The 115,343-nt window shown below is 47.7% G+C and carries 79 protein-coding genes, 4 tRNA genes and 3 rRNA genes (1 of these 86 only partly in view); 32 read left to right on the top strand and 54 right to left on the bottom strand.

Going from position 1 to position 115,343, the window contains the following annotated elements:
- The 8 genes from L6468_RS11995 to L6468_RS12030 all read right to left on the bottom strand — a co-directional run.
- Positions 1–421, bottom strand: partial view of a type I restriction endonuclease subunit R gene (locus L6468_RS11995; RefSeq protein WP_237793416.1) — the beginning only. Its footprint begins 2,921 nt before the window's first position; 421 of the gene's 3,342 nt are visible here — the first part of the coding sequence; it begins with the start codon at positions 419–421; the stop codon falls past the left edge of the window.
- A gap of 36 nt (positions 422–457) precedes the next feature.
- Positions 458–1,630, bottom strand: coding sequence for a restriction endonuclease subunit S (locus L6468_RS12000; protein WP_237793417.1), 1,173 nt, complete (start codon positions 1,628–1,630; stop codon positions 458–460).
- Positions 1,627–3,147 carry a class I SAM-dependent DNA methyltransferase gene (locus L6468_RS12005; protein ID WP_237793418.1) on the bottom strand — a complete coding sequence of 507 codons (1,521 nt, stop codon included), beginning with the start codon at positions 3,145–3,147 and terminating at the stop codon, positions 1,627–1,629. The genes L6468_RS12000 and L6468_RS12005 overlap by 4 nt, the downstream gene beginning before the upstream one ends.
- 159 nt (positions 3,148–3,306) lie before the next feature.
- A complete protein-coding gene (locus tag L6468_RS12010; RefSeq protein ID WP_237793419.1) occupies positions 3,307–4,236 on the bottom strand; it encodes a hypothetical protein in 930 nt (309 codons plus the stop codon).
- The gene (locus L6468_RS12015) at positions 4,229–6,862 is read right to left on the bottom strand and encodes an N-6 DNA methylase (RefSeq protein ID WP_237793420.1); all 2,634 of its coding nucleotides are present in this window, start codon (positions 6,860–6,862) and stop codon (positions 4,229–4,231) included. Before L6468_RS12015 ends, L6468_RS12010 begins: the two co-directional genes overlap by 8 nt.
- Before the next feature lie 69 nt (positions 6,863–6,931).
- The gene (locus tag L6468_RS12020) at positions 6,932–7,960 is read right to left on the bottom strand and encodes a PDDEXK nuclease domain-containing protein (RefSeq protein WP_237793421.1); all 1,029 of its coding nucleotides are present in this window, start codon (positions 7,958–7,960) and stop codon (positions 6,932–6,934) included.
- The gene (locus L6468_RS12025) at positions 7,953–8,933 is read right to left on the bottom strand and encodes a helix-turn-helix transcriptional regulator (protein ID WP_237793422.1); all 981 of its coding nucleotides are present in this window, start codon (positions 8,931–8,933) and stop codon (positions 7,953–7,955) included. The genes L6468_RS12020 and L6468_RS12025 overlap by 8 nt, the downstream gene beginning before the upstream one ends.
- Before the next feature lie 1,213 nt (positions 8,934–10,146).
- Entirely contained in the window at positions 10,147–10,767 is a 621-nt protein-coding gene (locus L6468_RS12030) for a porin family protein (protein ID WP_237796681.1), read from the bottom strand.
- 130 nt (positions 10,768–10,897) lie between these two features.
- On the opposite strand from L6468_RS12030, the gene L6468_RS12035 reads away from it, so the two are divergent.
- Positions 10,898–13,780, top strand: coding sequence for an InlB B-repeat-containing protein (locus L6468_RS12035; RefSeq protein ID WP_237793423.1), 2,883 nt, complete (start codon positions 10,898–10,900; stop codon positions 13,778–13,780).
- Between the two features lie 15 nt (positions 13,781–13,795).
- On the opposite strand, the gene era is transcribed toward L6468_RS12035, so the two are convergent.
- The 5 genes from era to L6468_RS12060 form a co-directional block, all read right to left on the bottom strand.
- Positions 13,796–14,680 carry a GTPase Era gene (era, locus tag L6468_RS12040; RefSeq protein WP_091855004.1) on the bottom strand — a complete coding sequence of 295 codons (885 nt, stop codon included), beginning with the start codon at positions 14,678–14,680 and terminating at the stop codon, positions 13,796–13,798.
- A gap of 146 nt (positions 14,681–14,826) precedes the next feature.
- Positions 14,827–16,080, bottom strand: coding sequence for an alpha/beta hydrolase-fold protein (locus L6468_RS12045; RefSeq protein WP_237793424.1), 1,254 nt, complete (start codon positions 16,078–16,080; stop codon positions 14,827–14,829).
- A gap of 173 nt (positions 16,081–16,253) precedes the next feature.
- Positions 16,254–17,255, bottom strand: a complete 1,002-nt coding sequence (locus tag L6468_RS12050; RefSeq protein ID WP_091818413.1) for a beta-ketoacyl-ACP synthase III — start codon at positions 17,253–17,255, stop codon at positions 16,254–16,256.
- Positions 17,255–17,446: a 50S ribosomal protein L32 gene (gene rpmF, locus L6468_RS12055; protein ID WP_091818411.1), complete on the bottom strand. Its 192-nt coding sequence runs from the start codon at positions 17,444–17,446 to the stop codon at positions 17,255–17,257. Before rpmF ends, L6468_RS12050 begins: the two co-directional genes overlap by 1 nt.
- 57 nt (positions 17,447–17,503) lie before the next feature.
- The gene (locus L6468_RS12060) at positions 17,504–18,034 is read right to left on the bottom strand and encodes a YceD family protein (protein WP_237793425.1); all 531 of its coding nucleotides are present in this window, start codon (positions 18,032–18,034) and stop codon (positions 17,504–17,506) included.
- A gap of 141 nt (positions 18,035–18,175) precedes the next feature.
- Here L6468_RS12060 and L6468_RS12065 point away from each other — a divergent pair, with 141 nt between their 5' ends.
- Positions 18,176–19,309 carry a sensor histidine kinase gene (locus L6468_RS12065; RefSeq protein WP_237793426.1) on the top strand — a complete coding sequence of 378 codons (1,134 nt, stop codon included), beginning with the start codon at positions 18,176–18,178 and terminating at the stop codon, positions 19,307–19,309.
- 7 nt (positions 19,310–19,316) lie between these two features.
- Here the strand turns inward: L6468_RS12065 and L6468_RS12070 are convergent, their stop codons facing one another.
- From L6468_RS12070 to L6468_RS12085, 4 genes are read right to left on the bottom strand one after another with little or no spacing between them, the layout of a single operon-like run.
- Complete coding sequence (locus L6468_RS12070) at positions 19,317–21,692, bottom strand: clostripain-related cysteine peptidase (protein WP_237793427.1); 2,376 nt, start codon at positions 21,690–21,692, stop codon at positions 19,317–19,319.
- A gap of 27 nt (positions 21,693–21,719) precedes the next feature.
- Positions 21,720–22,706, bottom strand: coding sequence for a CDP-alcohol phosphatidyltransferase family protein (locus L6468_RS12075; protein ID WP_091818404.1), 987 nt, complete (start codon positions 22,704–22,706; stop codon positions 21,720–21,722).
- Between the two features lie 6 nt (positions 22,707–22,712).
- Positions 22,713–23,771 (bottom strand): pyridoxal phosphate-dependent aminotransferase, encoded by a 1,059-nt coding sequence (locus tag L6468_RS12080; RefSeq protein WP_091818402.1) that lies wholly within the window; start codon positions 23,769–23,771, stop codon positions 22,713–22,715.
- 28 nt (positions 23,772–23,799) lie between these two features.
- Positions 23,800–24,558 (bottom strand): phosphocholine cytidylyltransferase family protein, encoded by a 759-nt coding sequence (locus L6468_RS12085; protein WP_237793428.1) that lies wholly within the window; start codon positions 24,556–24,558, stop codon positions 23,800–23,802.
- A 177-nt stretch (positions 24,559–24,735) separates the two neighbouring features.
- On the opposite strand from L6468_RS12085, the gene L6468_RS12090 reads away from it, so the two are divergent.
- Positions 24,736–26,820, top strand: a complete 2,085-nt coding sequence (locus L6468_RS12090; RefSeq protein ID WP_091818399.1) for a sensor histidine kinase — start codon at positions 24,736–24,738, stop codon at positions 26,818–26,820.
- Between the two features lies 1 nt (position 26,821).
- Here L6468_RS12090 and L6468_RS12095 read toward each other — a convergent pair whose 3' ends face one another.
- From L6468_RS12095 to L6468_RS12120, 6 genes are all read right to left on the bottom strand, one after another.
- Positions 26,822–28,009 carry a right-handed parallel beta-helix repeat-containing protein gene (locus L6468_RS12095; RefSeq protein WP_237793429.1) on the bottom strand — a complete coding sequence of 396 codons (1,188 nt, stop codon included), beginning with the start codon at positions 28,007–28,009 and terminating at the stop codon, positions 26,822–26,824.
- A 195-nt stretch (positions 28,010–28,204) separates the two neighbouring features.
- A 5S ribosomal RNA gene (rrf, locus tag L6468_RS12100) occupies positions 28,205–28,317 on the bottom strand.
- 135 nt (positions 28,318–28,452) lie between these two features.
- Positions 28,453–31,348: ribosomal RNA gene (locus L6468_RS12105) — 23S ribosomal RNA — on the bottom strand.
- Between the two features lie 204 nt (positions 31,349–31,552).
- Positions 31,553–31,626 (bottom strand) — tRNA-Ala (locus L6468_RS12110).
- 15 nt (positions 31,627–31,641) lie between these two features.
- Positions 31,642–31,715, bottom strand: a tRNA-Ile gene (locus L6468_RS12115).
- Between the two features lie 171 nt (positions 31,716–31,886).
- A 16S ribosomal RNA gene (locus L6468_RS12120) occupies positions 31,887–33,416 on the bottom strand.
- The 16S, 23S and 5S rRNA genes sit together here with 2 tRNA genes alongside, the layout of an rRNA operon.
- A 723-nt stretch (positions 33,417–34,139) precedes the next feature.
- On the opposite strand from L6468_RS12120, the gene L6468_RS12125 reads away from it, so the two are divergent.
- Complete coding sequence (locus tag L6468_RS12125; RefSeq protein WP_237793430.1) at positions 34,140–34,646, top strand: hypothetical protein; 507 nt, start codon at positions 34,140–34,142, stop codon at positions 34,644–34,646.
- A gap of 83 nt (positions 34,647–34,729) precedes the next feature.
- Here the strand turns inward: L6468_RS12125 and L6468_RS12130 are convergent, their stop codons facing one another.
- Together L6468_RS12130 and L6468_RS12135 are read right to left on the bottom strand one after the other, a co-directional pair.
- Entirely contained in the window at positions 34,730–35,533 is an 804-nt protein-coding gene (locus L6468_RS12130; RefSeq protein ID WP_237793431.1) for a GSCFA domain-containing protein, read from the bottom strand.
- Position 35,534: 1 nt separating this feature from the next.
- The gene (locus L6468_RS12135) at positions 35,535–38,264 is read right to left on the bottom strand and encodes a bifunctional fucokinase/fucose-1-phosphate guanylyltransferase (RefSeq protein WP_237793432.1); all 2,730 of its coding nucleotides are present in this window, start codon (positions 38,262–38,264) and stop codon (positions 35,535–35,537) included.
- A 110-nt stretch (positions 38,265–38,374) separates the two neighbouring features.
- On the opposite strand from L6468_RS12135, the gene fucP reads away from it, so the two are divergent.
- A complete protein-coding gene (fucP, locus tag L6468_RS12140) occupies positions 38,375–39,709 on the top strand; it encodes an L-fucose:H+ symporter permease (protein ID WP_237793433.1) in 1,335 nt (444 codons plus the stop codon).
- Positions 39,710–39,752: 43 nt separating this feature from the next.
- On the opposite strand, the gene L6468_RS12145 is transcribed toward fucP, so the two are convergent.
- The 3 genes from L6468_RS12145 to dnaE form a co-directional block, all read right to left on the bottom strand.
- Positions 39,753–40,073, bottom strand: a complete 321-nt coding sequence (locus L6468_RS12145; protein WP_091819272.1) for a hypothetical protein — start codon at positions 40,071–40,073, stop codon at positions 39,753–39,755.
- A 2-nt stretch (positions 40,074–40,075) separates the two neighbouring features.
- Positions 40,076–40,390: a thioredoxin gene (gene trxA, locus L6468_RS12150; protein ID WP_091819271.1), complete on the bottom strand. Its 315-nt coding sequence runs from the start codon at positions 40,388–40,390 to the stop codon at positions 40,076–40,078.
- Between the two features lie 61 nt (positions 40,391–40,451).
- A complete protein-coding gene (gene dnaE, locus L6468_RS12155; RefSeq protein ID WP_237793434.1) occupies positions 40,452–44,243 on the bottom strand; it encodes a DNA polymerase III subunit alpha in 3,792 nt (1,263 codons plus the stop codon).
- 128 nt (positions 44,244–44,371) lie between these two features.
- On the opposite strand from dnaE, the gene L6468_RS12160 reads away from it, so the two are divergent.
- Genes L6468_RS12160 through L6468_RS12170 form a run of 3 tightly spaced genes read left to right on the top strand, consistent with a single transcriptional unit; the run spans position 44,372 to position 46,169 of the window.
- Positions 44,372–45,067: a phosphatidylserine decarboxylase family protein gene (locus L6468_RS12160; protein WP_091819269.1), complete on the top strand. Its 696-nt coding sequence runs from the start codon at positions 44,372–44,374 to the stop codon at positions 45,065–45,067.
- A 4-nt stretch (positions 45,068–45,071) separates the two neighbouring features.
- Positions 45,072–45,767: a CDP-alcohol phosphatidyltransferase family protein gene (locus L6468_RS12165; RefSeq protein WP_237793435.1), complete on the top strand. Its 696-nt coding sequence runs from the start codon at positions 45,072–45,074 to the stop codon at positions 45,765–45,767.
- Between the two features lie 21 nt (positions 45,768–45,788).
- On the top strand, positions 45,789–46,169 hold the full coding sequence (locus L6468_RS12170; protein ID WP_091854266.1) for a DUF4834 family protein: 381 nt from the start codon (positions 45,789–45,791) through the stop codon (positions 46,167–46,169).
- Between the two features lie 7 nt (positions 46,170–46,176).
- Here L6468_RS12170 and pyrH read toward each other — a convergent pair whose 3' ends face one another.
- Together pyrH and L6468_RS12180 are read right to left on the bottom strand one after the other, a co-directional pair.
- Positions 46,177–46,887 carry a UMP kinase gene (pyrH, locus tag L6468_RS12175; protein ID WP_091854265.1) on the bottom strand — a complete coding sequence of 237 codons (711 nt, stop codon included), beginning with the start codon at positions 46,885–46,887 and terminating at the stop codon, positions 46,177–46,179.
- A 5-nt stretch (positions 46,888–46,892) separates the two neighbouring features.
- Complete coding sequence (locus L6468_RS12180; RefSeq protein WP_237793436.1) at positions 46,893–47,591, bottom strand: biotin--[acetyl-CoA-carboxylase] ligase; 699 nt, start codon at positions 47,589–47,591, stop codon at positions 46,893–46,895.
- A gap of 166 nt (positions 47,592–47,757) precedes the next feature.
- Here L6468_RS12180 and L6468_RS12185 point away from each other — a divergent pair, with 166 nt between their 5' ends.
- On the top strand, positions 47,758–49,962 hold the full coding sequence (locus tag L6468_RS12185; protein ID WP_237793437.1) for a hypothetical protein: 2,205 nt from the start codon (positions 47,758–47,760) through the stop codon (positions 49,960–49,962).
- A 114-nt stretch (positions 49,963–50,076) separates the two neighbouring features.
- A complete protein-coding gene (locus L6468_RS12190; protein ID WP_237793438.1) occupies positions 50,077–50,520 on the top strand; it encodes a nucleoside deaminase in 444 nt (147 codons plus the stop codon).
- A gap of 12 nt (positions 50,521–50,532) precedes the next feature.
- Here L6468_RS12190 and L6468_RS12195 read toward each other — a convergent pair whose 3' ends face one another.
- Together L6468_RS12195 and rsmI are read right to left on the bottom strand one after the other, a co-directional pair.
- Complete coding sequence (locus L6468_RS12195) at positions 50,533–51,384, bottom strand: Cbp1 family collagen-binding glycoprotein adhesin (protein ID WP_237793439.1); 852 nt, start codon at positions 51,382–51,384, stop codon at positions 50,533–50,535.
- Between the two features lie 13 nt (positions 51,385–51,397).
- Positions 51,398–52,075 (bottom strand): 16S rRNA (cytidine(1402)-2'-O)-methyltransferase, encoded by a 678-nt coding sequence (rsmI, locus tag L6468_RS12200; protein ID WP_091854259.1) that lies wholly within the window; start codon positions 52,073–52,075, stop codon positions 51,398–51,400.
- Between the two features lie 123 nt (positions 52,076–52,198).
- Between rsmI and L6468_RS12205 the strand changes: the two genes are divergently transcribed.
- The 10 genes from L6468_RS12205 to L6468_RS12250 all read left to right on the top strand — a co-directional run bounded on the left by L6468_RS12205 (position 52,199) and on the right by L6468_RS12250 (position 65,939).
- The gene (locus L6468_RS12205) at positions 52,199–52,792 is read left to right on the top strand and encodes a thymidine kinase (protein ID WP_091819260.1); all 594 of its coding nucleotides are present in this window, start codon (positions 52,199–52,201) and stop codon (positions 52,790–52,792) included.
- Between the two features lie 2 nt (positions 52,793–52,794).
- A complete protein-coding gene (locus tag L6468_RS12210; RefSeq protein ID WP_237793440.1) occupies positions 52,795–53,898 on the top strand; it encodes an AI-2E family transporter in 1,104 nt (367 codons plus the stop codon).
- Between the two features lie 64 nt (positions 53,899–53,962).
- Positions 53,963–54,038, top strand: a tRNA-Lys gene (locus L6468_RS12215).
- A gap of 181 nt (positions 54,039–54,219) precedes the next feature.
- Entirely contained in the window at positions 54,220–54,720 is a 501-nt protein-coding gene (locus tag L6468_RS12220; protein ID WP_237793441.1) for an RNA polymerase sigma factor, read from the top strand.
- A gap of 5 nt (positions 54,721–54,725) precedes the next feature.
- On the top strand, positions 54,726–55,349 hold the full coding sequence (locus tag L6468_RS12225) for a DUF4974 domain-containing protein (protein WP_237793442.1): 624 nt from the start codon (positions 54,726–54,728) through the stop codon (positions 55,347–55,349).
- A 3-nt stretch (positions 55,350–55,352) separates the two neighbouring features.
- Positions 55,353–57,884: an outer membrane beta-barrel family protein gene (locus tag L6468_RS12230; RefSeq protein WP_237793443.1), complete on the top strand. Its 2,532-nt coding sequence runs from the start codon at positions 55,353–55,355 to the stop codon at positions 57,882–57,884.
- Positions 57,885–57,894: 10 nt separating this feature from the next.
- A complete protein-coding gene (locus tag L6468_RS12235; protein ID WP_237793444.1) occupies positions 57,895–60,447 on the top strand; it encodes a TonB-dependent receptor domain-containing protein in 2,553 nt (850 codons plus the stop codon).
- 358 nt (positions 60,448–60,805) lie between these two features.
- Complete coding sequence (locus tag L6468_RS12240) at positions 60,806–61,843, top strand: hypothetical protein (protein ID WP_237793445.1); 1,038 nt, start codon at positions 60,806–60,808, stop codon at positions 61,841–61,843.
- Positions 61,844–61,857: 14 nt separating this feature from the next.
- On the top strand, positions 61,858–64,845 hold the full coding sequence (locus L6468_RS12245; protein ID WP_237793446.1) for a TolB-like translocation protein: 2,988 nt from the start codon (positions 61,858–61,860) through the stop codon (positions 64,843–64,845).
- The gene (locus L6468_RS12250) at positions 64,845–65,939 is read left to right on the top strand and encodes a PrsW family glutamic-type intramembrane protease (RefSeq protein ID WP_237816194.1); all 1,095 of its coding nucleotides are present in this window, start codon (positions 64,845–64,847) and stop codon (positions 65,937–65,939) included. The genes L6468_RS12245 and L6468_RS12250 overlap by 1 nt, the downstream gene beginning before the upstream one ends.
- Here L6468_RS12250 and L6468_RS12255 read toward each other — a convergent pair.
- From L6468_RS12255 to msrA, 12 genes are all read right to left on the bottom strand, one after another.
- Positions 65,910–66,173: a GlsB/YeaQ/YmgE family stress response membrane protein gene (locus L6468_RS12255; protein WP_091819254.1), complete on the bottom strand. Its 264-nt coding sequence runs from the start codon at positions 66,171–66,173 to the stop codon at positions 65,910–65,912. The genes L6468_RS12250 and L6468_RS12255 overlap by 30 nt on opposite strands.
- A gap of 304 nt (positions 66,174–66,477) precedes the next feature.
- Positions 66,478–67,056 (bottom strand): Abi family protein, encoded by a 579-nt coding sequence (locus L6468_RS12260; RefSeq protein WP_237793448.1) that lies wholly within the window; start codon positions 67,054–67,056, stop codon positions 66,478–66,480.
- Positions 67,057–67,950: 894 nt separating this feature from the next.
- Complete coding sequence (locus L6468_RS12265) at positions 67,951–68,337, bottom strand: DUF1016 N-terminal domain-containing protein (protein ID WP_237793449.1); 387 nt, start codon at positions 68,335–68,337, stop codon at positions 67,951–67,953.
- An 80-nt stretch (positions 68,338–68,417) separates the two neighbouring features.
- Positions 68,418–71,864, bottom strand: a complete 3,447-nt coding sequence (locus tag L6468_RS12270; RefSeq protein WP_237793450.1) for a type I restriction endonuclease subunit R — start codon at positions 71,862–71,864, stop codon at positions 68,418–68,420.
- Positions 71,865–71,884: 20 nt separating this feature from the next.
- Entirely contained in the window at positions 71,885–73,276 is a 1,392-nt protein-coding gene (gene rhuM, locus L6468_RS12275) for a RhuM family protein (RefSeq protein WP_237793451.1), read from the bottom strand.
- 14 nt (positions 73,277–73,290) lie between these two features.
- Positions 73,291–74,214 (bottom strand): DUF4268 domain-containing protein, encoded by a 924-nt coding sequence (locus tag L6468_RS12280; protein WP_237793452.1) that lies wholly within the window; start codon positions 74,212–74,214, stop codon positions 73,291–73,293.
- Positions 74,215–74,218: 4 nt separating this feature from the next.
- The gene (locus tag L6468_RS12285) at positions 74,219–75,088 is read right to left on the bottom strand and encodes a hypothetical protein (protein ID WP_237793453.1); all 870 of its coding nucleotides are present in this window, start codon (positions 75,086–75,088) and stop codon (positions 74,219–74,221) included.
- A 46-nt stretch (positions 75,089–75,134) separates the two neighbouring features.
- Entirely contained in the window at positions 75,135–75,950 is an 816-nt protein-coding gene (locus L6468_RS12290) for a TIGR02391 family protein (protein WP_237793454.1), read from the bottom strand.
- Between the two features lie 12 nt (positions 75,951–75,962).
- Positions 75,963–77,042, bottom strand: a complete 1,080-nt coding sequence (locus L6468_RS12295) for a restriction endonuclease subunit S (RefSeq protein WP_237793455.1) — start codon at positions 77,040–77,042, stop codon at positions 75,963–75,965.
- On the bottom strand, positions 77,032–78,594 hold the full coding sequence (locus tag L6468_RS12300) for a type I restriction-modification system subunit M (RefSeq protein WP_237793456.1): 1,563 nt from the start codon (positions 78,592–78,594) through the stop codon (positions 77,032–77,034). Before L6468_RS12300 ends, L6468_RS12295 begins: the two co-directional genes overlap by 11 nt.
- A gap of 4 nt (positions 78,595–78,598) precedes the next feature.
- Positions 78,599–79,351 carry a DUF2971 domain-containing protein gene (locus L6468_RS12305; protein ID WP_237793457.1) on the bottom strand — a complete coding sequence of 251 codons (753 nt, stop codon included), beginning with the start codon at positions 79,349–79,351 and terminating at the stop codon, positions 78,599–78,601.
- A 555-nt stretch (positions 79,352–79,906) separates the two neighbouring features.
- Positions 79,907–80,470: a peptide-methionine (S)-S-oxide reductase MsrA gene (gene msrA, locus L6468_RS12310; protein WP_237793458.1), complete on the bottom strand. Its 564-nt coding sequence runs from the start codon at positions 80,468–80,470 to the stop codon at positions 79,907–79,909.
- Between the two features lie 151 nt (positions 80,471–80,621).
- Between msrA and L6468_RS12315 the strand changes: the two genes are divergently transcribed.
- Positions 80,622–81,176 carry a M48 family metallopeptidase gene (locus L6468_RS12315; protein WP_237793459.1) on the top strand — a complete coding sequence of 185 codons (555 nt, stop codon included), beginning with the start codon at positions 80,622–80,624 and terminating at the stop codon, positions 81,174–81,176.
- Between the two features lie 107 nt (positions 81,177–81,283).
- Here the strand turns inward: L6468_RS12315 and lpxA are convergent, their stop codons facing one another.
- From lpxA to L6468_RS12345, 6 genes are all read right to left on the bottom strand, one after another.
- Entirely contained in the window at positions 81,284–82,063 is a 780-nt protein-coding gene (gene lpxA / locus L6468_RS12320) for an acyl-ACP--UDP-N-acetylglucosamine O-acyltransferase (protein WP_237793460.1), read from the bottom strand.
- A gap of 30 nt (positions 82,064–82,093) precedes the next feature.
- On the bottom strand, positions 82,094–83,446 hold the full coding sequence (locus tag L6468_RS12325; RefSeq protein WP_431356702.1) for a TolC family protein: 1,353 nt from the start codon (positions 83,444–83,446) through the stop codon (positions 82,094–82,096).
- 147 nt (positions 83,447–83,593) lie between these two features.
- Positions 83,594–86,851: an efflux RND transporter permease subunit gene (locus L6468_RS12330; RefSeq protein ID WP_237793462.1), complete on the bottom strand. Its 3,258-nt coding sequence runs from the start codon at positions 86,849–86,851 to the stop codon at positions 83,594–83,596.
- 8 nt (positions 86,852–86,859) lie between these two features.
- The gene (locus tag L6468_RS12335; protein WP_237793463.1) at positions 86,860–88,038 is read right to left on the bottom strand and encodes an efflux RND transporter periplasmic adaptor subunit; all 1,179 of its coding nucleotides are present in this window, start codon (positions 88,036–88,038) and stop codon (positions 86,860–86,862) included.
- A gap of 157 nt (positions 88,039–88,195) precedes the next feature.
- On the bottom strand, positions 88,196–89,167 hold the full coding sequence (locus L6468_RS12340) for a leucine-rich repeat domain-containing protein (RefSeq protein WP_237793464.1): 972 nt from the start codon (positions 89,165–89,167) through the stop codon (positions 88,196–88,198).
- Positions 89,168–89,188: 21 nt separating this feature from the next.
- Entirely contained in the window at positions 89,189–90,619 is a 1,431-nt protein-coding gene (locus L6468_RS12345; protein WP_237793465.1) for a CCA tRNA nucleotidyltransferase, read from the bottom strand.
- Positions 90,620–90,738: 119 nt separating this feature from the next.
- Between L6468_RS12345 and L6468_RS12350 the strand changes: the two genes are divergently transcribed.
- The 7 genes from L6468_RS12350 (at position 90,739) to L6468_RS12380 (ending at position 98,102) form a co-directional block, all read left to right on the top strand.
- The gene (locus tag L6468_RS12350; RefSeq protein ID WP_091818963.1) at positions 90,739–91,110 is read left to right on the top strand and encodes a hypothetical protein; all 372 of its coding nucleotides are present in this window, start codon (positions 90,739–90,741) and stop codon (positions 91,108–91,110) included.
- Between the two features lie 131 nt (positions 91,111–91,241).
- Entirely contained in the window at positions 91,242–91,787 is a 546-nt protein-coding gene (locus L6468_RS12355) for a DUF1599 domain-containing protein (RefSeq protein WP_091818962.1), read from the top strand.
- On the top strand, positions 91,784–93,706 hold the full coding sequence (gene tpiA / locus L6468_RS12360) for a triose-phosphate isomerase (RefSeq protein WP_237793466.1): 1,923 nt from the start codon (positions 91,784–91,786) through the stop codon (positions 93,704–93,706). Before L6468_RS12355 ends, tpiA begins: the two co-directional genes overlap by 4 nt.
- 51 nt (positions 93,707–93,757) lie before the next feature.
- Positions 93,758–94,381: an SPOR domain-containing protein gene (locus L6468_RS12365; RefSeq protein WP_237793467.1), complete on the top strand. Its 624-nt coding sequence runs from the start codon at positions 93,758–93,760 to the stop codon at positions 94,379–94,381.
- The gene (folE, locus tag L6468_RS12370; protein WP_091818960.1) at positions 94,378–94,968 is read left to right on the top strand and encodes a GTP cyclohydrolase I FolE; all 591 of its coding nucleotides are present in this window, start codon (positions 94,378–94,380) and stop codon (positions 94,966–94,968) included. Before L6468_RS12365 ends, folE begins: the two co-directional genes overlap by 4 nt.
- Before the next feature lie 10 nt (positions 94,969–94,978).
- Positions 94,979–95,545 carry a hypothetical protein gene (locus tag L6468_RS12375; protein ID WP_091818959.1) on the top strand — a complete coding sequence of 189 codons (567 nt, stop codon included), beginning with the start codon at positions 94,979–94,981 and terminating at the stop codon, positions 95,543–95,545.
- A complete protein-coding gene (locus L6468_RS12380) occupies positions 95,532–98,102 on the top strand; it encodes a DUF5686 and carboxypeptidase-like regulatory domain-containing protein (RefSeq protein WP_237793468.1) in 2,571 nt (856 codons plus the stop codon). The genes L6468_RS12375 and L6468_RS12380 overlap by 14 nt, the downstream gene beginning before the upstream one ends.
- A 21-nt stretch (positions 98,103–98,123) precedes the next feature.
- Here the strand turns inward: L6468_RS12380 and L6468_RS12385 are convergent, their stop codons facing one another.
- The 4 genes from L6468_RS12385 to L6468_RS12400 form a co-directional block, all read right to left on the bottom strand.
- Complete coding sequence (locus tag L6468_RS12385; RefSeq protein WP_237793469.1) at positions 98,124–98,327, bottom strand: hypothetical protein; 204 nt, start codon at positions 98,325–98,327, stop codon at positions 98,124–98,126.
- Complete coding sequence (locus L6468_RS12390) at positions 98,324–99,346, bottom strand: hypothetical protein (RefSeq protein ID WP_237793470.1); 1,023 nt, start codon at positions 99,344–99,346, stop codon at positions 98,324–98,326. The genes L6468_RS12385 and L6468_RS12390 overlap by 4 nt, the downstream gene beginning before the upstream one ends.
- On the bottom strand, positions 99,343–108,822 hold the full coding sequence (locus tag L6468_RS12395) for a LamG domain-containing protein (protein WP_237793471.1): 9,480 nt from the start codon (positions 108,820–108,822) through the stop codon (positions 99,343–99,345). The genes L6468_RS12390 and L6468_RS12395 overlap by 4 nt, the downstream gene beginning before the upstream one ends.
- Before the next feature lie 319 nt (positions 108,823–109,141).
- Positions 109,142–109,214, bottom strand: a tRNA-Pro gene (locus tag L6468_RS12400).
- Between the two features lie 169 nt (positions 109,215–109,383).
- Between L6468_RS12400 and L6468_RS12405 the strand changes: the two genes are divergently transcribed.
- From L6468_RS12405 to porX, 4 genes are read left to right on the top strand one after another with little or no spacing between them, the layout of a single operon-like run.
- Positions 109,384–110,643, top strand: coding sequence for a 3-phosphoshikimate 1-carboxyvinyltransferase (locus L6468_RS12405; protein WP_237793472.1), 1,260 nt, complete (start codon positions 109,384–109,386; stop codon positions 110,641–110,643).
- 6 nt (positions 110,644–110,649) lie between these two features.
- Positions 110,650–110,859 carry a hypothetical protein gene (locus tag L6468_RS12410; protein WP_237793473.1) on the top strand — a complete coding sequence of 70 codons (210 nt, stop codon included), beginning with the start codon at positions 110,650–110,652 and terminating at the stop codon, positions 110,857–110,859.
- A gap of 15 nt (positions 110,860–110,874) precedes the next feature.
- Positions 110,875–113,766, top strand: a complete 2,892-nt coding sequence (gene porW, locus L6468_RS12415; RefSeq protein WP_237793474.1) for a type IX secretion system periplasmic lipoprotein PorW/SprE — start codon at positions 110,875–110,877, stop codon at positions 113,764–113,766.
- 23 nt (positions 113,767–113,789) lie between these two features.
- Entirely contained in the window at positions 113,790–115,340 is a 1,551-nt protein-coding gene (porX, locus tag L6468_RS12420; RefSeq protein WP_091818954.1) for a T9SS response regulator signal transducer PorX, read from the top strand.
- Positions 115,341–115,343: the final 3 nt, after the last annotated feature.

Genomic DNA, 115,343 nt, shown 5'->3' on the forward strand with positions numbered 1-115,343 from the left:
CAAAGGCTACCATGTTCTTGATTGCCTTCCAACGATACAGGAAGCCCTCCACCACATAGAAAAGGGACCTCAAGCAGATAAAGGCATCATTCTTCTTGATTTCTTGTGTTCCTGTATGAGAAGCATAGTTACCAAACTTCTTGACGGTATAGATGTTCTTCTGAAACTCCCAGTCATAGTTGACGAAGGCATCCATCTCTGGATGCTTCAGCATATCGTTAAGTGTTTCCTGTTTCTCCACCTTTGCTGATGCCATAGCGAGATGGTGCTTCACCAGCCATTCCAATGCCTTGCGGGCATTAGTTGCAGACTCTTCAGGAAAAGAGTTCTGAAATATTTCAGCCTTATCGCAATACGCATGCAGTTTGCTGAAGCTCGGAATCTTATCAGCCAAAAGTTGGATAAAGTCGAAATTCTTCATATCACTTAACGTTTTTAGTCAAACACTCACTTATTCTTAGTCAAACCAATACTGCATTCTTGATGCGAGCAATGTTTCCAGGTCTTTTATCGTAGAACTGACTTGCGCTTTCTGCTGCTCAATCAACTCAATTCTCTTTGCAAATTCTTGCTGAAGAGAGAGAGGGGGAAGAGGAATACCTAATGATGCTATTGTTGTTGAATTAAGATTAAGCATCGTAGCTCCTTTTGCCTTTGAAATAAGTTCCTTTATAAAAGAACTTGATCGAATAATATACATAATATACTGTGGAATCACTTCCTGCTCAAATCTAACAAACAAGCTGCCTGTTCCACACAGATATCCATTCTCTTTGTCAGAGATAACAGCACATCTACCAATATCTCCCCTTCTTGCAAATATGACATCATTCTTTCGAAGAATATAAGCATTTAGCTCTCTGGCTTTTTCATCCGAAATTGTGAAATCCATATCAGCAATTACACGATAATCTTTTATATGAATAGGATTAACCAAAGGAATACCATTTGAAATATAGTCCTCTTTATGTAACATTGAGCCAAATGGACCAGTCTTTACGGAAGATATTTCCCCCAACTTCTTTACTTCCCATCCTTTTTCGTTTTCAATGGGGTCACCAAACATATCATAGAATATGCTTTGAGCAAGACTGTCGAGGTCACTCAACTGAGCCTTCTTCAGGCTTATCAGCTCGTTAATCTTGTCAAGTTCCGCAACAATGGATAGTTGGTTTTCTATTGGAGCAACAGGAATAGGGATAGACATTAGGGATGATTTTACCAAATGTTTGATTGTAACTCCCTTTCCATATCGCCCATCAAGAATACCACTTTTCTTTAGATGCATGAAAAAGTACAGACAAAAACGTGCTGCTACGCCGTCTGTGAATCTGACACGATGGAGAGCATTCTGATATTGTATTGAATAGTCTTTGTCCCATATGGCAGCACGTCCTATTTCACCGCCTTCACAGATGAGGAGATCTCCTTTCCTAACAGTATATCGTTCTAATTCAGACTCCTCAAATCTTGTTTGCTTTAAAGTCGTGAAATCTATCTTGTCCCAAAGTATATTTATCGCACAAAGATATGGACGCATTTCTCCTGTGTCTTTTGAAGAATTCAAAGTCTTTCCGAGGTCACTTTCGCAAACCTCTCCTAGTTTCTTATATGTCCACCCTTCTCTCATACGACCTTCTCCAACATCTTATACAGTTCGCTATATCCCTTCAGATATTCTCCTTCTGTCTTTTCAAGACGTGTAAGGATGTCTGCAACGGGTTCATACTCTACCTTCTCCCTCTCTATCTCCTTGTATTTGTTGATAGAAAGGTCGTAGTTGTTCTGGCGAATCTCTTCAACAGGAACAAAGAAGCTCTGCTCCTTGCGACTGCGAGATTCTTCCGCCTTCAGATTATGGTAGCGAGCTACAACATCAGGAATATCGTTCTCGCTGATAGGGCTTCGCTTGTCGTCAAGACTGAAGCCATCGGCCTTCATATCATAGAACCACACCTTGTCAGTACCACCACTGTTCGTCTTTGAGAAGACAAGAACAGCAGTACTTACTCCAGCGTAAGGCTTGAAGACGCCACTTGGCATAGAGATGACAGCCTTCAGTTGCTGATTATCTACAATCTCCTTACGAATGGCTATATGGGCCTTGCTGGTGCCAAACAATACGCCATCAGGAACAATGCTGGCACAACGGCCACCAACCTCCAAAGAGCGCACAAACTGAGCAAGGAACAAGAGCTCTGTCTTGCTGGTATTGGCGTATGCTAGAATCTTCTTGTTTACATTGCCCTTGTCCAGACTGCCTGCAAAAGGAGGATTTGCCATGATGAGCGTATAGCAACTCTGATCATCATTCTGTTCTGACAACGAGTCGCGCCATGCAAGTTCTGGAGCAGTAATGTCATGAAGCAGCAGGTTCATGGCACCTATGCGAAGCATCGTCTGATCTGTATCGTAACCATTGATCATGGATGTCTTCATGTGGTGAACTTCGTCTGCTGCATACATGGCCGTACCATAATTCTCCTTGATATACTTGACTGCCTCAACAAGGAATCCAGCACTACCCATTGCAGGGTCGCAGATATAGTCTTTGGGGGTTGGCTCCATCATTTCCACAATCATGCGGATGATGTGGCGAGGAGTACGGAACTGGCCATTAGTGCCAGATGCTGCCATCTTGCCAAGAATGTATTCATATACATCGCCCATAGCATCACGATTGTTCATGTCGAGGGCATCCACACCATCAACAACCTTTGTAAGGGTGCGAGCATTGGGGATAAGGAATATGGCAGACTTCATATAGCGACTGTAGGCACTTTCCTCACCTGTTCCGATATGCTTGATAAACTCAAACACACTTTGGCGAACAATCTTGAACATGTTGTCAGAACCAAAGTTCTTAAACACATGCCAGCGAAGATTCTCGTATGGAACACCCTTCTTCTCTTCATCAGAAACAGCCTCAGGATTCACCCATAGCTGCCCGTCAAGGAATGTGGGATTCTGGATTTCCACACCCCAGTCGCGAGCATTCTCCTCTTCCTGCAGCTGCTTGTCATCGAGCAGTTTCATGAAGAAGATATAGGTCATCTGCTCCAATACTGTGATGGGATTAGTAATACCTGCCACAAAGAAGGTATCCCAAATCTGGTCAATCTTATTCTTTATCTCGCCTGTAATCATAAATCTTGTATAGTCTGTAAATCAATCTTTCTGCAAAAATATAAATAATTCACTTATTATGCAAATATCACACGAGTTTTATCCTCTTTCAGCGTTATTTTGCGTTTCTGGGTGCAAAGATAATGACTTACTGTGCAGGTTTTCTGCGTAGGTCAAAATTTATTGTATATTCTTCTTGTATTTTCTTTCTTCGACCTTCTTTTCGTAGTTGTACTTAGCAACATCTATTGCTTTTCTTACCATTTCAGGATCATCAATGACATTCAATACTTTACCCCAACATAACACATTGAGCATTTCATATATAAGAGCTCGTATTAAATAGGGAGCCTTACCACTTGCAACGTCAGAATCAATTTTCGTTCGATGTGAACCAGGATTGGTAACATCTACTAATGAGTGAATACCTCTTTGAATATGAACAGGAATAATATCTTCCATATATCTTTGTCCAAGTGCATAGCTGCAAGCTGCGAGATTTGAACCATCATGCTTTACAGAACAAAAACCACGATCATACAGTTTGTTCATAACATCGCTCATAATCTTACGAATGTCATTCAAAACGGAGTTGTTCTGCCAATCTTCTTTTTCTAAAACTTTCAGTATGCGTAGAAGGTCATGTTTTGACTCTGGCCAAGCGTCAAAGACGGTTTGATGCTTATGGACAATTTGAGTATCTTCCTGTTGGTCGGCAGCGGAGATAATGTCTGCTATCAGTTGATCGTCATCATCACCCTTTGAATAATACTTGTCAACCATATTCTCAAACATCTCATTTGAAATCAAATCAGGTTGACCAGTAAAGACAAACATAGGAACATAGCGGCGAGGCTTTAATTCGTTAATACGATCACGACAATAACGCAAACCACTCAGGTTAGGCACCTCATTAAGAGATTCCATAAGAACTTTTGCATCAAGAACAACGGCAGACCATTCTTCAAGATGGCTTTCAAATGTTATCATGCCCTCTTTTGCAAAGCGACATTTGGTTATCTCAAAACCATTAACCACCTCACAACGTTCCATCAACTCACTAAGGAGTTCATACTGATCGTCAATCCAAAGTATTTTATATTTATTCATGAGAGTTATATTTAGGGAACATTACTCGTATTGTAGTAGTTTTCTGCGTTCTATTACAGAAAACATCATAATCACCTTTATAATGACGAGTTATTGATTTAACACGATAACCACCAAGACCTGTGCCATGAGACTTGGCACCTTTCTCGCCTTTAAGCCCATAACGGAACTTGTCCATGCCTTGCGGCATAGGATTGCCATCATTCTTGAAGTCTATGGTGAAAACATCCTTGTTTGCATTGTAAGACAAAGTAATCAGAACTTTATATTCTACACCTTCACCTGTGAATGCATGAGTGACAGCATTCTCTATAATGGTAGTTGCCAAAGTAGAGAAATCTACCTTACTAATAAAGATTTCTGGAGTATCAATCTTTGCCTCTTTGAGGGCGACCATATCAACCTCCAATGCAACAGAATAGTTGGAGAATGTACCTGTCAATTCATTAAGTATTTCTAACGGATTCATGACTTCTGGTGAACCATAGATATCCTCTTCAGTAAGGCGATTAAGATGAAGACGCAGTTCAGACACAGCATTTGAGATACCTGTCAGTTTCTGGCGTATTGAAGATACTAGTTCATTATTCCCCTCAATTTTATCCAAATAGAAGGTTATTAACTTTGCCTGACTATCAAGCTGAGAAAGGAATGGCTTCATGTCATGCTTACGCATACGAACCTCCATCATATACTCCTGCTTCATGGAGTCGATAGCTTTGTCCAATCCCTCTTTCCTTGCTTTTTCAACGGCAGCGTTTAACTTTGCATCCTCATAGATACGTCTCTGTTCCTCAAGAGAAAGAGGTATAAGAAGAACAGGGTCAATGCCTTTGCCACCTGACCAGCGCTTAATGCCATTCCGTCTCAGTTCTCCATTTGACTCTTTATCAATCTGAGCAAGAAGAAGCCTTAAGTAATTTACATCTATCAAATCAGGATTGATTCGATATGCAGCACAGCTTTTAGGGACAGATACGTTCCTAAACAAATCAAAATTAGTCACAAACTCATGGTAATAAGTCTTCAGCTCCTTCTCACCATATTGTACGACAAAGGGGGAACCTTTATACACGTCATAAATATCAGCATCTTCTTCTGCATCATCCTCCTTGTCTTCATGGTTAATTAGTGATAAGAAACGCTTACCTAATTTGGGATTCTGTTCATATTCCTCAAACGGATTAGAAGCAAGGTATTCTTCTCTGACAATATATCCAGAGTGTAACATCATACCGTCTTCTTCCATAGGCTCTAGAATTTCGCTAAGCATTTCTTTACGATAGCCAGCAGGAACCTGCGTTACAGAGTCCATATAGTTAGGAACGTACCACTCGTATTCTCTCTCCTTGACATCGTTTACAGGAACCTCATTGATATACATTTTGTCAATCTTATCAATAACCTCTTTAACCTTATCGATATCTATGGTATCTTTCTCTTCATCCTGTAACTCTTCATATTCATCTTTGTCTTTGACAAACGAAGACAAATCCACAAATGTAATAGGGTCACCCTGTTTACGTCCTGTCTTTAAGTAGATTATTGTGGCTGCAATACTGGTTTTATTAAACACATTTGCAGGTAAAAGGACAACAGTATCAAGCAAATTAGCTTCTGTTATATCATGACGAAGTTTTGCTGTCTTACCATTTGAAGTAAGGGCACTTGCAGGCAACAATAAGATAGCTCTACGATTTTCAACATTCATAGAACCAAGAACTTTCTCCAAAGAAAAAGAACTAATAGATTCTGTTTCACCATTAGAAGTAACTACCTCTTGATCAAATTCCGGAGTTACAATGATGAAATCACAATCTGTGGCATCCCAACTACTAACGCAATCTGCATATTCTATATGCTCGGTATCAAATCCCATTACTCCTGCCCACAACATAGTTGCATACATATAGTACTTGTTAGTAGCTTGAGCATGATATTTGCCTCTTGCATAGAACAAGTTTAACCCTGTACGCATAAAAGGATCGTAAACATCTTGCGCCTCATCTTCCATAACCATTGCAATAATATCATCTACTTCTGTAGGGATCTGCAATGATGAAGTCCAGTGATCATCAACGAAAGCGAAAAGCATAAGTCGACGAAGACATGAAATATAAAACTCCTCTTTCACACAGTATTTCAGGAATACTACAGAGTTTATCACATTCACATCCTCCTTACAACTATTGCGAAGATACGCTATCATTCTCTTGCAAAGCCTTCCGATATTTGAATTTGGGAAGTTAAATACAAGAGAGATTTTTGTATATTTCTCATTTCCCTTCTCATCGAAAAGAACAGGAACAGGTATTTTCTTGTTATTCGGGCGATCGCCATATGTTATCTCGTCCTCATCTGGTTCAATCCAAGATGTTTTTATGCATTCTTCACGACTTGCTGTAAACATGGCACAGCCAACTTTCTCATCATTATTAAGAATGATACTAATTGCACCAGCTTTCTGTAAATAGACAAGAGATCCACTAATAAGGTCGTTTAAATAATCTACATCCTTATCTTCCGGCAACTTTTCAATGCCATTTTTTTCAATCTCATTTATAATAAAATCCATGAGATTTGCATAACGCCAAAGCATCTCGTCTTTTGTCAAGTCCTGTATCATCTAAACTCTAAATTAGTCAAACAATCATTTTTCGACTGCAAAAATACTCACTTACTGTGCAGGTTTTCTTCATTGATCAGAATTGTTTTCTCCAGATACCGCAATTGATTCTTGTATTTCCTGAAGTTTCTTTTGTAATAGGGCTTTATCAGGTAAGCACAACTGATACTCTGCTACCATTGTAGGTGACAAACTACGACTCAAAGCGTATTCCACCACAGCGTCATCCTTGTCTTTGCAGAGCAGTACGCCTATGCTGGGATTCTCCTTGGGCTTTCTCACATCTCTATCAAGAGCCTCCAAATAGAAATTCAATTGACCTAAATGCTCTGGTTTGAATTTCTCCATCTTCAACTCAAAAGCAACGAGGCATTGCAATTCACGATGATAGAACAACAAATCTATTCTAAAATCACTATTTCCAACCTGTAATCGATATTCCTCATCAATGAAAAGGAAGTCTTTTCCAAATTCCAGGACAAAGTCCTTCATCTGTTTCACCAGTGCCGCTTTCAAATCGTTCTCGTATTTATACTCTTTTCCGCCAATAAACTCCAATACATATTGGTCTCGGAATATCTGTTCCGCATTGGGTGCAATTTCTCTCACCAGTGGTGAGAGTTTTAGAGTTCCAACTTTAGATCTTTCATAAAGTGCACTATCTATCTGTCGATTTAATTCTCGTTTTGTCCATCGTTCATGAACACATTGCTCCAAATAAAAACATCTCTCTTCGGTTGATTTGGTACGGCTTAAAATAGTAAGATTATTAGTCCAACTAATTTGTCTCACCAATGGTGAGAGTATTTCGTCTGCACCATTATAAGTCTCATAGAACTGCTTCATTCGCCAAAGGTTCTTATCAGAAAAGCCTTTAGATTCTGGGCTGGTTCTTTCGATATATTCAGCCAATTGCTTGACTATGCCATCACCCCATTCTGAAGCAGCAATCTTATTGGAGATGTATTTACCAATCTTCCAATACAAATCTATCAGAGAAGCATTAGCCAATCTCACCACTTCATTACGAGTATGCTGAATCATGGCGACGATTTCTGCGAATTGGTCGTTTCTATTTTGCACTGTTATATTATTCATCTTTATCTTTTGAATATAGTTGATTCATTACCTTTATTTTCTCCGCTATCCTATCCCTGAAACTGGCTGGAGCAATGACCTTCATGTCATCACCAAAGGAGAGTATCAGGGATTCCAGCTCTTTGTTTACCCTGACATTGATGGATATGATGGCATAGCCTTCTGCCTCCTCGATGATGCGCTGAGAGAGGTGAAGGGGCTTGGTGCGAATATAGTTAAAACGCTTGCCTGTCACTTTAATAACTATATCCTCTGCATCAACGTCGGGAACTGTCACTCCTATGACATCATCGAAGTACTCTGAGAAATCCACATTTGACTCCTTGTACGGTAAAGCTATCTCTTCAAAACCTTCAACCCTGTCAAGGGCATAATGAGCATAAGACTGATAGCCTATCGCTTGGGCAATAAGATACCAACGGTCATTGAATTGTTTCAGATGATAGGGATAGATATTAACTATCTGCGTTTCTTTTCCGTAAGGTGTGTATTTTAGTTTCAACACTCTTTTGGTGAGGATTGCCTGCAAAAGGTCTGAAAAATACGAGATACCTTTCAAGTCAGGATTTGACTGGAAGGTAACTACGGGCGATGTGTCTTCGTCAAACAATCCGCCTTCTATCTGCATCAGGAGCGTCCTTGCCCAATCGTATGTGGGTTCACCCTCAAAATGATCCAATACGCGAATTGCATCCTGAAGCTTGTGGCGCTCCTCATCGTTAATGCGGAAAAGGGGTATTGAATAGTTCGTATCAACATACCGATATAGGCGTTTCTTGCCAAGACGTAGCTTCTCGTTAAGTATTATGCCGTAATCAGCCTCCAGGATATTAATATCATTCTGGACAGTACGCTTAGATACATCTGGCTTATCAGCTCTGCGTAATGCCTCATTACACTCATCAACCAAATCGTCAATGGTGTATTCCCTATATTTGTTTCTGAAGCACTTGTTCAGAACCTGATATCTCAACAAAACTTGTTTATCTACTGGCATACAGTGGTTCTTAGCTTATTGCCTACAAAGTTAGTAAAAAAAATGCAATCTGTTTCCTTTTTGAAGAAAAATTCACGCCTTATAGCTGAAATCATGAATTGACTCGAGTGATTTCATGATTTGACCTAGCTCAATCGATGAATTCACTCGAGTGAAGATTTTGGGGGTATTACGTGACAGGAAGGGTTGATGTCAATCATGAATTGCCTAATAATGTCTCTTTCATAGTCTTCTATGTTGCTTTCCAAATAATTGAATTAGTAAGTCATTTTGTATAGCGTTGGATTAAAGAGACGTAACCTCGTCCAAAGCGAGCCGTAATCTCGCATGGCGTGAGATTATGGCTCGCTTCTTATAAGCCTTTACCCTGCAAAGAACATGGAGTATGACGATACTTCTTCAACACCCACCCCAAGAGCATAGAAATCTCCTGGGAGGCCTTTAAATACAGGGGAATGCGCTGGGTGGAGTGTTGCCTTAACACTAACCCCAACACCCAACCCAACACTCCACCCGACACCCAACCCTAAGGATATCAGGAAAGATTAACTCTGACGGCACGTGTCAAATAAATTCCAGGTTCATTAATCTTGGCTATTTACTCCTTAACCAAGAAAAAATTGCGCTCTGCTTAAGAAAATATTTTTTCCTAGTGAGGGAGCAATTGCTACATTTAATGGTAGCAAAATTGCTTCCGTATAGCGTAAAGAAAATTCTGCAATATCAATTAAAGCCAAGAGTCTCAAGGGGGAGTGTAGGGGTTACTGTTGGGGTTAGTGTCAGGGGGTGTGTTGACACAACACTAACCCCTGCTGAATATATTGTATTTAAAGGCTTTTCAGACAATATTTCTATTCTTGGGGTGGGTGTTGCACACAAAAATAATTGTTGTCAAAAATAGTATCGAGAAACGTCGTTTCTCGATGAGCAACACGTCGTTTCTCGGACAGAGATACGACGTTATGGTCATTCGTGTAGCGTCGCAGACAAAAATATCCATGAATAATTCAAGTAAGACAAAAAAGTGAACAAAAAAACGGGCCGAAAATGGCCCGTTAACTAGATTAATCGTTTGAGTTAACTAAAATCATGAATCGAGTTAATTCAAATGATGATTTTAGTTAACTCAAATTTTCAGGGGTATTATATGGGGATTTCCAAGACGGTAAAATATCTTGACCGTTCAGGATTAGAAGTCCAACTCAAACTTATAACCCAGCGTCACCTCAAAGACGCGGTTGTAATAAGCATTACCGATGTTCTCTACTTTCAGGAGGCCCCAGTTGTAACGGGCGTCAAGCACTACGTTATTATATTCGTAGGAGATGCCGACAGGGATAGCCAGGTCGAACTTATTGACCTTGGGTTCTTCGCCTGGTGTCAACATGCCCACGAGCTTATAGAATTCGTCAATATCGTAAGAGCCGTTATCGGTCTCCATCTTGGCCTTCAGGCGGAAGCCTGGTTGCACACCAGCCTTCAGAGCCAGTCCTGGCAGCACATAGACATTGGCCATAATGGGGATATTGGCATAGTCGAGGTCCGCTGTATATCTGGGAAAAGGGTAATCCTCATCGTATTTACCACCTTGGTTAGACACCATCACACCTGCCGACAGGCTGAAGATATTCGTGATCATATACTCTGCCTCCATACCAAAACAGGCATCGCCAATGGTCTTCTGGGCATCCGACAGCGTACTGACGTTCAAGCCAACCTTAGGTTGTACGGTACATGTTCCTTCTCTGCGCTGAGCCACTGTCACAACAGATGTGAGCAGGGCAAGAATAGTTAAAATCCAGGTTTTCATTTTCATTATTTATTAGGTTTGATGATGCAAAAATACGAATTAGTCGGTAAAGCACAAAACAAAAACGCGAATTATTTGCGGTATTAAGGAAAAAAGCGTACTTTTGCACAGCTAAAAACAACTAAAACAAATGAAAAAGAAACTATTACTCCTATCGCTGCTCATGACCATCATGTCAACAATGCTGGCGCAGAACGCCATCGTGACCACCCACTGGCCACTGAACAAGTCTATAAAAGACCTGGCGGTGGGCTCAACGGCCTACAATAGCGCCACGGCCTCAACCACGACCTGCGAGGGCACGGACGTGAAGCAGATGCTGGAGACAAGCGTCACCTTTGGTTCGAAACTGGCATTCCAGGCCACGATAACGCCTCAGAGCTACGCCACGAAAGAGGTGACGGGACTGCAACTGCTGCGCTTCAAGGTGCAGGGTGCCGCTGACGGCAGCAATGACTACGGCATGATACTTCAGATCAAGCCCAATACCACCGACCTGACCTACGTGCCTACGAAGGTGGGGGTGAGTGTGGCATCGTGGGTAAAGAACAGCAGCCCTGCCTTCGAGATACTACTGCTGAAACTGAATGCGGCAGGCGAGGTGACGCAGACATACGAGCTGGGTAAGGTAAACAGTCACAGCGACATAGACGCCAACTACGACGATGCATCGTTTGACGTGCCCGCAACAGCCACGGCCAGCAATGATGCCTGGCAGGTGGTGGTACGTATGGCGCAGGGCTATGCTAACGGCAAGAACCTGGCGATGGGCAACGTGACGCTGACGGGCACGGCCACGGTAGGTGGCAGCGTGCAACTGAGCACGTTTACGGCAACGGTAGTACCTGAGGGTGCCGGTACGGTGTCGCCTGCCCAGACATCCGTTGTCACAGGCGATAACGTCAGTTGTACGGCAACGCCCAACATCGGTTATGCCTTCGAGGGTTGGTATATTAATAATGTACAGGTAGGTACGGACAATCCCCACCTGTTTACCATCAGCAGCGATACTCAGGCAGAGGCCCGTTTCACGAAGTTGGAAGAGGCCACGCTGACCTATGGCACCGACATGCCTGCGATGGGCAGCGTGAGCATCAGCGACAAGGGCGATAACGGCAAGTATAACGCAGGAACGGTACTGACGCTCACGGCAAAGGCCAACAAAGGACACTACTTCGTACGTTGGGAGGACGGCAATGGTAATGTGCTGTCAACCAGCGCACAATACACCTTCACGCTGAATACGGATATGACCATCAAGGCCGTGTTTGCCATGGTGGACAACTACCGTGCAGACCTCATCGCCTTCCCCGGTGCCGAGGGCTATGGCAAATATACCACAGGCGGACGCATGACAGACAACAGAGGGGCAAAGGTGTATTACGTGACACGCACGGACGACTGTTCGGACGATGCACTGGTGGAAGGCACGCTGCGCTGGGCCCTGCGTACAGGCGACGACACGCCACGCACCATTCTGTTCCGCACCTGCGGCACCATCTATCTGACGTCGAAACTATCCGTGAATCACCCCAACGTGACCATAGCCGGTCAGACGGCACCTGGCGGTGGTATCTGCATTGCCGGCTACCAGATGAAACTGACACAGCCCAACATCATCATCCGTCATATCCGCTTCCGTGCCGGCGACCTGGCAGCTACGAGCATGTCGCCACTCGATGTGGAGAACGTGCATCATATCGTGCTGGACCACTGTTCGTTCTCATGGTCTATGGAGGAGAACCTGACGCTCTACGACACAGACTCCACCACGATGCAATGGTGTATCTCGGCCGAGGGCCTGTACTATTCCAAGAATGTGAAGGGCGAGCGCTCGTATGCCATGCAATGGGGTGGCGAGCACGGCACGATGCACCACTGTCTGGTGAGCAGCTGCATCAGTCGCTCCCCCCGTTTCAATGGTGTGAGAAACCAGGCAAAGCCCCTGGAGCACGACCTGCACGTGGATAATGAGTTTGCCAACAACGTGATATTCAACTGGGGTAACCACAACTCCATACACGGTGGCGAGAACGCCTCGGCCGACGAGTCGTCGTACGACCGCGTCTATATGATCAACAACTACTACCGTCCCGGTCCTGCCACCTATAGTGGGGCAGCCGCCAAGCGCTATTTCGTATCGGCATCGGGCGATAACATCAACCTGGTGGGCGAGTGGTATCTCTCGGGCAACAAGTTTGAACTGAGCAGCAGATGGGCGCCAAACGGCTCTATCTGGAGTAACACGGAACTGCAGAAGGTGAACAATGACAACTACTACGGATTCACGTCAGACTATGCCTCACGCGCCATGAATTTCTGGTCGGTATCACCCTCACAGACACTGGCCGACAAAGCCCTGCTGCATGAACTGCCTTACGCCCTCAGCGGCATGACCTACGAGACGGCCGACGAGGCCTACCGTCAGGTGACGCAGAAAGCAGGTGCCTCCCTACCCCGCTATGACGAGGTGGACGAACGCTTGTTGGCCGAGGCAGCCGGCACTCGTCAGCCACAGTATCACGGCAGCACCTTTGAGAGTGAGAAGAAGCCAGGCACGATGATTACACCTGCTGCAGGCATCATCAACTCGCCTGCCGACATCACGCTGTCGCGCTATGATGAGTTCTACGCCAAGGACGAGGCCACAGGACAGACCATCAAGACACAGATGTGGCCCTGGATGGGTATGGAGGAAGGCGAACAACTGATGCAGGATACAGACCTGGACGGCATGCCGGATGAGTACGAGAAGAGCGCAGGACTGAATCCCAATGACGCATCGGATGGCTACAAGCTCACAGAGAGCGGCTACTCAAACCTGGAGATATTCCTCAACGGCGTGGCCGATGGCACGATAGACCTGAAGCCCTATAAGATGACGGGCATCCGTACGCCTCAGAAAGACAGCAACGAAGGGGCTATATACAATTTGCGGGGGCAACGACTGTTGCACCCGCATAAAGGTATAAACATCCTGAATGGAAGGAAATATCTGGCAGAGGACCGCTAAACGGCTCCTCTTTTTTTATTCTGGGTTATAACCGAAGTTATCGAGCTCACGCTGCGATGAGCGCCAGTCCTTGTCCACTTTGACAAAGACCTCCAGGAAGATGTGCTTGTCGAAGAACTTCTCAAGGGCCTTACGGGCTTCGGTGCATACCTTCTTGAGTGCCACACCCTGATGACCGATGATGATACCCTTCTGGGAGTCGCGCTCTACGTAGATGACGGCATTGATATGAATCTGACGGTCGTCCTCCTTGAAGCGCTCCACGACAACCTCAACGGAATAAGGAATCTCCTTGTCATAGAACAGCAGGATTTTCTCACGGATAATCTCGCTCACAAAGAAGCGGGCAGGCTTGTCGGTGAGCTGGTCCTTATCAAAGAAGGCAGGACTCTCAGGCAGCAGTTCCTCGATACGTTTCAGGATAAGGTCCGTGCCAAACTTATTCTTGGCAGAGATAGGCAGGATCTCGGCGTTAGGCAGCAACGAATGCCATTTGTCGACGATAGCCCCAAGCGTCTTCTGATCGCTCTCATCAATCTTATTAATAAGCAGCAGCACAGGAATGGTCATCTTCTGCACCTTCTCAAGGAACTCCATATTCTTCTCGGGGTTCTCCACCACATCCGTGACATAAAGCAGCACGTCGGCATCGGCCAGCGCACTCTCACTGAATGCCAGCATCGACTCCTGTAACTTGTAGTTGGGTTTCAGCACACCCGGGGTATCACTGAACACAATCTGCATATCATCGGTATTCACAATACCCATGATACGGTGACGCGTGGTCTGCGCCTTGAACGTAGCGATAGAGATACGCTCGCCCACCAGTTGATTCATCAGTGTACTCTTACCCACGTTGGGGTTGCCTACGATATTTACAAATCCTGCCTTATGTTTCATGTGTTTTTTATTTGATGCTGCAAATTTCGGCATTTTTATCGAGACTGCCAAATATTTGAGACACAAAAAAGAAAAGGAGTAAAAGAGCTATTGTCTTAACTCCTTAACTCCTTTAACTCCTCTAACTCCTCTAACTCCTTCGTTCCTTATTTAAATATGAGCTGTGCAAACTGATAGAGGCTGCGACGCCAGGTGTGCCACTCGTGGGCTGTTCCGGGAGACTCGTAGCCAACGGCATTCATGCCAAGTTCATCATGAATCTTCTTTGCGGCCTCCTCGCAACCCATGTTCTCCTTGCCACCACCACTCATAAAGAGCAGTTTGACATTCTTGGCAAAGCCTTCAGAGTTCTTCACCTGCTCCACGTTCCATGCACCACTGCTGAATGACCCCACATAGGCGAACTTATCAGGATTGGCAAGGGTTATCTCGCGTGCCTGCATACCACCCATAGAAAGACCGGCATAGGCACGATGCTGAGGATCGGCAATCACACGATAGTTCTTCTCTACCATAGGAATGATATCATTGAAGAGCACATTCTTGAAGCCCTCTGAGAAACCACCGAAGCCACCGAAACCGCCACGACGGGGACCTGCCTGACCGGGAGCACCCTGACGACGCTGGCCCTGAGGAGCGGCACCACCCTGTGGACGCTGTGGACGAGGACCGCCAAAGCCACCCTGCTCACCAGGACGACGAGCATTCAGGCCGTTGTCCATCACGATGATGCAAGGCACAGCCTTCTTCTCTGCGATGAGGTTATCCAGGATTTGAGCGGTATGTCCCTGCTCGGCCCATCCGTACTCGTTCTCACCCATACCGTGCTGCAGATACAGCACAGGGAATTTCTTGGTGGGATTGGTGTAATACTCTGCGGGCAGATATACATGGCAACGGCGCATCTTCTCTGTATAGGTTGACCAATAGAACACCTCGCTCACAGAGCCCTGCGGCACGTTCTTCACCTGCCAGAAATCCTGGTCGGCAGAAGGAACCTCGATACCACTGCCCCAACGGCTGGCGCCATAGTAATAGAGGCTGGCAGGATCGGGCACTGAGGCGCCGTCGATATTCAACTGATAATAGTGGAAGCCTTCGTCCTGAGGTTCTGATGTACCGGTCCACAGACCGTTCTCGTCCTTGGTCATCTCGTAGATCTTGCCTGCGATGTCGAGGCCTACGAACTTGGCATTAGGTGCCATGATCTGCGCACGGACCTGACGCTTGGAATTCACTGCAGGGAACTGCTTGTTTTCCTGATTACTGATAGCAGGCTTGAAGTCTTCAACCTCTGCCTTTACTGAAGGTACTACGGGATTTCCACGTTGAGCACCGAACTGTGCTGATGCCGTCATAGATGTAAGGGCAACAGCTGCTAATAAAAAGAATTGTTTCATAGGTTATATTGAAATTTTGGTTGGGTTTACATATTCCGATTGTATTGACGTAGCAAAAAGGGAAAAGATAAAACGCGGCGGGCGTTGTTATGAAAGATTAACAATTAGCCTTAAACACAAAAAAAGCGAAGCACCACAAGATACTTCGCCTTTTTTATCTGATAAAAATCTTTTTACTTGCCATCGTATGCCCAACGCAGGTAGTTGGCTCCGTGAACGAAACCAGCACCAAACGCTGTCATAATGATGTTATCGCCCTTCTTCAGTCGAGGTTCATACTCCCAAAGTGCGAGGGGAATAGTAGCAGCTGAGGTGTTACCGTAATGCTCGATATTCACCATCACCTGCTCCATAGGCATCTCCAAGCGCCTTGCTACTGCCTCGATGATACGCATGTTAGCCTGGTGAGGAACAACCCAGTTGATGTTGTCCTTGTTCAGACCATTGCGCTCGGCAATAAGAGCACAGTCGTCGCTCATATTGGTCACTGCATAGCGGAACACGGTACGACCCTCCTGATAGGTGTAGTGCATACGGTGGTCAACGGTGAAGTGACTTGCGGGACTCACTGAACCACCTGCCTTCATATGGAGGAAGGGCAAGCCCTGTCCATCGGTACGCAGATAGGAATCCATCAGTCCGACGTTCTCCTCTTCTGTGGCCTCAAGCATCACGGCAGCTGCACCATCACCAAAAAGTGGACAGGTGTTGCGATCCTTGTAGTCGGTAGCCGACGACATCTTGTCGGCACCAATCAGGATAATCTTCTTGTAGCGACCACTCTGAATCATTGAAGACGCTACATCGAGGGAATACAGGAAGCCACAGCAAGCTGCCCAGAAATCGAATGCCATAGCATTCTTCAGGCCCAGCTTACCAATAACAATACTTGCGGTAGAAGGGAAGTGATAGTCGGCTGTTGATGTTGCAACGATAACCGCATCGATAGAATCGGGATCAGCTCCCGTCTTCTGCATCAACTGCTTGGCAGCCTTGCGCGCCATATAGGAAGTGCCGAGACCCTCTTCTGTGAGGATTCGGCGCTCCTTGATTCCGACACGCGTCATAATCCATTCATCGTTGGTGTCGACCATGCGTGACAATTCCTCATTGGTAAGGACATAGTCAGGTACGTAGCCTCCAACGCCGGTGATGATCGCGTTAATCTTTCCCATTACTCAGCAACCTCTTCGTTCATCTTGATAGCAACCTTGCCGCGATAGTAACCGCAGGTGGGGCATACAGTGTGATACACATAGTAAGCGCCACAGTTGGGGCATACAGCCAGCGTAGGTGCTACTGCCTTATCGTGAGTACGACGCTTGGCAGTACGAGTGTTTGATTGTCTTCTTTTAGGATGTGCCATAATGTATTACTATTTTAAAATTTACAATTTATAATTTCATGTGCGGGAGCAAACTATTCACTCTTCACTTTTCTCTTTTAACTTCAAAAGTGCACTCCATCGGGGGTCTATCTCCTTTGCGTCCGCATCACTGCTTCGGGCAGCCGAATGCTCTTCAAGCACTCGCATCATAGCATCGTTACAATCGCCAGGTTGATGAACGTGCTGGATGGGTACCGCCAGTGCTATAGACTCGTAGATGAACCAAGCCGCCTTGAAAACACCCTCGTTCTCATCAACGGTGATGATATCATCTTCCTCGTTGTATTCGCTTCCGAGCTTCACCACCAGACGGAGGTCGGCCCCGATGGGCTGGTCCATCATATCCAGGCAGCGATCGCAGGGGATGCGAACTGTGCCGTCAGTATGCAGTTGAAGCTCATAAAAGCCGGTTGCCTTGCGTATAGACCCCGACACATGCAACGAGCCACCTTGCAACTGAGCACCTTCGAGCGACTCAAAGAATTGGTCGTCCAACTCCCACGAGAGAGGGGTTACCTCGTCCGTAAGTGCCTTTAAATCAATATCAAATCGCTCTAAGTAACACATATACACTTTTTTAGCGGGTGCAAAGTTACCACTTTTTTTTCGAATACGCTCATTTTTTCTTCATTTTCTTGTATTTTTTCATTAAAATTACGTATTTTTGCCGAGAATTCTGAACGACATTCTCCAAAAAAGAACGTAAAAATGCAGTGGACGGAAAAAACTAGGCGGATAAAAAACTGGCTGGTGGTGGTCGCTATCTTAATAGCGGTGGCCGCCCTTTTAGCCTCTAGATACCTGGTGCGCGACCTGCAGCGCGAGGAACAAGGAAAGATGGAGGTATGGGCAAAGGCGATGGAAGCCCTGAACCAGGAAGACGAGATGACCTACCTGATGCTGGTGACACAGGTGATGGAGAGCAACAACACGATTCCCGTCATTGTGCTCGACTCGAAAGACCAGGTGATGGACTACCGTAATATTGAAGATACAGCCAACGTCAAGGAGTATGCGATGCGGATGAAGTTGTCGGGCAACGTCATCAGGATTGAACTGGACGGCGACTACCAGCAGGTGTGCTACGACGAGTCTATCATGCTGAAGCGCCTGACGTACTACCCCTATTGGGCACTAGCCATTGTGATGGTGTTTGCCCTCGTCGCCGTTTTTGCCATTCTGGCAGCTAAGCGTGCAGAGCAGAACAAGGTTTGGGTGGGCCTTTCCAAGGAGACTGCCCACCAGCTTGGCACCCCTATCTCCAGTCTGATGGCATGGGTAGAGGTACTCAAAGAGAGTTATCCCAATGATGCGCTGATACCTGAGATGGCCAAAGACGTGAAGCGACTGGAGCGGATAGCTGAGCGCTTCTCGAAAATCGGCTCTTTGCCAGAGCCCATAGAGACATCCCTAAACGAAGTGCTGGACCGCGTGATAGAATATATGGACAAGCGCACGTCGCAGAAAGTGAGCATCAAAGGCCATTATCCCGACCATGCCGTCATGGTGAAGATCAATGCATCACTCTTTGAGTGGGTTATCGAGAACCTGTGCAAGAATGCCGTGGATGCCATGGAGGGTGGCGCCGGCAAGATAGACCTGTGGCTGCTTGAGGAGGACGATATCGTGGCCGTGGAGGTTGTTGACACGGGCAAAGGTATCAAGAAAAAAGATATCAAGAATGTGTTCCGTCCTGGTTTCACGACAAAGAAGCGCGGATGGGGTTTAGGGCTCTCACTGGCCAAGCGTATTGTGGAGGAATATCACAAAGGACATATCTACGTCAAGTCATCAGAACAGGGCCGGGGCACCACCTTCCGTATCGAGTTGAAGAAGGCCTGACAATCATCTAATCTTCAACCCAGCCGAAACGGTCCCAGCAGAGTTTCTGATGCCAGGCATAGTTCTTATATGTATGATTCATACGGTAAGTACCATTTGAATAATACTGCGTGTTCAAAGGCACAAACATGCTGACACAGCCATAAGCATCATCATCCATGATAAACGAACCGAAGGCTTCCTTCTGACCACTCGGCATGGAATACCATTTTTTCGACATCCGACGGTAGGGTACGGCCTTATTAAAGGCATCATCCCACTTGGATAGCACATCTCCTGTGGTATAATAGCGCATCATGGCGCGCATGTCGTACATCAACGGCGTGTTCATATAAAGATAGAAGGCTATATGACTCTGCATCAACCCCAGAGACTGAGGATAGGAAGGCACGAACAGAGGCAGGATATCACGCGTGGCACTGAGGAGGGAGTCCAACTGTCGGGTATCTACCACTGAGAGCGGCAGACTATAGCCACTCAGATAAGCATCGCCGGCATAGTACTCTTTATAATAATCGTAGTAAGTATCGATGATACCTTTATAAAATGTTGTATCATTCTGGAAGAGACGCGGCACCATCTTATGATAGGGTGCTCCACTACCAGGTATCTCGGCAGGAGAACCAATAAGATAGTCCGTGGCATGGCGCAACTCGTAGGCCACCTCTATACACTGCATATTACAGCAGTCGGCAAAGATATAATCAAGGTGAGGCAGTGTCTCCAAGGCACGAGCCATCTGGGTGATATTCATGTATTTCTCACCACCCAGGTTACCATCCGAGCCCCAGTCCTGCCCATAGGAGCGACGTGCTAGCGAGGCCTCTTCCACAACAGAATCTTTATCGACGAGCCAGCCACTGGCATGGCCCCAAAGAACAAGACCATAACTGTCTGCTTCTGCTGCATGAGTCATGGTCTGTAGTATCTCACGAAAACGGGCTGGATCACTGGAATAGAAGTTCTCCCCATATTGTTTCACCGTATAACTCTTACCGCCATGCAGTTCCACGACTCTAGGGAATCCCATCTGCTTATTATTCCCCAAGCTGTCTATGAACACGAGCAAGCGTTGCTTATCTGTCAACTGGCGTGACCCTTCTATCAGCTCCAGCAAATCACTTTTCAGATAGCCCAGCGACGACAGGTTGTTTTCGGCTGCCATATAGACCATCACCGTTCGCTCAGCCTTTCCCAAGGTCCAAGGCAATGGTTCGTCGTCATCGCCACAGCAGGAAGAAAAACCTGTCATAGCAACGATAGCCAGCATAACCGTCACAGCCTTACGTCCCAGGTGCAGTTCATCAACCTTCATCAGCAACATACCGATAGCTATCCAGAGAATCTCACGTACACGACAGATAATGCTCACGAAGATACCCAGTGCGGCTGAGTCAACATCGCTACCCAGTTTGGTGGACATTCCAATGAGGGCGATGGAGAGCATGAAACCGCCTTCCTGAACGCCCAACTGCATAGGCAGGAAACCAATCAGGTTGGCCAGCAACGTGGTGAACGACAGTATCAATACTGAATAAAGGAACGTGAAGAACAGCCCTTCGAAGCCACCTCCGCAATCGATGCCGAAGAGGAGGAGCATAAACAGAATCTCCAAGCTCTGCACGATACGTGAGGCATACTCCATAAACAGACTATAGTAGAACGAACGCTTATCCTGCTTATGCAGGGCAGCAATCTGTTTGTCGATATTCTGCAACGCCTCGGCATGGCGTTTCTGGAAACGGGTGCTCCAGCCTTTCAGACCGGGAATCTTACCTATCCAGCGGATGAGTTTCACTACAAGTCCATGCTTATAGCCTTTTGAGAATACGTAGAAGGCCACCAGACAGAACACGATAGCTGCTCCCATCAGGCCACCAATGAAAGGCGTCATCGGCACATAGTCAATCATGGCCAGTGCCAGATAAAGGAATATCGACGTGAACCACAACCAGAAATGAGCGAAGAAATGCATCATCGCATAGAGGATAACCGACGAGGTGGCTCGCTGGTTACCGATATTCTTCGACAGTTCCATGATACGGTATGGCTCGCCACCCAGTCCGCCAACAGGCGTGGCATAGTTCAGGGCATAGCCTGTAATAGTGAGGCGATAGATACGCCAGGGACTCACCTTCCCCACCTGCTCACCATCCCCTACTCCAGGGACCGAACAGCTTTTGATGATGCTCTTCCAGGCCAAGGCATTGAGTCCATAAACCAATAGCCAGATACCCAGGATAGGTATCAGCCAGTAACCGGCATGAGCCAGATGATGCCACAGTTCGGCAAAGCTTACATCAAACGTCAGTATCATGACCACAACGGCCACAACACCAACGATAAAAAAGAGGTTATTCAGTTGCTGCTTAGTCCACTTCATAAGTACGGGGCTATTTCTCCAGTTTTTTTATTTAGAAAGACCGGCAGCGATACGCTTACAGAATGTCTCGTGACGATGGTTCACATACCAGTAGAGGATACCCATGCCGATAATCTCCCACAGGAAATTACCCACAGGGAAATCCAAAAGACAGAATAGGAACAGCCACGACTCACGGAAATTGAAGGTGAGCAGACCGTTCCACTTCATCAGGGGCAATGAGTGGCGACGCACCTCGTCACGCACCTCCTGGGGGATATTGTCCGTACTGCCATATTTCTCACGGAGTGCAGCCATCAGCTTCTGGAACTCAGGCGTCACGTCCTCCTGTTTCTTGGTATATTCTATATACGACTTCTGGAACCAGCGCTCATAGAATGGTGTCTCCTTGGGCATCTGCTCGTAGATTTCCTTCTGGCGTTCAGAGTTATCCAACTCGGCACCCTTCTCACCTTTCTGGAAGAACAGGTGCACCTGGATGTAATAGTCGGCCAGACGCTGCTGTCCCTGCAGTCCCCAGAGACCAGAGATGGCAGCCAGCACAAAGACCACACCCGTAGCAATGAGTGTGTTCTGCTCGTTGTTCTCGATACCCAGCCACTGGAACTCCAGATCATGATGCATATAGAAACGATACACCAATGCAAAATAGATGGGGAAGAACCAGGCAAAACCTGCCAGTCCGTCGAGGATACGTCCCAGACGGCTCTTCTTACCCGTCATACGGGCCAGCTGACCATCAGTACAATCAAAGATATCACCCCACATCAGCAGGAAGATACCGATGAGATTATAAACCAGTCCCAGTGTGCCACCATAATAGAAGCTGCCCTGTGCAAAGAACCAGGCACTGGCGGCACCGATAATCATCGACCAGATGGTGATGGTATTGGGGTTGACGTCAAACTTAGCGAAGAATACCGCACAATAATAGCAAAAGGGACGGATGACATGCAAGTCTAGCCAGTCCTCCGTCTCTGATGATTTCAGTGTTGCCCTGAATTTCTCGTTCATAACATCTTATTTATTATTATAAACGCGTTTGATGGTGTCGCAAACAACCTGTGTCTGTTCCTTACGTCCCAGTGTGATACGCAGGCAAGACTCCAGGCCCTTGTCGGTCATGAACTTAATCTTGTAGTCCTGAGCCTTCAACTCTTCCATCAACTTATCCTTGATCTCAACAGGATACTTGATGAGGATGAAGTTGGCCACGCTCTTGTACACCTTGAAGCCAGGCAGGTCACCCAGTTCCTTCTTGTACAACTGGCGTCCCCATTCCATGTCATCAGCTACATGGCGATAGTGGTCATCACTATCCAGGGCAGCCAATGCCACAGCCTCAGAGAAGCGGTTGTAACCCAGGTACTTGTTCACATAGCTCAGGAACTGATCGTGGCCCTTGCCAATGAAACCGAAGCCACAACGCAGACCGGGCAGTCCATAGAACTTAGACAGGGTGCGTGAGATAATCAGGTTGCTGTACTTGTTGACCAGCGGAGCAATATAAGCGGTGTCCTTTGAAATGAAGCTTGCATAAGCCTCGTCAATCAGGACGATAGTGTCTGAAGGGATATTCTCCAGGATACGGGCAGTCTCCTCAGGAGTCAGACCGTTACCTGTGGGGTTGTTGGGTGATGCCAGCAACAGCATGCGGGGATGTACACGGTTGGTGTACTCGATAACCTCGTCGATATCGTAGGCGAAGGTATCCTCCTTCTCGTGCAAGGGGTACATCTCGAAGGTACCGCCACACTCCTGAGCCACCTTATTATAATACCACCAGGAGAACTCAGGAATCAGGATCTTCGTATTGGGAGTGCCGTTCACCTCCTGACTATTGATTGACAGGAAATAGTGGATAGCATTCTTCAGCATGTCCTCACCACCATAGGTCAGCAGCACCTGCTCCTCGGGTACGCCATAAATCTCACCGACGCGCACGCTGATAACACTCTTCTTACCCTGGTCATAGATACGGGTATAGAAGCACAGATCCTTAGGATCGAAGTTCTTAATGGCCTCTACCACTTTCTGGCTGGGCTCAAAGTTAAATTCATTTCTATCAAGAAAATTCATTTTATTCGTAATTTTAAGTTATTCTTTCTTAATCATAAAGTGCTGCAGGAATCAACTGCTTAGCATTCTCAAAGTCCTCCACGGTATCCAGTTCGATAGAGAAGAGGTTGGTGGTATCCACCACGCGGAAGGTATGTCCCTGAGGAATCAGACGCTCGAAGGCACGCTCATAGAAGATATCGATAAGACCTTCACGCTCAATCATCTGCTCCAGCTCCTTAAACAGGGCAGCACTGTAATCTGCAGTCATCTTCTCAATACCAACGCTCTCGCCGATGGCCTTCTCAATAGAGCATGTCTTACTGATTTCTACGATATTGTTATGCTCGTCCACCACAATTTTCATCTCTTCCTCACCAAGATCATGACGGTTCAGGGCCAAGGCACTGCCCTCTTCCTTCAACACGGTAGGAATAATCTGCGGATCAAACAGGATATCACTGTCAAGCAACAGAAAATCGCGTCCCTCGGTGAAGGGGCGTGTCATCCAAAGCGAGAAGATATTGTTATTGTTAGCATAGTCCACATTATCCAGGAAATGGATCTGCAGCTGTGGATAGTGCTGTGTCAGGAAATCACGAATCATCTGGCCACGATAGCCTGTCACAACGACCAGCTCATCAATACCAGCAGCCAGCATGCCATCAACCGTACGCTGCAAAAGCGTGCGCTGACCTACAGTCAGAAGACACTTGGGGCGTTCATCAGTCAGGGGGCGCAAGCGTTTTGCCATACCTGCTGCCAAAATCACACCTATCGGTGTCTGTTTATTATTCATCTTATCCATTGAGATTTAAAGAATTCACAAATCAAGCTGCAAAATTACGGATATTTTCCCATTTCACCAAAATATTTTGCAATGTTTCACAAGTAATGCAGGTGCTTTGTAAGAAAACAAGAAATAAATTTGTTTTTTTACAGATTTCTTTTTAACTTTGCCACCGAACACTAAAACAACACGACTATGAGTAAGTCTATTTATGCATATATCTTTACCTGTATCACCCTGTTAGGAGGCATTACATTTTACTCTTGCGATAACAAGCAGACCATGGAGAGCAAAGCCAACAAGGCCGATAGTATTATTTTTAATGCTGGTATCGTGAAGGATTATACGCAGATGCGTGCCCTTGCCGACAGTTTTGAAATGTCGGGAGACATCACCCCTCTCAACGCTAACCGCTGGCGAGGTGCGTCCTACTATCGTGAGGGCAACAATACCATGGCAGAGATTTGCTTCAGAAAGGCATTGGAAAGTGAAATCACTTCCGAACAGGACTTGGTCAGCTATATCAAGTCGGCACGCCGTCTATCAGAGATCCTGCTTGTAAAGGGCGACTACGAGGGCTCACTCAGCATTGCAATACCTGCTGTAGAGAAGATGGATAATGCGGGAATAGGTTCTGACATCGACTATGCCATCCTGCTCAACACCATCGGCTGTTGTCAGTTGAATCTGGGGCAAGACGAGGAGGCCAAGGAGAGTTTCATCACTGCCCGCGAGCGCTACGTAAGCCGCTGGGAGTCCGACAGCACCAGCCGAGGATTCCAGGAGGCGGTAGTTGGCACGGTGTACACCAGCATGGCTTATATCAACACGCGAAAGTATAATGATGCCATCTATTGGATTGACCGCTCGGCTATGCTCCTGAATGAATACAGAAAACGCCCTGACGCACGTAAGGAGTATTTTGATGAATACCAGGGACGTATAGAAATCATGCGCGCTGTGGCACACGAAGGACTGGGCGACGAGGAGGAAGCGACCGAGGCTTACGATGCTTTTCTGAAAACCAACTACTCCAAGACTCCTGCTGGTCGCATCAATGCCACCGACTATCTGATTGTGGCCAGACGCTACGGGGAAGCAGCTTACAACTTCCGTTATCTGGAGCAGGCATTTCAACAATGGGGCATGGGGCTGTCTTTGGACAATATCCAACTGTATCTGCTGCCTAAATATAACGCCAATACGCAGGCTGGCCGCATAGACTCTGCACAGGCCATGAGTGCTTATATACTCTCCATCCTCGACTCGGCCATCACTGACCAGAAAGACAACACCGCTGCTGAGTTGGCTACAATCTATAATACCAACCTGAAAGATGCGCAGATTGTACAGCAACAGGCTGATATGCAGCGCTCACGCTGGATTAGCACCATGTTCATCTTGGCTCTGGTCGTCATCTTCTTCATTATCTACTCGCTGCATCGCCGCAGGGCGCAGATGAGACTAGCTGCTGCCAATAAAAAACTGGAGGAGACCAACACCCAACTGTCAACGCTCAACTCGCAGTTGTATTCACTCAACTCGCAACTTGTCACAGCTAATGCTCGTGCCGAAGAGTCTTCAAAGATGAAGACCAACTTCATCCACCAGATATCTCACGAAATCCGCACGCCTCTGAATATCTTGAGCGGTTTTACGCAGATCATCACTACGCCTGGCATGGAACTCGATGATGCCACACGTACGGATATCAACAATCAGATTAATGACAACACCAACCGTATCACTGGTTTGGTCAATAAGATGCTGGAACTTTCTGACACCACGTCACAAGCCGTCATCGAACGAAATGATGATGTGCCCGCTGTCCAGATTGCAGCTCAGGCTGCCGAGGACTCAGGCATTAATAATGCGACCAATATCACCTTTGATTTACAGATAGCACCTGAGGCTGAGACTGCGATGCTTCACACCAATCTGGCTCAGGCAACCCGTGCCTTGGTACTCTTGCTTGACAATGCCATGAAATTTATCAGTGAACCAAATGCACCGGCATCTGAGGGCACCGTCCGACTGATTGTATCACAAATCGACGAGCAAACCGTCTGCTTCAACGTTGAGGATACTGGTATCGGTGTCCCTGTAAAGGAAGCCGAACATATTTTTGATGAGTTCGTACAACTGGATGATTATTACGACGGCACTGGCATAGGTCTCACCGTGGCACGTTCTATCGCTCGCCGACTGGGTGGTGACATCACGCTCGACACAGCATTCACGCCTGGTGCTCGCTTTGTATTCACCCTGCCTCTGTCATAGCTCATAGTTTTCTCAGTATTTCCAAGAGGGAGACAGGGAGTTGTCCGTCGGCCTGACGGGGGGCTAGCAGCAGTTGCACGATATCCACACCGTCCAAAACAGATGTATCACGATGATGCTGTTCGTTCCATGAGTTTTCCGACTGACTCAGGGTCGTCTCTCGTGCCGTCAGCAGGTGGTTGCCGCTCTTGGGTGCCAAACTGATACAGTGATGGATATGGAGGGTACAGGGGTATGGATTGCCAAATCCGTAGTTGATATCATTATCCACGGCCAGACAGTGGGCTATCTCCATCTCACCGGCATTATTATTCTGATCAAAACCTTTTTTACGATGTCCCACGGCAAGACAGTTCATCAAGACTGTGTGATGTCGGGTATATTCGCCGGTTGCTTTATTTTCCTTTCCCTGACCACCGAGTTTAAATCCATTGGGATTACCGCCATTTGGGAAATGTTGCAGGTCTTTTCCAGCCAGACAAGGGAGTTCGCTGTCCACGCCTGTAGCTCGCGGATGATTGGTCAGGTCAAACTCGGCAGGACCATTATGATAGGTCACGCAAAACAGGTACATGGTTGGCACACCGTCCTTCGTATCACGCTGAAAAGAATCCCAACCATCGTCCGAGTTATTCCATGCTCTGCAACCAATATAAGTATTGCCTGCAAAGGCACCTCCACCCTGCTTATCCGCAAAGCCATCGGCATTACCGCCGTCTGCCTGATAATCAAAGTTATCATGCGAATCACAGTTTATCACCAGATTATGTCCGCCTTTACGCAACTGCACACCCGAGTCACAGCACCCATAGACATCGAGTCCCTCCAGACGGCAATAGGAGGCATTCTCTAACCAGACACCTTTCTTTCCAGCATATCGTATGGTAAGATCTTTTATCAGGATATGACTTCCGGACACCTTCATACCATTCATGTTAATCTGCTGTTGACGGAAGTCGAGGACTGGACGAGCCCCCTTTGCCGCACAAATAACAACCCATTTATCGGCCGTAGCATTCACACTCACTACAACCGTATTCACGAGGTCATACTGCCCGTCAAGGAGTAAAAGTGTGTCGCCTGGTTGAAGTTTGCTGACCATAAACCGCAGTTCTCCGGGAGCATTCACTGATGTTCCTGACAGGTCCTTACCTAAGGGAGAAGCATAACGAGTAATGCCATATGTCATACTGCAGCAAACAAACAGCTGAAAGAATATAAATAGCGTTTTTACCCACATAGTCATAATGTTTTAGTGTTTTTAGTTTCAATGCAAATTTACAGAATATTTCCGAGATAACCAAATAATCGGCAAGATATTTATGGGCACACACAAACGAAAAAGACCCTGACTCATTGCTGAATCAGGGTCTTTACTTGTAAAAAATGGCAGCCTCCTACTCTCCCGCATTGCATTGCAGTACCATCGGCGCAAGCGGGCTTAACTTCTCTGTTCGGAATGGGAAGAGGTGGGACCCCGCCGCAATAGCCACCTGAATATCTTCGCTAAATTGATAATTGACAATTGATAATTGACAATTATACAACCGCGTATAAGGTTGACATATCACACTAAGACTGAAGTCTAAACTTCATCGTCAATACTGTCACAGTTGAAAGCATGCGCTTTATTAGCGAAAGCCTTCGGGCAATTAGTAGTGCTCGGCTTTGACATCACTGTCTTTACACCTGCACCCTATCAACGTCGTAGTCTACGACGACCCTCAATGGAGCCCTCATCTTGTGGCCGGCTTCGCACTTAGATGCTTTCAGCGCTTATCCGATCCCGACGCGGATACCCGGCGGTGCACCTGGCGGTACAACCGGTAAACCGGAGGTCAGTCAAACACGGTCCTCTCGTACTAGTGTCCGATCCACTCAAGACTCCCACGCCCACGATAGATAGAGACCGAACTGTCTCACGACGTTCTGAACCCAGCTCGCGTGCCACTTTAATGGGCGAACAGCCCAACCCTTGGGACCTTCTCCAGCCCCAGGATGTGACGAGCCGACATCGAGGTGCCAAACCACCCCGTCGATATGAGCTCTTGGGGGGGATCAGCCTGTTATCCCCGGAGTACCTTTTATCCTTTGAGCGATGCAGTTTCCATACACTTGCACCGGATCACTAAGCCCCAGTTTCCTGCCTGCTCGGCATGTCTGCCTCCCAGTCAAGCGCCCTTTTGCCTTTACACTCTATAAGGCCGGTTACCAATCGGCCCGAGGGCACCTTTGGAAGCCTCCGTTACGCTTTTGGAGGCGACCACCCCAGTCAAACTACCCACCAAACAGTGTCCACGCAACTGCGTGTTAGACCTCAGGCAGCAGAAGGGCCGTATTTCAACGGCGGCTCCATGAACGCTGGCGCGCCCACTTCATAGCCTCCGGCCTATCCTACACATCCGATGACCAAGGTCAGTGCTAAGCTGTAGTAAAGGTTCACGGGGTCTTTTCGTCCCATCGCGGGTAATCGGCATCTTCACCGATACTACAATTTCACTGAGATCGTGGCCGAGACAGCGTCCGGATCATTACACCATTCGTGCAGGTCGGAACTTACCCGACAAGGAATTTCGCTACCTTAGGACCGTTATAGTTACGGCCGCCGTTTACTGGGGCTTCAATTCAATGCTTCATGTTACCACTGACATCTCCTCTTAACCTTCCAGCACCGGGCAGGTGTCAGGCTGTATACCTCATCTTTCGAGTTTGCACAGCCCTGTGTTTTTGTTAAACAGTTGCCTGGACCTATTCTCTGCGCCTCACTTAAAGTGAGGACCCTTTATCCCGAAGTTACAGGGTCAGTTTGCCTAGTTCCTTAGCCACGAATCTCTCAACGCCTTAGTATGTTCTACCCGACTACGTGTGTCCGTTTGCGGTACGGGTACCACACGGGTTAAGCTTAGCGGTTTTTCTCGGGAGTATGTTTACCTGCGCTATCAAGTTCTTCCGAAGAAGACCCTGTACTGTCACGTTCGGCTCGGAGTGTGGATTTGCCTGCACTCCTCTACACCTACACGCTTCAACGTGCTATTCCGTCAGCACGCGGCAGTGTCACTGCTCCGTCACCACGTCGCCCCGTATGGTAGTCACGGAATATTAACCGTGTCAGCCATCGCTCTCGCCGTTCGGCTTAAACTTAGGACCCGACTCACCCCGGGGTGATTGACATCGCCCGGGAAACCTTAGTCTTATGGCGGACGGGAATCTCACCCGTCTTATCGTTACTTATACCTACATTTGCTTTTCCAGAAACTCCAGTGAAGGTCATCCTTCACCTTCGACGTCGCTGGAATGCTCCCCTACCGATACTTCTTAATGCTATCCCGCGCCTTCGGTACCTGTCTTATACCCGATTATTATCCATGCACGGCCTCTCGACTAGTGAGCTGTTACGCACTCTTTGAATGAATGGCTGCTTCCAAGCCAACATCCTAGCTGTCATCGAGGCCACACTTCGTTAGACTAACTCAGACAGGATTCCGGGACCTTAGACGGCGGTCTGGATTCTTCTCCTCTCGGGGACGGACCTTAGCACCCGCCCCCTTACTGCCGGACTGCAGACCGTGAGCATTCGGAGTTCGTCAGGTCTCGATAGGCGGTGAAGCCCTCTTGACCTATCGGTCGCTCTACCTCTCACGGTGACCATCCGACGCGGCACCTAAATGCCTTTCGGGGAGTACGAGCTATCTCCGAGTTTGATTGGCCTTTCACTCCTACACACACCTCATCCGGAAGCTTTTCAACGCTTATCGGTGCGGACCTCCATCCCGTGTTACCGGGACTTCATCCTGGACATGTGTAGATCACTCGGTTTCGCGTCTACCCCATCCGACTTGGGCGGCCTCTTCAGCCTCGCTTTCACTGCGGTTGCGCCCCAGAAGGGCTTAACCTCGCCGGACATGGTAACTCGTAGGTTCATTATGCAAAAGGCACGCCGTCACTAGTATAACTAGCTCCGACCGCTTGTAGGCGACTGGTTTCAGGTACTATTTCACTCCCCTAATAGGGGTGCTTTTCACCTTTCCCTCACGGTACTGGTTCGCTATCGGTCTCTCGGGAGTATTTAGCCTTACCGGATGGTCCCGGCAGATTCGCGCAGAATTCCTCGTGCTCCGCGTTACTCAGGATACCACTAGGCCTCATTTCACTTCGCGTACAGAACTTTCATCTTCTATGGTTGAACTTTCCAGAACATTCTGCTCATGATCAGAGTACCACGGCGTGGTCCTACAACCCCCATTATGCATTGCTACATAACAGGTTTGGGCTCTTCCCCGTTCGCTCGCCACTACTAGGGGAATCATTGTTTATTTTCTCTTCCTGAGGGTACTAAGATGTTTCAGTTCCCCCCGTTTGCCTTCCTACCTTTGTAGGAATAACAGTCCTTCAGACTGCTGGGTTGTCCCATTCGGAAATCCCTGGATCAAAGATTATTTGCATCTACCCAGAGCTTATCGCAGCTTATCACGTCCTTCATCGCCTCCGAGAGCCAAGGCATCCACCAGACGCCCTAACTTGCTTTCGCCTATATACATTAAACATTAATGATTAAACATTAAACATTCAATGCATAGCTCATACTTTCAGCTGTAATTTTGAGATTTTTTAATCTACTCAGTTTGACTTCTTAAAGTCTTTACTTACAGTCTTGTGTGTCAATATGTCAAAGATCTCTGTACTTGAAACATTAAACATGAAACATTAAATTTCAGAGGTCGTCCGTACCTAGTGGAGAATAACGGATTCGAACCGTTGACCCCCTGCTTGCAAAGCAGGTGCTCTAGCCAACTGAGCTAATCCCCCGTTTGGAGTCAGATGTAGTCCCAGGCAGACTTGAACTGCCGACCTCCACATTATCAGTGTGGCGCTCTAACCAACTGAGCTATAGGACTGGCTTCAAGCTTCGCCGTTACTACGCTCAGCTTCATCTTTCTCTATTCTTATATTATAAACATCAGCAGTAAAGAAGCACTGGGTTAAAAACTAACCTTCTTAACTTAAAGCGGTAGCAAATTTTTCACTTTTCACTATTCACTTTTACCTTTTATAGTCATTCTCTCCAGAAAGGAGGTGTTCCAGCCGCACCTTCCGGTACGGCTACCTTGTTACGACTTAGCCCCAATTACCAGTTTCGCTCTAGGCCGATCCTTGCGGTCACGGACTTCAAGCGCCCCCGGCTTTCATGGCTTGACGGGCGGTGTGTACAAGGCCCGGGAACGTATTCACCGCGCCATGGCTGATGCGCGATTACTAGCGAATCCAGCTTCATGGGGTCGGGTTGCAGACCCCAATCCGAACTGAGGAAGGCTTTTAGGATTAGATGCGCCTTGCGGAACACCATCTCTCTGTACCTCCCATTGTAACACGTGTGTAGCCCCGGACGTAAGGGCCGTGCTGATTTGACGTCATCCCCACCTTCCTCACACCTTACGGTGGCAGTCCAACCAGAGTGCCCAGCATAACCTGATGGCAACTAGTCGCAGGGGTTGCGCTCGTTATGGCACTTAAGCCGACACCTCACGGCACGAGCTGACGACAACCATGCAGCACCTCCACAGGAGCCCCGAAGGGCCTCATCATCTCTGAATCGTTCTCCTGCAGTTCAAGCCCGGGTAAGGTTCCTCGCGTATCATCGAATTAAACCACATGTTCCTCCGCTTGTGCGGGCCCCCGTCAATTCCTTTGAGTTTCACCGTTGCCGGCGTACTCCCCAGGTGGGATGCTTAACGCTTTCGCTTGGCCGCATACAGTATATCGCATACAGCGGGCATCCATCGTTTACCGTGCGGACTACCAGGGTATCTAATCCTGTTCGATACCCGCACCTTCGAGCTTTAGCGTCAGTTATAGCCTCGCCAGCTGCCTTCGCAATCGGAGTTCTTCGTGATATCTAAGCATTTCACCGCTACACCACGAATTCCGCTGACGTCGAATACACTCAAGGAAACCAGTTCGCGACGCACTTCCACGGTTGAGCCGCGGCATTTCACGTCACGCTTAATCTCCAGCCTGCGCTCCCTTTAAACCCAATAAATCCGGATAACGCCCGGACCTTCCGTATTACCGCGGCTGCTGGCACGGAATTAGCCGGTCCTTATTCTTACGGTACATACAAAACGGGACACGTCCCGCACTTTATTCCCGTACAAAAGCAGTTTACAACCCATAGGGCCGTCATCCTGCACGCTACTTGGCTGGTTCAGACTTCCGTCCATTGACCAATATTCCTCACTGCTGCCTCCCGTAGGAGTTTGGACCGTGTCTCAGTTCCAATGTGGGGGACCTTCCTCTCAGAACCCCTACTGATCGTGGGCTTGGTGGGCCGTTACCCCGCCAACAACCTAATCAGACGCATCCCCATCCCTTAGCGGTAAACCTTTGATTCATTTCAGATGTCCTCAACGAATAACATAGAGTATTAATCCGACTTTCGCCGGGCTATCCTCTACTAAGGGGAAGGTTGGATACGCGTTACTCACCCGTGCGCCGGTCGCCGACAAAGAAAGCAAGCTTTCTTCTCGCTGCCCCTCGACTTGCATGTGTTAAGCCTGTAGCTAGCGTTCATCCTGAGCCAGGATCAAACTCTTCATTGTAAAATTTGTATCTTTAAAGTTTTGGTAAAGCAGGAAATACTGCTTTCACAATCTTTTTATATCTGTCTCAGAACGACTATCCAGTATCAAGTTAAGAATTAAACGGTTTGTTTCTTCTACCCAAGAGCATTTCTGCTCTCGCTTCTTGTACTACTTCTGTCTATGTAAATCTTTCAAAGAACTCTTTCCTATTTCGCTTGTCAGGAGGTGTTCCTGATTTGCGGGTGCAAAGGTACGACTTTTTTCTGAACCACCAAAACTTTTCCTATAAAAAATCACTTTTTTCATGCATTTTTTATGCGCTCTTGATTTATATCAATACACAAAACAACCTTCACCTTATTATATATTATATAGGGAGAGCTGTTTTTACACAGAAGGCCATCTGCAAGACGGCACACCTAACGAACGCCTGCTGGCTCATTATATCTTGGCTCGCACATATGTTGCTATGGACGATGTGCCACAAGCTATAGAGGAACTTCAAAAGGCAACCGCAATGTCCGGCTCATCAAGGGGAACCCGAGAAATTCGACAACTTATTGCAAGAACAGAACTAAGACACAATCCATTGATAACAAACAGTTTACACTTGTTTGTTTATTGTCTGTTTATTCATTGTTTATTGAATATTTAATCTTTCCAGCGTTAAAGTTTGGCAGTGAACCTAAAAATAACTACTTTTGCAACATGAATATCAACTAGAAACTTAAAACAAACATTATGAAAAAAATTATTCTTATGATGACAGTAGCGCTTATGAGTGCTATGCAAGTGAACGCCCAAGAAAAAATATCTGAAAAAGCCCTCGTTGGTGCATGGATGATGGATTCTATGATTTTTGACAACGGAAACATCATTGTTTGGGGGCTGAAAAGAGGCTACCGCCAATTCAAATATTACGGTCCCAACGGAGAATATGCAGCTGCAGGAATCTCAATAACAAAGACAAGCAGTGGAACAACCGGTCTATCGATTGAGCCTCAAGAGTATGGGGTGTACACTTTTAAAGACGGTTGGTACTCTGAGATGGGACGAGAAGCCACCAACGACGGAATGAAACTCACAGACAAGACCACCTTCAAAGGAAGATATCAGAATCATCTGGACGTATGGAAAAGAGCCCATCTCTCTAAAAAGACAGTAAAATACATTGTTGACTGCTGCAAAAAGGATACCATACCAACCAATGTTGAGCAAGATGTTTTGAAGGAAATGTTTAGCAAATAAAACTTGCGGATATACAACTATTAAGCACCAATATGAGACAGGTGCCAGTCCCCGACCGACTACGGATTGAGATATATCTTCGCTCAAATCCGTTGCTCACTCTGATAGCGTGCCAGCAAGTCTGCCTCTTGCTGGCGCGTTTTTTCCATAAACTGGCGATAGGTGTCGCTTTCCGGATGGAAAGGACGGTGGCCCAAAGCCTCCTTGATAGGTTTCCACTCTTGCAGGAACTGCTTGGCGCGCGGACTGAAATAAGCCTCAACAAACCGCTGCCAGATATACTCTACCGCCTGATCAGACGGATGAAGCATGTCGGGCTGATAGAAACGATAGTCGCGCAGCTCATCGAGGACAATTTCATAAGCAGGGAAATAAGAGACAAACGGTTTTTCTTTCGTCAGTTGATGAGCTGCTAACTGCAAAGTGGCCTTCGACAACTGACTGCCGTGATAGCCATACTTAGCATAGCGAATAGGACTGACCGTCAGGACGATGCGCACATCAGGACAGCGACGGTGCAACTCCTCCGCAGCCTGCGACAAGTAATCGACACACTGGTCGATAGTGAGTTCCTCCTCCTGAAAAAGACGCTGCGGACGCTTCTGACAGTTGTCCACTATCTCGCCCGTCTCCTTAAGGCGATAAACGTGATTGGTGCCCAATGTGAAGAACGCGATGCGAGGAGCCGCGTCACAACGCTGCACGGTGTGAAGTATCGATGCAGGATTATACATCACACCGAAAGGATTCACCGTGACGGGAAAACGCTCTTCCTCAAAACGACGCCCTATCTTATCGGCAAAACAAGAACCTACGAAAAGAATAGATTCCAAAGGTTCTATTTGAAAGCCAGGTGCATCAACCTCTACAACAGTACGAAATTCCATCTCAACTTCTACTTATTTGTAAACCATTAAGAGATAATGACATATCCACAAATCTGGCATTCGAGCTCAACCTGTTTCCCGTCAGAATCCTACGGATACGTGCTGCAGCCTCAGGACTTTTTGCCACCATATAAAGATAGCCACCACCGCCAGCACCAGGTAATTTATAGCCCAGACAGAGATCATCTATCAGATCCGTGAGCTGACGTACCTGAGCAGGGTTGGTGCCGCTATCGAGCAACTGATTCTGTTCCCATGTGCGACGGACAAGCGTGCCCATCTGAACAAAATCCTGACGCTGAATAGCATCATACATCATCATGGTGTGCTCCTTCATCTGACGCAACAAACGCAGTTGTTCCCCATTATTCAGGAACATGCGGCGAACAATCTCCGCCAAGATATGCTTGGCAGTACGCGTGATGCCGGTATAATAAAGCAGATGGCACTGTTGATACTCTGGCTGCACATAGAGATCGGTAGGCAACCAGCGAGCCAAAGGAGCCTGATCAAATCCACTCTGGGTTTGCAGCAGTTTTACGCCACCCAACACGCCACCAAACTGATCTTGCCAGCCACCACCCGTGGTCAGCAACTGCTCCAGCACCAGCGTACGACGTCCTATCTCGTTCTTGTCCCATGCCAAACTACAGAAATCACTCACCGCCCCAAGCACTGTTGCCGCCAGGATACTACTGGTACCCAGTCCGCTACCAGCAGGAATAGCCGACAACAAGGTCAGTTCGATACCGCAACCAAAGGCCTCCAACTGCGCTTTGAGCGACGGATAACGATTCACGGAGAACTGAGGCAGGAAACCAGCCAAGGCCAGTGCAGCCTTAGGAATAGAGAAAGGCGATCCCACCCTATTAAACTGTTGTAGTTGTTCGTATGTCTCCACAACCTCAGAGGCGCCCAGGTCAATACTTCTCAAGACAATACGTGGTTCTGCGCACGGTTTCACATAAGTCTGAAGAGGCGGCTGACCATTCAGTTCAATAGCCAGATTGACCACATTACCACCTTCCAGCAAGCAATACGGAGGCGTGTCGGTCCAACCACCAGCAATATCAATGCGCACAGGACTACGTCCCCAGACTATCTGATCTTGCATGACAGACATCTGCGGCTGCTGCGGTTCTGCTAACACGCGCTCTGTAAGTCCTTGACGCAACAGTCCGAAAGCCTCATCACTATGTCCACGAAACATGGCATCATGAATACGCACCATCAACGGCGCGTCATCCTCTAACGGTGCAGGCATGGGGATGCCATAACGTTTGAATTCATGGGCAGCATCATCCAGGTCCAACTGATAGAACACGCTATGGTGCCAGTTACGGGCAATGGCAGACCAATTTGTCTTCCGGAAATCAACACGCTGTTCAAACAGACGAGCCAAGTTGGCCTCTGCAGATATCTCCTCCGCAGAGAAGAGGGCGGAGGGATGAGGGATGATGTCTGATGGATGAGGGCTGAGGTTTGCCTGCAACCACGGTTCAATCTCGTTATAAGCAAGAACAGGGAACTGCTTGCGCTGCTGTTCGGCACCATCGAACCTATCATCTATATGATAAAGACGCACAGCAAAACGGTCGCCACCAATAGGTACAACATCCAGACACTGTCCGGGAGCAAGCGTTATCTGCCAGTCATTTCGAGGTACACCCGTGACAATATTCTCAGATGTCAGCTTCCATCTTTTTCCGATATGACTGTTCTCTATCCATATATTCTGGTTCTCAGCCGAGAAAGAAACATCAAGCAACGCATTCTGCACAAAGATAGACGGATGTGGTTTAAGGTCGTGGTGCATAATCTGACGCTGGTCACAGACAAGATTCTGCAAGACAACCGTAGAAGATATCATTTCACGAGAAGTACCAAAATGATAGAACTCTCCACCAGCTAAAGGCACAACAGCTACAGAAAGAGACTTAATTTCTGCATCATCAATCAGCGGTTCCGTACCCAACGAGCGACCGAAATCAGAATAGAGATCATAGTATTTTATTTGAGAGTTAGCGCTAGCATCCCCCTCCATACATCTATTCATCAGCAAACGTATCGCCCTGTCACTCAGAATCCAGACACCAATATCCGTCAGGTAATAATGATCCTTCTGGAGCTGATGCAGCTCCTCGACACTGGGCTTCTGCAACATCTGTTTTAGCACCTGGGGCGTGCGGCGATCGCTCACAAACACGCCATGATTCTTTGCCACACTGGCATCGAGCCAAAGGCCATAGACCACTACATCAGCCTGAGGCACCGGTCCCACCGGCTGACTGGTACGAATCAGTACATCACCACTGACAATCATTGTATTCAACCCCTTCGGGGTCATATTCATCATCTGCTCATAAAGAGGCAGTTGAAGCGACATCAAATCTTGCGACAAACGCTGTCCACGCTCCCATCGGAATACGGGGATTGGCGTCAGAATCTTTCCCGACGGCGCATACGAAGGCAAGCGACGACTCTGTCCGCCTGCATGAAGCAGAATACGCTTTTCACTGGAAAGCCATTCATCGAATTGCGCTTTGCGAGACTGTCTGAAAGCCTCCATGAGCAACCATGCAGAACCGCCCCCACTGCCTATGCGATGACCTTCAGGGTCACAAGTGCAGAAATACTCCTCTTCGGACAATTCAGTTATCTGGTGAAATATAGTACCCCCCTTTTCACCTTTTCTGACGAGGTTGGGAGGCAAAGAAAGCAATTTCTTCATTTCCGTTTTTTAATTATTTGCCTGCAAATTTAAATAAAAAAACGCAAAGAAGCAGATAAATAAAAAAAATAATGTAATTTTGCACCATTATTAAATAACTAAAAGCTAAAATGGAAGTAAAGATACTCACGAAAAACGGCATCAACTTTCTGATACCATTCATACTGATTACCAGTTGTTTCGCCTTATGGGGCTTTGCTAATGACATGACAGGCCCTATTGTGAAGGCCTTCTCCAAGATTTTCCGCATGAGCGTAACGGAAGGTGCACTGGTACAGGTAGCCTTCTACTTAGGTTATTTCGCCATGGCCTTTCCCGCTGCCATGTTTATTCAGCGCTACTCCTTTAAAGCCGGTGTACTGGTAGGTTTGTCGCTCTTTGCCATAGGCTCATTCATGTTTTTTCCTGCCAAAATGACAGGTATGTACTACCCGTTCCTGTTGGCCTATTTCATCCTGACATGCGGTCTTTCATTCCTGGAAACGTCGTGCAACCCCTATATCTACTGCATGGGTAGCGAGGATACTGCCACCCAACGACTGAACCTGGCACAGGCATTCAACCCCATAGGGGCACTGATGGGTATGTATATCGCCATGGAGTTCGTACAAAGCAAGATGAGTCCGATGACCACAGAACAGCGTGCCATTTTGCCAGACACACAGTTTAACATCCTGAAAGACAACGACCTAAGCGTACTTATTGGCCCATACCTCGGACTGGGAGCAGCCTGCATCTTCCTGTTGGTACTTATCCGACTGACAAAGATGCCAAAAGCCACCGACACCCGCGTAAACAAAAGCATCGTAAGAGCCTTCAAAGAACTGCTTCACATAGCCAACTATCGCGAAGGTATCATCGCCCAGTTCTTCTACGTAGGAGCCCAGGTATCATGCTGGACCTTTATCATACAATACGGCACACGCGTATTCATGGAAGAAGGCATGGACGAGAAAAGTGCAGAAATCCTGTCACAGAAATACAACATCATTGCCATGGTGTTCTTCACCGTCAGCCGATTCATATGCACCTGGTTCCTGAAATACATACCAGCAGGCAGACTATTATCCATATTAGCCATATCGGCCATCGGACTTACAATAGGTGCCATCCTATTCCCCGACCGCAACGGCATCTACTGTCTGGTTGGCATCTCCGCCTGCATGTCACTGATGTTTCCAACCATCTACGGCATTGCGCTACGCCACGTTGGCGACAACGTCAAGTTTGCCGGTGCCGGACTTATCATGGCCATCCTGGGCGGATCAGTCTTTCCACCACTCCAGGCCCTCATCATTGACTCTGGCATCACCATCATGGACATTTCCGCTACAAACCTTTCGTTTACTATCCCCTTAATCAGTTTCATTGTGATAGCCATCTATGGACACAGGGCATATATCCGCCATTACATCCTGAGTCCTGACGCAGAAGACCATGTTTAAGGAGAATACTCAAAGTTAAATACAAAGAAAAAGCCTGTGAAATTCACAGGCTATTTTCTTGATAATCCAAATCAGCTTCTACGACGAAACGGACTTCATCGGGATCGAGGTGGGACAGTTTTTCTTTCTCTGCCTGTTTGCACAGATAGCCAGCCACATCATCGATATCGACATCCACCTCGTCATCATCAGACTCCAGGATACCACTCTCATAGAAATAGGTAGCGATGGTGTCAAGCATCCACACCAGTTGGTCGTCGGTATACAATTCCTTCAAGTCGCTGGGCAGCTGCTCACGGATAAACGCTATCTCGCGCTTATTCTCCTCCTGATCCTGTAGCAGTTCTTCGTCAAAAGTTGCCATAATCAGAGCATTGCTTCAATTTTCTCAATGAACTTATCCTTAGACTGGGCGCCCACGACCTTATCTACCTGAACACCACCTTTAAAGAACAAGATAGTAGGGATATTGCGGATACCGAACTCTGCAGCCAGATCCTCATTCTCCTCTACGTCGCACTTACCAACAACGATCTTTCCATCGTATTTTTCTGCCAGTTCAGAAAGGATTGGAGACACCATACGGCAGGGACCACACCATGTAGCCCAGAAATCCAATACCAGGGGCAGATTACCATTCTTCAGAGACTCAAAGTTCTCATTTGTTACTTGTACTTCCATATACTTTAGTTTTTATTTAGGGTTATTATGTGTCAATATCAACCATGCAAACACCGTGCCATTAATTAATCTTATAATCCAATGCCGGATTTTCATCAATGAAATCAATAATCTGCTGTCTCACATCAACGGTCCTGTTCTGCGAACGGAGCAGCACGCGATGCTTGCCAGTAGAGTCGCGCAACTGGAAATAGAGCCGGGTATTACCCGGACACTCAGCAACAAGATTGTTGAGTTCCTCTACCACTTGCTCATTCATCTCCTCATGGTCTGTAACCACGAAGATTGTAAGACGATCGATAGCCTTGTCCTTCACGCTCTGCAGATACTCCACATTGGAAATCTTGAGCTCCAAAGCATCCGAGTATTGGAAACGCGGTTTCATCTTACCTGTCACATAGACAGTGGCACCCTCGGTAAACATACCATTCAAGGTACCCCAGTCTTGTCCGAAAAGTGCCAACTCACCCGAGCCGTCAAAATCTTCTATCGTGACAAAGCCACAAGGCTCACCTCGTTTTGTGAACTTTGAACGGACTGCAGTAACGATACCGCCAAAGATAACATCCTGCCGGTCCTTGAGCGAACTGACGTCAGCCAATTCACTACACTTAGTATTACACAGGTTCTCAAGTATGATACGATACTCATCCAGCGGGTGTGCCGACAAGTAGATACCTACAAGGTCACGTTCCTTATTCAGGCGTTCTATATCACTCCAGCGCACATCCGTCTTTGGTACAGGCGGTGTAGCAATCTCCACATCATCGAAACCTCCGAAGAGAGAATTGACGGCCTGCTGCTTTTCAATCTGATAGGTCTGGCCATAGCGCACCAACGTATCAATAAACATCTCTCCCTTATTATTCTCAGCAAAGAAAGCCTCACGGCGAATACCAAAGCTGTCAAATCCGCCACTCAGCGCCAGTGATTCAAATGCCTTGCGGTTCACGCTGGAGAACGGTATACGCTGTGCGAAGTCGTAGATATCCTTATAAGGACCGTTCTTCTCGCGCTCATTAATAATAGCAAGAGCAGCGCCATCACCCAGACCCTTGATAGCAGCCAAACCGAAACGGATCTCACCCTTATGGTTCACACCGAATTTCTGATACGACTCGTTCACATCAGGACCCAGTGTCGCGATGCCCATCGACTTACACTCATCCATCAGTTTGGTGATTTCAGTAATCTGGTCACGACGACGACTCATGATGGCAGCCATAAATTCGGCAGGATAGTTAGCCTTCAAATAGGCCGTCTGATAAGCCACCCATGAGTAGCAGGCGGCATGCGACTTATTGAACGCATAAGAAGCAAACTTCTCCCAGTCGGCCCAGATTTTATCGAGCACCTTCGGATCGTGACCATTTTTCTTTCCGCCTTCGATGAATTTAGGCTTCATCGCATCTACGATATCCTTTTTCTTCTTACCCATGGCCTTACGAAGAGCATCACTCTCGCCTCGGGTGAAGTCGGCCAGTTGTCGAGAGAGCAACATCACCTGCTCTTGATACACCGTGATACCATAGGTATCTTTCAGGTATTTCTCCATGCAGGGAATATCGTATTTGATTTCCTCGTTACCGTTTTTACGAGCGATAAACGAAGGGATATAGTCCATTGGGCCCGGGCGATAGAGGGCATTCATAGCGATAAGGTCTTCGAAGACCGTAGGATGCAACTCGCGCAAATATTTCTGCATACCATTCGACTCAAACTGGAACGTACCAATGGTGCGTCCCTGCTGGTAGAGTTCGAACGTTTTGGGGTCGTCGATAGGAATATGGTCGAGGTCAACATCGATGCCACGCGTCTGCTTGATAACAGCGCAGCATTCCTTCATCTCGGAAAGCGTCTTCAGTCCCAAGAAGTCCATCTTGATCAACCCCGTTGATTCAATCACGTGACCATCATACTGCGTACAGTTGGTCTTCATATCCTTGAAGTCCGGGTCGTCGGCAGTAGAGACGGGCACCCAGTCGGAAATCGGGTCACGACAGATAATGAAGCCACAGGCATGAATACCCGTACCACGCACCGTGCCCTCCAACATCTTCGCATACTTAATCGTATTTGCCAGTGCAGGATCTGTGCTGGCCTCAGCATCACGAAGTTCGGGTGTGCATTTGATAGCGTTGGGCAGATTCATCTTCATACCATCAGGCAGTCGGTCGGGGATGGCCTTACACAAGGCATTTGAAATAGCCAGGGGTACCTTCTCAACACGTGCCACATCCTTAATGGAGTTCTTTGTGGCCATAGAGGCATATGTGATAATATGGGCACAGTTCTCGTGGCCATACTTATCCATCACCCATTTCAGCACCTTTCCGCGTCCATCATCATCGAAGTCGGTGTCAATATCAGGAAGCGAGATACGGTCGGGGTTCAGGAAACGCTCAAACAGCAAATCGTATTTCAAGGGGTCAATCTTCGTGATACCCAAGCAATAAGCCACCACAGAACCGGCAGCCGAGCCACGTCCTGGTCCTACCCACACATCCAGTTCATCGCGTGCCGAGTTGATGAAGTCCTGCACAATAAGGAAGTAACCTGGGAAACCCATGGTCTTCATGATATGCAGTTCAAATCGGATACGGTCGTCAACCTCCTTGGGTAATGACGAGTGCAGAATGGTGTATGAGGATTGGGGATTGCCAGTATCAACCTCTACCTTCTCAAGCACCAGCTCCTCGTTGGGCAGATAGCGTTCCTTACCTCCCTTATATGCCAGTTCTGCCAGGAAGTCGGCTTCAAACTTGATACGGTAGAGCTTGTCGTAGCCGCCCAACTTCTTGATTTTCTTTTCACCCTCTTCGCGCGACATGGGATTATCTCCATTCTCGTCGCGTGTAAACTCCTCATAGAGTTGCTCCTCGCTGATACGCTGACGCCACTGCTCCTCGGTGCCGAAACTTTCCGGAATGGGGAAGAATGGCATGATGGGGTCGTGGTCTATAGAATAGATCTCGCACTTTTCCAATATCTCCAACGTATTGCTCAACGCCTCTGGCACATCGCTGAAGATCTCGTTCATCTCGGCCTTGGTCTTGAACCACTCCTGTTTGGAGTAGAGCATACGTGTGGGATCATCAAGGTCCTTACCTGTAGAAAGACACAGCAAGTGGTCATGGGCCTCAGCATTCTCCTGCTCCACGAAGTGCACATCATTAGAGCATATCAGCTTAATGCCATACTCTCGAGCCAGTTCAATGAGCACCTTATTAGCTTGCTGCTGCAGGGGGAAAGTCTCACGATTGGCACGCACCGTAGGATCTTTCACCTCGTGGCGTTGAAGTTCCAGATAATAGTCCTCGCCAAACACGCGGTGATACCACTCCACCGCCTCGCGGGCACCAGCCATATCGCCTTTCAGGATTTTTGCAGGCACCTCGCCAGCAATACATGCCGAACAGACAATCAAGCCCTCGTGATACTTCTCCAGATCCTCACGGTCGGTACGAGGACGCATATAGTAACCATCTACCCACGAGTTCGACACCAACTTAATCAGGTTCTTATAGCCCTTATAATTCTTGGCTAACACAATAAGGTGATAACCGCTCTGATCCTCCTTACCTCGACGTAAGGACTTCGAGCCATGACGCGATACATACATTTCGCAACCAAAGATAGGAATAAAGGGGTCCAAACCTTCTTTCTTGCGACTTTTGTTCACACCGATACAATAGTCGTGAAACTCCTTGATGCCAAACATATCGCCATGATCGGTGATAGCCATGCCTCGCATGCCATCACGGACAGCCTTGTCAACCAGATTCTTTATCTTCGACTGTCCGTCAAGTATAGAATAATAAGTATGTACGTGTAAATGTATAAAATCTTCCATGAAATCCTCAAATTGGAGTTCAAAGTTACGTTGAAAAGTTGATATTACCAAAAGAATAGCCCAAAAAGTTTGTTAATTGACAAAAAAGCATTACCTTTGCATCGAAATTGTGTATTTCACTACCAACCATGGGAGAAAGAATCAAAAAATTAAAAAAAATACGTATCCATCGCGAAGGAACAGAGGAACTGCTTTATAGCATGTTTATCCTTGTTGCTATCGCTGTAGTGTTGTGGCGTACATCCGATACGCTGACTATCATTCCCTTTATCCTCTTTGTAGCCATTTTTGGCATGGCATGGCTGTTGATGCTCAACTTCTATCGCTGCCCTATCCGCTATTTCAATGATGACACGACAAAAACTGTTGTAGCACCTGCCGATGGTAAGATTGTAGTGATTGAAGAGGTGGACGAGGACGAGTATTTCCACGACAAGCGACTGATGATGAGTATTTTCATGAGTCCGCTGAACGTGCATGCCAACTGGTTCCCCGTTGACGGACAGGTCAAGTTTGTCAAGCACTTTGACGGCAACTACCACAAGGCTTGGCTGCCCAAGGCCAGCGAGGAGAACGAGCATGCCGACATCATGATAGAAACACCTGACGGCCAGGAGGTTCTGGTACGCCAGATTGCCGGCGCCATGGCACGACGTATCGTGACCTACGCCAAGAGCAATGAAGACTGCTACATTGACGAGCACCTGGGATTCATCAAGTTGGGCTCACGCGTGGACGTTTACCTGCCACTTGGTTCTACACCATGTGTCAAGATGAAGCAGCCCACTACTGGTGACCAGACGGTGATTGCAAAACTGCCTTAATGATATGAAGAAGCATATTCCCAATATGATTACATGCTGCAACCTGATTTCGGGTTGTATAGCCACCTATTGGGCTTTTCAGACCGAATTTGAATTAGCGCTGCTGTTTATTGTCATTGGAGCCGTGTTCGATTTCTTTGACGGTATGACGGCCCGTCTGCTTCACGTCAGTTCGCCCATAGGTAAAGAGCTTGACTCCCTGGCCGATGATATCACCTTTGGTTTTGCACCATCGGCCATCATCTTCAGTTTTCTTCAGAACATGTGCGCCAACGCGGGCGAGACAAGCATCATTAACGACCTGTTGCCTTATGCCGCATTCGTCATGGCAGCCTTTTCTGCACTTCGTCTGGCTAAGTTCAACCTTGACGAGCGCCAGACTATGGGATTCATCGGATTACCAACACCTGCCAATGCTCTGTTCTGGGGTTCACTTATCGTAGGCGCTGGCGATTTCCTTGCTTCATCACCCTACTCTGTTTACGGTGTTATTGCAGCGGTATTCATCTTCAGTTATCTGCTGATAGCCGAGATTCCCATGTTTGCCTTGAAATTCAAGATCTGGGGATGGAAGGGCAACGAGGTGAAGTATATCTTCCTGCTGACCAGCATCATCCTGCTTGCATTCTTGGGAGTAAGCGGACTGGCTGCTGTGATTGCATGGTACATTCTGCTTTCGATTCTCACACAACGCAAATAATCCGTCTTTTCTGCGTAGCCTATGGAGTTTTTTCTCATCATATTCGTCGTTTTCATCCTCATTGTTGCAGCCGTCTTGCTTGTAGCACTCTACTACCTGCGCAAAGGCTACCGCTTTATCAAGCGTATGACCAACGGTGAGATGACCGAGGAAGAGTTTGAACGTCTGTCAAAGAAAAACTACAGGAGAAGAGACAACGAAGGATTTGATTTTGATGCCGACTACTTCAAGACAACTGACAAGAAGCAGAAACAAAAGAAGCAGAACCAGCAGCAGTCCTCCAGCCGTACCTTCCGTACTGCCGAAGGCATCACCATTACCGATCAGCGCACGTCAAACAGGGACAAAAAAATATTCGCCCAGGACGAGGGCGAATATGTTGACTTTAAAGAGGAGAGATAAAAAAAATTTAGTTGTGCACCAGAGTGCCAATCTCCTCTCCATCCATCACTTTCTTCAGGTTACCCACGATATCCATATTAAAGACATAGATAGGCAGGTTATTGTCCTGACACATACAGATAGCTGTGAGGTCCATCACCTTCAGACCACGTGCCAACACCTCCTTATACGTGATATCATTGAACTTTGTTGCGGTAGGATCCTTCTCAGGGTCAGCCGTATAGATACCATCCACACGTGTACCCTTCAGCATCACGTCGGCCTCAATCTCAATGCCGCGCAGCGACGAACCGGTATCGGTAGTAAAATAAGGCGAACCCGTACCTGCAGAGAAGATGCATACCTGTCCCTGCTCCATCGCCTCGATAGCCTTCCACTTGGTGTAGAACTCACCGATAGGCTCCATGCGGATAGCCGTCAGCACCTTATTCTTAACACCGATAGCACCCAGGGCTGACGACAGTGCCAAGGAATTGATTACCGTTGCACACATACCCATCTGGTCACCCTTCACACGGTCGAAGCCTTTCTGCGAGCCACTCAATCCGCGGAAGATATTGCCGCCGCCTATGACGATGCCAATCTGCACCCCCATCTCGGCCACTTCCTTAATCTGCTGAGCATAGTCACTCAGACGCTCAGGGTCGATACCGAAGCCCTGCTTTCCCATCAGGCTCTCGCCCGATAGTTTAAGAAGAATTCTTTTAAATCTTGCCATATTCTTTATATTATAAATGTTACTTCCTTAAATGCATATCGCCGTTGCGTACCGTTATCATCACGCAACAGCAAATGTCCGTCGGCCTCAACATCGACCAACTCTGCCATAAATGCTCCTTGCTTATCTGTGTATGGATGGAAGCCTTTGCGACGATAGAGATGCGCCAGATATCGGGCTTTCACATCCTGCGTCATATACTGTTCAAAACGGGCAAGGATATCCCTCAGCAACTGTTCGCGATCTGTATCTTCGGCATGTATCTGTTTCAAGGATACAGGATTCGGCGCGTCACTGAAAAACTGCTCTTGATTAACGTTCAGCCCAATACCGATGATGCAGTCCTTGATGCAGCCGCCCTGCAACCTGTTCTCAATCAGGATGCCACCCAGTTTCCCATTACGCCAATAGATATCATTGGGCCATTTGATACTCACATCACCAATATATTGTTCCAGCGCATCAAAGATAGCCATTGAGATAGCCATTGAGATATGGAACTGTTTCATCACAGGCACCTCAACAGGATGTATCAGAATAGAAAAAAGCAAATTCTTACCCCGTTCGCTTTCCCATTTATTGGTGCCACAGCCACGACCAGCCGTCTGGTAATCGGCAACGACCACCATATCGCCAGAACCGTTTTCTTTTATCCAACGATTAGTGGAGTCTGTCTCATCAATATGAATAATTTTCCATTCCACGGTGCAAAAGTACAAAAAAAATCCGTGAACCTTATTCTGTTATCACAAAATAATTGATGGCGCAGTGTATTTTTGCAGTCCAAAAATTTTGCAGATTGACAATAAAACATTACCTTTGCATAAAATCTGATAATAAATAATTTTCCTTAAATCAAAAAAAACGAACATGAAACAAATGTTTACTTTTCTCTGCGCTATCATGATGATTATCAGCGCAAATGCAGCGCCTCAGAGCAATTCAAAAGCCTTATTGAAGCGAAAGCTGGCTAATACACAGACAACACGAATGCCGAAAAAACAGGAACAGGAGAAGCGAACCACATTTACGTGGGGACAGAACAGATTATTGAAGTCCGCCTTCTCCAGCACATTCCCCAGTACTCGTAACGCTCGCCGCACGCCACGCCGTGCATCCACCAATGTGACCATTGCCGGTTATACAGCCAAAGTCAAACTGGGCGAAAATCCTGCAAGCAACACGTCGTACTATCTTCTGGAAACTGCCGACGAAAGTATGTCGTTCTACTTCAGTATCTATACTGCTGAAGGCAAGCACGATATTGAGTGGGGTAAGACCTACACGCTCGACGATATGGATAAAAGTAAAAGCGAGTGGGATGATGAATTCTGGAATGAGCACTATTACACAGAGGCCACCTTCACAAAGACCAGGGGTGAGAACTACGACGTGCATATCTCAGCCACAGTGACCGATGAGGACGGTAACACATACATACTGAACTACGACGAAGACCCATATACGCTAACGGGCAACACCGTCACACTGAACATCGAGAATTCTATGCGCTTTGGCTACATGAGCGACAAATCATGGATGCTGAAAGGCGAGAACGACAACTACATAGTTCAGTTCTGCTATTTCAGTGATGACGCAAACTCACCAGCAGGCAACTTCAGTGGCGACGACATTGATTTTTATTCCTCGTATATCAAAATAAACACAGGCAAGGCCGAGGAAGAGCCCGTCTGGAAAGCACTGAAAATGCTGGAGGCATCGTTCCAGGTGACCGAGACAGACCAGCGCATTGACGCTAAGGGAACCATCCTGGCAGCAGATGGCAACACGTATCATGTCACCATGTTTTTCGTGAAGCCACAAGCAGAGAGCAAGGTGTCTATCACAGCAACGAATCTGATGGTAGCAGACGCTTCCTTTGACTGGTTCGGCGATGTTTCGCTTTCTGCTTTCGATGACAAGCATGCCGTCAACCTGTCCATCTACCCAGAAGGACTGGGAGAAAAGATGGCAGGAACATACACTATCGGACAGGACGACACGGAAGCAGTCGTTATGTCCTACAAGGGGGATGGCAGCAAGCCCGAATTTATCGAGATATACAGCGGACAGTTTACTATTACCTACGACGACGGCAATATCCGTGTTACCGGCACAATGCTGGGGTATAACAACGTGGAATATACCCTTGATCTCTCGTATCTCAAGCCCATTGCCACCCGTCAGCAGACGTTGACCTTCCCCGCTATAAATCTATTCCTGAGCAACTTCTACTGGGATGCTATCGGCTACAATGCCGACAAGACGCAGTATATCTCTATCACTGCAAAAAGACCTAAGAACATATCAGGTACATATCGCATCGAAGATTTGGTGAAGAACAATAACTATGTGGTGACCGACATCGTCGGCGAGGAACGAAATGAATTCTCCTGTGTGGATGCCAACCTCAACGTGGAATACGATGAGAACACGAAGATAGCCCACATCACCGGCACCCTACTCTGCCAGAACGAGGAGGATCCTACAGATATCCCTGAATTCACCATTGACCTGACTGCTATTGTGCCCAAGCCATACAGCTTAGACAACAACACAGCGGATTTCAAAGAGAACTTTGTGGTCTATGAATTAGACACTGATCATATAGAAGATAACGTCGTCTATCTCAGTGCGATGAATGAGAACAAAGCCGTTGTACTTCTGGAGCTCTGGGTTGACGATAATGCCACCACGCTGACTCCTGGCACATACCCCATCAGTGACTCACACCTGCCGCAGACAGTTTCCATGAGTCATGGAATTGACGAATCTGGCAGTATTACCGAGAAAACCTTTGCAGGCTTTCTCGATAGTGAGGGCACACTGATAGACACCTGGTTCCTCGTCAGCGGTACGGTGACCGTTGCGGAAGATGGTGTCGTCACCATCGACGCTGTCAACTCTAACGACAAAAAGGTACAGTGTGTCATTAAGACGACCATTACAGGCATCAGCGACGCTACCACAGAGAAGGCAGCCCGCAGCGGTGCAGCGAAATACCTGAAGAAGGGCCGTCTCTTCATTGAGAAAAACGGACAGCGCTTCAATGCTCAGGGTATTGGCGTGAAGTAGCTCACACAAGAATACATATAACAAGTGGCGGATGGCATCTCGCAGCATTCCGCCACTTCTTTTTTTATGTCCATATTATTTGTTTATCTGCCCATTTTTTCGTACTTTTGCATCATGGAGCAACAAGAAAAAGACGAGCAGTATATGCGCAAAGCGCTGGCAGAGGCCGAGCTGGCACTGCATGAGGGAGAGATTCCCATTGGGGCTGTGGTGGTGTGCAAGGACAGAATTATTGCGCGCGCACATAATCTGACAGAGACGCTGACCGACGTGACAGCCCATGCCGAGATGCAAGCCATCACGATGGCAGCCAACGAGTTGGGCGGGAAATACCTGACCGACTGCACCCTCTATGTCACCGTAGAGCCCTGCCCCATGTGTGCAGGCGCCATCGGGTGGGCACAGGTGCCACGTATCATCTATGGCGCTGCCGACCCCAAGCGCGGTTTTCGGGAGTATGCCCCGCGCGTGATGCATCCAAAGGCAGAATGCAAAGGCGGCATCCTTGAGGAAGAATGCCGCCAACTGATGCAAGATTTCTTTAAAAGCAGACGCTGAGCCTGCTTTTTTTTATTTTACCTGAACAACCAGATACTTGCTGGTGCTCCAGAACTGCTGCGGATTTGTGATACGCAGAACATACTGCTTATTGGCATCGCGCTCTAAGGTGTAAGAACCGGCCGGATGATTGGTGAGCAGCTTGGCGTCGCGCGACATCAGTTTGATTTCCTTGTCTACGCGGATATCAATCTTCGTAAAGTAGTTCTTATTGAAGTTGCCCTGCAGCACCTCGCCACTCTTCAGGATATTCTGCTCCTTCAGCTCGCGCTTCGTACCAAAGACATACCAGGCCGTATTCAGTTCCTTGTCCTGCTGACTGATGGTCTCCTCCTTACGGGCCTTGTCATCTTTCAGGGTAGTCACATCCTCGTTCAACTGACTCACCTGTTCATCCAGCTCGGCAATATGGATATCCTTGGCTTCCAGTTCCTGACGCAGCACAGCCAGCTCACTCTCCTTGGCTTCCAACTGGGCTGTCAGGTTCTCAAGCGTCTTGCGCAACTGCTCGCTGGCGGTATTACTGTCGCGCAAGCGCAGGCGCAGCTTATTGATGAGGTCCTTGTTTTGGGTCATCGTCTCGTTGATAAACTGCATATTCTCACGGATACGCTGAGCGGCATCGGCACCCTCGCCACGACGCTCCACCGTCACGCGACCCTGAGCCTCGTTGATAGCACGGAAACCATCCTCAATGGTATTGAGGGTTTCAAGCATATCATTAATCTCGTTGTCCTTTTGTACATTCACACGATTCAATGAGTCGATACGCTGATTCAGATCAGCAGTCTCACGTGTGTTGGTCTTGTCCTTACACGATGCTAAAGCCAACAAAGCCAAAGCAAAAAATAAAAACTTTCTCATATTCTTCTTTTTATTAATCTTTCGTTTTACCAGCAAGCACGATGACTATCTCGCCACGTGGCTCTGTCTCTTTGAAATGGGCAATCACTTCCTCCAAGGAACCTCTGACGCTTTCCTCGTGCACCTTCGATATCTCGCGGCATACACTCACCTGACGATCAGCGCCATACACCTCAGCAAACTGCTCCAGCGTCTTCACCAACCGGTAAGGCGACTCATAGAAAATCATCGTACGATCCTCGTCTATCAGGGATTCCAGTTTCGTCTTACGTCCCTTTTTCTGGGGCAGGAAGCCCTCAAAACAGAAACGGTCACAAGGCAGTCCGCTGCTTACCAAAGCAGGCACAAATGCCGTGGCACCAGGCAAAGTCTGCACCTCAACGCCAGCACGTACGGCCTCGCGAACGAGGAAGAAGCCTGGATCGCTGATACCAGGTGTGCCGGCATCGCTGATTAAGGCGACAGTCTGACCTGCCAGCAATCGCTGAACGATACCTGCGCTCGTACCATGCTCGTTGAACTTATGGTGCGACATCAGCTGGTTCTTTATCTCAAAATGCTTCAGCAGGATGCCCGACGTACGGGTATCCTCAGCCAGCACCAGATCTGCCTCTTTCAGAATACGGATGGCGCGTAGCGTCATATCCTCCATGTTGCCCACAGGCGTGGGTACAATATATAATATTCCCATTTCGGTTGCAAAGGTAAACAAAAAAGTGAAAAGTGAAGAGTGAATAGTGAAAAATTTGCTGCCGCAGGAAAAAAATCTCAATTCTCAATTCTCAATTCTCAATTAAATTATTATCTTTGCACCATGATTACATATCCAGCAACAGGCGAAGCACACCGCCCTGGCAGAATAGAAGTAGTGTGCGGCTCGATGTTCTCGGGCAAGACAGAAGAATTGATACGCCGCATGCGACGTGCCCAGTTTGCCAAGCAGCGCGTGGAGATTTTCAAGCCCGCTATTGACGTAAGGTATTCTCAGGAAGACGTGGTAAGCCACGACCAGAAACATATTCAGTCCACCCCAGTTGACTCGTCAGCCAGCATCCTGCTGTTAGCCGAGGATATCGAGGTAGTAGGTATTGACGAGGCACAGTTCTTCGATGAAGGCATCGTTGAGGTCTGCAATCAGCTGGCCAACCGTGGCGTACGCGTCATCATCGCAGGACTGGACATGGACTTCAAAGGCGTTCCCTTTGGTCCCATGCCCGCATTATGCGCCATTGCCGACGACGTGACCAAGGTGCATGCCATCTGCGTGAAATGTGGCTCACTGGCCTACGTCAGCCATCGTAAGGTACTCTCCGACAAGCGTGTACTGCTGGGTGAGACTCAGGAATACGAGCCCCTCTGTCGCGAGTGCTACCAGAAAGCGATACAGGAAGACAACCTAAAGAAATAGAAATGTACGATAAACCTATCACCTTCGACAAGTTTGTACGCTGGATGGGCTATGGCCTGCTAATCCTGGCTATCATCATCCTGGTCAATTACCTTGGTAGCGTACTGCTACCTTTTGCGGCGGCATGGCTATTAGCCTACCTGCTCTACCCCATGGTAAAGTTCGTGCAATACAAGCTTCATGTGCCTGGACGTGTTTTAAGTATTGTCGTCACTTTGATAGTTGTCATCGCCATCCTTACAGGCATCGCATGGCTTATCATCCCACCCATGATTGAGCAGTTTGAAAGACTCAGCGAGCTCGTTACCGCCTACATACAGACCACGGCAAAGATCGACAGCATCCCTGATGCCATCAGCCAATGGACACAGGAGCATCGCAGGGATTTGGAGACCTACATGCGAAGTGAGAACTTCACAGAGGGCATCAAAGACGCCCTACCCCAGATGTTCAGCGTGGTAGGCAAAACTGCAAGTATCCTTATCAGTATTGCGGCATCACTCATTACCCTGCTGTATATGTTCTTCATTCTCATGGACTACGAGTACCTGACGGAGAACTGGATCAAGATATTTCCCAAGAAGAGTCGTCCGTTCTGGAGCGTACTGGCCAAGGATGCCGAGCGTGAACTGAGCAACTATATCCGCGGACAAGGCCTGGTGGCCTTCATCATGGGTGTACTGTTCTGCATAGGCTTTACCATTATCGATTTCCCCATGGCCATTGGCCTGGGAATCCTTATCGGTATCCTCGATCTGGTACCCTACCTGCACACCTTCGCATTGATTCCTACAGCCCTGCTGGCCCTTCTGAAGGCAGCCGATACAGGACAGAATTTCTGGATTGTCTTTGCCATGGCAGTAGCCGTCTTTGCCGTCGTCCAGGTGATTATCGACCTCATCGTAACCCCCTACGTCATGGGCAAGGCCATGCGCCTCAACCCTGCCATCCTGCTGCTGTCGCTATCCGTATGGGGTGCCCTGCTTGGCTTTATCGGGCTCATCATAGCCTTGCCAGCCACCACCCTGTTGATAGCTTATTATCAGCGCTATATCACCCGTGAAAACGAGGAAAATATCACTGAATCAGAAAAATCATCCGAATAAATTTGGCAGGTTCAAAAAAAGTTCGTACCTTTGCACCCGCTTTTCAATAAAAAGCACTAAGGTTGATCCGCTAGCTCAGTCGGTAGAGCACAACACTTTTAATGTTGGGGTCTTGGGTTCGAACCCCAAGCGGATCACCAAGAACAATCCGCAAGAAACTGAATAACAGTCGCTTGCGGATTTTTGCATCTATAAAGATTTGTACCTTTGCACCCTAAATGGTTTCTACAATAAGAAAGATGAAGGAAATTTGAAAAAAGTTATCGTTTTGCTTAGTTTTTCGGTTCGCTGAATCGTCCTTGTTGTGTATGAATGATAATTATGACGAAAAAAGAATTTGAAAACATATACCGTCAGCATTATGCCAAGATGTACTGTCTGGCAAAGACGATGCTCTATGATGCGGACGAAAGCAAGGACGTGGTGAGTGAAATCTTCACCCGACTGTTACGGGATGGTGACAGGCCACAGAAGGACAGGATGGAGGGCTACCTGATGACTGCCGTACGTAACCGCTGTCGCGACGTGCTCAGCCACAAGTCGATACGGGAACGAGTAGAAGGGCTCTTCTTGCAGGAGTCGATGCAGGGCCATATCATCGCTATGAATGATGACGACCGTCTGGAACGACTGATGCAATTCATTGAAGCGGAACTGCCACCGCTCAGCCAGCAGATCTTCCGACTACGGTTCCTCAGCGAGATGAGTTATGAGGAAGTGGCACAGGCCGCAGGCGTGAGCAAAGTGACGGTTTACAACCATCTGTCACAGTCGGTACAGCGAATCAAGGAGTATTTTCAGAAAGAAACAGCAAAACGATAAACATTATGGAACAGCAAGACAGAATTGACCAGCTGGTAGCAGAGAACCAGGAACTGCTCGCGCTGACGAAGCAAGCCTTTGTGAAGCGTGAAGTCGAAAAGGAATCCGTCCCCGTTGACGAGGAATGGGAAAAGTTCGCAGCGGAACACGCTGATGAATTAGAAGCCCTTGAAAAAGACGAACCACATACAGCCACTATTAAGAAACTAATGGGCATACTCCCTTACAAGGTTGCAGCAAGCATTATCGGCATCCTCTTTACGGCAGGAGTGGCTTTTGCAGCCATCCTCATCGTGCGTATGGTTAGCCATCCCAAACCGCAGACTATGCAGGCAGAGCAAACCATATCTGCCAAGCCTACATCGGTATTGCCGACAGATACCATCAAGACGGACACGACAACCACAACAATGCCCATTGTATTCGACAATGTTTCATTGGATAAGATGATGCCACAGATAGCTGCCTATTATAACAAGGAGGTGGAATTCCAGAACGAAGATGCCCGTCAGTTCCGTTTCTATTTCGTGTGGAAACAGGAAGAGACGCTCGAAGTCGTATTGCATCGGCTCAACCTCTTCGAGAGCATCACCGTAGAACTGAAGTCGGACAAGATTGTAGTAGAATAAGCCATGAATAAAATCATATCTATGCTTGTCTGCTACCTCGTCTTTACCGGAATGCAGGCCCAAAAGATTACGCGCGAATACAACAACGTGTCGCTCAGCGAGGCCCTGCGCCAACTGAACGAGCAGACCGATGAATACACCATCAGTTTCCTATACAATGAACTGGAGGACTTCCGCATCACCACTTCGGTACACCGCAAGACCGTGCCCGATGCCATCCGCCAGATGATAGGCTTCTATCCCATCCGCATGACCGTTGAGCCGGGGATAGCCAATCCCAGCCAACAGGAAATCATCGTCGAGTGTCCGCAGAAGACAGCCCTCCGCTACAAGGGCACCGTCATCGACGAGCAAGGCCAGCCCGTAGCCTACGCCAACATCGCCCTGCTCTCGCCTCAGGACTCCACGCTGATTACCGGTGGCGTGTCGAACGAGAGCGGTCTCTTCGTCATTCCCTGTGAGCAGCAGCCCGTCCTTGCCCGCATATCATTCGTAGGATATAAAACAAAATTCGTCATGTTTGATTCACGAAATGCCAGAAATATTCGCCTCAAGCCTGAGACTATTATGCTGAATGGTGTGAAGGTGACGGGCGATCGTATTTTCTCAAAGGCAGAAAACGGACATCTGACCTACAACATGCCGATACTCCTTGAAGTCTATCCTGCCGATAACGCCTACGAGGCTCTTACACGTATTCCTGGCGTGATTGACACGGGCGAAAACCTTACGTTTTGCGGACAAGCCGTGACGCTCATCATCAACGGCAAGGCGACGACGCTCAGTGCCGACAAAGTGGTGGAGCGATTGAAATCTATGCCCGCCGCCATGCTGGCCAAGGCCGAGGTAATGCCGTCGGCTCCTGCGAAATATCATGTGCGAGGCATGGCAATCAATATTGTCACAAAGGACTTCGCAGGAACGAACCAATTCTCAGGCCAACTGAAGGGAGGCTGGCAGCAGAATAAATACGGCACAGGCTATGCGGGCGGCAGTTTTATCTACAACCATAACAAACTTGGACTGGATATGTCGTACACGTTCACCGATGGGGCAAATTACGGACAGGTGGAGCACGAAGCCAACCATCCGTTGGGCGACAAGCGCATTGCTTACGAAGACAAGACACGCAACCGCAGCGACGGCATCGATCATGAGTACCGCATTGGCATGGACTATGCCATCGCTGACGACCATCGCCTATGCCTGGCCTATACGGGACAGTGGAACTCCACCCGCTCCACCAACACCACGACAGGTACGGCCCAGTCCACGCAACATTCCCGTGAGCACACATACCTGCACAACGTCGATGTCAACTATGCGGCTCCGTTCGGTCTGCAACTTGGCGTTTCGTACACCAACTATCAGGAGCCTCGTACGCAAAGCCTTGAGGGCGAACTGTACGACATCAACCGAAACCTGTTAGTCGATAGTCGCCAGAAAGTCAGCAAGTGGCTCTTCACCGCCGACCAGACCCACGCGCTGCCCAATGACTGGGAACTGAACTACGGGGCAAAGGCGCAGTTCACGAACAATAACAGCTATCAGACCACCCTCGACCAGAACCAGCAGCCCATGCCCGACGCCACCAGCAGCGTTGATTACGACGAGCGCATCCTGAATGCCTACGCCAGACTGAGCAAGCAGATAGGCAAGTCGCTGAGCCTCGACGCCTCGCTGACGATGGAGCAATACCATGCCACCAAGTGGAACGAGTGGCGCGTCTATCCGCAGTTCAACGCCATGTGGAACATCAACCCGAAGAATATGCTCAATCTCTCGTTCAGCAGCGAGGCCGTCTATCCCTCCTACTGGAGCACCATGAGCAGCATCTACTACGCCTCGGCCTATACAGAGATATGGGGCAATCCCGACCTGAAGCCCATGTCGAAATATGAGGTGAACCTCATGTGGCAATTGAACCACAAGTACACGTTCACTGCCTTTGCCGAGTTTGAGCCTGACTACTTCGTGCAGCTCCCCTATCAGACCTCCGACCGAATGGCCGTCATCATGAAGGAGACCAACTTCGACTACTCCAACTACTACGGTCTGCAAGCCTCGGCGCAGTTCCATGTCGGCCAGTGGCTCAACGGTACCGTCAATGCCACGGGCCTCTACCGTCACGACAAGAGCAGCAACTTCTTCGACCTGCCCTTCGACCGCACCCGCCTCTCGGCCATCCTCGGAGGAACAGCGGTGGCCAAACTGTCCCAGCGGCATAGCATCCAGTTCATCCTCAATCCGTTCTTCCAGTCTAAGGCCATCCAAGGCGTCTACGACATCAGTCCGCTGTTCTATCTGAATGCCTCGCTGCGCTGGACCTCCGACAACGGCAAGTGGAGTGTCATAGCCAAATCCAACAACATCTTCAACTGCTACGCCAACACCCGTTCCACCGTCGCCAACCAGGACTACGCCATGCGTGTCTGGATGAACTACGCCAGTGCCTCGCTCACCGCAATCTACCGCATCGGCAACTTCAAGGAGAAGAAAAAGAAGGAGGTGGACACCTCGCGAATGGGTTATTAATGTAAACAAGATGAAAAGAGTCATAATACTTCTGCTATTCATAAGTGTAGCTATTTCGGTAAAAGCCCAAAGAGTCACACGCGAATATAATAATGTGTCGCTCAGCGAGGCCCTGCGCCAACTGAACGAGCAGACCGAGGACTACACCATCAGTTTCCTCTACAACGAACTGGAGGACTTCCACATCACCACTTCGGTACACCGCAAGAACGTGCCCGACGCCATCCGTCAGATGATAGGTTTCTATCCCATCCGCATGACCATTGAGGACAGGGAAATCATCGTGGAATGCCCGCAGAAGACAGCCCCTCGATACAAAGGAACTATCATTGACGAGCAAGGCCAGCCCATAGCCTATGCCAACATCGCCCTGCTCTCACCTCAGGACTCTACGCTGATTACCGGTGGAGTCTCTAATGAAAGCGGCCTCTTCGTCATCCCATGTACAGAAAGTCCCGTCCTTGCCCGGGTATCATTCGTCGGCTACAAGACTATTTATAAGTTATGCGAGACAACGAATGCCGGAGTAATCAGGATAAAGTCTGACACTTATACGCTGAAGAATGTGACAGTGAAGGGTTACAAGCCAACTATGAAAATGATTTCGGGTGGTATGGAGATTGATGTGCAGAACACGCTGTTGGCTGATGCAGGTTCTGCCCTTGACGTGCTCTCGCAACTGCCACGTGTCAATGTAACATCTAATGGGGGCGTGGAAGTGTTCGGCAAAGGCAAGCCAGAGATTTACATCAACGGCAAAAAGATGCGCAACAAGGGCGAACTGGAGCAACTGACCTCAAAGGACATCAAGTCTGTGGAGGTCATTACGATGCCTGGCGCACGATATGATGCCACATTAGGCTCCGTCATACGTATCAACACTATCAAACGGCGCGGTGACGGTTTCAGCCTCTACAGCATAGCAAGAGGAAGTTATTTCCACGAGTTCGCCAATGCGGCAGGCGTGTCGATAACCTATCGGAAGAACGGACTGGAGATGAACTTCTACCCCTATTTCGTAAGCAACTACACTGGCGAGGACAACAATTTCGGCAACATCCTCCACATGACCGATTATGACGCCAAGACCATGCAGCACGGCTTGTTCACCGACCGCACACAATCCTTCGTGCCCGACTTCAAGCTCAGTTATGACTTCGATGCCAACCACTCCATCGGTGCATCCTACCGCTATCAGACGACACTGAAATACGACAACACGTTTCATTCTGACTATACCGTTCATCACAATGACATCCTGCAAGGCTACGTGAGCCAGACAGCCGACCACAATTGGGACGTGACTTCTCACAATGCCAATGCTTATTATATAGGAAAGATTGGCCAATGGGACATCAATGCCGACGGCTCGTTTGTACACACAACCGTCAAACGCGGACAGCACATCAACGAGCAGAGCAAGGAGTTTGAGGACCGCACGGTGAACACATCATCCACACAGGACAGCCGCCTCTATGCTGGCAAACTGATAGCTACCTACAAGTTACCTAAAGGCGAAGTTTCCTTTGGTACGGAGCTGACCCACTCTCATGTGGATGCCGACAACCACAATCCAGAAGGCTATATCGCAGAATCCGACAATGAGATTCAGGAAAGCAACTATGCAGGCTTCGCTTCCTACGGTCTGCAGTTGGGACATTGGTCATTAGAGACAGGCGTACGTTTTGAATACGTTCATTCCGATTACTACTCTTACGGAGTTAAGGATGCTGATGTCAGCCGACGTTATAGCGGATTTTTCCCCAACCTCTCGGCATCGTGGAATAAGGGGAAGTGGGGGATGCAGTTTGCGTATGCCAAGAAGACACGCCGCCCGGCCTACGGTCAGCTCCGCAGTTATCAGCAGTACGATAACCGTTATGCCTATGAGGGTGGTAGTCCTGACCTACAGCCAGCCATCAACCACATGCTGGAAGCGATGCTCAACTGGAAATGGCTGAACTTCAGCCTCGGTTATACCTACACCAAGGACTATATGCTGTGGAAGAATGACATTTATAATGAGCAGGAAGTAGCCTATGCCCATTGGATTAACATCGACCATAAACAGGAAGTAAGTGCCTCACTTGTGCTTCAGCCAAAATTTGGTTGGTATCAACCGCAAATGGAAATGGACTATTATCAGCAATTCTTCGATGCCAAGCGTTATGGCTACGTGAGCAATCTGCGTCGCCCTGCTTTTCACCTCGACTTGAACAACAAATTTGTCATCAACAAGTCTTGCTGGTTGGCGCTTCGCGGAAATTATTCTTGCGCACACGATAACATGTCGCAGGAAGTGGATGCCTTCTGGTACGTCAGTGCACATGCATACAAGAGTTTCTTCAATGGCGCACTGGCCTTTAATCTCACCATCAACGACATCTTCAACACCAATATGGAACGATGGAAGATGCGCACGCACAGCGTTGAGATAAGCAAGGACTGCAACAACCATAGTATGACTCGTGGTATCAGACTGCAAGTAACCTACGACTTCAATACCACACGCAGCAAGTACAAAGGCACAGGTGCTGGTAATGCAGAAAAGAACAGATTATAAACTCTCTCGTTGGGGCAGTTGTCTGCACGAATGCAGACACGGCCCCTATTCGAAATGGATTTGTTTCCAAGCGGATCACTTTTAAAAAATCGACAAATGATTAATTATCAATCACTTGCCGATTTCCTTATATCCTAAATGCGCAAGATTCTATTCTCAGTACACTTTCAGGGTTGACGGTAACTTGACATCACGAAATCTGGTGCTTTCGACAAAGATACGAAAAGTCGTGAGCATAACAAAAAAAACTCCAAAAAGTTTGGAAAATAGCAAAAAACACTTTAAATTTGCAAAATAAATGCTATGAAAATGACATTTAAAATCAGAGAGAATAACAAAAACCTAAAATTATAAGCGTATGAAAAAGAAAAGTATTATTCTGTGTTCTCTGGTAGTGATATGCGCCATCGGATTGGTTACCTCCATCAATATTGATTGGCCTGTTGATTTCAACAAGGCAGAGGGAGATATCGCCAAGGCTGCTAAATTCTCTCGTAAGCAAATTTCCGAGAAGCTTACTAATATGGAAGAACTCCTTCAGACCGACTCAGCCTTCAGGGATGATATCGTGGTAGCCCAGGTGGTGATGCAGACACGCGCCCTCCAGTTTGGCACGCTGGTTGACATGTCAAATGAGGTAGCCGGCAACATCCCTGCATTTGCCGAGGTGCTTAAGGAGATGAACGCCAGCCGTGAGATGGTGGACAACGTTGCCAGCTCGCTGGCAGAGTCTGCCGAAAAACTGAATGCCGCCCTTGGTGGTGAGGAGTGTCCCGACTTGGCCCAGTCTACCATCAACGCCTCACTGGCTTACACCACGCTACAGAAGCAGAACAATTTGGCCAACCGTTTCATTGAGACCACCGACAAGTATCTGGAGACAGCCCAGGGTGATGACAAATTGAAACTGGTCCGCGACCAGTGGTTGGATTACCAGCAGATGACTGCTGCCCTTGAGGATGACAAGGCAAGTGCTGAGGCTTTGGCCAAGAAGGGCAATCTGCTTAGTGGCGAGAAGGCTCTTGCAGCCGTAGCTAATTTCGGTATTGCTGAGCGTATTGTTGTGCTGCAAAGTTGCGAGTTGGCTCAGGCTATGAAGCTTCCCAACCAGATTGGAAGAGTCATTCGCCCAAAGGTTCTCGAAAATGAGATCAGTAAGCTTTGCAATGCTCAGAAGGAATTTCTTTCCGTTAAACCACGCAAGATTGATTCCCATAATGCTCAGAAAGAGGTTCTTGCTCATCGTAAGATTGATTCACATAATGCCCAGAAGGATATTCTTGCTCACCGTAAGATCGATTCCTATAATGCATTGATGATTGGCAACGTCATCAGTCAGACAGCAGCAGCAAGCAACAGTGTAAAGCTGAACAGACGTCCCAAAATTGAGAATTAATTACTGCGGTGTACATGCGTAACTGGATTGCTGTCATTCTATTGTCGATGATTCCCTGTATTTCCATGGGGCAGAACCAGACCTATTGTCAGTATAAGACGGACGAAGCCACGCTGGTGTTCTTTGACAAGAACCTGTCACGCTACATCCCTCACATGATACGCATGTACCAGAACGGCAAAGCGCTTCATGAGCAGATATGGACCAGTGATTCCATCTATCAGCCAGAAGCGCCCCTACTTTTATTGACAGACTGGGAGGACGACGGTAATGGCGGAGCATCGCCATTACCGCGTTCTCTTATACAAATCGGCATGGCTCCGTTGAACATGTCGTATTATATCAACCCATCAAGTGAACGATACAGTCAGTTGTTCAAGCACGAATATACGCACATCGTCATGACAGACAAGTATAATCGTAGCGACCGCAACTGGCGCCGCTTCTTTGGTACGAAGGTGGACACCGACAACAAACAGCCCATCTCAGCCCTATGGAGCTATCTGAGCGTGCCCCGTTGGTATTCGCCCCGTTGGTATCACGAGGGTATCGCCTGCTTCATGGAAACATGGTTAAGCGGTGGTGTTGGGCGCGCATTAGGGGGCTACGACGAGATGTATTTCCGCAGTATCATCAACGAGGGCGACAAGCTCTACTCGGTGGTAGGCCTGGAAACGGAGGGTTCCACAAAGGACTTCCAAGTGGGCGCCAATGCCTATCTCTATGGAACCCGTTTCGTGAATTACCTTACCAAGACCTACGGCTACGAGAAGATGATCCAGTTCTATAACAGGACAGCTGATAGTCGCACCTTCTTCGGCAAACAGTTCAAGAAGGTCTATGGACAGTCGCTCAGAAAAGTATGGAACGACTGGAAGGAGGACGAGAAGAAGCATCAGGAAGAGAATCTTGCCGCCATCCGCCAATATCCCATCACAGCAACCAAGCCGCTGACCAAAGAGCCGCTGGGTTCTGTGTCGCCATTCGTCTATGACCCTGTCACCCAGAAGGCATACGCCGCCATGAATGCCCCCGGCGACTTTGCACACATGACGGAAATTGACCTGCAGACAGGCGAGCAGAAGAGGCTGAACGACATCTACGGCATCCAGCTCTATGACCCTGCTTATGTAGCACTTGACCGTAAGGGTCAGCGCCTCATCTATACAACGAACAATTCGAAGATGCGCGGCTTGGAAATCTATGACATCCGACAGAAGAAAGTGGTGAAGAAAAAGAAGTACCAGCGCATCGGCAATATCGTGTATGACAATACCCACGACTGTCTCTACGGTCTTTTCTCCAATGGCGGTACACAGTCGATTGTACGCATGGACCGCGACTTGGAGAATCCGGAAGTAATCTATGCCTTCCCGTTTGGTGTGAGCGTGTTTGACTCAGATATCAGTCACGACGGCAAATGGCTGTCATTCACCAGCCAGGGCGACAACGGCGAGCATACGCTTCTGTTGTTCAACACCGAAGAACTGGCTCAGGCCATCTTCAAACCCGTGAAACTGATTACCTGGAATGACAGTAACTTAGGACAGTTCCGTTTCTCACTCGACGACAAGTACCTGATTGGTAGTTCCTACTATACAGGTGTATCCAATCTCTGGCAGATCAACTTAGAGACACGCGAGATGGAGATGCTTACCAATACAGACATCGGCCTCTTTGCACCATTGGAGATTACGCCGGGCCAGTTGCTGGCGCTCCAGTTCAAGCGCGACGGACTGCAACCCGTCCTGCTCGCCCGTGAGGTGGTGAAGGATGCCAATGCCGTGACACTCTACGGTCAACTCGCCTATGAGAACAATAAGGAGGCGATGGAGCAGGTCGGTCTGCTCAGAGACTCGTTGCCCAGAATGGAGTTCGGCGATGTGTATAATAACATCACATCCTACAACGTCTTTAAAGAGATGAAGTTCGCAGGCGCCTATCCCATCATCAGCGGTTTTACCGATTCCAAAGCATGGAATCACATGACCCCTGTGATAGGCTACCGCTTTAACGTGAATGACCCCGTAGGACTGAGTAGCATGAAACTGTCAGTCGGTCTCTCCCCATGGAGTAATAACGACTGGAAGAACAAGTTCCACATCGACTTCGATTGGAAATACTACTTCTGGACTCTCAAAGCCGCCTGGAACCATATGGACTTCTACGACCTCTTCGGTCCGACGCGAAAGAGCCGTAAGGGTTTTGTGTTGCAGTTGGCCTACGACTATTCCAACACGTTAGTCACGCCGTATGACAATTCTTGGGGTTTCTCTGTGGCTACCTACGGCCACATGGACGCACTGCCCTTGTATCAGGAGGTTGAGGTGCAAGGTGTCAGATCGATGCAGACGGCGTCGATCTATAGAAAGTGGTCAAAAACCCGTACTTCGTTGGGTGGTGTGATGAAGGAGCAGGGCTACCAGTTAGGCATTGAAGGTTACGGCTATCTGGCTGGCGGACGGTTCTATCCCTCCATAGAGGCTTCAGGTGACTTCGGTACCCTGTTGCCTATTGACAGAAACACCTCGTTCTGGCTCCGTACGGCAGCAGGCCATAACTTCGGAGATGAAGAATCGGTGTTTGGCACAACCTATTTCGGTGGTTTCCGTAATAACTATGTAGATAACAGGAACGCCTTCCAATATCGAACGACCTTGGCGATGCCTGGTACTGATATCGATGCTATCCCAGCCCACACCTTTGCCAAGGCGACGGCTGAGCTCAACCTGCGTCCCATCCGGCTCAACGACTTCGGTGCCTTGTTCTGCTATCCGACGTGGATCCAGTGTTCACTCTTCGGAACGGGACTTTCCACCTGGATTCCCTACTCAACCCACAAGATGTACTACAGCACTGGTATCCAACTGACCACTGAATTGGTATTCTTGAACTATCTCAAAACGACACTGTCTCTTGGCTATGGTCATCTGTTTGCGCCTGAAGGCTTCCAAAATGGGCGACATGGTAATGAATTTATGATCTCGCTCAAACTGTTGTAATGCAATTCGTCGCTGCCCTCCTCCCTGTTGTCATCTACATCTTTGTAGTCTATAAGATCGACAATTTTGCGCTCATCAGCGTCAGAAACCTCTTATTACAGGTGCTGTACGGTATGGTAACGGCACTGGTCTGCTTCGGCCTGTTCCAGTTGACAGGAGAGATGCTTGCCGATGAGCACTCCGATTATGTCAATCCGGTATTGGAAGAACTCGTAAAAGGCCTTCCTCTCCTGTATTTAGCCAGTCGTAAGAAGATCGTGTTCTTCATCGACAGTGTCATCTGCGGTGCTGCCGTCGGTGGTGGTTTCTCCATCCTTGAAAACATCTTCTACCTGCTGTTTGGCCATGAAATGGGCCTTGGAACCGTACTGTTCCGAGGTTTGGAGGTGGCCCTTGTCCACATGGGATGCAGTGCTATCGTCGCTGCAGGACTCATGCTGGCAGTTCGTATCATTGAACGTTCTCGTTCTCGATTAGGCATTAAAAAGAGTGATATTGGAATGTCTGTATTTCTGTTAATGGAAGCACCTGTGCTGCACGTGTTCCACAATGCCTTCCATTTCATGCCACTGGTGCAGTTCATTTTCGTATTCGGCACCTTGGGCGGTCTTCTGATGTGGACTTATTACTACGATGTAAATATGATCCACCGTTGGCTTGACAAAGGTCTCGACAAACAGTTCGCTTTGCTTGACTCCATCAAGAGCGGCCAACTGGACAAGACCCAAACAGGCATCTTCCTGGAGTCTATTAAAAAGAAATTTCCCCCTGAGGACTTTTTCGACATTATCTGTTATGTGCAATTGCATGTGGAGTTGTCGGTAGCTGCTAAGAGCAGGGTTATGGTTCGGGAATCTGGGCTGGTGAAAGATCTTCCTTTGACGGAGGAAAATAAGGAATTAATCCTCTCTCAATATGAAGAATACAAAATTCTTGAGAAGAGATTAGGGAAGCTGGCAAAAATGACCATCGCCCCTATCGTGAAATATTATCCTGCTGATTATAAAGCGCTCGAAGCCCTTCGGGCTGAATGCAGGAAGACTAACACTTCAGTTTCCAGGCCATCAGTCAAACAGTTTCTTCCAAAGCCATAATACAGCTATTGAACCTACCACGCAAAACACGAAGTTAGTCAGATACCCCTTACCTAACAGTTCTATGTTCAGCAGGTGACTGATGAATGTGCCAACATAACTGCCGACAATGCCCACGATAAGGTTCATACAACATCCCTTACCCTCACCACTCATAATGCGGTTGGCTACATAACCAATAAGGATGCCTGTCAGTATCGGCCAGGCCGTAAAATCTGCAATGTGTTCTAACATATCGTTCTATTGTATATTCATTATTTATTTTATCTGGTCTTATTTCAGTTACCTATCCAAGATACTTATCATCCCTTACCAGTACCTTTTCAATCTTGCCGACATACATTGTATGATAGTTTACCTCTTTCATATCAAAAAACATATTAAATTTGGGGACTAAGGTACGAAAAAACAATGGATAATTACTATCTTTGCACCAAACTTTTAACAAATTAAGGAAATATTGGACATGGGAATAAAATTGTCGCCCTCAGACATCAGACATCTTCCGACGCTCACCTCTTACCAGGTGTTCCTGCATTCATATTACCATTTCATCTATCTGGTCTAATACGCTATCTGGTTTTTCTGCCCATCCTATCACATTTTTAGGCTGATGTCCGAAATAGCTGATATAATCACAAATCAACTGGTAGTGTCTGCGAGCAAAGGCTGTACTGATATTGCCATTCCCATCAAAACAGATAGGCTCATGATGAGCAATACGGTTGCGAAACTCACGGATATGCGTCAAATCCAGATAGACATCGGCCTGATTTAAACCTTTAGCCTTGTTGGGAAATATCTTGAGTAGCGTCTTGCCACCTTTCTTATAGCGTTTCTTTGAGAAAAGTTTGGTCCAATATCCAAAAGTTAAGGCCGACACCATCTTATCATTGTTATAAACACCACGTTTCTTGTAGTCGTTGGCGGTTGACCTTATTTCGTCCTGCTCGTGAGCAAACACACCCCCAACTATCGCTTGATTGACAATCCAATCTGAATCAGAGTAATATGATTTATAATGTTCATTGACAGCATTACGTAACACCACTTCGAACACATTCAGTACGCCATAGAACCTTTGGCATAACCTGAGGTTATAACGATACAGCAGCATCGTTTTCTGTTTATTTCCATTACAGGCTCTTTCATATTTACCCATTCTGGGCAACGAATATAGCTTTTGACTCGTCTTGAAGTCCATTTTCTATTAATTATTCTAAATTTGCGCTCGTTTTTCTTGCGAGTTTCAAATATAATCTCTATCTTTGCAGCGTAATACCCCGTTGTCCCTGCTTTCGCATACTTCGGGGTTCGTGTTTTTTATAAACCTACCCCTAACATTTCCCTTGAAGCTTTTAGTCTTTCTTTTTTGGCCCCAATAGCTGTGCTTCAGCATCAACGGTTGTACTTTTCCTCCTGCAAAATTACACAAAAATACTTACACGTCCAAATATATCAATGGTGATTTAGCGATTCACATCGCACTTTTCAGAATATAGGATACTATTGTTCGTAAATGGACGAATAGAGGTGGTTTTGTGATAAAATTATGAGAGCGAGACTTATCTGTCCCAGGCGCTCTTCTGAGATAGTTGGAGAATTAAGGAAATATTGGACGTGGGAATAAATTTGTCGACCTCTTCCCTCTTACATCTTCCCTCTTCCCTCTTACATCTTCCCTCTTACATCTTCCCTCTTACATCTTCCCTCTTCCCTCTTCCCTCTTACATCTCCCGCCATCAGCCTTCAGACGCTTTAGCCATAGTCTAGCCTTGCTCTAGCCATACTCTAGCCATAGTCTAGCCATACTCTAGCCTGCTTCTAGCCTGCTCCATGGAGCAGCTTAGGAGCAGCCTAGGAGCAGCCTAGGAGCAGAGTGATTGCTGCCTAAGAGCAGGCTAGAAGCTGATTTAGGTTGTCAGTTTTCTATCTCACGACTAGAATCTGTTGACAGGTTAATATGCCATCGGCCTTCAGACATCAGACATATTCCATCGGAGCGAGACACTCACCCGTCCCCTTCTGTAGTGATATAAAACTCGCGCTGAAGGTCATCTTTAAGCGGAAGAACCTCAATAAAATGCGACCAAGACAATTTTCGCGCAGCCTGCGCGACAATCTGTTCATCAGCAAAAAAATTAGCAAACTGCATCATTCTTCTGATACTTCGTGTCTCAAATCCTTTCTTTCCATATTCTTCTTGTAATTGTGTCGCAACCTGCGACACAATTTGCTTTCCATACTCAGCGCGCTGACTATCATGCACTTCGCGATTGATGCGCTCGCCTATATGCCAATACATCATGGTCTGGGCATAGTTGGCAGTAGCAGTTACACGAACACGCGCCTGCTCAATGATTTGACGTAAATCCTGTATCAGAGATTGTCGTGACACTGTCGCGACAATATAAAGAGATAGCAGTTCCAGTACCCAGTCATCACAGGAGCGAGACACTCACCCGTCCCCTATGGACTCTAGACATCCTCTTCTGCGGCCTTCGGGATTTGCATTTGGATTGTTCTGGCCTTTTCTTCTGAAGCAGGATCCTTCATGTTTGGTCTAATCATCGAGGTGTATGCCTCGATGATATGACGCCAGTCGTTGAGTTTCATGCCTCCATACCTCTCGCCAAACTTATTGATGACCTCTTCCTGGATACTCAAGTCGCTCATCTCACAATCCACTTGAAGCAAATTAAATATCAGGTTGCGAACCTCTCTATCATCCTCTACATTCATAAGCACTTTACTTACCTCACCAGCCGTAAATGCATCTATCAAACTCATCTGCTGGGCAAGTTCAACAACATCTGTCGAGTCTTCTTCACTTTCAGCCTTCTCATACTTCTTGAAGTTCTCAGCCTGCTCAAAAATCTCTTTAAACACATCATCTTGGGGTACAGGAGGGTAACCGTGCTCTGCAAGAATCAGGATCAAATCCATCTGAAGCTCTGCCTTAATATCAGTACGGTTGGCCCAGTCTGTATACTTCGACTTATCGTCAATCATCTTCTTTACATCAGCAGAAAGTGCCAGCAGCTTGTCCTCTGGATACTCGAACCCAAACTTATGGGCAATCTCCTTCAGAATATCATAGAAAGCCTTCTCCTCGTACGAGATGCCTAAATCCTTGAATGATTTCTTCTCCTTATTCACCTCTTTCAGCAGTTCTGCCATCTGCTTGGCCACCTCGTCAAGTACCTCCCGCGCAAATATGGCATTATCGCTACGATCGTTGTATTTGTCTACCAGAGAGTTCAGACGCTTGGTAAAGTCAACGCCCTTCATCTTATTCACCTTTTTAAACTCGTTGATGACCGTTCTAAGCAGTTTCTCCATCAACTTCACCTTGGTGTTGGGCATATCCAGTTTTTCAAGTCTGGCCATATAGTCCTCACTCAGCAGGTCGATGTCTTTTGAATTGACATTCACTTGAGCCACCTCTTCTACTCCATCTGCCAGCAAGGCTTTCTCCAGCATCTGACTCACCTTGCGATTCATCTGAGTTACGTCAGGAGCATCACCCTTTGTCAATTTATAGATGATGGAGCGCACACCTGTAAAGAAGTGGATATTCTCTCTGTCCTCATCGGTAATCTCATCGTGATTGGAACAGATATTAAATGCCGACTTCAATTTCTTTACGTGCCCCATAAACAGATTCTGAGTTTTCTCAGTACTCTGGATAAACTCAGCAGCCCGCTTTAAGCACTCCAATTGCTCCAACGGGGTACCAGTAGTAAACTTTGAATAATCAAACTGAGCAAACAGACGTTTCAATATGTCAAGCTCGTCCTTGACCATCGTTAGCGACTTCTCGATAGTTTCAATATTCTCACCCAAATCTCCACCTCCTGCATATTGCTTCAGGGCATTGTTCATGTTGCTCTTGATGCCAAGGTAGTCAACTACCAAGCCTTTGTCCTTACCTTCGTAAACACGATTGACGCGCGATATGGTTTGGATGAGTGTGTGTTTCTGTAGCGGTTTATCGATATACATCGTGTCAAGGCACGGCGCATCGAATCCTGTAATCCACATATCCACCACAATTGCTATCTTAAAGTCAGAGTCTGGATCTTTAAACTTCAAATCCAGCTTCTTCCTGTCTTCATCAGTACCAAGCAATTCATAGAGTCGTGGCTCATCATCCTTCGAACGGGTCATCACCATCTTGATGCGTTCTTCTTCCCACTCTGGACGTAAAGCAACAATCTGCTTATAAAGGTCATAGGCTATCTGACGACTAGCGCAAACAAACATGGCCTTGCCACAAACGGTACTGCCTTCTTCTATTCGTTTTTCGTAATGCTCCACAAAATCCTTAGCCACCACAGCCAGTCGCTGAGGATCGCCCAGAATCATGTTCATCTGCGTAACGGCCTTCTTACTCTCCTCTATCTGATATTCGTTGGCACCTTCCTCCTCACACTTCTTGTAATAGTTCTCAATCTCCTGCAATTGCTTACCATCAGCAAACACCTTGGCAGCACGACCTTCATACACAATTCTACGCGTAATGCCATCAGCTACCGATTCTGTCATCGAGTAGCTATCCACCACATCGCCAAACACATCGATAGTGGCATCGATAGGCGTACCCGTAAAGCCAACATAAGTAGCATTAGGCAGCGAGTCGTGCAGATATTTGGCAAAACCATAACTGCGTTTAACGCCCTTTTCCGTAATCTTCACGTTCTGCTCCACGTTGGCCTGCGAACGATGAGCCTCATCAGATATACAGATGATATTCGCACGCTCTGACAGCAAGTCTGTATCCTCGCTGAATTTCTGTATCGTAGTCAGAAACACGCCGCCACTCTTTCTGCCTCTCAATAGTTCCCCAAGCTCCCTGCGAGTCTCAACATTGATGACGGTCTCATCGCCAATAAACTGCTTGGCATTCAGGAACTGCCCTGATAGTTGGTCGTCAAGGTCGGTACGGTCAGTAATCAGCACGATGGTTGGTGAGGCCAAATGCCTACTGCGCATCAGCATACGTGTCAGGAAAAGCATCGTCAAGCTCTTACCGCATCCTGTAGCACCAAAGTATGTTCCGCCTTTACCATCACCAAGAATATTGATATGCGAGTGCTCCAGAATATTCTCATAGAGCCTATGCGTAGCAAAGAACTGCGGATAGCGACATACTATCTTCAGCTCGTTTTTTGAATTATCTGGGAAGAACACAAAGTCCTTAATCACGCTCAATAGTCGCTCCTTGCGGAACAATCCCTGCATCATCGTATGCAGTGTATCGATACCATCGCCAGGCTTATCCGTTCGCTCTATTTTTCGCCAGGCATAGAAGAAGTCGTAATCAGCAAACAGGGCGCCATACTTATTATTCACGCCATCGCTAATCACTACAAAGGCGTTATATCTGAACAACTCAGGTATATCCCTGCGATAGCGCACAGTCAACTGCGTATAGGCATTCATGATGGTAGCATCTGTCTTGACGGCGCTCTTGAACTCCAGCACCACTACAGGCAGACCGTTTACATACACAATGCCATCAGGAATACGTTTCTGCGTACCCTTTATCTCCAACTGGTTTACCACCTTGAAGATATTTCTGTCTACGTTCTCAAAGTCAATTACCTCCACGAACAAGTCTGGCTTCGAGGCATCTTCACGCTTAATGGCAAAGCCCTCTGTCATCAGTCTGTAGGTCTGCGCGTTCTGCACATAGAATGGCGCACCGTTATCAGCAGTCAACTTAGCCAATACGCGCTCCACCTCCAGTGGTGTAACACCCTCCTTACTATATCTGTCCATCAGATACATCCGAAGATCGTCACGTAGCAGCACCTCAGACAATTCCTTATGGATTGTCTCGCCATTTACGTAGCTGTAGCCTTGTTGCTCAAACAGTTCCATGATGGCCATTTCCAGACTGTGTTCGTTAAAGTTTGACATAAGCTCTTTAGTTTTTAGTCTTAATTCGTCTCAAGTCCCTCAATAAATCTGTCAAAGTCAGATAGGAATGTCTTGTCTTGTAGCCTCCAGAATTTTTCGTATTCTCCCAAAGCCTTGGCTTCTGCTTCTTCATGGCTAATAGAGCCGGCATCTGGCAGTATGTCGGCATCTGACACTTTCAGATATTGCTCCAATACCTGCTTCCATTCTGCCATTGTTGTAATCAAATGTCGCCTTGCCCTTCTCTCTGCCAAATTCAGGAAGGCCGTCGTCAATAGATTCAACTCTTCCACCTCTTTCTCTGACAAGTAATTCTTGGCAATGGTCACGTCGCTCTTCACCACACGTCCGTCAGGGGCATTCTTCCATGTTGTCAATCCCATGTGCGGCTTCTCGGCATTGGCGCGATTGTAAACAATCTCTGCTGCTGTCTGATGACTGACAGCATAGTGCATCATGTTCTGAACGGTCTTATAGAACGTCTTTGTCACCTCGCTCTTGGGGTCATAGTCGCTACTGCACTCGGCATAGATATCCGTTATCTTCTGATAATAGCGACGCTCGGAGGTTCGAATCTCGCGGATGCGATCCAGCAAGTCCTCAAAGTAGTCGGCACCAAACGGATTCTTGCCTTTCAACCGCTCATCATCCAGCACATATCCCTTTTTGATGTATTCCTTCAATACCTCGCGAGCCCAGATGCGGAACTGTGTGGCCTCATAGCTGTTTACGCGATAGCCAACGGCGATGATGGCATCAAGATTATAGAGAATCGTGCCCGTATCATCGCAATTGTCCGAAGGAATCAAAATTTTTTTGATAGCTGTGGACATTTGCAACTCACCACTGTCATTAATCTGTATCAGATGGTAACTGATATCCTGAATGGTCACATTATACAATTCTGACATCCGTTTTTGCGACAGCCAGAACGTATCATTGTTGAACAGTACACTAACATTTACCTTACCCCTACTTGTGCGATAAATCAGGACGTTACCCTCAATACTAGCGGCCAGTGCCTTCGAGTCTATCTTCTGCATGAAGTATTCCTGGGCAACCTTGACAATGGGTTTCTTCTTGTCTGCATTCAGGGCGATGGCAACACAGGCTGTACGTGAGAGAAGAAATGAAGTCACCTGACGATAACCGCCATTGTTCAACTGGGCCATCTCCTCTATCTCCACCATGTGTTCTTTCAAGTCAAGTCCCTTCTCCTGTTGCAGGAACGTAGCCACCTTATCCATCAGCCGCTCGAAGTTCCAGTATTTCATGTAGCCCAGCAGACGAGCCAGTTTGCGCGAATTCCACCACTCACGCCCTTCAGCATCCACCTCCTTGATACTATCAAAGGGTGACTGAATCTCTTCAGGATTAAACAATTCGTAATTTATATCTTTGTCTTCTGCCATGTTTTTATTGTTCATTACTTTCCATATTTAGCCGCTATCTCCTTATATATGATAGCTTTTTCCAAGAACCAATTATAGGACTTGGCCCATAATTCTCGTTTCTTAGGGTTGATATCAGTTGATATACAGATTCGGCAAGCTTTCTTTGCTTCTCGCCAATCCACTTCACTATTAAGCATGGTTGCAATTTCATCCTTATGACTCTTGAACTGTGCAAACAAATCCTTGTCGTCATCAATATAAATGTCAGCGCCAATGCATTGCTTCTGAGTATTAATGGTGAGACATATATGATAAGCAGAGCTTCCAATGCTCAAATCATACCAATGCTGAGGGGATGCTTTACGTGCACGGAAATGATGTTTAAACACATCATTATTACTCATAGCATCATTAAAGCCTGTCCAGAATTCGAGTTTCAGCAAATCAGTATCAGAAAGGCCTTCTATTGTCTTCATTGTCTTAGACCAATCGTTTGGTTTCTCTACAATATTAAAGCGTGGTGCTTTCATAGAATCACCTATCTGCCAAAGTTCAATCTCCAACAGGAAGAAACCAATATTGCTATCCGTATGCTGATTTAGCCATTCGATAGCCTGTCTATGTTCGTCTCGAGCTCGTTTTACTATCCAAACAATCACTTCTGCTCCTTTTCCTGAAGCATAGGTTATCAGTTTTCCAAGGTGATCATGATTGGTATCCTCAAGCTGGTTCTCTATGATTACACGACGATTAGTGCCTGATTCCTTTGCATAGATATCTACATTAAAACTACCAACAGAAGATTCCCTCTCTTCTAATTCCAAGTCGATATCAATAGCATCACTAAGCAGCGCAAGATTCTCCTCTTGTGCTAACCACTTTGTGAAATCATTAGCCTCATGAGGCCATACAGACCTCAAATCGGTAATACGAATCATCTTGCCTAATTTATCCATAGTTTTATCTCTTTAGTTCGTACTTATAGTCTTCTTTTATTTCTTTTAACAGAGACCTTGTAGTTCTTTCAAGATTTCTATAATAGTCGAGAGGAGAATAACTCTCTTTATATTCGATTGATGAATCGCACAAAGCCCTTTCCTGTCTATATTCTTTCCACTTGTCAATGTAACTAAAATCATTATAATGAAAACGACCTTTATCTTGCTTTAATTTAAGAGTTTCTATTAAATCGTCGAGTTCTTTATCTGCTTTTTCGTATTCCTCTTGAGCGATTTCAATCTCTTTAATACTATCTATCTGGTCAGAGTATAAAGTATTTCTGATAATATCATCCGAATTATCAATGAACTCAATCGCGTGGGAGATTAACTTTCTTGCACTATCTATATCGATATTCTTTTTCAAAGGAACTTCATGACAGTAAATGTGCCTAAGCCTGAAGATTTCATTTATTGACTCCAATACTATATTTCCATTTTCTTTCTTCCTAAATTCTGACAAGAAGTTAATACCAAGTAGTTTTGATAGTGCATTATCAATGTCAGCCAATTTACTACAGGGTATTAAGAGAGATAAATAATCACTTAATGAAATTGTGTTCTCTTCAAAAGCCCCTATTACATCAAAATTGAACTTGGTGTCTTTAAATAAATCTATATTTTTAAGGTTCTTCTTTACTTTCGGATTTACAAGAATTTCCTGATACTCATCTCTGAATAATTGCTCAAAACAAGCTACAATTTTAACAGGTACATACTCTAACAGTTGGGGATTATCCATTTTATAGCATAATTCCCGCAAATCATAGAGCTCTATTTGAGCCTGGAAATTTGTTTTTCCTCGCTCTAATGATTCTGTTAATTCTGACAATTGTAGCACCTTTTTCATATTACCATTTTATACTGAATAGTTTTTGTTATCTAATCTTCTTTGCATTATCCAATCTCCTGTAGCAATACGAAATGATACCTAATATCTCCAAAGCATCTTGTTCTGTTATCTCCCAATCAATCTTTGGCTCATGTGCAGTCGGATTCCTAAACATACTACATAAGCCTTTTAGCAAATTGCAGAATCCTGTATGCTCATTCTTTTCTGATGATGATTGATAGTTGTTGATTGTCAATATTGGATTAGAACTAAATACTTGCTCAATAAGAGTATTTCCATCAGCCTGTATCCCTGACAAATCACGTATCTTTTGGAATAAGCCTTTATTTGCTTCTAATACTGCATGAAAGTAATTGTTCTGTAGTAACTCTGCTTTACAATACTTGAAAACTTCGCTATGTGCATTTCTATTCTCTAATTCTTGTTTAAGATTATCAACTTTTATCTGGACATCAGAGATTGTTGAAGCAGGTTCTATCTCTCTAAACTTCCCATTTTCTTTTAACTCATATCCGACAAAAGCCAATTGTTGATTAACAAGAGTTCTTAGTCTTTCAAACTCTTCAGGTTTATCAACATATCGTGATGGCGCTAGAGCATACCCAATAAAATTGAGAATATGATTCGAGCATTTAATCTCATTTTGATTCTTTGCTAAAGAATTGAACAAATTCTTTCGTTTTGCAAGCATCACACCTTCCTGAGTTGTATCCTCAATTCTGGCTTGTAATAATAGACGATGTATTTCACTACCAGTCAAACCTTTGTCTGTGTCCCCCAGAATGTCGCTAATCATTTCCAAGACATTAGCAGGAAAACATTTTCTTAATACTGTAGCCATATATTCATTTTCTTATTGCCCCATCTTCGCCAAAAGCAAAGACTGTAATTCGGTTAATTTCTCGTTTTCTTGTTCTGCTATTGATTGGTAATGATGTATAACTATCATTTCCTTTTCAAATTCAGCTAGTAAATCTATTGGTGGTATAAAAGATTTCATCATATGAACATCGTTTCGGTTCAAAGTTGGCACAGCAGCAAAACCTGATACAGTTTTACCTAATTCCAATTCTTTTAGTTTGTAGTAAACAAAGAATGGTGGTGTATTCTTAAAGTCTTTAACCCACAATGTTGTATTGAGAGGCCAGCATTTGTTGTCGACATAAAATACCTCCCCTATTGTTCCACTACGGCCTGTAACAACACATGGTGGTTCAACTTTATACTCGTTATGATATTCAGCAATACCTGTAGACGCATAGATAGGATAAATTCCTTCTGCCCTTTCTTGGCTTGGTAAATCAAAACCACGTTGTAATTCGAATAAATCCCCAATTATCCCCATTCTCCAGCCTTCTGGTAGTTTTTCTTTGTCGATGCCATCAACGAACATTTTGCGGTAGAGAGCTTGGGCTGTGGCTTCAAGCTTTTCTATCATCTGTTCATTCAGACGAATGCGACAAGATAGCGTTTCGTATTCCTCCACGATTTCACGCTGACGGGCTATATCTGGCAAAGGAAGATACACATCACATAGTTCGTCCCAATCAAATATCTCACGAGCACTACCATGAGAATGGAAACGTGCATATCGGTCAAATTCTGGACGTTGGAACCACATCATCAAATATTCTGATGACATCTTATCCTTATCGACAACCTCAAAGACCGTATATGCCTGAGAAATGATGGCATCATCATCGCCCTTATATAATGCTATCGACACTTTGTCACCATTGCGTGAGGTTACAGGACCGTATGCGAATTGGCCAGGATTAACCACCTTATAGGTTGACATATCCGTTCCAATAGTATTGGCAATCGAGGGAATGAATTGCTTGGATATACTCACACCCTGCAGATTCGTAACCTTTAAATCCTTGTTACGAACATTTACTTCCCTGATATAGTCACCTAATCGCTTATATTCCATAGCCTAATTTTTCAAAGAGTGACTTCAGTTCTTTGTTGCTTGCCTCTTCCTGTTGCATGAGATCACGCATTTCAACTTGCAGCTGCTTCATCTTGGCGTCGAAGTCTATCTGCTCGTCACGATTTTTGAACTCTATGTATTTACTTGGAACCAGGCTCCAACCCTTCTGCTCTATCTCATCAATAGTAGCAGAATAGCAATATTCTGGCTCATTGTGATAGGTTTCCTCGTAGCCCTCGCGCTGCCAATTATGGAAGTTCTCAGCAATCTGCTGAATCTGTTCTGGTGAGAACTGAATGTATTTCTTCTCAAATGGCTCGCCCCATTGGCGTAGGTCGATGAACAACACTTCGTTCTCACGATTGCGATACTTCACAATCTTGCCATTCTGCTCGATAGTGCGAGTTTTCTTATTGTTGTTCAGAATCCATAGTGTTACGCTAATGTCTGTAGAATAGAACATATTGCGAGGTAGAATCACAATAGCCTCAACAATATGGTTCTGAATAAGCTGTTTGCGGATAGCCAACTCTGTGCCATCACCACTCAATGCGCCATTGGCCAACAGGAATCCAGCTGTACCATTAGCAGAAAGTTTGCTCACGATATTCAGAATCCAGCCATAGTTGGCGTTACTGGTGGGAGGTGTGTCATAGCCCATCCATCGCGGATCATCCACCAACTCATTATCAGCTCGCCACGCTTTCTGGTTGAATGGTGGGTTGGCCATAATAAAGTCGGCCTTCAGGTCTTTATGCTGGTCGTTATGAAAGGTATCAGCAGCCATTTCGCCAAGGTTACAAGCAATACCACGAATAGCCAGGTTCATCTTTGCCAGTTTATATGTGGTGTTGGTATACTCCTGACCATATACGCTGATATCACGTTTGTTACCGTGATGGGTCTCGATAAACTTCATGCTCTGAACAAACATACCGCCAGAACCACAACATGGGTCGTAAATCTTGCCACGATAAGGCTCAATCATCTCAGCTATCAGGTTGACGATGGTCTTTGGCGTATAGTATTCTCCTTTACCCTTACCTTCGGCAATAGCAAACTTGCCTAAGAAGTACTCATACACACGTCCCATCAGGTCGTGCTCAGGGTCTTTCAGCGTATCTATCTTATTGATTTCGTCGAGCAAAGCAGCCAGTTTGGTACGATCGAGCGACAGACCAGCATAGTAGTTGCTGGGCAAGGCACCCTTTAACGATGGGTTGCTATCCTCAACCTTTGCTAAGGCCTTATCAATCTTAATGGCGATATCATTCTGTTTGGCATTCTCTATCAGGAAATCCCAACGACTTTCGGGGTCCAGATAGAACACGTTTTTAGCATTATAGAATACGGGGTTATCAGCAAACTGCTCCTTACCTTCAGCCACCAGCTCATTCCTACGCTCCGTAAAACGGTCGTAAGCATACTTTAGGAAGATAAGGCTCAGCACCACGTGCTTATACTCCGATGGCTCCACAGAGCCTCGCAGTTTATTCGCTGATTCCCACAGCGTTTCTTCTATCGATTTCTCTTTTATCTGTTTCTTTGCCATAATTCTATATTTGTTCAGCCTTCAGCCTGAAAGCTTCTGGATCTGTTGTCATTTGATATATTTTGATATTTGGATTCAGTTTCCTTGCAGTCTTGATAATCTTGGTTTTATTTCGAGGAAAGATATTCACGCCCAGATAGACAGACTCAAAACAATCGGCTGTTAATTGGGGATAATGCCTTATTTCTCTGCCATCAACTAATTTTTCGTTTTTCAATTCGTTTGGTATATCTCTTCCTGCACGAACCCATAGCGGATTTTTTGTTATCAATCTCACCTCCTGCTCATGCTCCCATGCCTTGGCCTTTGTAGTCCATAAATTCTTCCATGAAGGCAAGGATTTAAAATAATTGGGCTTTTGGAGTATATCCTTATACTTAACTACTTCAAGAGAAGGAGGCATCATTCCAAAGAATCCGTAATGACAGGACTTTAAAACTGCTTCTACATTCAAACCTATACAGATACCCTTGTGACAGTTATAATAGGCCCACATCAGCAAGGAGTCATATACTTTAGACAAACAGCAAATCCATGTATTGTTTCTCAGGTTCACCATATCAATTTCTCCTTTAAAAGAGAGAAATTTTGCTATCGGCCAATCGTTTTTATTTTCAGGAATATATGAGTAATCAAACAAAGCTGGATGGCAGTCAAACGGATCGTTAAATTTGGATGCATTAGTAAACTGTAGATTGTGATGCTCCAGCATCGCCAATCCACCGTTCACATCTAAATATTTATATAACGTCTCCATTAATAAGATTACCAAACTAAACAACCTTTGTTTTAAGCATAATTGCCTACAAAGATAGTAAAAAAAATGCAATCTGTTTCCATTTTGAAGAAAAAAAATGGCTTAGTAGGGGAAAATGACAAGAAAGAAGCCATGGATACAAAAAGAAAGCAATCCTTTCAGTTTTTGCAGAAAATTCACCCATATATAGCTGAAATCATGAAATGACTCGAGTGATTTCATGACTTGAGCTAGCTAATTCGATGATTTCACTCGAGTGGCGTTTTTGGGGGTATTATGAATACATGAAACATTAAACATGAAACATTAAACATGAAATTACGACTCGATTGGGGGGTTACAAAGAGAAACGTCGTTTCTCGATGAGCAACACGTCGTTTCTCGGACAGAGATACGACGAAGTGAAACGAGGGGGCAGTTTTTGACTTCCGTCAAAAAAGTGAACAAAAAAACGGGTCAGAAAATGGCCCGTTATCTGAATTCATTGCCTATCCGAGATACTCATCATCCCGTACCAGCACCTTCACAATCTTGCCGACGTACATTGTATGGAAGTTACTTATTCTCCCTAGCTTTCCTTGCAAACTCAAACAGCGACAGGGGCAGATGACAGTAGCCATCGGGATTCTTGTCGAGATAGTCCTGATGATACTCCTCGGCCGTGTAGAAGTTCTGCAGGGGAAGTTTTTCCACCACCAGCGGTTGCTCGTAGTTTTTCTGTTCCTCGGCAAAGACCTTCTCTATGACAGGCAGGTCTGCTGGGTCGGTATAATAGACGCCCGTGCGATAGCGTGTGCCCTCGTCGTGTCCCTGCTTGTTGAGACTGGTAGGATCGATGGCCTTGAAAAACATCTGCAACAGGAATTCCAGGCTGACCACATCGGGATTAAAGCGCACCAGAACTGTCTCTGCAAAGCCTGTAGTATCTGTATAAACTTCCTTGTACGAGGGATTCTCGGTATGTCCGTTGGCAAATCCCACCTCCGTGAGGACCACACCTTCAATCTGTTTGAAAAAATGTTCTGTACCCCAGAAGCAGCCACCAGCAAAGTAGATATCCTTTGTGGTCTGCGCGCCGTCTGAGGCCGTTCCGTTTAATAACTGTTCGTCTAGTTTCATAATTATAATAATAATAGTTCAAGTATGTTGTTGTGAACATGCAGACAGATTAAATTTTCCTGCATTTTAATGCAAAGGTACGGTTTTTCCGTGTAAAGTTACGCTAAATATGGGAAAATTGCTACCTTTGCACCCAATAATTAACAACATTTTGGCAATACAGATAACATACAGACGTACCAGCCGCTTGTCTATGCGCATCGTGAAGAATGGCGATGTGCACGTGTCGGCACCCATCGGACTATCACGAGACAGGGTGATAGCCTTTATCGAGGAGCACCGCGAATGGATTGACGAGGCCAGGCAGAAGACCGCTGAGCGCCAACAGCGGCGCAACGCCTTCTACGACAAACTGCCCCTGTCCACCCGCGCTGAGGCAGACGAGGCTTTGCGACGGTTGAAAGCGCTAATAGAACCGATGGTAGAGCGCCATGCAAAGGAGATGGGTGTAAGGCCGAGCAGGGTGTTTTTTAAACCTACCATCTCGCGCTGGGGACTGTGCAACGTGCGCGACCGCAGCATCTGTATTTCGGCCTACGTACTGCTATTGCCCGAATGGTGTGCCGAACATGTTGTGGTGCACGAGATGTGCCACCTCTTGGAACCAAGTCATAATGCTCGTTTCCATGCCCTCATGGACAAGTATTTCCCTCGCTGGCGCGAGGCCAGACGAGAGACGCGCAGGGTGGCGTCGCTGTCGAAATAATCATAAGGCGAGCCTCAACCCACATAACAAACAACAAAAAGAAATGTCTCAAGCATCCACTTCAGGGAGCCTGAGGCATTTCTAAATACCACTATATATGCGCAGGGTTACAACTTAGTGATGATACCCTGCTGCGTACTCTTCATAAACTCGATGATATGACGAATCTCTGCACTGTCGGGCACCTGCTCCTCAATCTGTTTTACAGCATCGAAGAGTGAAGTCTGACCGTGGAACACCAGACGATAGGCATTAGCAATATGCTTCAGCACCTTCTCGTCGATGCCGTTCATGCGACCCATGGTATAGTTCACACCACCATACTCGCTGCGCTTGGTGCAGATGATAAAGGGAGGCACATCCTTGGAGAAGGTAGTACCGGCCTGAATCATTGCGCCGCGGCCCACGCGTGTCTTGGCATTCTCGATGACCGACGACGAGAAGATGACGCCATCCTGAATCTCGCAGTCGCCGGCAATCTTGGTACCATAGCCTAAGACACAGCGGTTACCCACCTTGGTGTCGTGCGAGATATGGGCACCCTCCATCAGCACGTTATCATTGCCTATAACGGTCTGGCCGCCAGTATGGGTGGCGCGGTTGATGACTACATTCTCGCGGATAATGTTGTTGTCGCCAATGATGCACTCGGACTTCTCGCCACGGAACTCAAAATCCTGAGGCAGAGCACCTATCACGGAACCCTGGTGCACCTTATTATTCTTACCCATGCGCGTGCCACTGAGGATGCTGACGAAGGGGAAGATGACGCAGTTGTCACCAATCTCTACATCGTCCTCGATATACACGAAGGGGAATATCTTACAGTTGTCGCCAATCTTCGCCTTGGGCGATATCTCGGCTCTTGGACTAATTTCACTTGCCATAATTCTTAACGCTTAATTCCTAACTGGTCATTATTTGGAGCCACCGCCCAGGGCCTGATACAGGTTCACTACAGCCTGCATCTTATTGAAGTCGTCAGTGACCTTAGAGATGCGGGCATTCAGCAAGCCGTTCTGTGCCTGGATAACCTCCAGATAGCTGGAGCCCTTAGAGGTGTAGAGCAGTTTGGTATCCTCCACATTCTGCTCGTAGATCTTCACCTGCTTCTCGTCGAGCTTGCTCTTCTCGTCGCAAGTGTTATAGGCCAGAAGGGCGTTGCTCACCTCGTTGCCAGCCTTGAGGATTGTGTTCTGGAAGGTGTTGAGCGCCTGCTCCTGCTGTGCCTTTGCCACCTTCAGGCCAGCCACAATCTGTCCGTGCTGGAAGATGGGCTGCGTCAGTGAGCCGATTGCAGAGAGAATCCACTTGCCGGGGTTGACAACGGCAGTACCAAGGCTATTGGTAAACATGGCCGTACCCGTGACATTCAGACTGGGATAGAAGCGTGAGCGAGCCGTCTCCGTGTCGTAGAAGCACTGAGCCAGCGACATCTCGGCAGCGTGGACATCAGGGCGATTAGAGAGCAACTGGATGCCTACACCCGCAGAGAATGAAGTGGGCAGGCTCTGGTTGTAGAACTTGCCGCGGGCAATCTGGTGACCAGCCTCGTTGAGCAGCAGCGACATCGAGTTTTCCATCTCACGAATCTGGCGCTTGAGGTCGGCCTTCTTTGCCTGCACGCTATAGTAGTTGGCCTCGGCCGTCTGCACACTGGTAGAGCGGGCACGGCCCAACTGCATCTGCAACTGCATCATGTCCCAGGTGTCCTTGGTGAGTCCCTCCATATCGGTGACAATAGCCAACTGTTCGTCGAGCATCATCAGCGTGTAGTAGAGGTTGGCCACACCACAGATAATCTGTGTCTGCACAGCCACCTGATAATCCTTTGTTGCCAGCAATTTCATCTGTGCCGAGCGCTTCTGCGAGAGCAGGTTGCCAAAGAGGTCAATGTTCCACGTAGCGCTGACAGGCAACTGATAGGTCTTGCTGACAGAGGCGCCGTCCATCTGTACCTGACTGATGGTGCCCTGGGGCGCAAAAGCCACAGAGGGCAGGAAAGCCAGTTTGGCACAGGTCAGTGCCGTCTCCATCATCTTCACGTTGAGGGCAGCATTGCGCAGGTCAACATTATTCTCAAGAGCGGTCTCGATGAGTCCCTGCAGCTGAGGGTCAGTAAACACCTCGCGCCAGGGCAGATTGCCAAAGTTCTCGTCGGTATTCACAGCCAGGGTGTCGCCATCGCTCTGCAGGTCGCGAATCAGTCCCTTGGTATTCAAATCCTCAGGACGCTCGTATTTGTTGTAGAGTCCGCAGCTGGTCAACATCAAGCTGAGCAACAGACCCACCCCCAGGCTCCTCCCTATATGGAGGGGAGTGGACGCCTTTTTCTTTAATATCTTATTCATCTTTATCTTCATTATATTATTCTACCCATTCCCCTCCCTCGCAGGGAGGGGTCAGGGGAGAGTCTTTTATTTTTCCAATTTATAATCTACAGGACGCTTGGCATACTGCTGCAACTCGGTGGTCACATCAGGATTCTCCTCGTCACCTTCGAACTTCATCGGTCTGAACTTCTCCTGCAGACTCTGGAAGAGCACAAACAAGGCAGGCACCACAAAAATCTGACACAGCGTACCGATGAGCATACCGCCCACGGCAGCTGCACCCAGCGTCTGGTTACCATTCTTGCCTACGCCCGATGCAAACATCATTGGCAGCAAACCGATAATCATGGCCAGTGACGTCATCAGGATAGGACGCAGACGAGCGGCGGCACCCAGCACGGCAGACCACGAGACTGCCATACCCGTCTGACGACGCTCAAGGGCGAACTGCACAATCAGGATGGCGTTCTTAGCCAACAGACCAATCAGCATGATGAGTGAAATCTGCATGTAGATATCGTTGGAGTGACCAAAGAGTGCCGTAAAGCCGAAACAGCCAGCCAGACCAAACGGTACGGAGAGCACCACGGCCAGAGGCAGGATATAGGATTCGTACTGTGCCGACAGAATCAGATAGATAAAGAGGAAGCAGAGCACGAAGATAATCCACGTAGAGTTAGATGCCTTGGCCTCCTCACGGGTCAAACCAGAATAGTCGTAGGTATAACCTGTGGGCAGTGTTGTGGCAGCAACTTCCTGACAAGCCTTGATGGCCTCACCAGAAGAGAAACCGTCGTTCACCGTTGCCGTTACGTTGATAGAGGTAAACAGGTTGAAGCGGTTGATGTTTGAAGGTCCGTAGACACGCTCCAGACGACAGAACTCTTTCACGGGCGACATGCCTGATGGGGTGCGCACATAGATGCTGTTAAGCGACTCTTCTGTCTGACGCGTCTCGGGCGAACCCTGAATCATCACACGGAACAACTTACCATAGGCGTTGAAGTTGGAGGCGTAGAGTCCGCCATAGTAGCCCTGCAGGGTGCTCAGGATGGCAGAAGGCGACACACCCACCTGCTTACACTTAGCCACATCAACATGAACCATGTACTGCGGGTAAGAGGGGTTGTATGATGTCTGGGCCATCTGAATCTCAGGACGCTTATTCAGCTCTGCGATATAGTTCTTCACAATATCATAGAACTTGTTCAAATCGCCACCTGTGCGGTCCTGCATCACCAACGACACACCACTGCTCAACGAGTAACCAGGAATCATTGGGGGCGAGAAAGCCAGGATAGAGGCATCCTTGATATGTGCCGTCTTGATGAATATCTGGGCTACAACCATCTGGGCATCCAGCGGGTTCACAAAGAAACGATAGATACCATCGCCCTGCCAGAGTCCAGAGATTTTCCACCACAGTCCGCGCTGACGCTCAGAGAAGGGCTTCAACTTAATAATAAAGGTAGCCTGGTCTGAACCAGAACCTGCGATAAAGTTGTATCCCTGAATCTGCTCACGGGCCTGAATAGCAGGATCGGCAGCCAGAATACTATCTACCTCATTGATAATCTGACGGGTACGAGCCACGGAGGTGGCAGGGGGCATAGAGATGGTACAGAACACGGTTCCGGTATCCTCGTCGGGCACCAGACCGCTCTTGGTGGTCAACATAGAACCTACAAGGGCCACGATACCCACCAGCGCTACCATCAGGATAAGCACAGGCTTGCGCACGGTCTTCTCAATGCTCTTCTTATACTTACCCAGAATCTTATCGTAAGCGGTATTGAAGGCCAGGTGGAAACGGTCAATACGACTCAGTTTCTTCTCACCGTCCTTGTCGTGGGGTTTCAGGAAGATAGCACACAGGGCAGGCGACAGCGTCAGGGCATTCAGGGCAGAGATAAAGATTGACACGGCCATCGTCACACCAAACTCGCGATAGAAGGTGCCGCTGGTGCCACCGATAAACGATACCGGAACGAACACTGAGGCCATCACCAGCGTGATGGAGATGATAGCGCCCGAAATCTCGTTCATGGCATCAACAGAGGCTGTCAACGCACTCTTATAGCCCTGGTCCAACTTGGCATGCACAGCCTCAACCACCACGATGGCATCGTCCACCACAATAGCGATAGCCAGCAGCAGAGCCGACAGCGTGAGCAGGTTGATAGAGAAGCCCATCACATTGAGGAAGAAGAATGTACCTATCAGCGACACAGGTACTGCAATCAGAGGTATCAGCGTAGAACGCCAGTCCTGCAGGAACACGTAGATAACGATGAACACCAGAATCAACGTGAAGAACAGGGTGAAGATAACCTCTTCGATAGAGGCATACAGGAACTCCGTCACGTCGTAGTTGATCTTATAGGTCATGCCCGGGGGGAACAGTTTAGCCTGCTCTTCGAGCTCGGCCTTCACCTGCTTGGCAATCTCGTTGGCGTTAGAACCGGCAATCTGCTGTACCATACCCAGCACTGAGGGCAGGTTGTTGTTTCTCATGGACACAGAATACATCTGGCCACCCAACTCGATACGTGCCACATCCTTCAGCTTCAGGGTCTGACCGTTGGCATCACTGGAGATGATGATATTGCCAAACTCTTCTGCCGACTTCAGACGACCTGTATAGCGCAGTGAATACTCGTAGGCTACATCCGACTGCTCACCAAAGGAACCAGGAGCGGCCTCGATATTCTGTTCGGCCAGTACATTACTGATATCAGAAGGCATCAGGTTATACTGCTTCATCACGTCGGGCTTCAGCCAGATACGCATGGCGTATGACTTCATACCAGGGCTCTGCACATCACCCACACCCTGAATACGCTTGATAGCAGGGATGATATTGATGTTGTTGTAGTTGGTCAGGAACTCATCATCATAGCGTCCGTCCTCAGAGGTCAGCGTGAACATCAGCACCTGAGAGGTCTGACGCTTCATCACGGTAACACCCACACGGGTTACCTCGGCAGGCAACAGAGCCTGAGCCTGCTGCACACGGTTCTGTACGTTCACAGCACACATATCGGCGTTCATGCCCTGACGGAACAGAATGCTAATCTGTGCCGAACCTGCACCAGCTGTTGACTGGATATAGTCCATACCCTCTACACCATTGATGCTCTCTTCCAGAGGGGTGATAACCGAGTTTTTCACCGTCTCGGCATCGGCACCGGGATACTGAGTGTGCACCACAACGGTAGGCGGTGCAATATCCGGATACTGCTCAATAGGCAGCGAGAAAAGTCCGATAACACCCAGGATAACGATGAGGATAGAAATCACCGTCGAAAGTACTGGGCGCTTGATAAAATTAGTAAATGTCATACTTTCTATTATTTTTTAATAGCGTTAACAATATCACTGGCCGACATAGCCTTGGCCTGCTCGTCTATCTTCTGCTGATAGCGCTCGGGCGTGATGGGAACAATCTCCATCTGGTCGGTCAACTTAGTGATACCATTGGTCACGTACTTATCGCCAGCTTTCAATCCGCTGGTCACAATATAGTTCATACCATCGTTCTGTGGGTCAACAGTAATCTCGGTGTAAGCCACCTTATTATTCTCCTTCAGCACATACACAAACTTCTTGTTCTGCACTTCCATCACCACACGCTGGGGAATAACGATGGCTGAATCGGCCACGCTGGGAATGACAATAGAACCTGAGCCTCCGCTCTTCAGCAGCTTCTCGGGATTGGGGAACTGAGCCTTCAACTGTACAGAACCTGTAGAACGGTCAATGACACCGCTGATAGAGGTCACATGACCGTCATAAGCATACATCGTACCGTCGGCCAACTGCAGTTTCAAAGGAGGGAATTTCTCTACGGCGCCCTTCAGGCCACCTTCACCCTGAGACATTGTCAGCATGTCTTTCTCGGTCATAGAGAAATAGACATCCATAGTGCTGATATCTGATACGTGGGTCAGTACATTTGAAGCACTCACCAGCGCACCTTTCTTCAATGGCAGCGTACCAACGACACCAGCTGCAGGACTCTTCACATAGCAGAAGCTCAGAGCCTCTTTAGCGGAAGACAGGGCTGCCTGGGCCTGGGCCAACTGAGCCTGAGCACTGAGGAAAGTATTCTCGGCAGTCTGCAACTCATAGTCGCCTACCACCTTGCTGGCATGCAGTTTCTTGGTATTATCAAAAGTCAGTTTGGCTGTATTCACCGCACTCTGGGCAGTGTTTACGGCAGCCTGAGCCTGACGAACCTGCGCCTGATAGGTCTCGTTGTCAATCACGAAAAGCACCTGACCAGCGCTCACCGTCTGACCTTCTGTCACGTTAATCTGAGTAAGGAATCCTGAAACTTTAGGACGGATTTCCACGTCCTGAACACCATTAATCGTTGCTGGATAGGTGGACTGTAGCGAGGCATTCTGTGTGGCTACAACATCCACAGGGTACTCATTGTCGCCAAACGTTGGACGGCCACCGCCTCCACCACACGACATCAGCACGGTTGCAACAACTGCAACCAGCATCATTTTGTTCTTCTTCATAATAGTTCTTAATACTTAAATTTATATATAAATTCTGTTCCGATATTGAAAACTCATTGAAAAAATGAAGTTTCCGAATTGCAAAGGTATAAAAAAAGGTACAAGTTGTAACACTCATACCTCTATTTTTACATGTTATTAATATTTTATTAATATTCTATATAGATTCCTTAACATCCTTAAAGAACTTCCAGAACTTATCCGAGAAGTATTTGTTTTGCAGACCTGCAGGCACATATACTGTTACGTCGTAGGAATCGAAGGCTTCATCGATGATGGGCGGATACTTCTTGGGACACACAATCTTAGTCAGACGCTTGCAACCTTTGAAGGCATTCTTCTGAAGGCGTTCAATGCTTTTAGTAAGGGTAACGGCTTGTAAAGATTTGCATCCCATAAAGGTAGCTGGTTCAACAAAACGAACGCCCTGAGGCAGTGAGACCTCCTGCAAAGCCACACAGTCCATGAAGGCAGAATCACCAATCTCTTCCATTCGTTTGGGGAAGGAAACAGCTGTCAGGTCTCTGCAACCACGGAAAGCCTGCGGGGCAATATAGCCAATGCGATCAATTATTGTAGTATTCTTACAACCTGCTACTAGCATCAGCGTACCTTTCCACGTACAGATAATACCATTGCAGTTGTCGCGTGAGTCATAATGTGTATTGGTGGAATCCACACTGATAGCCTCCAAGGCAGGACAGTCGGCAAAGGCGCCATAGGCAATATCTTCCACTTGAGAAGGGATGACAATCTCCGCCAACTGGTCTGCATGAGCAAAGGCCTCTGCCTGAATCTGCTTCAGACCCACAAAATAGCGAAACTCCTTGAAGCTCTTCAAGTTGCAGCCACTAAAGATAGTACCTATACTATCCACAGCTGCTGCATCAACGCTTGTCATCTCCGTAGCGTCGGCATCAATCCATCCCTGCTCACGTGCTATTTTTATCAGGGGTTCATTTGTCTGGAGGGTCGCAATGACCTCCATTTCCACTTCTGGTGTGTCGTCATCATCGGGCGAACCCACCATATTGATTGCTAAAAAACACAGGGCAAAGATGGCAAGTGTTGCTAATCCGCCCAAAAACCAGATTTGTTTGTAAAACGGTGTTTTCTCTTCAGTTTCCATTGTTTTATTGATTGTTTTTGGTTATGATATCTTCAATCCCATTGATTGTGCTTTCTCCATCAACAGTTTCATCAAAGGCTCGCGCTCGTTCTCCACCTTATTGTCAAGGACGGCATCTTTCAGATACTGTTTCAGCGTGCCCACCTCGCGAGAGGGCTGCAGATGGAACATTTCCATGATTTCATTGCCGTCGATAACAGGCTGCAACAGGCGCTTATAGTCTTTCACCTGCAGATCAGCCAGTTTTTCGCGGACCATACGGAAATTCTCCAGGAACATCTTTTTCTTGCCTTCATTCTTCGAGGTGATATCAGCCTCGCAGAGTGTCATCAGGTCGTCAATATCATCGCCTGCATCATTCAACAGACGACGGACAGCAGAATCGGTCACCTCGCTGTCGGCAATGACCTGCGGACGCATGTGGAGGTCAACAAGTTTCTGCACATATTTCATCTCGCCACCCATTGGCAGTTTCAGGCGGCGGAATATCTCGGGTACCATCTTTGCACCAATAAAATTATGGTTATGGAAAGTCCAGCCCGCAGATGGTTCCCAACGCTTTGACTTGGTCTTACCGATATCATGAAGCAGCGCGCCCCAACGGAGCCATAAGCCTCCATCGTGAGCCACGACATTCTCAAGCACTTCCAGTGTATGATAGAAATTATTCTTATGGGCACGTCCGTTTTTCTGTTCAACGATGTCGAGAGCAGCCAGTTCAGGCAGGATAATACTCAGGAGTCCGGAGCGCTGCAAGTCAACGAAGCCCTTACTGGGATGTGGTGACATGATAATCTTGTTGAGTTCCACCTCAATACGCTCGCCACTGACAATCTTGATACGGTCGGCCATGCGTTCCAAGGCCTCGAAGGTCTCATCCTCAATCTGGAAGTTCAACTGGGTGGCAAAACGGATGCAACGCATCATACGCAGTGGGTCATCACTGAATGTGATACCCGGCTCCAAAGGAGTGGCGATGATACCATCCTCCAAGTCGGCCAAGCCATTGAAGGGGTCTACCAATTCACCGAAGCGGCTCTTATTCAGGCAAATAGCCATCGCATTGATGGTGAAGTCACGACGATTCTGATCATCCTCCAACGTACCATTCTCCACAATGGGTTTTCGCGAGTCATGGCTATAGCTCTCCTTTCGGGCTCCCACAAACTCCACTTCTGTATCGTGGAATTTTACTTGAGCAGTTCCGAAATTCTTGAATACAGAGAGATGGGCCTTGCGTCCCAACATATGTTTCAGTTCCTGAGCCACGGAGATACCGCTACCCACCACAACCACATCGATATCATTTGAAGGGCGCTCTAAAAAGATATCGCGTACATAGCCACCTACCACATAGCACTCCAGTCCTAAGCGATCGGCAGCCTCGCTGATTTGATGAAATATATTTTGGTCTAATATCTCGGCCAGTTCTTCGTCAGAATACAACTTCATTCTTTATCTTTCTCATGATTTGGACTGCAAAATTACAAAAAAAACACCACCTAGTATGTCAATTTAATTATTTTTAGTAACTTTGCCACAGAATTAAATCTAAATATGATTTCCAAAGAATGAAAAGATATTTTATTATTATTCCAGTCATCATTGCCACACTGTTTACCACAGCTTGTGGCAACTCGCGCAGAGACGAGATTGAAGCGCGGAAAGCAGCCCTGAAGCACAAGCAGGACTCCAGTTTACAGGCCGCCCAACAGGAGTTGGCCGTCGTTGACTCCACCTTAGAGGCGGTCAAGGCAGAATATGAACAGAAGAAAAAAGAAGTAGAGGCTCATAAAGCGGCCCTGCAGGCTACAGAAGAGGAGCTCACTGCCCTGACGCTGCTGCGTATGCACCGCGACTCCCTGCAGGTTCAATGGAATGCCTTAGGCGCAAAAATCAAGTATATCAGGATGAAAAGTCAAGACAGTCACAACGACCAGTAGACTGCCTGCCAGAAGTAGGAAATCCCAAATTTCGCTATAGCGACGGTTCAACGAGAAAAGTGCTCGTAAAGTAAAAAAGCGAGTTTTTCCTTTGCCGTTCTCTCAACTTTTCGTAACTTTGCACCCGAATTATGGATAGATTTGAAAAGACAAACGCAGAATTTGAGGCCGCCATTGCCGAATGCCGTGACATGTTTTCCAAGAAACTGCACGACTACAAGGCGTCTTGGCGCATTTTGCGTCCATCATCGCTTACTGACCAACTGTTTATCAAGGCTAAGCGTATCCGCTCACTGGAAATCAAGCAGGAGTCACTGGTTGGCGAAGGTATCAGACCTGAATTCGTGGCGCTGATTAACTACGGCATCGTAGGATTGATACAATTGGAGAAAGGTTTTGCCGATACGGTGGATATGGACAATGAGGCCGCCATGGCACTCTATGACCATTATGCCCATGAGGCCCTGGAACTGATGAAACGCAAGAACCACGACTATGACGAGGCGTGGCGCGGCATGCGTGTAAGCAGCTACACAGACCTGATACTCACCAAGATTGAGCGTATCAAGGAGATAGAGAACCTGAGCGGAAAGACTCTCGTCAGCGAGGGTATTGACGCTAACTATATGGATATCATCAACTACGCGGTCTTCGGACTGATTAAGTTGGGAGAATGAAAAAAGCGATAGTCAATCTGTGTCGCCTGCTTTTAGCGGCGGTCTTTATCCTTTCAGGATTCGTCAAGGCCGTAGACCCGCTGGGTACGCTATACAAGATGCAAGACTATCTGCAGGCCATGGATCTGGGCGGGTGGCTGCCCGACTTGGCATTATTGGCCTTCGCCGTAGGACTGTCGGCATTGGAGTTCTGTCTGGGAATCTTCATGCTGTTTGCCATCAGGCGCAGGCTCACATCCAGGACAATGGTGATTGTTCTGGCTATCATGACATCACTGACACTATGGCTGGCACTGACCGACCCCATCAGCGACTGCGGATGCTTTGGCGATGCGCTCGTATTGACCAACTGGCAGACGTTCTGGAAGAACATCATTCTTCTGACCGCAGCACTCGTCGTTGCAAAATGGCCCTTCGGGATGATTCGATTCATCAGCAAGTCAAACCAATGGATTGTCATCAATTACTCGTTACTGTTTATCCTGATTATCTCAGGATGGAGCCTGTACGACAGACCGCAGTTTGACTTCCGTCCCTATCACGAGGGAACAGACTTGCGTGAAGGATGGAACCTGATGATGGAGGGCAACGAGTCGCCCTACGCTGACTTCTTCATAGAGAAGGCCGATAACGGGGAGGATATCACGGAACAGGTGCTCAACAACGAAGGCTACACCTTTCTGCTGATTGCGCCCTGGCTGGAGAAAGCCGACGATTCGCAACTGGACTTGATAAACCAGGTCTACGAGTATGCAGAAGACAATGACTATCTGTTCTATTGCCTGACAGCCAGCGGAGAATCGGGCATCAGCCTTTGGCGCGACATCACAGGTGCCGACTACCCATTCTGCCAGACCGACGGGACAGTACTGAAGACGATGATCAGAAGTAATCCCGGACTGCTGTTGCTGAAAGACGGCAAGGTGATACGTAAATGGAGCCATAACAGGCTGCCCGATGAATATGACCTGGCACGACCTCTGGAGGAACTGGAGTTAGGACAGGCAGCCGGCAATACGATGGGCCGCCATATCGCTGAGGTGATGCTTTGGTTTGTATTACCATTGTTACTGCTCTCCATCACTGACCGGTTGTGGATGTGGTCCAAATGGATAAGGAAACGAAAAAATAGTAATTCTATTAATAAAAAAGAAGTAAAAATGAGAAAGAAAATTGTTGCAGGAAACTGGAAGATGAACATGAATCTCCAGGATGGTATTGCTCTGGCAAAGGAGCTGAACGAGACATTGAAGGCTGAGAAGCCCAACTGTGGTGTAGTTATCTGCACACCATTCATCCACCTCGCTTCTATTGCACAGTTCCTCGACCAGAACATCATCGGCCTGGGTGCAGAGAACTGCGCAGACAAGGAGAAGGGTGCTTTCACTGGTGAGGTTTCTGCCGAGATGGTAAAGAGCACTGGTGCTCAGTATGTCATCCTGGGTCACTCTGAGCGTCGTGAGTACTACAAGGAGACTCCCGAGATCCTGAAGGAGAAGGTGCTGCTGGCTCAGAAGAACGACCTGAAGGTTATCTTCTGTATCGGTGAGTCACTCGAGGAGCGCGAGGCAGGCAAGCAGAACGAGGTCGTTAAGGCTGAGCTTGAGGGTAGCGTATTCAACCTCTCTGAGGAGGATTTCCGCAAGATCGTTATCGCCTACGAGCCAATCTGGGCTATCGGTACCGGTAAGACTGCTACTGCTGAGCAGGCAGAGGAGATTCACGCTTACATCCGTTCAATCATCGCTGAGAAGTACGGTCAGGCTGTTGCCGACGACACCACTATCCTCTATGGTGGTTCTTGCAAGGCAAGCAACGCTCCTGAGCTCTTTGCTAAGCCCGACATCGACGGTGGTCTGATCGGTGGTGCTTCTCTGAAGGCTGCTGATTTCAAGGGTATCATCGATGCCTTTAAGTAAAAAGTAAAAAGGTAAGAAAGTAAAAGAGTAAAAAGAGTAATGATTATGCGTATGAAAACAGGATTATTGCAATCTATTATTAAAAAGGTAATAGTCATTTTACCCTTTTACCTTTTTACTTTTTTACCTTTAACCGCACAGACTTTCACCCAGCGCATACAGAAGACTACGGCTGGTGAAGGTACTATAACCATTCATCAGGATACAGCCATCGATGAACTGGTCAACGGTCCGGTATCCCCTGCGAAGCCCGCACCGGCTCCAAAGAAGACGACACCTGCACCCGTCAAACCTGTCACAAAGGCAAAAGACACACCTGTCATGCAAATCAAAGACACGACAGTCAGTCATAGTCAGCAAGAGACAGAGACCGACAGCACACAGATTACCCCAAAGCGTGTATTCAAGACTGTAGGCTACAGAGTACAGGTATTTGCAGGAGGCAACACACGCCAGGACAGGCAAAGAGCCGAACAGGCCGGACGTTCACTCAGGACACTCTTCCCAGGCGAGGAAGTTTATGTTCACTTCTATTCTCCACGATGGATTTGCCGGTTAGGCAACTACCGCACTTATGAGGAAGCCCACGAAAAGATGCTGGAAGTACGAAAACTGGGCTACGACGCTGCTACAGTCGTCAAAGGAAAAATCACCGTCACAGAATCTATAAAATGACATTAGAACCCGAATACAGAGAAGGCCTCGACGAATTGGCCGTACACTATAAACGAATTCTGGAACTTCTTGGAGAAGACCCGGATCGTGAAGGTCTGCAGAAGACCCCCATGCGAGTGGCAAAAGCTATGCAAGTGCTGACTCGCGGCTATGAAATGGATGCACACAAAGTGCTCACCGACGCACTTTTCAAGGAAGACTACAATCACATGGTCATTGTCAAGGACATTGACTTCTTCTCGCTCTGCGAGCATCATATGCTGCCTATGTACGGAAAGGTACATGTGGCTTATATCCCCAATGGCTATATCACTGGCCTCTCAAAGATTGCCCGTGTGGTTGATATCTACAGCCACCGACTGCAAGTACAGGAACGCATGACGATGCAGATTCGTCAGTGCATCCAGGAGACTCTCCACCCTCTCGGCGTCATGGTTGTTGTCGAAGCCAAGCACATGTGTATGCAGATGCGTGGCATTGAGAAACAGAACAGCATCACCACAACCAGTGAGTTCAGTGGTGCCTTTGAGCAGGCCAAGACCCGTCAGGAATTCATGAATCTCATTCATCATAACAACGCTTTATAGTAATCAGATTATGTATCAGAAAGATCGCGGATCATATCGCAACAAAGAATCACTCTTAGTGGAGTTCCAGCACAGTTGTCTGGGACGTGTTGTCATCGCAGCTGCCATTCTTGCTGTTATCGCCATCTTTGCTATCATTACCTGTCCCTCAGAAGAGACGATGCATGAAGAGATGAACGACAACATCCGTCAGTGCATCGAGGAAAGAGACAGTCTGGCTGTCGACTGGATTGATGACGCCATCAACAATTTCGGTTACATCTTCACGACTGCCGACACAACCATCAATACGGGGGCGATGAAGAGTTTCCAGGAGCATAACACACTGGTATACCACAATCACCTGCTCTTCTCTACCATGCACCTGCATAACACCTTCCAGGTACAGGGTATGCGTTGCGGCATCGGTATTCTCGGCATTGTGATACCCACGGTCAATTTCAACGACTTCATACTCAAGACGGGAACGATGCGCAAAGAGTATAACCAGCCAATCATACGAAACACCATAGCCGACGATGACTACATGGGTGAGACCCCAGACCTCGGAGGCGTATTTGAATATGAAGGGGATTAGATTATTTGTTCTAATCTACACACTGTTACTGGGCATGGCTATCCATGCCCAGCAATCGTTACAAATCACCGGTGTCATCACTGACGAAGAGACCGGAGATTCAATTTCTTTTGCCAGTATTGTCTATAAGGGGCACAATATCTCCACGGTAGCCAACGTATTCGGCCAGTATACCATTCCCCGTCAGGAAGGCTGGAATATCACGGTAAGTGCCGTAGGCTATAAGTCACGCATCATCCCTGTCAACAGCAAGACGAGGCGCAAGCTGAATATCACACTGAAACCCGCCAAGCAGGAACTGGCCGAAGTAACCGTAAAATCTAAGCGCAACCGGTATAGCCGGAAGGACAATCCGGCCGTGGAACTGATGCGGCGCGTGGTGGCAGCAAAGAAAAAGACCGACCTCAGCAATAATGACTATTATCGTTACAACAAATACGAGAAGCTGACACTGGCTCTCAACGACCTGACGCCCCAGCAACTGGAAAGTCCGTTTTTTGCCAAGAAGCCATGGCTACTCAATCAGGTGGAGGTCAATCCATACACCAACAAGCTGGTGCTCCCTGTCAGCGTAGATGAGACCGTCTCACAGAAATTCTACCGCAAGTCACCGAAAGACGAGAAGAATATCATCCAGGGACAGACGTCAACGGGTATCAATGACTATTTCCAGACGGGCGACATCATCAATACCGTGGTCAAGGATGTATTCACCAACGTAGACCTTTATCAGGATGATATCCGCATCCTTCAGCGCCCGTTCACCTCGCCCATGTCGGAAAAGGGTATCGGCTTCTACCGTTACTATATAGAAGACACACTGGCCATTGGGCAAGACAGTTGTATACACCTGGCCTTCGTTCCCAACAACATGCAGGATATGGGATTCCGCGGTGACCTGTATATCCTGAAGGACTCAACCCTTCACCTGCGTCGCTGTCAGTTGTCCATCCCCAAACAGAGTAATGTCAACTTTGTGGAGAGCCTGCAGGTGCTGCAGGAATACGAGAAGCTGCCCGACGGACAATGGGTACTGACTACTGATGATATGATTACCGAACTGCAACTCTTTGATTTTATCAGTGCCGGTGCTATTGTCACGCGTATCACCCGTTATTCAGACTATGACTTCAGTGAGGTGCCCAACAAGATATTCCACGGACAAAAGAAGGAAGTGACAGAAGCCGATGCACAGATGCGTGACAAGGCATTCTGGGACCAATACCGCCAGGTGGAACTGACACGTAGCGAGAACTCCATGGACAAATTCATGGAGAACATCCAGAACATGAAAGGATTCAAATATGTTATCTACGGACTGAAGACCCTTGTAGAAAATTCCCTGGAGACTGGCGACCCCAACTATGTTGACATCTGTCCCATCAACACCCTACTAACGAGGAACTACGTGGACGGATGGCGCACACGCCTCAGCGCGAAGACCACAGCCAACCTCAACAAGCATTTCTTCCTGTCGGGCTATTACGCTCACGGCTGGGGCAGTCATCGCAATTACTACGATGCAGAGATGACCTATTCGCTCAATGCAAAGAAATACCTGCCACACGAATTCCCCAGACGCACCATGACCATACAGTCGTCACAGGATATCTGTTCACCTAACGACCGTTTCATGGAGTCCGACAAGGACAACATCTTCGTAGCCATGAAATGGGCCGAGACCAATAAGATGATGTCCTATAACCGGCAGAAGGTCAGCTTTGAATATGAGACCGACTGGGGCCTGAAAGCCATCATCAGCGGAAAGACGGAAGAGAACGAGGCCTTCGGGGCCATGAATTACCAGACACTCGACAAGCCCTTTGTTCCCATCAACAGTAAAACCGGCAACGGTGAATATCTGCGTACGACAGAGGCCTCCTTTTACGTGAGGTATGCCCCCGGCGAAACATATATCAACAACAAGCTGCGCAGGCGCGTCATCAACCTGGATGCCCCCGTATTCAGCCTCAGCCATACGATAGGTTTTAACGGTGTCCTGGGAGGCGATTACAACTTCCACCTGACCGAGGCGCATATCTTCAAGCGTTTCTGGCTGAACAGCTGGGGAAAATTTGACGTAGACCTGAAAGGCGGTATCGAATGGGATCAGGTACCCTACCCTCTCCTCATCATGCCGGCCTCCAACGCGTCGTATATCATTCAGAAGAATACATTCAGCCTCATCAATACGATGGAGTTTGTCAACGACCGATATGTATCCCTGATGCTGGCATGGGATATGAACGGAAAGATACTGAACCGCATTCCATTAGCCAAGAAACTCTATTGGCGCGAGTACCTGGGAGTAAGGATGCTTTGGGGTGACCTTTCAGATAAGAATAACCCAGAGAAGAATCCTGGCAATCCCCGTCTGATGTATTTTCCCGAGGGTACCAATATCATGAACCCCAACCGGCCATATATGGAAATGGTGGTTGGAGTCCACAATATCTTCAAGTTCTTCCGAGTGGAATATGTGAAACGCCTGACTTACAAGGACCTGCCTTCAGCACCTCACTGGGGCATGCGCTACGGCGTATCACTCACATTCTGACACACGGCTCTTCACTCAGAGTCAGTAGTCATAGTCATCTTCCTCATCTTCGAAATCATCGTATACCCCACGAGAACGTTTCTCCTCACCCCAGCAGTCATCACTCTGGCGGCTGAATACCTCGTCAGTAAATCTGTCTCCTGATTTTGGAAGACTGTTCTGGCGCAGACAAACGCTTTCCACATGCAGGACGCAGGATGAAGGCGTCATATATCTCTTTTTCATCTTTCCAAATACTTTTTACCCTTATTTATCACCAGTCCACCCGTTCCTTTGGAAGGACGTCCCGACAAATCATATCTCAAATCGGCAGCAGTCTGCTTGGGCTCCACGTTCATCTGCCTGTCTACGACCGTCGGCTCTTCCTCCCATTGCAAGACAAGGCCTCTTGTTCCTGCGACAGGTGTGTAATCGAGATAGGCACGGTTTGCAGGAATAGTTGTACCGTTATAAAGCCAGAAACCTAATTCCCTGTCACCATCCTTTGCATGTCCCAGCGTCAAGACGCTTCCCGCTTCAACAGTCGTTTCTTCCGTCGTACCCTTAAGCAGGTTCATGTCTGTTATGGCATCAGCATCTGCCACACGCGACAGCCATTCATACTTTTTCTGTCCGGAGGCTCTCAGAAGCACAGGCACATTCTTGGGAAGTACTGTGACCGGCACCTCCTTCACCTTCAGTACGCCATCACTGATCTGCGATGCCACATACACCGATATATCATCAGGGACCGCTGCATCAAAAGGCAGGCATGTAGTAGCCCACCCCTCAGTACTCGTCGTCATGGATACGGGGGCCGGCAAATCAATGACAATAGGATTGCCTGGTGAGCCAGTGATACCATTGTATATAAATGACAGGCCAGTATCCACCTCTATAACACGGCCCTCGTAAAGAACCTTAAAATACAGAGGCTCACCTGTCTCGTCACCATATACCGTGAAGAAATACACGCCAGGTTTCTGGGAAGACGGCGTACCCTTGCCACGTATGGAATTGCCGGAGAACACGGCTGGCGTAATATCCTGCAACGGCACGCCATTCATCCGTACTTCCACGGAGACTGACATGTTTCCATAATAGTCGTAAGGGTTGACATCATCAAACATCCCTCCTGTCTGCGCTTGCAGATAACCAGGAATCACCAAGAAAAGCAACAGCAAGATGGCTGTCCGTGGCCCCTCCCACGAGGGGAGGGGGACGGATAGCGTTACAAATGATCGGTATTTTATCAAGCCTGTCATTTCACTGTTTTCTTTTTCCCGTTAAGGATATATACACCTTTAGATAACCTGCGAGGAGCGTTCTTACCTTGATGAACCATACGACCACTGAGATCATAGACTGCTGTATTATCAACATCAACCATAATCTCACTGATACCTACGGCCTCATTAAGGTCAAGAAGCACCGGCTGCTTAGGCGTGCCGTAGACAGCATCTGCCTCAAAGGCAAGTGCATATGGCAACTCAAGAATCTCGTTCTCAACAGCCACCTTGAAATTCAGCATAGCAGCATCATCACCAGGAATCGTGAGATAAGCCATACCGTTTTCATTGGTAACAGCAGCCGTACGGCACTCATCGTCCACATACACGCCCAGTTCCACATGACCCACAGGCTTACCACCATTGACAACCCTTGCAGCCATGACAGCGTTGCCAGAATAGAGGCGGAAATCTACAGGCGAGAACACACTGAGCGATGAATGAGCTGTTGGAGACACAGCCTGTCGTGCCCCAGCCACAGCAACCGTTGGATAACCAAAAGTACGTGCGCCATCAGAAACACTCTTCAGCATGTAACCCTTTCCAGGTTCTACAAGACTCATGGAGCCGACCCACTCGCTCGCGTCATAGTAGGCCACGCCACTCTGTCCTTTCAGCATATCGCCGTCAACAGCATTCAGACCGGCCAGGGCATTGTCCAGAGATGAAATCTGACGACCATAGTAGCCAATCCAGTTCCAGCCTTTGTTCACCGTAATCTGGCAGTCATCAGGATTCACACGCTGACCGATGACATACAGGCTGCGGTCGTTCTTCATCTTCACGGCATACATCTGGTCGTTAGTCAGATCCACATTGAGACTTCCATCCCATTTGCCGTCTTCATACATCAGCCATCCATTATTCTGTGTCTTGATGATGCTGACGTCGTCAGCAATCTTCTCCAGGATGGACTCAGCCGACATATTATCAGCCTTTACGTTCAGAGACATCCAGTTCCAGCCAGTCTTCAGCTCGGTTGACTGTTCAATCTTGTCAAGAACGGTAAACAGAACAGGTTCTGTGTACTTTCCTATCAGGGCAAGCGATTCAAACTTCACAGCACGATCAGGCTCTACAGCAGGATAGACCGTTCCCGTAGAAGCATCATAGGCACGGAAGGTCACAGTCTTGTTATTATCCGATGCATTATTTCCAAAGATATCCATCGTCACGAAGTAACCGTCGTAGCGGTCCTTGTATTCAAGATGTGCGACACCACGACACTCGTCGCCAATGAAGGCAGCCACGATATCCTTGTTGTCGTTCATCAGCGTACCGTCCAGCTTCACCTGTCCGATGATATTCATCGAGCCCTCAAAGTCTCTTGGGTTCACACTCCACAGAGGTGCCTGTCCCTCACTGACGACAGTCACATTCAACGGAGCTGCAATATTCTGTGAGCCCGTCAGGTAAATGGTCGTCTCGTAAGTACCGATAGGCAGATTCTCTGCAACGGTAAAGGCCAGTTGGACAGAAGCCAGCGGCATCAGTGAACCACCGTCCACGTTAGCGCTCAGCCATGACGGCATTCCGCTTAAGCTCCAGCTCTCACTCTCTGATCCCCTATTCTCAATAGTGGCATTAAAGCGTGCGGCGTTGGTTCCGACCTTGTTGACTTCAACTTCTGTCTCCTGCCAGCGCAGTTTGTTCTGTTGCACATAGACAGTCCATGTAATAGGATCGCATGTATTACCATTCACATCCTTCACGTTCTTGGCAGTGATGTAGATGTTGCAGCCTTCAATTTTTGCAGGCTGTTCCTTCAGATTCACCTTAATCTGACGCTCACTGGCAACAAAGTCAAACAACACATTCTCGAATTTCGGAGCCTGTTTCAGGGCTGCCGTGTTATCCGGACTGAGTGTTGAGAGCTGGGGAGTGAGAACCAAACCATCAGCATCGAAGCAGGACAGCTGCTCTGCCGCAGAGTTCTTGGATACGCTGTTATCAAAGGTACCCGTTGTCATAATCTGGTTGTACGCGTCCTTCGTGAGTTTCTCCAGCGGATAATAAGCCACCAGACCCGGTTCATCTGCCTTCACGCGTACGTACATATTATTGTTAATGACATCAGCAGTACGACGTCCTTTCCAGATACGTACCTCATCAATAGCGCCCTTCATCTGCTGTGAGAAGGTGTAGACGCCATTGGAAACCTGATTACGACGACCGCCCAGCATCAGTTTGTCACCAAACAACTCAGGCATAGCCGATGCAGAAATCTGCTTGCACTGCAGACCATCTACATAGACAGTACCCATTCCATTGGTACTCTTCAGCACGTTCACAGCCACATGGTGCCACTGTCCGTCACGCAAATCCCTGTTATAGACCTCTGCAGACGAGCCATTAACATCAAGTTCCATCTTACCCTGCGCATTCAGGCGCAAATCCATCTTGACAGTACTCAGTACCGAAGCAGCACCATCCTGCTGTTTGTCGGCCTTGAACCATGCTTCCACAAGATAATCCTCTTTTTCAGTGGTGTTCAGGCTTCCAATATTGACGGCAGCAGTTTTCGTTCCATCGAGCACAAGTGCATAGTTGTCGCCATCTATCCACCATGCATTCTGAGAAGGCAGGGTCATATGACGTGAGCGAGCCTTGTCGGTAGCCACGCTGCCATGTCCCTCGTTCAGTTGCCAATAACCGATAAGGCCATTTGTAAACTGACTCTTGGTAGTGTACATCTCTGCCTGAGCCTCAGCCATAGAGCGGTTACCGTTCCAAACGGCCAGTTCCTGTACCTTGGCAGTCAGGTTGTTACCACCAATACTCAGCGGTCCGTTGCCCTCGTAGGCATTTGCCATCAAACTATTGAAAAGCGACACGGTTTCAGAATCCATGGCATAGCCGGCACTCACCGTCTTTGCCTGCGCATCATAGCCCACATTCAGATACAGCCATTTGTTCTTGGGCAATGGATCACCTCCCGTCACGGTCTTACCCGCCACACTGACAGCCAGTTTACCATCCACGATGGCTACGTTGAAGTTGTAATCAGAAGTTCCATGGGTCAGCAGCGTACCATCAGTGCTGTAGTTTACCCACATACTGGTAGTAAACGACTTGCCGTTGAGGTCGATGGTAGCATCAGTCTTGGACACGGAATTGCCGGATACGCTGAGAGCCACATCATGCGCCACCTCACTCTCATTGAGTACGCCAAACACATCAAAGTTGTTGGGCTGCGTCAATGCAGAGCCCTGGATGTCTTCATTGAAGGTAATAACCAAGTCATCACCGCTGGTCAGTATTCCACTGGCAGGACTTGGCGTTGCCATCAGCATAGGAGGCGTCATATCACGGATAACCGTTATCTCCTCGCTCTCATTGTTCACCTCAACACCACCCTGGTCGCACACAGTGATGGCGCGGAACACGTAGGTCTTGTCACTGAAGCTGCTTGAACGCAAGTCAAGCACATAATTCAGCTTCGCCGTACCAGCCAGCGCAGGCAGCGCCAGGAGGTTAGGATCACTGGCCAGTTTGGCGGCATCCTTCGTATACTCCTGCAAGGTACGGAAGTCGGCATCATGTTCGCCCTTATACTGCAGACGGATACCCTGCAGCGAAGCCATCGCATAATTATAGCCACTCATCGACAGCGTAACAGGTGTCTCGGTGTCGGTATTCACAAGCGTGTGCGAAGCGGTCAGTTTAATATCCGAACATGACGGTTGGAAGTATACATAGAATTCCGTTGAGTCTGCAATCTCAGCATAAGTGCTGGTATTATCCTTCTGACACTGTGACGCAATACGCAAATGCACTCTTTCATAATTCAGCACATCGGGATTCGACTGACTCACTGTGAGCGTCTTCACCATCGTCTCACCAGCTTTCACCAGGATGGTATTACCCTTGCTCAGGTTGGCGCCATCCATCGTAACGATCAGTCCGTCGGGGTTAGAATCAGGCGTTACCAAGAGGTCGAACCATAGATCCTCACCCGTATCACTATTGTTGCGGATATACACCTTGAAAGTACCAGAACCGCCAGCAGGAATACCCGTGATGGTCTGCGTCTGGGCTTCAATCTCAGGTTTCTCAATCTGCACGGTCTTTGCAGAAATCACCGTACCCTTCTCGTAGTACTCGGTCACCACCTCGTCCTCATAAGGACAACTGGTAGCACCGCCACGGGTTACGAAGATGGGACCCATGCCGTCGGGGGCGTTGAACACATCTACCGACAGGTAGTCGTCGTCACCATCCTCGGCCAGCGTATAGCTCATGGACACAGAAACAGTTGTATCGTTCTGCTCCTCGCTCGTCCATTCGTTACCGTTTTTCTCTTCCAGTTCAGCACCGATACCAAGACCAGAGAAGGTGTAACCCAACTCCAGACCAAGAATGATGTTGAATCCGTCGGACTGGGAACTTGTCGATGAAGTACCGTTTTCCGTACTTACCGTCTGGGTAACGCTGGCACCGGCAGAGATAGAATGGTTTTCCTTCAGCCACTTATTGCGGTTCTGGATAGCCGTCACCTTGGCCTCCTCGTTCTTGCGCAGCTCATTCTCCCACTTGTTAATCTGTACGTTGTAGTAGTTCACCATATCCTGATAGTCCTTACCCAACTCGTGATCCATGGGAAGGAACATGGTGTATGACGGTCCGCTATAGATACCGTCTTTCACCTTATCAACTCCTACTGCCTGAGAACCCCAGACGCTCTTATCGCTATTGCTGGTACCATACTTTTCATTGTCCTCGCTCAGCGTGGTGACGTACAGAGGCTCTTCGCCCACTGCAGGACGGGGTATACCTGTCGTCGTGGCAGAAGGCGTAAGCAGTTTGTTACGCATATCCACGAAATTCGGAATCAGCACGTTCTTGATATAGTTCTGGTCGTACATGAAGCCGGTAGTAAACTCCTCACCCATCGAAAGAGCATCTTCCTGTATCAGTTCTGCCTTACCGTTCACGTTGTCCCACTTGATATCCACTGAACGACAGGCGCCGAAGATGATATTCTTGGAAGAACCGATGAACACGTCGCCTACAGCACCCACGAAGTCCATGGCATCACTGGTAGAGATATCACGGGTCGTCGTCGTGGTCTGCACGGTGGTATTGCCCGACGTACGCTTAGCAGAGTACTCGGCACCAGCCTTGATATTAACCTTGCTACTCAATTCATTTATGACCATGAAACCGACACCAACACCTGTTTCCGCCTTCACACCGGCATAGATCGTTGAGTTGATACCCGTTTCATTGGTATACTCCGTGGTCGTTGTCTTGGTCTTGCTGATGGTCGTACCCTTGCTCCATGTCACAGAAGAGCCTGTTCCTGGGGGATCGCGCAGCACCATGAGCACCTCATCCGGACCTTCCGTCACGAAGTTATTACCCGTTGGCAGGCCGCCAAGCACAATCACCTTGAACTTACCGTTCTCGCTCCACTCCATCTCAGTACCATTGTTATCGTAGCTGATAGACAGGCCGCGCGTGTAGGGAGCCTGGATATTGGGGAAACCCACGGTAAAGTTATAGACCGCCTTACCATTATCGTCCAGTTCCAGTTTATCATCAACCATCTCGCCCACAGAACCATCAGCCTGTGAAACGGAAGTAGTCGTTGCATACTGGTTCTTGATGGTCACCTCCTTACCAGCAAGGGGCACCTCGTCTACAACCGGTTTGTCTCCGTCGTAGTTGGTATAGCGCTCATAGGCATATACCGTGTACTTATAGGAAGACAGTTCCTGATAGACAGGATAGCCGTTGGGATTCTCATTGCTCACACCGAAGGTGTACTGCACCTTGCCGTTGGCATTGGGGATGACATTGCCGGTAACGTCGTCATAGTCGTAGAGTTTCACGACATGCTCCACGCCGCTGAGATCCTTCACCTTGTAGTTCTTCATACCAAAGGTGCCATTCTTGTTCTCAGACAGTTCAATCGTTGAAACAGCCTTATACTCCATCTTTGCACTGCCCACATACTCGAACTTCTGCCATACACCGTCCACCTCAACAGAGTCGGTGTAAACAAGGTTGGGATTCGTTGCGTCGATGGTGGGCAGACTGAGCTGATCCTTCGTGATGGCATCTTCATCGGGTCTGCCGGGGAATGCCACGGAGGTCACGTCGTAGCGCAGCGGGGGCAACTGAGCCACCCACTCACCTGTCTTCGAGTCGGTCTCAATCGTAATGAAGTTCTTTGATCCGGGTACATACGCCTTACCATACGATGTTTCCAAGTCGCGCTGTACCTTATTTATATTTACGGTCTTTTTCGTATCGTCAGGATCGGGCTCTTCCACATTCAGATAGCCATTCTCGTTCGAGAGCTCCAGTTTCAGCGTGGCCTTACCGATATTGTTCTTACCCTGATTCAGACCGAGAGGCTTTTCGTACTCGATATCACCACCGGCCACACGTCCGGCTACGGTCACCGTAGTCTGGTCATAGAAGGTCACGTCTCTCAACTCCCTGTCGAAGTTGACACGCTCTCCCGTTCCATTGGGATCAGCCGGATAGCGACCATCGTTCAGGAACGTATGACCATTCTTCTTCACCTGGATGAAATGCTCGCCAATAGGCACGCTGATTTCAAACTCACCCTTGGAATTAGTCATGATAGGCTCACCATCCTTCGAAGCCATCAGGCCGTCAACATACAGATAAGCCTCCTCTACAGGAATACTGGTATGTTCATAATATACCACGCCACTAACGGGGAACGAACTCACATCGTCAAAGTCCACACCATTGTGCACCAGTGAGTTGTTGCCCACATAGCGCAGATGCTGCTGCGGGTTGAACTTATGAACGCCCAAGGCAGGTATGATGGCATAGGTCGTACCCTCACCCGTGAACGGAACACCCTGGATGATATAGTTTCCGTCCTTGTCGGTCTTGGCCTTCAATGCCAGGTCCTCAGGTGTAAACGTTGAACTTTCGGTGTTACTGCCAATCTTACCATGGTGCTCGTTATAGACGGTTCCGTCGCGCGAGTAGTCGAAGAACTGGGTACGCAAGCCTTCATCAAAGGTCCAGTAGGTTTCCAGGTTCTTCTCGTTACCCACGAGCAGATGGTCGTAGTTCTCCTTGATTTCATCCTCGGTAAGACACTTTGTCCACAGACGGAATTCATCGACATAACCCTTGAAGTAACCCAGCTGGAACTGGGTAGCGCTACTCAGGTCAAGCGTTCCAATGGTCTGCGTCTCCTTCAACAGCTTTGGATTGCCGAGTGAATCGAGCTCCACCAGATAACAGGTCACACTCGTTCCCTTACGCGTTAGCGCCACATGATTGTAGGCGCCTTTCTTCAGTTTGATGTTGAAGAAATACTGTTTCTTACCGTCGCAATAGATGATCCTGCCATCACTGAAAATACCAAATGCGCCCACGTTTTCACCCTTCAGTCGTGCCATCCACTTGTTAGGATACTCCTCGGGAGCAATCCACATCTGCATGGAGTAGTCGCCAGTGGCAAACTTATTCTTGGCATAGTTGGCATCGGGATAATTCCACGTCACCACACTCTGTTCGGTATCAGTGAAGTGCATGGAGTGGAACTGTTCCAGGTTATCACCTGACGAAGAGCTCTTTTCCGCAATTACATCGGCACCGGCCACAGAACTGCCCGTTGAACCGAAGGTGATTCGTCCGCTCACGGTACCGGTAGTCTGTGCGAAACCGATATCAGTAGCTTCATTGGAGATGATCTTACCGTTGTCACACTTGTCCTGCACGGTGATGCGGTAGTCATAGTAGATGCCGGGAAGTGGCGTCTCATCAGTATAGAACAGGTACTCATCGGTGCTCGATGTACGATAAAGAGTGGTCCAGGCCTCATCTTCCTTCTCAGTGCGCCTTCTGTCCACGATATAGGTTTTGGAAGTAGTAGAGCCCTGCAGGTCAACATGCCACGACAGTTTCACCGTACCGGGATAAGCGCCCTTCGTCGCAGTGAAGTCATAGAACAGCGTACCACTGCCGATAGCCTTGCTTTGTACGGCATCTGAATTAAATGTCTTATCACCGATGACACCCTCCACACGATAGTTGTGGGGCTCGCAACCGTTCAGCGGTTCCTCAGTGTAATGGATTCCGTCCTGAACACCATTCTGGCGGTCGTTATGCTTGTCGGTAGTACGATGTTCCCAGCGGAAACTTGTCTGGTTGTTCGTAGGCGTGATGGTATATATAGGCTCCGTCTCATCGTCCACATAGATATTGAACTTATTACCCCAGTTGGCAGGGTAGCCGTCGGATGTCCAAGTGAACACGATGCGGTCTTCCTTACTCTCAGCCTTGAAACCGTTGACAGGCACCTTACGCTGGGTGCTCACCGGGTAAGGTTTGGATGTCAGTTCCTTGAGTTGCGTATCTAATGGCCAGCCTTTCCATACATAGCATATCGTATAGGTGACTTCCTGATCCACCGGAACATTATTATCGGTAAAGGATTTCACAGATTGAGCAACATCCCCCACTTTGTTACCATTACGGTAAATCACCCACTTAGTGCCCCAATCGCCTGTCTCGTAATTACCATTATCCGCTGTCCAGTGAAGCGTCACCGAATTATCAGCCTGATTGTACGACGCACCTGAAATGGTGGCAAGAGGCATTTGAGCAAATGTCTTTGCACCAGCTGACGAGGTATAATACTTTGTGCCGTTGCCGGCATCGCGGTCACGGGGATGCGCATATTCGTGATAAGGTGCAATGGTAAACTGTGAGCGCATATCCTTGCCGATGTCGCTCAACTTGAATGTATACGAGCCATTGTTATAGTTCGATATGTTTTTGATACCAATTTTGCCCTCGTATTTGCCATCGATGGCAGTACAGAGGTGCGTGCGTCCATCCGTATTCTGAGAACCGCCAAAACTATAAGGAATGGTTACCGTACCATCGGGCGACACGCTGAATTCTCCATTCCAGTTCAACTGACGTACATTAAAGGTATAAGGACAGGCCACAGTCTGCGTCACGTCCACTGTCGTTGAACTGCTTTTGTTCCAATACCACCAGGTACCCCACAGACGTACGGTGATATTCGTATTAAGCATATCAAAGGGAATCTTCCACATTGTTCTCATCCACGTAATCTTTCCCTTTCCATCAGTTCCTTCATGGTAACTGTACTTAAACTGTCCACCATAGTCCCATGAGTCATTCGTGGTCCACTGCTTGTCGGAGTAGTACTGTTTCTTTGAATAGATGTTATACATACGACGGTTATAACCGTTCTCGTTACAGCACAGGTTACCGGCATACTTATAGGAGTCGCTGCCCACCTTCATGTGCACACCGAGACCCCACGCGTAGTTGTCGCCTTCAAAGAAACCCTCATCGGCTCCCTCATCATTCCACACGACGGTACCCCACCTGATATACGGGTCACCGTCATTGGTAATATAGGTCACATTCTCCTTGAAGGGATACCACGACTTATAGTCAGTCTGGGCATTAATCCCCATGGCGGAGAATACAAATAACAGTACTAGGAGAAAAACATGTTTCCCCATACTCACATCACTCATGCGTAGCCATACCCATGGCCGTCGCAGAAAAAGAAACCAGTTGGCAATCATAAAATAGTTAGGTTTATATTGAGTTAATTATTCACTGGTCAATGCTTTAGGTCACTACCTGTAGACGCTGCAAAATTAAACAAAATCCGCAAAAACTCCAAAAAAATAATCAGTTTTTCATAAAAAAAGCATAAAAAACCTGTTATGTTGGCATACAAAACAAAAAAAGTCTGAGAATCTGTTGACTCTCAGACCTTTAACTTAGTCGGGATTACTGGACTCGAACCAGCGACCTCGCGCCCCCCAGACGTGTGCGCTACCAACTGCGCTAAATCCCGATCCTTAAAGCTTAGCACTGACGTTTTCGTCGAATGCGGGTGCAAAGGTACGGAGTTTTTCCGAGACTACCAAATTTTTCCATATTTTTTTTGCGTTTTTGCAAAAAACTTTAATTATTTCGGTGCCATAGCACGTTTATTGCATTTATTTTGTATCTTTGCATCAATTATGACAACATATCAAATAACTGGACCCAAACGATTACAGACAACCGTCAAGTTGCCCGCATCGAAGAGTATATCAAATCGTGCACTCATCATTCATGCACTGTCGGGAGGCACTATCCTTCCTGAGAATCTGAGCGATTGCGACGACACCGAAGTCATCATACAGGCATTGAAGAATATGCCTGAGGTCATCAACATCAAAGCGGCCGGTACCGCCATGCGTTTTATGACAGCCTTCTTGGCTGCCACCGAACACGGTGAACATGTCTTAACCGGAACAGAACGTATGCAGCACCGCCCCATCAAAGTCCTGGTGGACGCGCTTCGCCGTTTGGGAGCCGACATCAGCTATGAAGGCGAGGAGGGTTTTCCGCCCTTACGCATCAAGGGAAGCACACTGGAAGGTGGAGAACTGGATGTTGCAGGCGACATCAGTTCACAGTATATCTCTGCCCTACTGATGATAGGACCCGTCCTGAAGAAGGGACTGACCCTGCGCCTGAATGGTGAGATCATCTCCAGGCCCTATATAGACCTCACCCTCTGGACCATGCGCGAATTTGGTGCCGATGCCGAATGGATATCCATGGACACCATCAAGGTGGAGCCGAAGCCATACGTCCAGCGTCCCTATTTCATTGAGAGCGACTGGAGTGCTGCCAGCTACTGGTACGAGATGGTAGCCCTGTCAGACGACCCTGAGGCAGAAGTAAGACTGGAAGGTCTGATGGACGGTTCCAAGCAAGGTGACTCCAGCGTACGGTATATTTTCAGTTTGCTGGGAGTAAAGACCATCTTTGCATCAAAGACCCCCGGAAAGCCAACCACCGTCACGCTCACTAAGAGTGGACATCGCGTGCCTCGCCTGGAATACGATTTTGTCAATGTGCCCGACTTGACTCAGACTTTTGTCTGCACTTGTTGTGCTATGAACATACCATTCCACTTCACAGGCCTACAGACATTAGAAATCAAAGAGACCAACCGTATTAAGGCTCTAAAAACAGAACTTGCCAAATTGGGATACTACATAGAAGCCATCAACGGTTGTGAGCTAAAATGGGATGGAAAGAAACCTCAGGGCTCAGACCTCAGGGCTCAGACCACCATCGATACCTACGAGGATCACCGTATGGCTTTGGCATTTGCCCCACTCGGATTCAAGATGCCAATCTGCATCAACAACCCACAAGTTGTCACTAAGTCCTACCCACATTATTGGGACGATTTAAAGAAGGCACAATTCACCATTCAAGAATAAGACAATATGGAGTTTGCGCTGATTTGCATCGGTTCAATAGTATTATTAGGTATTGTTGCCGCATTGGCATCCATATTCACCAAAGGCGGCACCGACGAACCTGTGATTGAGGCTCACGACTGTACCTCGTGCAGCAGTAAGGTATCCGGTGACTGTAAAATTGCCTGTCTGATGGAAGAGAAAAAGAAGCGAGAAGGCAATAAATCAGACATTTAGGAGTTTCTATAATTGATGCGCAGATACTCATACATACTATTAATGGTCGTCGTCAGCCTGCTGATGACGGCTTGTTCTGTGCAGAAAAACACGGCCAAGAGTCGCTTCTGGCAATCATTCACGGCGAAATACAACACTTACTATAATGGCTCGCAAGCCTATATCGACGGCTCCAGGGAGAAAGAGAAGGGCAACAAGGACAACTTCACCGAACAGTTGCCCCTCTTCACCGTTGGCAACAAGAACAGTCGTTCGATAGGAAAAGGTAATTTCGACCGTTCTATAGAGAAGATGGAGAAAACCATCAAGCAACACTCTATCAAGGCAAAACCCGAATGGAACAAGACACGCCGCAAGACCGCAAAGGACAAGGAGTGGCTAGGACGCAGGGAGTACAACCCGTTCCTGTGGAAGGCATGGCTCTTGATGGGTCAGGCCCAATACCAGAAAGGTGAGTTTGAAGAGGCCGCAGCCACCTTCAGTTATATGTCACGCCTCTACCAGACACAACCCATGGAGAATGCCATGGCCCGTGCCTGGCTGGCCCGCTGCTATACGGAGCTCGACTGGATTTACGATGCCGAGGATGTGATCCGCAACATGAGCCGCGACTCCATCCATTACCGGGCACAAAACGATTGGGACAATGTCTATGCCGGCTATTATCTGAAGACTGGCGAATTTGAAAAGGCTATCCCCTATCTGCGCAAGACCATCAGGCACGAGCACCGCAAGACACAGAAAGCCCGTGAGTGGTATATCATGGGCCAGATACAGACGGCTATCGGCAAGCGCGAGGAAGCCTACAAGGCCTATCAGAGGGTGATACGCCAGAATCCGCCCTACGAACTGGAGTTCAATGCCCGTATTGCCCAGACCGAGGTCATGGCAAAGGGCAACTACAAGAAAATGATCAGTCGTCTGAAGCGCATGGCACGCTCAGACAACAACAAAGACTATCTGGACCAGGTTTATTACGCCATTGGCAATATCTACCTGATGCAGAAAGATACCACACAGGCTATCGCTGCCTATGAGAAAGGCAATACGAAAGCCACACGCAGCGGTATAGAGAAAGGTGTGCTGCTGCTTAAACTGGGCGACCTCTACTGGGTGCTCGAGAAATACAATGATGCGCAGCGCTGCTATGGCGAGGCTATCGGACTGCTTGACAAGGAACGTGACGACTATGAGATGCTGTCCAAGCGCTCAAAAATCCTTGACGAGCTGGTACCGTTTACCGATGCCGTCCACCTGCAGGACTCCCTGCAGGAGTTGGCCAACATGCCCGAGAAAGAGCGCTTGGCTGCTATCGACCGTGTCATCGAGGCCCTGAAGAAGAAGGAGAAGGAGGAGCGCGACAAAGCCCTTGAGGCCGAGGTGGAGCGCGTCCAGCAGAAGCAAGGTGCCGTGGGTAACCGCAACCAGGCCACCCGTCCCACCACCCCACAGTCAACTCCCCCCACCAACGGTCAGTGGTATTTCTACAACCAGATGGCCGTGAACCAAGGTAAACAGACGTTCCAGAAACAATGGGGCAAGCGTGAGAATGCCGACGACTGGCAGCGCACGAACAAGACCGTTGTAGGTAATCTGAACATGGAAAGCGCACAGGAAGTTCCCGATAGCCTGGGCAGTTTGGAAAACCCGGAGAACCCGGATGTTGCGGAGAGCCAAGACAGTCTTTCTGCCGAGGCCGACACACTGGCCAACGACCCGCACAACCGCGAGTACTACCTGGCACAGATACCCTTTACCGATGAACAGAAAGCCGAGAGCGACCTGATCATCATGGATGGTCTGTATAATGCCGGCGTTATCTTCAAGGATAAACTGGAGAACTACGGTCTGGCCGAGAAGCAGCTGACCCGCCTGACTTACCAGTATCCCACCTACGAACAGATGGACAAGGCCTGGTATCACCTCTTCCTGCTCTACTCCCGCAAGGGACAGACCGACCTTGCCGACAGTTGTCTGGCACGCATGAAGGAAAACTACCCGGAAAGTGAGTTGACCATCCTGCTCAGCAATCCCTATTTCGAGGAGAACGCCCGATTTGGCGAACATATAGAGGACTCCATCTATGCTGCCACCTATGATGCTTTCAAGGAGGGCAGACATGACGTCATCACGGCCAATGCCAAGCTATCGGCCGAACGTTTCCCCTTGGGCGAGAACCGTCCGAAGTTCATCTTCCTCAACGGACTCAGCCTGCTGAACCAGGGCGATGCTTCCGGTTGCGTGGCAGAACTGAAGACCGTGGTTGAGAAATATCCGAAGAGTGAGGTGTCCGAGATGGCCGGCATGATTATCAAAGGCGTACAGGAAGGTCGCACGCTGACTGGCGGCACCTTCGACATTGACGACTTCTGGTCGCGCCGTGACCTGACCATGGCTCAGGACTCCACCTCTACCGACACCCTTTCAGCCGACCGTAACGTACCGTTCACTTTCCTGCTGGCATTCCAGCCTGATTCCGTCAACGAGAACCAGTTGCTCTACGAGATGGCACGCTTCAACTTCTCCAACTTCCTGGTGCGCAACTTCGACCTGGAGATAGAGCGCCAGCAAGGCTTTGACCGCATGATGATTCGCGGTTTCATGAATTTCGACGAAGCCCAGCAATATGCCCGACAGCTGTATCAGTCGGACACCATGTCGCGCATGTTGCGCCATTGTCGCAGCCTGGTCATCAGCGACCACAACCTGACGCTCATCGGCACCCGATTCAGTTATAAAGACTATGACGAGTTCTACGAGCGCACGTTCATGCCGCTGCAAATCAGCAATGAGGAACTGCTCAATATTCCGCCCGACCTCCAGATTATCAACCCCGAGGATGCTGAACCCGAGGTCAAGGAAGAGGAGGAAGAAACTGACGATACAGATGATTTCGACCTTTGGTAAACACTAAATAACGACAGAAAAGTATGACTAACGGACATCTACTATGGGTTGACGATGAGGCAGAGTTGCTCAAGGCCCACATCATCTTTCTCGAGAACAAAGGCTACGAGGTGACCACCGTATCCAATGGTACGGATGCCATAGACCTCTGTCAGCAGAGTTCCTTCGACCTGGTATTACTCGACGAGCAGATGCCAGGTCTCAGTGGCTTGGAGACCCTGCAGCGCATCAAGCAGATATCGCCGTCTACCCCTGTCGTCATGGTGACCAAGAGTGAAGAGGAGAATATCATGGAACAGGCCATCGGACAGAAGATTGCCGATTATCTCATCAAGCCTGTCAACCCCAACCAGATTCTCCTGGTCCTGAAAAAGAATATCCACCGCCGCGAGATTGAGACGGAAGTGACGCAGAGTCAGTATCAGCAGCAGTTCCAGCAGATTGCCATGCAGATCATGGACTGTCGTACCTGGCAGGACTGGGTTGAAGTCTATAAGCAGCTGGTCCACTGGGAACTGCAGCTCTCAAGCACCGACTCACAGATGACCGATATGCTGGCCATGCAGAAAGAAGAGGCCAACCTGGGATTCACGAAGTATATCAAGAAAAACTATCTGGACTGGATAAAAAAGCTCTCCCCCAGCCCCCTGATGTCACCCGAAGTCTTCAAGACAAAGGTATTCCCGCTGCTCAATAACGGCGAGAAGGTATTCCTGATTGTCCTTGATAACTTCCGCTACGACCAGTGGCGCATGTTGTCGCAGGAGATCGGCGACCAGTTCGATATTGAGGAAGATCTCTATTGCAGCATCCTGCCCACGGCTACGCAGTATGCCCGTAATGCCATCTTCAGTGGACTCATGCCCAACAAGATTGCGGAGATGTTCCCCGACTTATGGGTTGACGAGGACGAGGAGGAGGGCAAGAACCTGAACGAGGGACCGCTTATCCAGACACAGCTGGAGCGTTACCGCCGTCACAACACGTTCTCGTACCACAAGATCAACACCTCCTCCGAGGCCGACCGTTTCATCCAGCAGCTGAAGTCACTGGAACGCAACGACCTCAATGTCGTCGTCTTCAATTTCATCGACATGCTCAGCCATGCACGCACGGAGTCCAGGATGGTACGCGAGCTCGCCAACAGCGAGTCGGCCTATCGCAGCATCACGCTCTCCTGGTTCCGCCACTCCGTCATTGCCGACTTCTTCCGCCAGTTGTCACAGACTGACTATAAGATTATCGTTACCACGGACCATGGCTCTATCCGATGCACCAAACCCGTGAAGATTGTGGGCGACCGCAATACGAATACCAATCTGCGTTACAAACTGGGTAAGAATCTCAGCTACGACTCCAAGGATCTCTTCGTTATCAAGAATCCCAACGAGGCGCTACTGCCACAGCCCAACCTCTCTACCAGTTATGTCTTCGCTACCGGCGACTCGTTCTTCGCCTACCCCAACAACTACAACTATTACGTATCCTATTATAAAGATACCTTCCAGCATGGAGGCATCTCTATGGAAGAGATGATTATCCCGCTGATTACCATGACAGGAAAGAAAAGATAATAT

The organism is Prevotella communis (assembly GCF_022024115.1).
In the GTDB taxonomy this organism is placed as follows: Bacteria; Bacteroidota; Bacteroidia; order Bacteroidales; family Bacteroidaceae; genus Prevotella; species Prevotella communis.

Bases quoted from the DNA above. Each gene is read 5' to 3' on its own strand.
- lpxA (WP_237793460.1), bottom strand. From the start codon at position 82,063: ATGGCAAGTGAAATTAGTCCAAGAGCCGAGATATCGCCCAAGGCGAAG.
- L6468_RS12330 (WP_237793462.1), bottom strand. From the start codon at position 86,851: ATGACATTTACTAATTTTATCAAGCGCCCAGTACTTTCGACGGTGATT.
- L6468_RS12385 (WP_237793469.1), bottom strand. From the start codon at position 98,327: ATGAAAAAGAGATATATGACGCCTTCATCCTGCGTCCTGCATGTGGAA.
- L6468_RS12070 (WP_237793427.1), bottom strand. From the start codon at position 21,692: ATGAAGTGGACTAAGCAGCAACTGAATAACCTCTTTTTTATCGTTGGT.
- L6468_RS12375 (WP_091818959.1), top strand. From the start codon at position 94,979: ATGTATCAGAAAGATCGCGGATCATATCGCAACAAAGAATCACTCTTA.
- rpmF (WP_091818411.1), bottom strand. From the start codon at position 17,446: ATGGCACATCCTAAAAGAAGACAATCAAACACTCGTACTGCCAAGCGT.
- L6468_RS12380 (WP_237793468.1), top strand. From the start codon at position 95,532: ATGAAGGGGATTAGATTATTTGTTCTAATCTACACACTGTTACTGGGC.
- L6468_RS12125 (WP_237793430.1), top strand. From the start codon at position 34,140: ATGAAAAAAATTATTCTTATGATGACAGTAGCGCTTATGAGTGCTATG.
- L6468_RS12250 (WP_237816194.1), top strand. From the start codon at position 64,845: ATGCAATTCGTCGCTGCCCTCCTCCCTGTTGTCATCTACATCTTTGTA.
- L6468_RS12185 (WP_237793437.1), top strand. From the start codon at position 47,758: ATGAAACAAATGTTTACTTTTCTCTGCGCTATCATGATGATTATCAGC.
- L6468_RS12410 (WP_237793473.1), top strand. From the start codon at position 110,650: ATGGAGTTTGCGCTGATTTGCATCGGTTCAATAGTATTATTAGGTATT.
- tpiA (WP_237793466.1), top strand. From the start codon at position 91,784: ATGAAAAAAGCGATAGTCAATCTGTGTCGCCTGCTTTTAGCGGCGGTC.
- L6468_RS12050 (WP_091818413.1), bottom strand. From the start codon at position 17,255: ATGGGAAAGATTAACGCGATCATCACCGGCGTTGGAGGCTACGTACCT.
- L6468_RS12015 (WP_237793420.1), bottom strand. From the start codon at position 6,862: ATGATACAGGACTTGACAAAAGACGAGATGCTTTGGCGTTATGCAAAT.
- L6468_RS12045 (WP_237793424.1), bottom strand. From the start codon at position 16,080: ATGAAACAATTCTTTTTATTAGCAGCTGTTGCCCTTACATCTATGACG.
- L6468_RS12195 (WP_237793439.1), bottom strand. From the start codon at position 51,384: ATGAGAAAGTTTTTATTTTTTGCTTTGGCTTTGTTGGCTTTAGCATCG.
- L6468_RS12225 (WP_237793442.1), top strand. From the start codon at position 54,726: ATGGAACAGCAAGACAGAATTGACCAGCTGGTAGCAGAGAACCAGGAA.
- L6468_RS12160 (WP_091819269.1), top strand. From the start codon at position 44,372: ATGGGAGAAAGAATCAAAAAATTAAAAAAAATACGTATCCATCGCGAA.
- L6468_RS12280 (WP_237793452.1), bottom strand. From the start codon at position 74,214: ATGGATAAATTAGGCAAGATGATTCGTATTACCGATTTGAGGTCTGTA.
- L6468_RS12090 (WP_091818399.1), top strand. From the start codon at position 24,736: ATGAGTAAGTCTATTTATGCATATATCTTTACCTGTATCACCCTGTTA.
- L6468_RS12030 (WP_237796681.1), bottom strand. From the start codon at position 10,767: ATGAAAACCTGGATTTTAACTATTCTTGCCCTGCTCACATCTGTTGTG.
- L6468_RS12240 (WP_237793445.1), top strand. From the start codon at position 60,806: ATGAAAAAGAAAAGTATTATTCTGTGTTCTCTGGTAGTGATATGCGCC.
- L6468_RS12135 (WP_237793432.1), bottom strand. From the start codon at position 38,264: ATGAAGAAATTGCTTTCTTTGCCTCCCAACCTCGTCAGAAAAGGTGAA.
- porW (WP_237793474.1), top strand. From the start codon at position 110,875: ATGCGCAGATACTCATACATACTATTAATGGTCGTCGTCAGCCTGCTG.
- L6468_RS12080 (WP_091818402.1), bottom strand. From the start codon at position 23,771: ATGAATTTTCTTGATAGAAATGAATTTAACTTTGAGCCCAGCCAGAAA.
- L6468_RS12390 (WP_237793470.1), bottom strand. From the start codon at position 99,346: ATGACAGGCTTGATAAAATACCGATCATTTGTAACGCTATCCGTCCCC.
- L6468_RS12335 (WP_237793463.1), bottom strand. From the start codon at position 88,038: ATGAAGAAGAACAAAATGATGCTGGTTGCAGTTGTTGCAACCGTGCTG.
- L6468_RS12290 (WP_237793454.1), bottom strand. From the start codon at position 75,950: ATGGCTACAGTATTAAGAAAATGTTTTCCTGCTAATGTCTTGGAAATG.
- L6468_RS12010 (WP_237793419.1), bottom strand. From the start codon at position 4,236: ATGAATAAATATAAAATACTTTGGATTGACGATCAGTATGAACTCCTT.
- L6468_RS12095 (WP_237793429.1), bottom strand. From the start codon at position 28,009: ATGACATATGGCATTACTCGTTATGCTTCTCCCTTAGGTAAGGACCTG.
- L6468_RS12355 (WP_091818962.1), top strand. From the start codon at position 91,242: ATGGATAGATTTGAAAAGACAAACGCAGAATTTGAGGCCGCCATTGCC.
- era (WP_091855004.1), bottom strand. From the start codon at position 14,680: ATGAAACATAAGGCAGGATTTGTAAATATCGTAGGCAACCCCAACGTG.
- L6468_RS12235 (WP_237793444.1), top strand. From the start codon at position 57,895: ATGAAAAGAGTCATAATACTTCTGCTATTCATAAGTGTAGCTATTTCG.
- L6468_RS12065 (WP_237793426.1), top strand. From the start codon at position 18,176: ATGCAGTGGACGGAAAAAACTAGGCGGATAAAAAACTGGCTGGTGGTG.
- L6468_RS12130 (WP_237793431.1), bottom strand. From the start codon at position 35,533: ATGGAATTTCGTACTGTTGTAGAGGTTGATGCACCTGGCTTTCAAATA.
- L6468_RS12405 (WP_237793472.1), top strand. From the start codon at position 109,384: ATGACAACATATCAAATAACTGGACCCAAACGATTACAGACAACCGTC.
- L6468_RS12230 (WP_237793443.1), top strand. From the start codon at position 55,353: ATGAATAAAATCATATCTATGCTTGTCTGCTACCTCGTCTTTACCGGA.
- rhuM (WP_237793451.1), bottom strand. From the start codon at position 73,276: ATGGCAGAAGACAAAGATATAAATTACGAATTGTTTAATCCTGAAGAG.
- L6468_RS12270 (WP_237793450.1), bottom strand. From the start codon at position 71,864: ATGTCAAACTTTAACGAACACAGTCTGGAAATGGCCATCATGGAACTG.
- L6468_RS12300 (WP_237793456.1), bottom strand. From the start codon at position 78,594: ATGGCAAAGAAACAGATAAAAGAGAAATCGATAGAAGAAACGCTGTGG.
- L6468_RS12165 (WP_237793435.1), top strand. From the start codon at position 45,072: ATGAAGAAGCATATTCCCAATATGATTACATGCTGCAACCTGATTTCG.
- rsmI (WP_091854259.1), bottom strand. From the start codon at position 52,075: ATGGGAATATTATATATTGTACCCACGCCTGTGGGCAACATGGAGGAT.
- L6468_RS12060 (WP_237793425.1), bottom strand. From the start codon at position 18,034: ATGTGTTACTTAGAGCGATTTGATATTGATTTAAAGGCACTTACGGAC.
- L6468_RS12035 (WP_237793423.1), top strand. From the start codon at position 10,898: ATGAAAAAGAAACTATTACTCCTATCGCTGCTCATGACCATCATGTCA.
- L6468_RS12260 (WP_237793448.1), bottom strand. From the start codon at position 67,056: ATGCTGCTGTATCGTTATAACCTCAGGTTATGCCAAAGGTTCTATGGC.
- L6468_RS12085 (WP_237793428.1), bottom strand. From the start codon at position 24,558: ATGGATAAGATGAATAATAAACAGACACCGATAGGTGTGATTTTGGCA.
- L6468_RS12020 (WP_237793421.1), bottom strand. From the start codon at position 7,960: ATGAATAATATAACAGTGCAAAATAGAAACGACCAATTCGCAGAAATC.
- L6468_RS12075 (WP_091818404.1), bottom strand. From the start codon at position 22,706: ATGAACGAGAAATTCAGGGCAACACTGAAATCATCAGAGACGGAGGAC.
- folE (WP_091818960.1), top strand. From the start codon at position 94,378: ATGACATTAGAACCCGAATACAGAGAAGGCCTCGACGAATTGGCCGTA.
- L6468_RS12190 (WP_237793438.1), top strand. From the start codon at position 50,077: ATGGAGCAACAAGAAAAAGACGAGCAGTATATGCGCAAAGCGCTGGCA.
- trxA (WP_091819271.1), bottom strand. From the start codon at position 40,390: ATGGAAGTACAAGTAACAAATGAGAACTTTGAGTCTCTGAAGAATGGT.
- fucP (WP_237793433.1), top strand. From the start codon at position 38,375: ATGGAAGTAAAGATACTCACGAAAAACGGCATCAACTTTCTGATACCA.
- L6468_RS12255 (WP_091819254.1), bottom strand. From the start codon at position 66,173: ATGTTAGAACACATTGCAGATTTTACGGCCTGGCCGATACTGACAGGC.
- L6468_RS12220 (WP_237793441.1), top strand. From the start codon at position 54,220: ATGACGAAAAAAGAATTTGAAAACATATACCGTCAGCATTATGCCAAG.
- L6468_RS12395 (WP_237793471.1), bottom strand. From the start codon at position 108,822: ATGGGGATTAATGCCCAGACTGACTATAAGTCGTGGTATCCCTTCAAG.
- L6468_RS12000 (WP_237793417.1), bottom strand. From the start codon at position 1,630: ATGAGAGAAGGGTGGACATATAAGAAACTAGGAGAGGTTTGCGAAAGT.
- L6468_RS12350 (WP_091818963.1), top strand. From the start codon at position 90,739: ATGAAAAGATATTTTATTATTATTCCAGTCATCATTGCCACACTGTTT.
- msrA (WP_237793458.1), bottom strand. From the start codon at position 80,470: ATGAAACTAGACGAACAGTTATTAAACGGAACGGCCTCAGACGGCGCG.
- L6468_RS12245 (WP_237793446.1), top strand. From the start codon at position 61,858: ATGCGTAACTGGATTGCTGTCATTCTATTGTCGATGATTCCCTGTATT.
- L6468_RS12365 (WP_237793467.1), top strand. From the start codon at position 93,758: ATGAAAACAGGATTATTGCAATCTATTATTAAAAAGGTAATAGTCATT.
- L6468_RS12005 (WP_237793418.1), bottom strand. From the start codon at position 3,147: ATGATTACAGGCGAGATAAAGAATAAGATTGACCAGATTTGGGATACC.
- L6468_RS12170 (WP_091854266.1), top strand. From the start codon at position 45,789: ATGGAGTTTTTTCTCATCATATTCGTCGTTTTCATCCTCATTGTTGCA.
- L6468_RS12210 (WP_237793440.1), top strand. From the start codon at position 52,795: ATGTACGATAAACCTATCACCTTCGACAAGTTTGTACGCTGGATGGGC.
- pyrH (WP_091854265.1), bottom strand. From the start codon at position 46,887: ATGGCAAGATTTAAAAGAATTCTTCTTAAACTATCGGGCGAGAGCCTG.
- L6468_RS12205 (WP_091819260.1), top strand. From the start codon at position 52,199: ATGATTACATATCCAGCAACAGGCGAAGCACACCGCCCTGGCAGAATA.
- L6468_RS12345 (WP_237793465.1), bottom strand. From the start codon at position 90,619: ATGAAGTTGTATTCTGACGAAGAACTGGCCGAGATATTAGACCAAAAT.
- L6468_RS12325 (WP_431356702.1), bottom strand. From the start codon at position 83,446: ATGTTGACCAGCTGCGGACTCTACAACAAATACGAGCGTCCTGAGGAT.
- L6468_RS12145 (WP_091819272.1), bottom strand. From the start codon at position 40,073: ATGGCAACTTTTGACGAAGAACTGCTACAGGATCAGGAGGAGAATAAG.
- L6468_RS12340 (WP_237793464.1), bottom strand. From the start codon at position 89,167: ATGGAAACTGAAGAGAAAACACCGTTTTACAAACAAATCTGGTTTTTG.
- L6468_RS12305 (WP_237793457.1), bottom strand. From the start codon at position 79,351: ATGGAGACGTTATATAAATATTTAGATGTGAACGGTGGATTGGCGATG.
- dnaE (WP_237793434.1), bottom strand. From the start codon at position 44,243: ATGGAAGATTTTATACATTTACACGTACATACTTATTATTCTATACTT.
- L6468_RS12295 (WP_237793455.1), bottom strand. From the start codon at position 77,042: ATGGAATATAAGCGATTAGGTGACTATATCAGGGAAGTAAATGTTCGT.
- porX (WP_091818954.1), top strand. From the start codon at position 113,790: ATGACTAACGGACATCTACTATGGGTTGACGATGAGGCAGAGTTGCTC.